This window comes from Caballeronia sp. LZ001, from assembly GCF_031450875.1.
GTDB lineage: Bacteria > Pseudomonadota > Gammaproteobacteria > Burkholderiales > Burkholderiaceae > Caballeronia.
Genome location: NZ_JARTVX010000004.1, coordinates 3,013,358 through 3,128,700, shown reverse-complemented (window position 1 = coordinate 3,128,700; position 115,343 = coordinate 3,013,358). Strand labels below are relative to the sequence as shown.

Here is a 115,343-nt window from a genome sequence, read left to right as displayed (position 1 = left end):
TGCGTTCGTGTCCGATATGGCGGGAATGCTCAAGGCGATCACCGACTTGAGGTCGTTCGATCGAGCCTTCATCATGTCAGATTGGAAGGATGCACAACAACAGATTCAACGCGTTCTGCAACTGCCGTTGACACGTCCATTCGAACGCGCAACGATGCGCGACACCTCAGCTCGAACACAACGTCGATCCTTGCATGCTGCCGACCCGACTGACGCCCAGCTAGTCAAAGCGGTGGTCTCGGTAGTCGTTGCCTCACATATAGCGGAACTTGCCAGCGACGTTCTGGGTAACGAGATCGATACTCCGACTCTATGTCCTGATCACGTTGAGCAAATCGCTAATGACACGCGCAGAATGCTTCAGTCTGCCATCGATACCGTACGGGGTGCTGCATCGGTTGAGCATGCTCGTCCAACAATCGAGGCGCTTAAAGACACGGCGCAATCCGTGCAAGTGCTCGCGATCAAAGTAATCGATGCTTTGCCTCCTATCATCTCTCGGGCGGTTGTCGCACCGACCAATCTCACGTTGTTAGCGCATGGCTGGTATGGCGACTATGCACGGTTCGCGGAGCTCGTGCGGCTCAACCCGCAAACTCGTAACCCAAACTTCATAGAACAGGGAACGGTTATCCGTGGCTTCGCACAGTGAATCGGTTGCTTTGCTGATCGACGCAAAAGCACACTCGGAGTGGTCTTCCTATTGGATTGACTCGGACTTGCTCACACCCGCCGATGCGTGGGAAGTACGGCTTTCGCATGGCGCAGGCGGCCCGTTATCCGTTCAATGCGGATCTCGCGTCCAGGTTAAGGTCGGCCGCGATACCGTGCTTATTGGCCATGTCGACCAGGTGCGCCGCCGTACGAGCAAGGATGAGAAGACGCTGACGATCAGCGGCCGCGACTTGGTGGGCGTGCTGCGCGACGCGTCCGCTCCCGTATTTACTGCCCGGCAGGTCGGCTTGGCGGAAGTTGTCGCCAATGTTGTCAAGCCTCTGGGTATCACCAAGATCCGCATAAGCCGAGCCCAACCTCACGCCGCGTGGGACAGAATCAGCATCGAACCCGGCGACTCTGCGTGGGACGCGCTGGTGCGAGCGGCGAGCGCCGAAGGCTTGAGTCCTTGGTTCGATCCGGACGGCACGCTCGTTGTTGATGTGCCGGACTATCGTTCGCCACCCGTTGCGACATTGGTGCTTCGAAAAAATGGTGAAGGCAATAACGTGGAATGGTTCGACGAGGATATGTCGTTCGCCGAGCGCTTTTCTGAAGTTACTGTGCTTGGGCAATCTCACGGGACCGCCAGTGCGCTTGGACAACATGCAATCAAAGTCACCGTGAAAGACAAAACCGTGACCACGTATCGTCCGAAAGTGGTGGTCGACTATGATGCGCCGAATCTGGCTGCCGCAGAAGCGCGGGCGCGCAAGATCATCTCCGATTCCGCGCTTGCGGGCCATACGTTGCGCGCCGGTGTGCAGGGGCATCGAACGCCAGACGGTCTGCTCTGGAAACCGGGGCAGCGGGTTAACGTCGTCTGGGAAGAGCACGGCCTCGACGCCGTGTTTTTCCTGATCGCACGGCGGCTCTCCGGTGGTCGCCGAGGCGGCACGCGCACCACTCTTACGCTCAAGGATGATGGCGTATGGATCGCCGGCAACGCATCGCACGGGTCCCGACGACATCGGCATAAGCGTAGTGGCCCATCGCTCGAGGTTACCGATGCAGTCATTGACGCGAGCATCATGAGATGATCAAGGACATCGACAAACGCATCATGCGCGCGCTTGCCGGAATTCGGCAGGCGTTCAGGGGCATTGTCAGCAAGGTAAGTACCGAAGGGCCGGTATGCACGGTCCGGGGCCAAGCTCTCGCCAACGAGGATACGGTGGATCTTGAGATGTTTCAGCATTACGGCTTCACGAGCGCTCCCCCGACCGGCGCTATGCAGATCATTCTGCCGCTCGGCGGCAGGACAAGTCATGGAGTCGTGATTGCTACCGAGCATGGTCGGTATCGAATGAAGGCCCTGAAACAGGGCGAGGTTGCTATCTACACGGACGAGGGCGATTCCATTGTGCTCAGTCGCGGACGGGTCACCACGATTCGCACCGGAACGCTCAACATCCAGGCCAACGATGCGGTCAATATCGACAGTCCTTCCGTGAACGTGCGGCATCAACTGAACGTCGCCGAAGCAATCGTCGGGCGAGGTGGTTTGTCGATCACGGGCGGCGATGGCGCGAACGTGGAAAGACTTAACGCCAAAGATGACATTCAAGTCGGCGGAAAGAGCGTCAAAGGCCACCGTCACGCTGTTGAGGGAAAAATCTCCGGTACGCCGATCTAGCCCGGTGTCCGCTCAGGTACTGACGACATTCAGCACGTCAGAGAAGTGCGCGTCCGTCATAGTGCCAATATGGACGCGCTTCTTGATTCCTCAACCGGTGGGTATGCCGGCCGCCAAACAACCTCGCTTGCTAACGCGGTCTACCTTCGTCTATCCACGCCGCTAGGCGCATGGTGGGCGGCGCCTGCCATAGGTTCTCAGTTGCATACGCTTGCTCGTGAAAAAGATACGCCGCGCGTGCGTCGCCTGGCTGTCCAATATGCCGAGCAATCGCTGGCTGCGCTTGTTCGCGATGGCCGAGCGGGAAAGGTGTCGGTCGCGGCCGATCCTCCTGCGGAGGCTGCCACCGTTCGAGGCGTTATCTACCTTCGTGTCGAATTGATCGATGCGCTGGGTCGAACACAGCATTTCAATCATCCCGTGAAGGTAGCTTGATGCCCGCGACCATCCTCGCACTCGACCAGATTCGAGACAGCATACTTCGCGAAATTAGGAATGGGCGCTCGGAGGCGCACGTCGGTCCGGATTCCGATTACTTTGTGCGTGCAAGTAGTGTCGCGAGCGCCGTGGAGGGACTGTACGCACATCAATCCTGGATTGCCCGACAGATTTTCCCCGATACGGCCGATGAGGAAAACCTCATCCTGCATGCCCGGCTTCGAGGCATCGAGAGAAAGCCCGCAGTCGCCGCCAGTGGCACGGCGCTCGCCACGGGCAAACCTGGTGTGCAAGTGGCAAGCGGATTGGGCGCGACGTTTCGAGATGGGACGGCCTATGTAACAACAGGCGGCGGCGTCTTTGATCAACACGGTCAGCTTGTCGTAGACGTGCTGGCGCTTGAGGCTGGCATAGGCGGCAATCGCCAGAAAGATGATGTCCTGTCCCTGACGATTGCACCGCTCGACGTGAACCCGACGTTGAAGATCATCGATGTGCGCGGTGGTACGCTGATCGAGTCACTCGATAGTCTGCTTACTCGCCTGCTGCATCGAATCCGCCGCCCTCCGGCTGGTGGCACCAAGCACGATTATTGGCAGTGGGCGATGGACGTGCCGGGCGTTGCCGCCGCCTACGTTTATCCGCTGAGGCGAGGACTTGGTACGGTCGATGTGGTGATCACGACCGAGAATGGCCTGCCATCTGACGAGGTGATCATTGCGGCACAAGCCCATATCGACGATCAGCGTCCGGTGCGCGCTAAAGACACCCGCGTGATTGCACCGACAATCGTCCCTTACGATGTGGTGGCGAAGATCAGGGTCCAGGGAAGCCACACCGACTCATCTGAAACGACTCAAGGTCGCCTGCAAGCGGCAAGAGTCGCGATCGAACAAAGTTTGAAAACGTTCGACGCGGCCATTGAACCGGGCGCGACGATCTATCGCAATCGCATCGGCGGACTGATCAACGATACCCGCGAGGTTGTTGATTACGTCATCGAGCGGCCAAATGAGAACGTCGTGCCGATCGTTGACAAGAACACGGTGCAATGGTGTCGACTTGGCGAAATAAAAATTGAATTGATGATATGAGCGATCACGCAACCTTGCTCGGGCGTCTGCTTCCACTGGCGTCTTACGATCCCCGGGAGGCGAGTGTCGCGATCGAATTGAATGCGGAAGGAGCGGCGCTAGATCGATGCGTGGCGGATGCGCAGCTCATCACCAATGCGATCACGCCGTATTTCGCACATCAGCTGCTACCGGATTGGGAGCGCGTGTGCGGACTGACCCCTAGCGCGGATGCGACGCTGCAACAGCGTATCTCAGCGGTGGTTGCCAAGATCAGCGAGACCGGCGGCATGTCGATCCCGTACTTCAAACAGATAGCGAAAGCGCTCGGTTATCGAATCGAGATCGCCGAGCCGGAGCCATTCAGGGTCGACGAGAACCACGTCGAAGAGTCAATCTGGGTCGAAGACATTATCTATCAGTGGGGCGTGATCGTTCACGGCGCGCGCGCGCTGAGCTATCTTTTTCGCGTTGACGAAAGCGCGGTTGGCGAGCCGTTATCAACGGTGTCAGACGTAGTGATCGAAAAAGTGTTTCACGATCTCAAGCCTGCTGACACGAACGTCTATTTTATCTATCTGGAAAACTGAGTATGCAGCGCATCAACACCCCGGATGGCAATTTCAGCGCGGGCGATCCATCCGCTGGCGTGAAAGGCACGGTTTTGACAAGGGACTGGGCGCAGTCGATGCAGGAAGAGGTCGCGCATGCTGTCGAGCGATCGGGGCAAAAACTCGATTCCGACGACAACGAACAGCTGTATAAGGCGATCATTGCCCTTGCACGCGGAGTTGTTCCGACACGCGTGGGCGAGATCGTCTTGGAGATGCGACGTGAGGCACGCGCAGGCTGGTTGCTGCTGGATGGCAGCGAGCTCAAACGGGCGGATTACCCCCAACTGTGGGCGTATGCGCAAGCAAGCGGCGTACTGCTGAGCGAGAGCAAGTGGCAACAAGCGCGCGGCCATTTCTCCGAGGGGGACGGCAGTCGTACATTTCGCATCCCCGACCTGCGCGGAGAGTTCCTTCGCTGTTGGGCGGACGGCTCCGCAACCGACGCCGGACGCTCGCTCGGTTCATGGCAAGACAGCTCAAATCGTCAGCACGCTCACCGCGCGTCCACTGGGGGCGCTGGCGCTCATGTGCACAAGGCATGGTCGGCGCCGTCCGGCAAGCATGCTCATCAAGGCAAGACCGCCCCGGTAGCGGATCACCAACACGTCTCACCGTGGGGTGAGAATCCCGGTCAATACAATCCCCCGTGGGGCACCTGGGGACAATCCGATCAACTGGGCGCACACGGAAACGACCGTGACAACGTTTGGGGTTTGACCAGTCCCTCTGGCAAACATGACCACCCGCTCTCGACTGACGAAGCCCCCGATCATCTGCATAGCGTCGGCATGAACTCAGCTGCTGACCATGAGCATCCTGTAACGATTGAGCCTACGGGGGAGCTGGAAGCCAGGCCCCGCAACATAGCAATCGCCGCGTTTATTTGCGCGCGTACAGCATAAGAAATCGGAGGACGGCCGTGCACACGATCTACCACTATGACCCTGACACGGGTGCCTTCGTCAGTGAAGGCAGCCCGCGCGTTGATGTGCTGTATCCGCAGGCATTGCTGATGCCGGCCTTCTCTACGACGGAACCGCCGCCTGAGCACGGTGTACGTCAGTGGCCGTTCTGGCGAAATGAGCAGTGGTGTTTGTTGCCCGATTACCGAGGAGTGAAAGTTTTTTGTACGCGTGATGGCAGCCAGAGTTCTCTCGATCAGCCAGGCATAACGCCCGACACGGTTGGACTCACCGAGACCGCGCGGCCGGGTCCTGAGTACATTTGGTCAAATAGCGCATGGGTCATTGACGAAACGTATCGTGCCACGCAGCGCCGGGCCGCCGCAGAACGTGAGTTTGAAGAGCGTCTTGAGCGAGCCGAGAAGGCGTTGAACGAGGCGCGGCTGACTGCTTCACTCCAGGAAGACCGATTCCTGTCACACGCTCGCCAGGCCGCATGGACCGATTACTGGCATGCGATTGTGGCGAGCCGTTCATCAGAACGTTTTCCGGACGCCAGCTGGCCCGAAGCACCTACGGCCGAGTCGATTGTCGCGTTGGCAGATATTCAACGGAAGGCTTTTGAGGACGAAAGCGCTCAACGAGAGGCCGAAGCAGCGGCCGAGCAACAACGGCGCGAGCAAGAGCAAAAGCAGTGGGCGGAGCGAGAGCGGCAAATCCGTGAAGACGAAAGCAAGCGCGGTGAACATCCCGTCAGTTGATTGGTTCGCTTTGAGTTGTGTAGCAGCTTGCCAATCTGAAAAGGCGGCGTGCGCAAGTTCGCCCACGCCGCATAGTCATCAGTAACATCGAGGGCTTATGGCTTTTCAGCTTCCGGCGCGCTGGTCCCCGCATTGAAATCGCTCGATAGCACCATTTTGTCGCCCTGCGGCTTGCGACTAAGCAGCGTCTCAAGCGTCCATTTGCCGAGAGCCCAAGCTTGCCGATCTCCGAGCGTCTCCCAGTCGAGCAAATCGTCCGAAATGCTTTCGGCGACAACGATGCGTTCAATCGCGCTCCAATCGACAATGTGACTTACCACGTGACCCGTACTTGCATCAACGCTAAACACAACGGCAGAGTTGCGTTGCGCGAGCAGCTTTTCATGACGCAGCATCGATTTTATGTCGAACTGGTCTGGCACATTTTTGATGCGGCACAGACAAGCGTGCTCAAGGATAAAACGAAGTTTTATTTCGTGGAGAGCGATAACAATGCCTTCGTTCTCAAGTTCCCGCAGCGCTTTTTCCAGAGCGTCAAGATCAAGGTCTGTCGCCTCGACCGGCAACCCACCGGCGCGGCACTGAGGCAACAGCTCAGCGATCCGCTTCTCTAAGGTGGCTCGATCGTTCATTTCGATTCCTTTAAGTTAGGTTAATAGCCACGACAAGCGTTGTAGTCGTTAAACGCTTTTCCTTTGCAGATAGCGCTTGGCGGGGTATTGCCGTACCTCCTGTTACACGCGTCGCACGCTGCATCATATTGCCGTTTACACATAGCCTCTCTCCATTCAGGAATTTTGGACGCTCCTGCGTTCGGGTCAGGATTCTGGGTTGGGGATGGGAGCTCTGTCGGGACAGGGTCGGCAACCGAGACGTTGCTTGCCGCTTGAGATGCTACCAAAAGGCCCAGAGCGATAAATTTAAGCAGTCTTCCCATTTATCTGATCAATAAGAAAAACCTCATACAATCAGCCTTTGCTTAAATCATGCTTAAAAGTGGCGGACGGTATGCGGCTCCCTAGCCTTTGCTCAAGAGGCCGGTGGGGCGGCTTGTGCGCGGTGTTATTGGCAGAGATTTTTCTACCGACCGAAAGCTCGGAATACGACGCAGTCGCGGGTACGGGTTGATGTTTTGGTCTCAGCGGTGAACCCTCCGGCCCGAAAGGAGGCACCGCATGTAAATTGTGACAAATCGGGCGCAAAGCAAGTGTGCCCCGCAGTGTCAAATCTTGCGCAAAACGATGTCAAAACGACTGCAACGTTACAGCAAAAAGCCCGGTCACGACGAGGACCGGGCTTTTTGCATTAATTCTTTGGTGGGGCGTGAGTGACTCGAACACTCGACCTACGGATTAAGAGTCCGCTGCTCTACCAACTGAGCTAACGCCCCCAACACAGAAATGAAATTATAGCGGGGTTATTTCGAAAAGCGCAAGTCCTTCGCCCGAAAATTTTCGCATCGCACCAACGGCCAGCCCGCGAATCAAAAACGTCCCGCCCGGTATCATCACGCACACAGCATAAAAACTCACAGCCATGGACGACTCCGCCATTCGCAATCTGCTGGACACGATCCTCGCGCCGTGGGTCCGCGAACTGCATCTCGCGCCGCAATCTTCCACGGAAGATTCGATCACGCTGCGTCTGCCGCACGCCGATCATCTGCGGCACGCGGGCGGAGTCATCTGCGGTCAGGTCTTCATGGCCGCCGCCGATACCGCGATGGTCGTCGCCATCTCCCACGCAATGGGCGGCTTCGTTCCCATGACCACCGTCTCGCTCAACACGACCTTCATGCGCCCGGTCAAGTCCGGCGATGTCCTCGTCACCGCGAAAATCCAGCGACGCGGCCGCAATCTCGTCTTCGGCGAAATCGAGCTTCGCGGCGACGACGGCGAACTCGCCGCTCACGCGACCACGACCTACGCACTCATCAACCCGACGCATCAGCAAAAGGCTTAAGCAGCAAACATGTTCGATCAAGTCGTATTCGCAGGCGGCGGCAATCGCTGCTGGTGGCAGGCAGGTTTCTGGGACGTCATCCAGCCGCAACTCGATCTCAAGCCGCGCATCATCGCGGGCATCTCGGCGGGCGCGGCCACCGCCTGCATGCTCTACACGAACAACGCGCAATGGGTGATGAAGTACTACGCAACAGCCCTGAGCGGCAACACGAAGAACGCCTATTGGGGCAACGTGCTGCGCGGTCAGTCCGTGTTCCCGCATTACCGCATCTACCGTCAGGCGCTGCTCGATATTTTCGCGGAACGCTTCGGCGCGCTGCAAACGGCGCCGGAGATTCGCATCGGCGTGTCGCATCTGCCGCGCTGGCTCGGGGCGCGCAGCGCGGTGGCGGCGGGCATCATCGCGTATAACATCGAAAAGTACGTGCGCAAGACGCTGCATCCGACGCTCGGCACCGCGCTCGGTTTTCATCCGGAGTTCGTCACCGCGCAAGAGTGCGCGACGCTGGAGGATCTCGCCGACCTCATCCTGCAGTCGTCGAGCACGCCGCCTTTCACGCCGATTCTGCGGCGCAACGGTCGTCCCGTGCTCGATGGCGGCATGGTCGATAACGTGCCCGTCTCCGCGCTCGATGCATCGCCGGGAACGGTGCTCGTCATGGTCACGCGGCTGTATCCGCGCGAGCGCATGTTCGTGGTGCCGCACGGCGAGCAGCGACGCATCTACGTTCAGCCGTCGCGCAAGGTGCCAATTTCGAGCTGGGACTATACGAGCCCCGCGCAGATGCAACACGCGTACGATCTGGGCCGCGCCGATGCCGACGATTTCCTCGCGCATCTGCCGCGTCTTCTGGAGGCAGCTTCACATCTCGACTAGAGCCAAGGAGCAGAACGTGGCGAAGAAGCACACCTATACGCTCAGCGTCGCGTGGACGGGCGATCTCGGTTCGGGCACGTCCGCCTACGACGCTTATTCGCGCGACCATCTCGTGCGCGAGGCGAACAAGGCCGCGATAGAAGCGTCGAGCGATCCCGCCTTTCGCGGCAATCCTGCGCGCCACAATCCGGAGGAGTTGTTCGTGGCGTCGGTGTCGTCGTGTCACATGCTCTGGTACTTGCATTTGTGCGCGACCAACAAGATCGTCGTGACCGGATATGTCGATGAAGCCATCGGCACGATGCAGGAAGACAAGGACGGCAGCGGCCGTTTCATCGACGTGACGCTGCATCCGCGCGTGACCATCGGCGCGGGGAACGACGCCGAGTTAGCCGCGCGTCTGCATGAAGACGCGCATCGCTATTGCTTCATCGCGAACTCGGTGAATTTCCCGGTGCGATGCGAGCCTTCGATCGAGGTATCGACGCTTTAGCGAACGCCGCGCGGCCGCTCGCTCTTGCGCTCAACGCCGCCGCGCGTGCTGCAACGCTTCCGGGTTCGACACGCTCGACTTGTCGCCGGCGTCGAAGGCCAGAATGTTCCTGAACGCCGCGCCGAAGTAGAGCTCGTAACTCTCGCGCTCTACGTAGCCGATGTGCGGCGTGCATATCACGTTCTCCATGCGCAAGAGTCCGTAGCCTTGCAGAATCGGCTCGCTCTCATAAACATCGGTTGCGACCATGCCCGGCCGGTTGTGATGCAGCGAATTGAGCAACGCGTTCTCTTCGAGCAGTTCGGCGCGGCTCGTGTTGACGAAGAGCGCGGTCGGCTTCATGCGCATGAGGTCTTCCGTTCGAACGATGCCGCGCGTTTCATCGCTCATACGTAGATGGACGGTGAGCACGTCGCTCTGTTCGAAGAGCGCTTCGCGGCTTTCGGCGACGGCGAAGCCATCGTCGCGTGCTGCCTGCAACGAATGCTCGCGGCCGAACACCAGCACATTCATGCCGAACGCCTTGCCGTAGCCCGCGACCAACTGGCCGATCTTGCCGTATCCCCAAATGCCGAGCGTCTGTCCGCGCAGCACTTGTCCCAAGCCGAAGTTCGGCGGCAGTGCAGACGTTTTCAATCCAGATTGCTGCCACGCGCCCTGTTTGAGATTCGCGACGTATTGAGGAATGCGCCGCTGTGCCGCCATGATGAGCGCCCAAGTAAGCTCGGCCGGCGCGACCGGCGAACCCGTGCCTTCGAGCACGGCGATACCGCGTTCGGTACAAGCGTCGATGTCGATATGCCCGCCGCTCGCGCGCCCGGTCTGGCTGATCATACGCAGCTTCGGGCACTTGTCGAGAAGCTGGGAGCTGATGCGCGTGCGTTCGCGAATGAGCACGAGGGCATCTGTTTCCGACAGTCTGCTAGCCAACTGTCCGAGCCCGCGCACCGTGTTATTGAAGACCTTCACCTCATGGTCATCGAGCAAATGGAAGCAATCGAGCTTCCGAACGGCGTCCTGGTAGTCGTCGAGAATGGCGATTTTCATGTGCATTGATTAGCTTTTGTTGGGCATCAAACGTGCTGCTCGATTGAACTCGCGAGACAATGAATCACGCACTAACTTCGGGTAACTACCGATGAATATGCGCTTCATCCATGTACGCGCTGCATCACGGTAGGCGTGTGACGCGGTGTTATGCTTGACTCCCAATTTTTGAACGACCGCGAACGAATCCGCTAAAAATAAAGAATCACGGCGCACACTGCGGAAAACGCGGTTAGGCAGGAGGAGACAGGCCACTTAGTATCTCTTTTTAACAGTTTGTTCCTTTAAGGCGCAAGGCGCAAAGTCGCTCGCTTGAGCGCCTGAGGGACCCACGCCCACGACGCGCAAACGGCTCACGAACCGTTCTTCATGCGCCAACGCGCATGAAGCGCCCGGCGGTTCAGTCGCAAAAAGCCTCTCGCATGCAGCGTCGTTGGGCCACCGGTTTTCATTGCAGAGAACGGAGAAGCTCGATGAACCAGCCCGCAGTAGTCGAAGACAACAAAACCGCCGCAGATCTTAAAGCACCGGCCTATGTACGACATCGAAGATTGATCGATTGGGTGCAGCAGGTCGCGGCCCTCACGAAGCCGGATCGCATCGAATGGTGCGATGGGTCGCAAGCGGAATACGACCGCCTTTGCGAACAGATGGTCGCCGCCGGCACGATGAAGAAGCTCAACCCCGCCAAACGCCCCAACTCTTTTCTAGCCTGTTCCGATCCCACGGATGTGGCGCGCGTCGAAGACCGCACGTTCATCTGCTCGCAACGCCCCGAAGACGCTGGTCCCACGAACAACTGGATCGACCCGCAGGAAATGCGCGTGACGCTCGATGGCCTCTTCGATGGCTCGATGCTCGGCCGCACGATGTACGTCGTGCCGTTCTCGATGGGCCCGCTCGGTTCGCCGATCGCGCACATCGGCGTGGAGTTGTCGGACAGCCCGTATGTGGTCACGAACATGCGGATCATGACGCGCATGGGCCGCGAAGTGTACGACGTGCTCGGCGACGACGGCGAGTTCGTGCCGTGCGTGCATTCGGTCGGCGCGCCGCTTTCGGATGGCCGCAAAGACGTGCCCTGGCCGTGCAACGACACGAAGTACATCGTGCACTTTCCGGAATCGCGCGAGATCTGGAGCTTCGGCTCGGGATACGGCGGCAACGCGCTGCTCGGCAAGAAGTGCTTCGCGTTGCGTATCGCATCGACGATGGGCCGCGACGAAGGCTGGCTCGCCGAACACATGCTGATCCTCGGCGTTACATCGCCTGCCGGACGCAAGTACCACGTCGCGGCGGCGTTTCCTTCGGCGTGCGGCAAGACCAATTTCGCGATGCTGATTCCGCCGCAAGACATGAACGGCTGGAAGGTGACGACCATCGGCGACGACATCGCCTGGATCAAGCCCGGCCGCGATGGCCGTCTCTACGCCATCAATCCGGAAGCCGGCTATTTCGGCGTCGCGCCGGGCACGAGCGAGAAGACCAACTTCAACGCAATGGCGACGCTCAAGGAAAACGTGATCTTCACCAATGTCGCGCTCACCGATGACGGCGACGTGTGGTGGGAAGGCATGACCGATAAGCCGCCCGCGCATCTCACCGACTGGCAAGGCCGCGACTGGACGCCGGAACTCGCGAAGGAAACCGGCGCTAAAGCCGCGCATCCGAACGCGCGCTTCACGGTGTCGGCATCGCAATGTCCGTCGATCGACGCGGACTGGGAGAATCCAGCAGGCGTCGCAATCGATGCCTTCATCTTCGGCGGCCGGCGTTCGAACACCGTGCCGCTCGTGACCGAGGCACGCGACTGGAAAGAGGGCGTCTACATGGCCGCGACCATGGGCTCCGAAACCACGGCGGCCGCTGCCGGCCAGCAAGGCGTCGTGCGCCGCGATCCGTTCGCGATGCTGCCGTTTTGCGGCTACAACATGAGCGACTACTTCGATCACTGGCTCAAGATGGGCGAGCGCCTCGAAGGCATGAACGCGAAGTCGCCGAAGTTCTTCTGTGTGAACTGGTTCAGAAAGGGCGCGGACGGCAAGTTCGCGTGGCCCGGCTTCGGTGAAAACATGCGCGTGCTGAACTGGATGGTCGGGCGCATCGAAGGCACGGCGGCGGGCGAGGAACACGCGTTCGGCATCTCGCCGCGTTACGAGGACATCGACTGGGGCGGCATGAACTTTACGCGCGAGCAATTCGAGCAGGTCATTTCCGTCAACGATACCGCCTGGCGCGACGAGCTTGCCCTACACGACGAGCTTTTCGCGAAGCTGCATCAAGGCTTGCCGGATGCGCTTCCGGAGGCCAAGGCGGATATCGAACGGCGTCTGGCAGCCTGATTTCCGTCGTTGCAAGCGCTCCGTGATTACGCTCACGGAGCGCATCAATCCCTAAATGCGAATCTGCCGATGCCGGTTCGCATTTTCTTCCGCTAACCCGCCAAAATTGGCGCGGCCAGCTTGACCAAAAATCTCGGCTTGTGGCGCGTGCGTTCGAGTGTTGTGCGGCCGACAACAATCGGTGATCTTTCGTTCGCGTAAGCCATGATTTTCATCGGAAATTTCCGAAAAAACTCCGCGCCCTCGCAACTTCTGCACGAAATCGCTAGTCCTAGGATAATTCTGAATAGCTTTTCAGCAGAAATTGAAAGCCGCCTCGCGGCAGGAGTTGTCCCATGGATCATTTGCAGTCGATGAGAGTATTCATTCGCGTGGCCGATCTCGGCAGCTTCGCCCGCGCGGCGAACGCGATGGATATCTCCAATGCGGTGGCAACGCGCCATGTCGCCGACCTCGAAGGTCGCCTCGGCACGCGTTTGCTGAACCGCACGACGCGCAGCCTTTCGCTCACGGAGTCCGGGCAGGTTTATCTGGAGCGTGCGCGGCAGATTCTCGATGAACTGGAAGATGTCGAGCAAATGGTGGTTGCGCGGAATCACGAGCCAATGGGTTCGTTGAGAATTGTCGCCCCGGTGGTGTTCGGTCTGCATAATCTCGCGCCCGTGTTACAGACATATGCACAGCGCTATCCCAAAGTCGTACCGGACGTGACGCTCGTGGATCGTCAGGTCGATCTGGTCGAGGAAGGTTTCGATGTGGGCATCGTGATCGCGCGGCAAGTGAAAAGCGCGAGCGTTGTTACGCGGCGTCTGACCACCGGCTGCATGACCGTTTGCGCCACGCCCGCTTACCTCGAATCGCACGGCACGCCAACGCGCCCCGAACATCTGCTCGAGCATCCGTGTCTGAGCTTGCCCGCCGAGTATTGGGGCGATGAACGCGTGTTCACCGGCCCGGACGGCGAAGTGCGGGTGCGGCCGACCAACGTGATCATCGCGAACAACACGGAAATGCTGCGCCAGTTTGCGCTGCTCGGCATGGGCATCGCGATTCTGCCGAGCTATCTGATCGGCAACGATACGACGCGCGGCCAGCTCGTACGCCTGCTCGGCGACTTCCAGTTGCCGCAAGTGGAGATCAACGTGGCTTATCCGAGCCGTCGGCATCTGCCGGCGAAGGTGCGCACGTTCATCGATCACCTTGTCGAGTATTTCAGCCAGACGCCGAATCATCAGCTCGGCGAACAGTGGATTCGCGATGGCATGGGCAGGCCCGCGGTATCGACTGCGCCGCCGCCGCACTACGGGCGCGCCGAAGAGGAAGTGGCGTCGCGTTCGAATCAGAGTGAACTCGGCCCGAAGCTGGCCAAGCCGACGCGTCCGCGTGGCCGCTTGCCGGCGGCGTCGCCATACTGAACACGGCTGCGCCGCCAATGACAAAAAGCCCCGCGAATTGCTTCGCGGGGCTTTTTCTTTTCGACGCGAGCTAAAGCTAGCTCGTCTTGCGCGCAGCGGTCTTTTTCACCGCGGCTTTCTTCGCAGGCGCTTTCTTCGCCACGGCCGTCTTGGTCGCGGGCTTGGCGCGCGTCGTCTTGGCGGCTACGGCGACATCGCTATCGCCTTCGTCGCCGTTATCGGCTGGTGCTTCCGTTGCCGCGCCGCGCTTCGCTGCCGTCTTCGCGCCGGGCTTGGCTTCCTTCTTCTCGAATTCGAAGCCGATCTTGCCGTCCGGCTGCTTGACGAGAAACGCCTTGAAGTTGCGGCCCGTGCGCGACGACTTGAAGTTGGTCAGCAAGTCGGTGCGTCCTTCGTTCAGCAGCTTCTCCATCTGCTCACGCGCGATTTCCTGTTGCAGGATGACCTTGCCCGAGCGGAAGTCGCAGGTCTTCGGATTCGCGACGTAGTTCTCGCAGACGTAGCTCATGCCGTGCTCGTACACGCGCGACTGGCACTTCGGGCACGCGCCGACCGGCGTCTGCTCGGAAAAGTCGGGCGGTTCTCCGTCTTCGCCGCCGTTGTCCTGACCGAAATCGAACTCGAGCTTGAAGTTTTTGATCTCGTCGTCGAAAGCGAGCTTCAGGATGGCCGAGAACGGACGGCCCATCTTGCTGCGGAAACCCGACAGCGGTCCGATGGTTTTCTCGCGCAACAACTCCTCGACTTCAGGAATCTCGAACTGACGTCCGCCCGGAATCTTCGAGATGGAAAATTCGCACTTGGTACACGCGAAGCGGCGATAGTTCTCCTTCACCTGCGACTCGCAGTGCGGACACGGCGTTTCGAGCGTGGCGTAGTCGCCTGGGATCGTGTCGGAGTCGTACTCCTTCGCGCGCTTGACGATGGTCTGCGTCATGCGGGCGATTTCCTGCATGAACGCATCGCGATGCAAATTGCCGCGCTCCATTTGCGACAGCTTGTGCTCCCACTCGCCGGTCAGTTCCGGCGCCGTCAGTTCCTCCACGCCCAGACCGCGCAAAAGCGTCATCAACTGGAATGCCTTGGCAGTCGGAATCAGTTCGCGGCCTTCGCGCACCATGTACTTCTCGCCCAACAGACCTTCGATGATCGCCGCGCGCGTGGCCGGCGTGCCGAGCCCTTTCGCAGCCATCGCTTCGCGCAACTCTTCGTCTTCGACGAGCTTGCCCGCGCCTTCCATGGCCGAGAGCAACGACGCTTCGTTGTAGCGCGCGGGCGGCTTGGTGACGAGACCGTGAGCGGCGACCTTGTCGACATCGACCTGTTCGTTTTTCTGCACCGGCACGAGATTGCCTTCCTCGCCCGCCGCTTCGCGACCGTAGACCTGCAGCCAGCCCGGCTCGACGAGCACCTTGCCCTCGGTCTTGAAGTGATGCCCCGAGACTTCGGTGATCCGCGTCGTCACCAGATATTCCGCCGCCGGGAAGAACACGGCGAGGAAGCGCTTGACCACGAGGTCATACAGCTTCTGCTCGGGCTCGGACAACGCCTTGGGCGCCAGAAGCGTGGGGATGATGGCAAAGTGATCGCTGATCTTCGAGTTGTCGAAGATGCGCTTGTTCGGCTTCACCCAGCCCTTGTCGAGCACTTGCTTTGCGAACGGCAGATAGTTGTTGCTGTCCTTGAGCATGGTCAGCGTGTCCTTGACCGTGCCGAGATAGTCTTCCGGCAGCGCGCGTGCATCGGTACGCGGGTAGGTCAGGACCTTGTGCTTTTCATACAGCGCTTGCGCGAGGCCGAGCGTGTTCTTCGCCGAAAAGCCGAAGCGGCTGTTGGCTTCGCGCTGAAGACTCGTCAGGTCGAAGAGCAGCGGCGACATTTGCGTGGACGGCTTCGATTCTTCCGTCACGGTGCCGGTCTTGTCGCGACAAGCCGCCACCACGGATTCGGCCGCAGCGAGACTCCACAGACGCGAGTCGCGCTGTTCGGGATCGTTCTCGACGCGCTTGAACTTCGGGTCGAACCAGCGGCCTTCGTAAATACCTTTCGCCGCGACGAATTCGGCGCGCACTTCCCAGTAGTCGCGCGGCACGAAGCGGCGAATCTTTTCCTCACGTTCCACGACGATAGACAACGTTGGCGTCTGAACGCGGCCCACGGTAGTCAGGAAGAAGCCGCCGCCCTTGCTGTTGAACGCGGTCATCGCGCGCGTGCCGTTGATGCCAACGAGCCAGTCCGCTTCCGAGCGGCAACGGGCGGCATCGGCGAGCGGTTGCATGTCGGCGTCGCTACGCAGATGCGCAAATCCGTCGCGGATGGCGGCGGGCGTCATCGACTGCAGCCACAGGCGCTGGACCGGCTGCTTCGCCTTCGCGTGCTGCGCAATCAGACGGAAGATCAGTTCGCCTTCACGCCCCGCGTCGCAGGCGTTGATGAGCCGGTCGACATCCTTGCGCTTGAGCAGCTTCGTCAGAACCTTCAGCCGTGATTCGCTTTTCGCGATGGGATTCAGGTCGAAATGCGGCGGAATGACCGGCAGATTGGCGAAGCTCCACTTCCCGCGCTTGACGTCGTATTCCTCCGGGGCCGCGATTTCGAGCAAATGGCCGACCGCGGACGAGAGCACGTAGTCGTCGCTCTCGTAATACTCGTCATGTTTCGTGAAGCCGCCCAGCGCGCGCGCGATGTCGTTCGCGACGGAAGGCTTCTCAGCGATGATCAGGGCTTTGGACATGACTCAATATAGTAGGTATTTGGCAGCGGTCCGATTTGGACTGCATTAACGCCGCTTTATAGCACAGGCTTTGTTCGATGCGCGCCGAAGCACGAATTGCGACGCTCGCCGTTTAGTTCCGCGAGCTTCGTTTCGCGACGCCGCGCGCACGCACTTTTCTACGCCGTGGCAAGCGCCGGACGCAGTTTCGGCGCGCCCGCCATGTTCGGCAGCGCGGTCAGATCGACCAGCATGCGTTCGACAATGGAAGCCTGAGGCAACACGGTGCCGAAGAAGCGGGTCGTCACCGAGTCCTCGATGAGAATGGTCGGGAAATTCTCGACATCGAGGTCATCGAAACGGTCCGCGTGATTTTCGATATCGATCCACGCGAAGCAGATTTCCGGGTGCGCCGCCGCCAGTTTGTCGAAACCTTCGCGATATTCGCGGCAGGTTCCGCACCATTCGGCGCACAGACAGGCGACGAACAAGGTGCCGGGCACGGCGATGCGCTCGGCGATCTCATCGGCATCGGTATCGAGATTCAGCGCGGACATGGCGTTTCTGGCGTCCTTTCGTCTGGGGTTTGGCGTCGTACTCATTTTTCGCGAATGTAGCACGACGCCACTTCACGAGCGTTCGAGCGCCGTCACGCGTCCGCCCGGCAAGGCCGCGATCAAGCCCGATAATTCGAGTTGCAGCAGGGCGCTTTGCAGCGCGGCTCCGTCGAGATCGGTGCGGGCAGCGAGATTTTCAAGCGTCGCGGGTGCATGGCCGAGCGCGGCGAGCACGCGGGCGGCCTCGTCGGTCTCGGGTTTTCCGGGCAGACGCGCCGAAGCCCACGAGGCGTTTGCCGGAGCCGGTGCCTTGCCGCGCTTTTTGCGAGGTGTGGCGGGAAAGCCGAATTCCTCCAGCACGTCTTCCGGCGTTTCCACGAGCTTCGCGCCCTGCTTGATGATGCGATGACAACCCTGCGACAGCGGCGCGTGGATCGAACCGGGCATGGCGAAAACATCGCGGCCCATTTCGTTGGCAAGCCGCGCGGTGATGAGCGAGCCGGAGCGCATTGCCGCCTCGACGATCAAAACGCCCTGCACCAGGCCCGCGATGAGCCGGTTGCGCTGCGGGAAGTTGGCGGAGCGCGCGGGCGTGCCGAGCGGCCATTCGGACACGATCACGCCATCGCGGGCGATTTCGTGCGCGAGCTGATGATGCAGCGACGGATACACCAGATCCGCGCCCGTCCCGATGACGGCGATAGTGCCTGTGGCGCCGTCCAGCGCACCCCGATGCGCCGCGCCATCGATGCCGAGCGCGAGCCCCGACGCGACGGCAAGCCCGGCGTCCGAGAGCGCGCGCGCGAACCGGCGCGCGTCTTCGAGTCCTTGCGGCGTGGCGTTCCGGCTGCCGACAATCGCCACCGCGCGCGCTTGCAGCAAGTCGGTTCGCCCTTTCGCGTACAAGAGCGCGGGCGGATCGGGCATGGTGAGGAGCGCTTGCGGATACGCGGTATCGGCGAAAGTGAGAATGTGATTGCCGGGTTCGGCGGCCCATTCCAGCACGCGTTCAATATAGTTGCCGAATGGCACGCCTTCGACTTCGGCGGGCGGCGCGAGCGCGGCGGTCGCGGCATCGGTGTTGGTGACTTCGGCGAGCGAGGCGAAACTTTCGGCTAGAACGTTCTTCGGTCCGCCAAACGCGCTCAAGAGCTCGCGCAGGGCGGCGGGACGCAGTCCCTTTGCATGCGTGAGCCGCAGCCAGGCGGAAAGTTCGTCGAGGTCCGTGGTGAGCGCTTCCGGTTGAGGCTCGGTCGGCGGTAAGGCGGTCGTCATGTTAAGATTTTTGGTCCCGGAACGTAATTAAGAAGTGTCGCCCGCCCGTGTGTTCAGGCCGAGCGACGCCGGTTGGCCGCTTGCCGGCGGCGTTGAATCCAGCGGATTCACCTGCATATCTTCGGCATGCCGCCATCCACCCGCAACCTGGCCGAATGGCCGACTTCACACGCGTCGCGGCGCGCGTAGATAATCCGAATCATGGCTCTGCTCAAGATACTGAACTACCCGGACAAGCGGCTGCACAAGGTGGCGAAGCCCGTCGCCGTCGTGGACGACCGCATTCGCAAGCTCGTCGCTGACATGGCCGAAACCATGTACGCGGCGCCCGGCGTCGGTCTCGCCGCGACTCAGGTGGACGTGCACGAGCGGGTAATCGTCATCGACGTATCGGATGCGCACGACGAACTGCTCGTCTTCATCAACCCGGAGATCGTCTGGGCGAGCGAGGTCAAGAAAGAGTGGGAAGAAGGCTGCCTCTCGGTGCCGGGCATCTACGACTTCGTCGAACGGCCGGACAAGGTGCGCGTGAAGGCGCTCAACGAGAAAGGCGAAAGCTACGAACTGGACTGCGATGGCCTGCTTGCCGTGTGCATCCAGCATGAGATGGATCATCTGGCGGGTCACGTGTTCGTCGAATATCTCTCGACGCTCAAGCAGACGCGCATTCGCGGCAAGATGAAGAAGCTCGAAAAGGCGCTGTAACGCGCTTATGTTGTCTCAAGGGTAGTAACAATCGATGACTCAATCGCTGCGTGTCGTTTTCGCCGGTACGCCGGAATTTGCCGCCGCCGCGCTCGCGGCTATCCACGCGGCCGGATTTCCCGTGCCGCTGGTTCTGACGCAGCCCGACCGGCCTGCTGGCCGTGGCATGAAGCTGACCGCCAGCCCCGTCAAGCGTTTTGCCGTCGAACACGGGCTAACGGTCGCTCAGCCCACGTCGCTCAGGCGCGCGGGGAAGTATCCGCAAGAAGCCGCCGATGCCATCGAGTTGCTGCGCGCCACGCCGCACGACGTGATGGTGGTCGCCGCCTACGGGCTCATCCTGCCGCAGGAAGTGCTCGACATTCCGCCGCGCGGCGCCATCAACATCCACGCTTCGTTGTTGCCGCGCTGGCGCGGCGCCGCGCCGATCCATCGCGCGATCGAAGCGGGCGACGCCGAATCGGGCATTACGCTCATGCAAATGGACGCGGGCCTCGACACCGGCGCGATGATCCGCGAGGGCCGCACGGCTATTGGCGCGGACGACACCACCGCCACGCTGCACGACCGCCTTGCGAAACTTGGCGCGGATCTGATCGTCGCGGCTCTTCGCGACCTCGAACGCGACGGCGCGCTGCCATCGACACCGCAGCCTGACGACGGCACGACCTACGCACAGAAGATCGCCAAGAACGAGGCCGCGCTCGACTGGCGGCGTCCGGCGGAAACGCTTGCGCGTCAGGTGCGCGCGTTCGACCCGTTCCCCGGCGCGTTCGGCACGCTCGATGGCGTCGCGATCAAGATCTGGTCCGCGCAGCCGGTGAGCGGCGAGTGGCAAGCCGATCCGGGCACCATCGTGGATGTGTCGGCGGAAGGAATCGTCGTGGCCTGCGGAACGGGCGCGCTCAGGCTCACGCAGTTGCAAAAGCCCGGTGGCAAGCGCCTGCCCGTGCGCGAGTTTCTCGCGGGCGCGCCGCTTGCCCGAGGTCAGCGTTTCGCGCTGCAAGAAACCGATCCGGACGCTTGACCCAGGCTTGAAGCACGCGCGACGGACATGTAACGCATGCGTCGCGCGGCGCTAGAATCGTGAATCTTCAACACGCGCACGCTTGGAGTTTCCGATGCTCGGCATTACCGGTTTTGCCTTCTTTCTCGTCGCCGTCTTTCTGCTGAATGTCACGCCCGGCCCCGATACCGCCTATATCGTCGGGCGCAGCGTCGCGCAGGGACGCGGCGCGGGAATCGTATCCGCGCTCGGCATCTCGGCGGGCTGCATCGTTCACACGCTCGCGTGCGCATTCGGATTGACGGCGATTCTCGCGGCATCGGCCACGGCGTTCACCGTCGTCAAGATCGCTGGCGCGATCTACCTGATTTATCTCGGCGTGCGGCTCATTCTCACGAAGCACGACAAGGCCGTAGACGCTCACGCAGCACGAACCAGCGCGCAAGCCGCGCCAAAATCGCTGCATCAATTGTTCGCGCAAGGCTTCGTCACGAACGTGCTGAATCCGAAAGTCGTGCTGTTTTTCGTCTCGTTCTTTCCTCAATTCGTCGCGGCGGACAGCCAGCACAAGACGCTCGCGTTTCTCACACTCGGACTCGTGTTTATCGCCATGAGCACGGTCTGGAACAGCTTCGTTGCGTGGATCGCGGGCAGCGTCACCGAACGTTTTTCGGGCAAACCGGGGATGAAAAAGTGGCTGGATCGCGGTGTGGGCACGGCGTTCGTCGGCCTGGGACTGAAGCTCGCGACGTCACATCGCTGAACGCAACAACCCGATTGAATTTTTCGCGGACGCCCCTATCTAACGATTTGCTTACAATGAGCGTCCTGGCCAGTGTGGCCGGGACCATCGCGCAAATTGCGCACCGTATTAGGGATAGGAGTTCCTGACATGTTCAACTGGGTCAAAACCGCGATGCTGATGGCTGCGATCACGGCCCTCTTCGTTGTGATCGGCGGGATGATCGGCGGGTCGAAGGGAATGATGCTCGCGCTCGTCGTCGCGCTCGGCATGAATTTCTTTTCGTATTGGTTCTCGGACAAGATGGTCCTGCGCATGTACAACGCGCAGGAGGTCGACGAAACCACTGCGCCGCAGTTTTATCGCATGGTGCGCGACCTGGCCACGCGCGCTCAGTTGCCAATGCCGCGTGTCTACCTCATCAACGAAGACGCGCCGAACGCGTTTGCAACCGGTCGCAATCCGGAACACGCGGCCGTCGCGGCGACCACCGGCATCCTGCGCGTGCTGTCCGAGCGCGAAATGCGCGGCGTGATGGCGCACGAACTGGCGCACGTGAAGCATCGCGACATTCTCATCTCGACCATTTCGGCGACGATGGCCGGTGCAATCTCCGCGCTCGCTAACTTCGCCATGTTCTTCGGTGGCCGCGATGACGAAGGGCGCCCGTCGAACCCGATTGCGAGCATCGCGGTGGCTATCCTCGCGCCTATTGCGGGCGCGTTGATCCAGATGGCCATTTCTCGCGCGCGTGAATTCGAGGCGGATCGCGGCGGCGCGGAGATTTCCGGCGATCCACAAGCGCTCGCCAGCGCGCTCGAGAAAATCCACGCGTACGCGTCCGGCGTGCCGTTCCCCACGGCGGAAGCGCACCCGGCCACGGCGCAGATGATGATCATGAATCCGCTGTCGGGCGGCAGCATCGCGAACTGGTTCTCGACGCACCCGGCGACGGAAGAACGCGTCGCGCGCTTGATGGAAATGGCGCGCACCGGGCGCATGTAATCCGGGGCGTCGTCACGACGCGTAACACCGAAGGCCGTTCCAGTCTCGCTGGCGCGGCCTTTTTCCTTTTGTGGTGCGAAACGCGCAAGCACCGGGCCACGAAGCCTTGCACGTTACAATCGTCGTTCGAATCGATGTTCACACGAAGTCGCACGACCTTACACATGACCGACAAGCCTTCCCGGCGACTTTCCACCGCGCCGCACTCGGCGCGCGGAGCGACTCATTTGAGCGCGCTGCATCTTGCTCCCGATTCCCTTGCGTTCGCGCTCGACGGCGCGGCGCAGGCGGTCGGCGCCGTGCGCGCGGGATCGGCGTTGCCGGCCGCCTTGCAGACGGTTGTCGCCGCGGGCAGGCAGCCGGCGGCGCGGGGCGCGATTCAGGACATTGCGTATCGCGCGATGCGCCGTCTCGCACTTGCCGATGCGCTTTTGCATAAGCTCGTCCGCAAGGCGCCGCCGCCGCACGTGACCAACGTGCTGGTCTGCGCGTTCACGCTGCTCACCGACGACGAAGCGCACGCGGCCTACGCGCCGTTCACCGTCGTCGATCAGGCGGTGACCGCCATCGCCACGCGCCGCGAGTTTGCTTTCGCGAAGGGCCTCGTCAACGCCGTGCTGCGCGGCTTTCTGCGCGAACGCGATGCGCTCCTCGAAGAAGCGCGTGTGAGCGAAGTCGCGCGCTGGAATTACCCGCAATGGTGGATCGACGCCGTGAAGCGCGGTCAGCCGGACGCGTGGCAAGAGATTCTCGATGCGGGCAACGTGCAGGCGCCGCTCACGCTGCGTGTGAGCGCGCGTCACGCCACCGTCGATGCCTATCTCGAACGCTTGCGGCAGGAACATATCCAAGCGGAAGCCGCCGGCCTGCACGCGGTGCGCCTTGAAACACCGCTGCCGGTCGAGCGTATTCCGGGCTTCGCGGATGGCGTCGTCTCCGTGCAGGACGCGGGCGCGCAACTCGCGGCACAAGCGCTCGACGCGCGTGACGGCATGCGCGTGCTCGACGCGTGCGCCGCGCCTGGCGGCAAGACCGGTCATATCCTCGAACTCGCGAATGTCGAACTCATCGCGCTGGAAAGCGATGCGACTCGCGCGGGACGTATCGGCGAAAATCTCGCGCGCCTCAAGCTGCACGCCGAGATTTGCGTGGGCGATGCCGGCGATCCTTCGCAATGGTTCGATGGCGCGCCGTTCGATCGCATTCTCGCGGACGTGCCGTGTTCGGCCTCGGGCATCGTGCGGCGTCATCCGGACATCCGCTGGTTGCGGCGGCCCTCGGACATCGTGACGCTCGTCGAAGAACAGCGGCGCATTCTAACGGCGCTCTGGCCGCTCGTCGCCAAGGGTGGCGAGTTGCTCTACGTGACTTGCTCGATCTTTCCCGAAGAAGGCGAAGAGCAGGCCCGCTGGTTTGGAAGCACGCATGAAGATGCGGTACGATTGGACGCGCCGGGCCAGTTGCTGCCGACCAGGGCGCGTGCCGGTGCGGGCGCGGGCGCGGCAAACGGGTCACGGGACAGTACACAAGTGGCCGGCCAGCCATCGAACGGGAACGCGGAAGCTGCATCGAGTTACCGCGCGGACCACGACGGATTCTTCTACGCGCGCTTTCAGAAACGGTGACGATCAAACGCCTTTTTCCGCTTCGGCTCGCGCTCGTCGTCTGGACCGCGCTGACGTTCTGCCTGTATTTCGCGGCAGCGGATTCCGCCTTCGCCGAAACCATTTCCGTGCAGCGGGCTTCGTTGCAGTCGGACAATAACGGCTGGAATCTCGATGCCCATTTCGACTTCGACCTCAACAGCAGCCTCGAAGAAGCCGTGAACCGCAGCGTGCCGCTCTATTTCACCATCGACTTCAACTTGTCCCGGCCGCGCTGGTACTGGTTCGACGAGGAGCCGGTGAATGTTTCGCAGAGCATCCGGCTGTCTTATCAGCCGTTGACCAATGAATATCGCGTGTCGACCGGCGGCCTGCAATTGCGCTTTGCATCGCTCAACGAAGCCATGGCGGTGATCAAGCACGTGACATCGTGGCATGTCTTCGACCGCAATCAGGTGCATCCCGGCGAAACCTATAACGCATCGGTGCGCATGCAACTCGACATCGCGCTGATGCCCAAGCCGTTCCAGATCGACGCGGTGAACAACCGCGACTGGAACCTTTCATCGGACTGGAAGCGTTTTACTTTTACGGCGGCAGAACGTGCGAAATAGATTTCGACGCGGCCGCACGGACATGAAAAGTCTCGTCGTCCGGTTGCTGGTCTCGACAGTGGCGGTCACGGCGGTTCTGCTGCTCGTGATGCTCGCGCTCGCCAGCGCCAATACCGAATTCTTCGACCGCTATTACGGCTGGCTCTACGCGGCGAACGTGGCGATTGCGCTCATCTTCATGCTGATCGTGATCAGCCTCACGGCGATCATCGTGGCGCGCGTGCGGCAGGGCCGCTTCGGCACGCGGCTACTGGCCAAGCTCGCGTTGATCTTCGCGCTGGTCGGCGTGCTGCCGGGCGCGATCATCTACGTCGTGTCGTATCAGTTCGTGTCGCGCAGTATCGAATCTTGGTTCGACGTGAACGTCGAGACCGCGCTCACGTCGGGTCTCACGCTCGGGCGCGGCATGTTGCAGACATCGCTCGCCGACTTCAAGGCGCGCGGCCGGCAAATGAGCGATCAGCTTGCTAGCGCGGATCAGTCGAGTCTCACGCTTTCGCTCCTGCGGTTGCGCGATCAATACAACATTCAAGACGCAGTCGTGTTCGAGCGTCCGCGCGATCAGTACAACCGCGAGGATTTGTCCGCGAATAACGGCACGCAGCGCGTGTCGGGATTGCGCACTATCGCGCAGGCCTCGGGCAACTACTATTCGCTGTTGCCGACGAACGAGCCGACCGGCTCGATGCTGAAGGAGGCGCAAGATCATCCATATGGCGCAATAGAAGGCGAGATCGACGGCGATCCATCGTCCACCGGGCCAAAAGGCGCGTTGCGATTGCGGGTGATCACGAAGATCCCCGATCCCACGACGACCACGGAGTTTCAGCACGTCGATCGGTTCCTGCAGATCGAGCAGCCGGTGAGTCAGGAACTCGCGCGCAACGCGGATGCCGTGCAGCGCGCGTATCGTGAATATCAGGAAAAGCGGCTGGGGCGCACGGGCTTGCGCAAGATGTATATCGGCACGCTGACGCTCGCGCTCTTTCTCGCCACGTTCATCGCGATGATGCTCGCGCTCGCGCTTGGCAATCAGCTCGCGCGACCGCTGTTTCTGCTCGCGCAAGGCACGAAGGAGGTGGCCGAAGGCGACTACACGCCAAAACGCGAGATCAATTCGCGCGATGAACTCGGCTTTCTCACGCAGTCGTTCAACGCGATGACGCGGCAGCTTTCCGAGGCGCGCGCGGCGGTGGAGAACAACCGCATCGCGCTGGAGCATTCGAAGGCGTATCTGGAAAGCATTCTCGCGAATCTCACGGCGGGCGTGTTCGTGTTCGACCGGCAGTTTCGGCTCACCACTGTCAATCGCGGCGCGGAACGCATCTTCCGGCAGCGCTTTATCGGCTTGCTGAATCAGCCGCTCGATCAGATCGATGCCCTCGGCGAGTTCGGCGCGATGGTCAAGAAAGCCTTCGCCGAACGCGATGCCGCCGCTGTCGGCAGCGGTCATCCCATTGGCGATCGCGGACACTGGCAGCAGCAAGTCGCGGTGACGGTGCCTGGCGAGAACGAGCCGCTCACCTTGCTCGTGCGCGGCACGCAGTTGCTGAGCGCCACCGACGCCGACTCCGACGACGCGGAAACCACCGGCTATGTCGTCGTGTTCGACGATATCTCCGACGTGATTTCCGCACAGCGTTCCGTGGCTTGGGGCGAAGTGGCGCGGCGCCTTGCGCATGAGATCAAGAATCCGCTCACGCCCATTCAGCTTTCCGCCGAACGTCTGCAAATGAAGCTCGCGGACAAACTTGCCGCGCCGGACGCCGAAGTGCTGAGGCGCGCATCGACGACCATCGTCAATCAGGTGCAGGCGATGAAGCAGATGGTCGACGATTTCCGCGAATACGCGCGCACGCCGCCGGCCGTCCTCGGTAATCTGCAATTGAACGAATTGGTCGCCGAAGTGCTGACCTTGTATGGCATCGAGGAAGGCAAGAGCGCGATCAAGGTGGACCTCACGAAACTGCCGGTAATTCGCGGCGATGCCACGCAGATAAGACAGGTGATTCACAACCTGTTGCAGAACGCGCAGGACGCCGTGGCCGATGTCGCGGAGCCGCGCGTGCTTCTCGAAACGAGAACAGTAGAATATGGCGAGCCTGACGCATCGGGCCATGCGCGTGTCGCGGTACGGCTCACGGTGTCGGACAACGGTTCGGGCTTCCCGGCGCGCATCTTGTCACGCGCTTTCGAGCCGTACGTCACGACGAAAGCAAAGGGCACGGGACTAGGACTTGCAACGGTGAAGAAGATCGTCGACGAGCACGGCGCGCGCATCGACATTCGCAATCGGTCGAAGAACGCGGATGTCATCGAGGGCGCGCAGATATCGATTCTGTTTCTTCAACTCGCGGACGATACCGCCGCTCCCGGCGCGACGACGCGGGGAACGGGCACGGCAGCGAATCACGGAACGACAAAAGCAACAGTGCAGACAAGGGCAGCTTAAATGGCGACCATCCTGGTAGTAGACGATGAAATGGGGATCCGGGAACTGCTCTCCGAGATCCTGAGCGACGAAGGCCACGTGGTGGACGTGGCGGAGAACGCGCAACACGCGCGCGACTACCGCTTGCAGCAGACGCCCGACCTCGTGCTGCTCGACATCTGGATGCCCGACACCGACGGCGTAACGCTGCTGAAGGAGTGGGCCGCGCAGGGCAAGCTCACGATGCCGGTGATCATGATGTCGGGGCACGCGACCATCGACACGGCCGTCGAAGCGACGAAGATCGGCGCGCTCAATTTTCTCGAGAAGCCGATCGCGTTGCAGAAACTGCTGAAGGCGGTCGAGCAGGGCCTGGCGCATGGAAGCGCGGCGCCCGCGGTCGTGTCATCGACCAAGCCGCTGACGAGCGCGGGGGCATCCGGCGTGCCGGTGGCCGCTGCGCTGCCGAGCGCGTCGGCGTTGAACGCCACACCCGGCGACGCGGCTTCGGGCGGGGCATCGCCGAACGCGGGACAGACGGCATCGATCTCGTTCGATATTCCCTTGCGCGACGCCCGCGATGCTTTCGAGCGCGCGTACTTCGAATATCACCTCGCGCGCGAGAACGGCAGCATGACGCGCGTCGCCGAAAAGACAGGGCTCGAACGTACGCACTTGTACCGCAAGCTCAAGCAATTGGGTGTCGATCTCGGAAAGAACAAGAACGACGTTTGACCCGCGGCATCGAGCCGATTGCGTCGAATTAGAGAAAAATTCGGCTCAAGGCTTGAGCCTCGTGCATCACTCTGATATAGTCTCACTTCTCCGATGGCCCGGTAGCTCAGTTGGTAGAGCAGCGGATTGAAAATCCGCGTGTCGATGGTTCGATTCCGTCCCAGGCCACCAGAATTAAGAAGCCCGAGAGTGTCATCACTCTCGGGCTTTTTCTTTTGCGGCCGGGCTTTTGTCAGGCTCGGTATCTGCACGAAACAAGCGAAAAAAGCGGACAGGCGTTTGATTTGCCTGTCCGCTTTTTTTTGCTTCTTGCGGCCCCGACTGCGAGCCGCTTGGAAGAACATCTTTACTTCGGGTTTGCCGTGACGAAGTTCTTGAATGCCGTGTAAGCCGCCTTCACCGTCTTGCCGTCGTTCTTGATCAGACCGTAAGCACCTTCGCCGCCCGCCGGATCGTCGTACAGTTCGTACGTCTGGATAGCCTGAATGTTGTACTTCGTCGCCACCGAGACGAACTGCGCCATCATCTTGTTGCCAACGAGGTACGACGCGATCTGTTGATCCGTGCCCATGTTCGGACGCACGCCGAATTCGTTGATCCAGATCGGCTTGCCCATTGCCTGCAGCGTCGCGAGGATGTCGTGGCAGCCCGTGCCGCCGCATGCGTTCGTGATGTCGCCCTGGTCCGAGTACCAGTGCCATGCGGTGACGTCCCAGCTCACAACAGGGTGACCCGTCGTGCCGTCCGGCTGCGTGCCGGCCGCGAGCATCTGGTCGAAGCCGTAGTGCATCCATGCGCCGCCGCCCATGATGATCTTGCCCGCCGTATCCACCGACTTCACGCCGGCGATCATGCCGCGGATCACGCCACGCGCAATCTGGAACTTCTTGTTGTCGAAGTGCTGGGGATAGACGCCATCCACGTTGCCCGTAAGGCAGTCCGCTTCGAGTTCGTTGCTGACTTCATAGTACGGATACTTGTTCGCGGCGGCCGTTTGCTGGCCGAGCGCGAAGCCTGCGTTATAAGCATCGGTTTCGCTGTTGAAGTCGATACCCATCAGCATCACCGGATACACGGTCACGCCGCCTGCCGCCATCGTCTTCGCAATGCCCGCGAGCTTGGTCGCCGCAGCCTGGCTATAGACCTCGTTGCGGTACAGCTTCACGCCGAGATCCTGCAGTTGCGACAGTTGCAGCGCGGGGCTGGAAATGTCGTATGCGCCGCCTTCGTTATTGTGGCCGTTCGCGCCGTAGAAGATCTTGGTGGTGGTCGGCGTGGCAGGCGTCGTGGCCTTCGTGTTCGACACCGTCACGCTGACGTTTTGCACCGAGCGCACGCTGTTCGATGCATTCGCCGCCGTGATCTGCCACGTATGCACGCCGTTGACCTGACGCGTGGTATCGACGGTCGTCGAGAATGCGCCGCTTGCGGGCACGGCATCGCGCGCTACCTTGTTGCCCGTCGTCATGTCGACGACAGAAACCGTGGTCCATTTCGATCCGGTCGTGCCTTTCACGGTCACGGTGCCGGTCGCGGTTGCGTTGACCGTCGGCGCCGTCACGACGAATGCCGATGTGTTGCGCTTCGAGGCTTCCGCGGTCGATGCGAGGTCGAAGGCGTCGTTGCCGGCTCCGCCGCACGCGGTGAGCAGCACGCTGGCGACGATCGTGGCGGCAATCAAACTTGCCTTGGGAGCGGTGAAGGCGAAACGGGCAGGGGTATGGGTCGAATTCTTCATATTATTAGTTAGTGTTACTAATGATGTGTTGTGCGTCGGCTAAGAAAATGAGTGCGTTGACCAAAGCGCCGGAAGTGAATCGGCAAATCGGTTACGGACCTGCGTCCCGCTTAACCCTGCGGATGGGTGCCGGGAGCGAGTTCATTCGGATGCCGAATGAAATTGCCCCGAAGGGTGGGCAGATCAGTCCAACGGCAATGCCGGACGCTGCCAAACAGCCGGACCAGCGCCGGTCGTCCACACGTTTCGAGCGCCTGGAGCGATTGCGGCGTATTAACCTATGGACCGGCACGAAGAAAAAGCCACGCGCTTGCTGCGTTTAAACGTTTGCGCGTTGAATTCGCCTTCAGGCGCGAATTCTGGTGAAGCGGAACTTGTTACTTAACGCAAACCGTCTTTCTAGACGATTACCTAGAATTACGGCTCCTCGGCGCGGACCTTTAGCTTTTATAGACAGTTTTGCCGATTTCATTTTGGCCAATAAGTATATATTTCCGAATTAGAGTGTGTCGCACGCAGTTGCGACGAATAACCGGGAGGTCATCCACGATCGCGTAGGTGGAAAAGATGATTCATTCAAGTGACGGCATTTCATCAAAGACGAATGACCTTCAGTCGCGTGGTGGTATCTCCAACAACCAGAATTCGGTGCGTATCGCCGGCCTTTACCGATAATCCGTGCTGAATCTTCGAAGCGTTTTGGGTGACTCTTCGCTCGACGCAGCCAGCCTAACGATCGGCAAACAATCGCGCTGCGTGATAAAATCCGCATCGAATTAAGGACTTGCCTGTCCTCGGACCGCAGGTCCTTTTTGTTTTTCGACGTTGTGGCTCACAGGTGCGGCCGGTCAAAAGCGTGCGAATTCTGGCGACGCCTTCGTATATGGGACATAAGAGTCGCCGCACGTGGGGAAAGGGTCGTCGGCCTATACTGAAACGTCGGGGTAAAAGCATGTCTCTCTTACCGACCGGCGACATGGCCCGCAGGCCAATCTCAAACACGGAGTTTCACGGTGACTCGTACAGACGCTAAGGACAGCGCGCTCGTGCTGTTTTCCGGCGGACAGGACTCGGCCACATGCCTTGCCTGGGCGCTCGAACGCTATAAGACCGTCGAGACGCTGGGTTTCGACTACGGTCAGCGGCATCGCGTCGAACTCGAGTGTCGTGACGGTTTTCGCGCCGCCGTGCTGCGCGAATTTCCGCATTGGGCTGAGCGGCTCGGCGAAGACCACACAATCGATCTATCGGTTCTCGGCGCCATCAGCGATACCGCGATGACACGCGAAATCGAGATTCAGTCGACCGCAAGCGGCCTGCCGAACACCTTCGTGCCCGGACGCAATCTGTTGTTCATGACGATCGCGGCGGCGGTGGCGTATCGGCGCGGATTGAAAGTTCTCGTCGGCGGCATGTGCGAGACGGATTTCTCCGGTTATCCCGATTGCCGTGACGACACCATGAAAGCGCTGCAAGTGGCGCTCAATCTCGGCATGGAGACGCGTTACGCGCTGGAAACGCCGCTGATGTGGCTCGACAAGGCCGACACGTGGCGTCTGGCTGAAACGCTCGGCGGCGACGCGCTCGTCGAATTGATCCGCGTCGAAACGCACACGTGCTATGTAGGCGAGCGCGCCGAGCTACACGACTGGGGCTTCGGCTGCGGCCAATGCCCGGCGTGCAAGCTGCGCAAACGCGGTTACGAGGCATACCGCGCGGGCGAGCAAGTCACTATCGCGCCGGTTTGAACTTCAATTGATCACAGAGCAGTCATGACGTACGCAGTGAAGGAAATCTTCTACACGTTGCAGGGCGAGGGCGCGAACGCCGGGCGTCCGGCCGTGTTTTGCCGCTTTGCCGGCTGCAATCTGTGGTCGGGTCGCGAGCAGGATCGCGCTGAAGCCGTCTGCCAGTTCTGCGATACCGACTTCGTCGGCACCGATGGCGAGAACGGCGGCAAATACCGCACGCCCGCCGAACTCGTCGCGATGATCGCCTCGCTCTGGCCCGAAGGCGAGGCGAACAAGTTCGTCGTCTGCACGGGCGGCGAACCGATGCTGCAAATCGACCAGCCTTTCGTCGATGCCCTTCACGGCGCCGGCTTCGAAATGGCTATCGAAACGAATGGCTCGCTGCCGGTACTCGACAGCATCGACTGGATTTGCGTGAGTCCGAAAGCCGACGCACCGCTCGTCGTGACCAAGGGCCATGAGCTGAAGGTCGTCGTGCCGCAGGACAACCAGCGCCTCGCCGATTACGAAAAGCTCGATTTCGAGTACTTCCTCGTCCAGCCAATGGACGGCCCGTCGCGCGACATGAACACGAAGCTCGCGGTCGACTGGTGCAAGCGGCATCCCAAGTGGCGGCTGTCGATGCAGACGCATAAATATTTGAACATTCCCTGACAGACGGTCCCGCCGACGTGCAGACGATTACCCGAAAACTCGAATTCGATGCGGGCCACCGCATCCCCGATCACCGCAGTCAGTGCCGCAATTTGCACGGGCATCGTTACGTGCTCGAAATCACGCTGCAAGGCGATCTCGTGGATGTCGAAGGCGCGCCCGATCGCGGCATGGTCATGGACTTCGCGGATGTAAAGTCGCTCGCCATGGAGCATCTCGTCAACAAGTGGGATCACGCTTTCATCGTCTACGAAGGCGACGTGAAAGTACGCGATTTCTTGCAGTCGATGGCCGATCACAAGACCGTCGTGTTCGACCGCATTCCGACGGTCGAGAATATGGCGGCGGTCGCGTTCAAGATTCTCGCGGAAGTCTACGACGCGCATTACGGCGTCAATCTCAAGCTCAAGCGCCTTCGCTTGTACGAAACGCCCAATTGTTGGGCCGACGTGGAACACGCCTGACGCATCCGGCGGCGCGGCCCACGCCTGCGTCGCCGTCACGGTATCATCGCTCGTTGAATCGCCCGTCTTCCGCGGCGACACAAACGGAGCGCGAGTAATGCCGTCATTCCTTCCGCCGTTTTTCCGCTTCTCGAAGCGCGCCCAACTCCCAGGAGCCGCGCAATGAGCACCTTCACGAATCCCCTCAAGCAACGTCTCGCCGAACCCGGCGCGCTCTTCGGCCTGTGGCTGTCGCTCGGCAGCGCCGATGCCGCCGAAGCGCTCGCGCACGCGGGCTTCGACTGGCTGTGTATCGACATGGAGCACTCGCCGAACGATAGCCGCGACGTCGTCGATCAGTTGCGCGCGATCGCGGCGGCGCATCTGCCGAGCGAGCCGATCGTGCGCGTGCCGTTCTCCGATGGCTGGCTCGTCAAGCGCGTGCTCGACGCGGGCGCGCGCACGCTGATGTTCCCCAACGTGCAATCGGCCGGGGATGCCGCGCGCATCGTGCAGCTCACTCAGTATCCGACCGAAGCCCAGCTCGACGGCTTGCGCGGCGTCGCGGGCATGGTGCGCGCGGCTGCGTACGGCATGCGGCGCGACTACGTGACGGGCGCGAACGCGCAGATCGCGACCATCGTGCAGATCGAATCGGTGGCGGCGCTCGAAGCCGTCGACGAGATCGCGGCGACGCCGGGCATAGACTGCCTCTTCATCGGGCCCGCGGATCTCGCGGCAAGCCTCGGCCATCTCGGCGACATGAAGCACCCGGATGTGCAGGCAGCCATCGACAAGGTTGCGGCAGCCGCGAAGCGCGCGGGCATCGCGAGCGGCATTTTCGCGATCGATGTCGCTGGCGCGCGGCAATATGCGCAAGCCGGCATCAACCTGATCGCGCTCGCCGCCGATGTCATGTGGCTCCTGAAGGCGACGCGTCAGGCTTTGCAGGAGGCGAGAGCATGAACACGGCTTGGCGTGGCGGCATCGCTGCGGCCTGTCTGATGTTCGGCGTGGCGTTCGCGGCCAACGCGCAGTCGCAGACGATGCCAAAGCCGACGGACCTCGCGACGCAAAACGCCGTCGCCGATTACAACGCGGGCAATCTCGTCTCAGCGCGTTCGCAGTTCCGTCGCGCCGCGCAAAAGGGCAGCCGCCTCGCCGAATTCAATTACGCGATGATGCTGCTGAACGGCGAAGGCGGTCCCGCCAATGTCCCCGAAGGCAAGAAGTGGTTGCGTAGCGCCGCCGACGCCAACATGTCTCACGCGCAGTTCGTGTACGGCAAGATGTACGACGACGGCCAGTTCGTGGACAAGGACCCGGCGGAAGCGCATCGCTGGTTCTTGCGCGCCGCGAGTCAGGGACACGTGCAGGCGGAACTCGCGCTCGCCAACCAGTTCCTCGATGGACGCGGCACCACGCGCGACAACGAGCAGGCATTCACTTGGTACAAGAAGGCGGCGGAAGGAGGCGACATGACCGCGCAATACGTGGCGGGATCGTTCTACGAACGTGGCGGCGATGGCGTCGAGCGCAATCTCAACGTCGCGCGTGCTTATTACGCGGCGGCCGCCGCGCAAGGCGATCCGGCGGCGAAGCTCAAGTACTTGCAACTGAGCGCGGAGCTGGAAAAGCAAAAGCCGCAGTGAACATAACACTGCGGCTTTTTCGGGACACGGGAATTGAGGCTAGCCTTGCATCAATCGCTTCTGTCGCGCGACGCTCATGATGAGTCCAACAGCGACGCCGAGCGTGGTGAGCGCCGTCCCGCCGTAACTCATGAACGGCAACGGCACGCCGACCACGGGCAGAATTCCGCTCACCATGCCGATATTGACGAACGCGTAGGTGAAGAACGCGAGCGTGAGCGAACCGGCCAATAATCGCCCGAAGAAGGTGGCGCCGTTTGCCGCGATGAACAGACCGCGCGCGATCAGCGCCATATAGAGAAAGAGCAGCACGAGCCCGCCCGCGAGGCCGAATTCCTCGGCGAACACCGCGAAGATGAAGTCCGTGTGCTTTTCGGGGATGAATTCCAGGTGCGCCTGCGTGCCCTTCAGCCAGCCCTTGCCGAGCGTGCCGCCGGAGCCGATGGCAATCACCGCCTGAATGGTGTGAAAGCCTTTGCCGAGCGGGTCTGAAGTCGGATCGAGCAGCGTGCAGATACGATGCTTTTGATAGTCGTGCATCATCGGCCAGTTCACTTCGGGCTGGCAGATGCGGTTCTGGAACACCGCCACGCACGCGATGACGACCACGGCCGCCGCGAGCACCGGCACGATCAGCTTGAAACTGAGTCCGGCGAAATAGATCACGAACATCCCCGCCGCGAACACGAGCACTGCCGTCCCGAGGTCCGGCTGCTTGGCGATCAGCGCAACGGGCAGCAGCAGAATGACGAACCCGGCAACGTAATCCCACCAGCGAATGTTGCCTTCACGCCGTTGGTAATACCACGCGAGCATGAGCGGCATCGCTATCTTCATGATTTCCGACGGCTGGATCACCACGCCGACATTGAGCCAGCGTTTTGCACCCTTGCGCGTGAGCCCGAACGCCGCGACCGCTATCAGCAGCGCCACGCCGACGGTGTACAGCGGGACGGCGAAGCGCATCAGCGTTTGCGGCGGGATATTGGCGAGCACCCACATCAGCCCGAAGGTCAGCATGATGTTGCGCAGTTGGTCTTCCACGCGGCCCGGCATGTCGATACTCGCGCTATACAGGGTCACGATTCCCACGCACAGCAACAAGAAGACGATCAGCGCGAGCGGCTTGTCGAAGCCCGCGAACATGCGCTTTGCGTGCTCTTTCCAGACGTGCTTGTCGAAGGTGAGTTGCATGCCGACCATCCTTTATTCGTCGATACCGCCGGACGGCGCCAGCGTGCGCACGGCGTCGTTCGGGTTGCTGCGGACCATCGTCGGCGTGGGTTCGGCGGGTCGTTTGTTCGGCGCGGGCTTGCGGCCCGGCGCGGACGCGGGCAACGCCGCGGCAGGCGCCGAAGCGACGCGCGCGTTCGCGGCCCGTGCTGAAGACGCCGCCGCTGGCGCCGAAGCGATGCGCGCGTTCGCTGCTTTCGGCGATGATGCAGGCAACGCCGGCGCCGATGCAGCCCGAGCCACCGCCGGATTCGACGCCGCCAGCGGCGAGAACGCCGGCGACGCGTTCACCACCGAGGCCGGCAGCGCCGCCGCGACGGGCGATTGCGTGCCGCCGATCATCGGCAGGCCGGCGTCCGTGGTCGCGGATGCGGCGGCTTCGATCGCGGCCGCCTCGGCGCCAGGCTTCAGGCGATCGACCAGATAATAGTCGAGCACCTTGCGCGCGACCGGCCCCGCCGATTCCGCGCCCCAGCCGCCATTTTCGACGATCAGCGCAAGCGCGATCTTCGGTTGCTCGGCCGGCGCAAACGCGATGAACAACGCGTGGTCGCGCAAATGCTCGGCCGTCGCGTGACCGTGATAGTTCGCGCCCTGCAGCGAGTAAACCTGCGCGGTTCCGGTCTTGCCCGCTGCCTGATAAGCCGCGCCCACGAAGAGCTTCGCGGCCGTACCGTTCGTGATGACGCCTTCCATTGCGCGCTTGATGAAGTCGACGTCTTGCTGGCGCACGGAAATCTTGTCGCTCGGGTCGCGCACCACGACGCGCATGGCCTTCGTCAGCGGATTCTCGATGTCGCGCACCAGGTGCGGCTTCATCACGACGCCGTTATTGGCAAGCGTCGCCGTGGCGTGCGCGAGTTGCAGGATGGTGAACGAGTTGTAGCCCTGCCCGATGCCAAGGCTGATCGTTTCGCCTTCGTACCAGCGTTGCTGCTCCGGCTTGCGATACGCCTTGCGCTTCCATTCCGTCGACGGAAGAATGCCGCGCGCCTCACCCGAAATGTCGATCCCGGTAATTTGGCCGAATCCCCACGGCTTCATGAAGCCGGCCATCGCGTTCACGCCGAGGTCGCGCGCGAGCATGTAGAAGTACGTGTCGTTCGACACGACGATCGCGCGATTCATGTCCACCCAGCCCTGACCCGAGCGCACGTCGTTGCGGAACGTGTGACCGCCGAACGTGAAGAAGCCGGGGTCCTGAAAGCCCCAGCCGGGCGTGCGCTTGTGCAGCGTGAGCGCGGCGAGCGCCATGAACGGCTTATAGGTCGAGCCCGGCGGATACGTGCCATGCAGCGGACGATTCAGCAACGGATGATCGGGCGAGTTGTTGAGCGCGTCCCACGTCTGCTGATCGATACCATCGACGAAGGAATTCGGATCGAAGCTCGGCGCGGACACGAACGCGAGCACGTCGCCCGTCGATGGCTCGATTGCCACGAGCGCGCCGCGCTTGCCCGCGAATGCTTGCTCGGCGACCTGCTGCAGCCCGATATCGAGCGACAACACGAGGTTGTTGCCGGGCGTCGCCTGCGTGCGCGACATCGTGCGGACCGGGCGGCCGCCCGCCGTGACTTCGACTTCCTCAAAACCTGTCAGACCATGCAGCTCGGTTTCGTAACTCTGCTCGACCCCGATCTTGCCGACGTAATCCGTGCCCTTGTAGTTGTTGGCGTCGAGACGCGGATCGTAGTGATCGGAGGCTTCGTCGTTGGCGTCGCTCGCGTCGTCGATACGCTCCTGATCGCGCTGCGAAATTCGCCCGATATAGCCGATGACGTGCGCGGCCGTCATGCCGAGCGGATATTGCCGGAAGAGCCGCGCGCGCACTTCGACGCCCGGAAAGCGGTAATGCTGTGCGGTGAACTTGGCGACTTCGTCGTCGGTGAGACGCGTGCGGATTGGCAGGCTTTCGAAGTTCTTCGAGTCTTCCAGCAGCTTCTTGAAACGCCGGCGATCGCGTGAATCGATAGGAATGACTTGCGAGAGTGCGTCGATGGTGTCGTCGAGCGACGCGGTGATCTTGGACGGCGTGATTTCGAGCGTGTAAGCGGAATAGTTCTTCGCCAGCACCACGCCGTTGCGATCGGTGATGATGCCGCGGTTCGGCACGATCGGCGCCACGGAGATGCGGTTCTCGTTTGCCTGCAACGAGTATTTGCTGAAGTTCCAGACCTGCAGATAGAGGAAACGCAGGCCGATCAAACCGAAGCAGACGAACACGAACATTCCCGCCGCCGCGACGCGCAGGCGGAATCTGGACAACTGTTGCTCGGTGTTCTTTATTTCGGTCATGCAGCTTTCGCGGTGGGTCGCGATTCAAGTGTAGTCCGCGCGCGTTCGCATCGGGGGCGGCACGCGCGCGGTGGCGCTCAGATCGGGCGCGTATCGTCGGGATCGGCGGCGCGTCGTTGCGGTATCAGCAGCAGAAAACTCGTGACCGGCCAGAGCGCGGCTTCGACAAATCCGTTGACGAGATAACTCCAGCCGGGAAACGCGGCGCCCGTCATCAGGCGGATCACGAACGGCACGAGATGCGCGCCCACCAGAAGCGGCGCGACGACGAAGGTTTGTACAGGCAGGGACATCCACAGGACACGCCTGTGAATGGTAATCGCGCCATAAGACAACAAGGTATAAGCCAGCGCATGTTCGCCGAGCAAATTCGCGTTATGCACGTCCATCAACAGCCCAAGCAGAAACGCGATGCCCATGCCCACCTTGCGCGGTTGATGGACGTTCCAGAACAGCAGCACGAGCGCGACGAAATCCGGTATGCCGATAAGCCGGCCCCAAGGCACCAGATTCAGCAGAAACGCTGCAGCGAGGCTGAAGGTGATGAAGTACGGATTGACCGGCTGAAGAATGTATTGCGGGCGGTTCATTGCGCGGCCCTCGCGGATGCGGGCTTAGGCATATGCGCTTTTCGCGATGGCCGGGCGGTAGCGGCCGAGGCGGCTTTCGGCGCGGCAGGTTTCGCGCCGGGCTTTTCCACGGCAGCGGGAGCGGATACCGGAGCGGCAGCCGACGCGGCCGACGTCGCCGATGCGCCGCTTGCACCTTCGGCGGAGACCGTAGCCTTCGCGATAGGCTTCTTCTTGCCCTTGTTCTCTTTCGCTTCCTTTGCAGCGGCGGCGGCTTCGACTTCGATCGGATTCGGCGGCACGTTCACGTTGTAATGCAGCACGAGCAACTGACGCGCGCCGCGAACAGCGGCAATAGGCACGCAGACGACGCGCGCGAATGCCGTATCCGCCTGCTTGTCGACGCGCAACACTTTGGCCACCGCGAGTCCCGGCGGATAGATGCCATCGAGACCGCTCGTCACGAGCTCGTCGCCAGCTTGGACGTCGGCGCTGATCGGCACGAAGCGCAGGTCGAGCGTGTCGCCTTTCGGCGTGCCGTAGATCACGCTGCGCAAACCCGTGCGCGCGATCTGCACCGGCACCGCTTGATCTTTGTCCGTCAGCAGCGTGACTTCCGATTGCAACGGAAACACGCGCGTGACTTGACCGATCACGCCGTCTTCTGTCACGACGGGCGCGCCATCCTGGATGTTTTGCTGCGAACCCTTGCCGATCACGACTTTCTGCGTGAAAGGATCGCGCGTGTCGTATTGGATTTCGACGGGCGTGGTTTGCGTCGTCGCGCGCGATTGCAGATTCAGCAATGCACGCAGATGCGCGTTCTCAGCCGAAAGCTGAGAGGCATCGCCCGCCTTGACGGACAGGTCCAGATTCTTGTCGGAGAGCTTGCGGTTCTCGCTGCGCAAGGTGGCGCTCGTAACCGCGAGGTCGGCCGCGCCCATGAAGATGTCGCGCGGCACGAGCGCCGCGCGTTGCAGCGGATAGAGGCCGGCGCCGAGCATGCCGCGCGCAATTTCCAGCGTATTGAACCGCGCATCCGAAACGAGCAATGCGATGGCGAGCACCACAAAGAAGATCAGTCGCGCGAGCGCGGAAGGGCCTTGCTTGAAAAGTGGCGGCGGACTGTATTCCATGGTCGGCGCCGAGGGCGTGAGCGGGTGGATCGATGCTGCAGGTTTGCCGGTTTCGGCTGAGCCTGCCCTACGCTGTTTCAACAACGGCCCGGACATGAGCCGGGCCGTGTACGCGTCGCGTTACGCGGGTGCGTTCAGACTGTGCGTTGAAGACCGTGAGGTCGTGGAACAGCAAAGTATGAAGGTCACGGCCGTATCACTCGTAGGAGAAGATGCTGCCGAGCTTGTCCATGCGTTCGAGCGCCATGCCCGAACCGCGCACGACGCAGGTCAGCGGATCTTCCGCGACCAGCACCGGCAAGCCGGTTTCTTCCGCGAGCAGACGGTCGAGATCGCGCAACAGCGCGCCGCCGCCAGTCAGCATCATGCCGCGTTCGGCGATATCCGCGCCGAGTTCCGGCGGAGTTTGTTCCAGCGCGATCTTCACCGACGAGACGATCTGATTCAGCGGGTCGGTCAGCGCTTCGAGAATTTCGTTGCTGGAAATGGTGAAGCTGCGCGGAATGCCTTCGGAAAGATTGCGGCCCTTGACTTCCATCTCCTTCACTTCGGAGCCGGGGAACGCCGAACCGATTTCCTTCTTGATGGCTTCAGCCGTTTGCTCGCCGATCAACATGCCGTAGTTGCGACGGATGTAGTTGACGATGGCTTCATCGAACTTGTCGCCGCCGACGCGCACCGAGCCTTTGTACACGATGCCGCCAAGCGAGATGACGCCCACTTCCGTCGTGCCGCCGCCGATGTCGACGACCATGGAACCCGTGGCTTCCGAAACCGGCAGACCCGCGCCGATGGCAGCGGCCATGGGTTCTTCAATGAGATAAACCTGCGAGGCGCCCGCGCCGTGCGCTGCTTCCTTGATGGCACGGCGCTCGACTTGCGTGGACCCGCACGGCACGCAGATGATGATGCGCGGCGACGGCGAGAACATGCGGGATTCATGTGCAGTCTTGATGAACTGCTTGATCATCTGCTCGGTAACGGTGAAGTCGGCGATCACGCCGTCCTTCATCGGGCGGATGGCCTCGATGTTGCCCGGCACTTTGCCGAGCATCTGTTTGGCTTCCTTGCCGACTGCCTGAATGGTCTTCTTGCCGTTCGGGCCGCCTTCCTGGCGAATTGAAACGACCGATGGCTCGTCGAGAACGATGCCCTTGCCGCGCATGTAGATCAGCGTGTTGGCGGTGCCGAGGTCAATCGCCAGGTCGTTGGAAAAGTAGCTGCGCAAAAAACCGAACATTCAAAAATCCTGTCTCGCTGGGTGGCCGTGCGTCGCTATGAGCGCCGGGGACGGCAGCGGAAAAAATAACGGTTTGCCGGGGCGGCGAAGGTTCGCCGTGAAGTGCAAATCCGCGAGGAAATCTACCGCAGGATGAGACGTGTCGCGTAAACGTTTCTCGCAATTTAACGATTCAAGGAGAAAGCCGCTGGCAGGTCAATCCAGATGTGAGTCGAACGTGTAATGATACCTTATAATTTGGGCGTATCTATAGGAAAAGGATGGCACTTTTTGCCGTCGCCAGTCTGCTTTTTAGCGCTTTTCCCAGGATCGCAACGCGCGCCGCAAACGATCGCGGCGCAGTGTGTTTTCGAGATTGGGAAGTCCACGCTTATCTCCGGTGATTTTCATGTCTTTGACCCTGACCGACGTAAAACGTATCGCGCATCTCGCGCGGCTCGAGTTGCCCGAACACGAGGCAGAACCCACGCTCGCGCGCCTGAATGACTTCTTCGGTCTCGTCGAACAGATGCAGGCCGTGGATACCTCCGGCATCGAACCGCTTGCGCATCCGATCGAACAGATCGAGGAAGTCGCGCTGCGCCTGCGCGACGACGCAGTTTCAGAGCGCGTCGAGCGCGAAGAGTTCCAGCGCAGTGCGCCAGCCGTTCAAGACGGGCTGTATCTGGTGCCGAAGGTCATCGAATAACGCAATCGAACAAGTAACGCGTCGGGCGTATCCAGCGCCGAAACGACACTCCCGCGCGGCGTTCACCGCCGCGCTCATCAGGGAACTGCAATGCATCAGAAAAGTTTGACCGAACTGCGCGCCGCGCTCGACTCCAAGGAAATCTCCGCGGTCGAGCTGGCGCAGTCGTATCTGCAGCGCATCGAGGCCGCGAAGAATCTGAACGCCTTCATCGGCATGGACCGCGACCTCACGCTCGCTCAGGCTAAAGCCGCCGACGCGCTCATCGCGGAAGGAAAGGCGGGCGCGCTCACCGGTTTGCCGATTGCGCACAAGGACGTGTTCGTGACGCGCGGCTGGGCATCCACGGCCGGTTCGCACATGCTCGAAAACTACGCGAGCCCGTTCGATGCCACCGTCGTCGATCGCTTGAAGCAAGCGGGCATGGTCTGTCTCGGCAAGACCAACATGGACGAGTTCGCCATGGGTTCGTCCAACGAGAATTCGTACTTCGGCGCGGTAAAAAATCCGTGGGACCTGAAGGCCGTGCCGGGCGGTTCGTCGGGCGGCTCGGCCGCTGCCGTCGCCGCGCGTCTTGCGCCCGCCGCCACCGGCACCGACACGGGCGGCTCCATTCGCCAGCCCGCGTCGTTCACCGGCATCACCGGTATCAAGCCGACTTACGGCCGCGTGTCGCGTTACGGCATGATCGCGTTTGCGTCGTCGCTGGATCAGGGCGGTCCGATGGCTCAGACCGCCGCGGACTGCGCGCTCTTGCTCAACGCAATGGGCGGCTTCGACGAACGCGACTCCACCAGCCTGCAACGCGACAACGAAGACTACACGCGCCATCTCGGCCAGACGTGGAATGGCGGCGATGCGCAAAAGCCGCTCGCCGGATTGCGTATCGGAATGCCGAAGGAGTACTTCGGCGCAGGGCTTGCCGACGACGTGCGCGCCGCCATCGACGCCGCGTTGAAGCAATACGAAGCGCTCGGCGCGACGCTCGTTGAAGTATCGTTGCCGAAGACCGAGCTTTCCATTCCCGTGTACTACATCATCGCGCCGGCGGAGGCCTCGTCGAATCTGTCGCGTTTCGACGGCGTGCGCTACGGGCATCGCGCGGCGCACTACACGGACTTGCTCGACATGTACAAGAAGTCGCGCGCGGAAGGCTTCGGTCCCGAGGTGAAGCGGCGCATTCTGGTTGGCACGTACGTGTTGTCGCATGGCTACTACGACGCGTATTACCTTCAGGCGCAGAAGATTCGCCGCATCATCGCACGCGATTTCCAGGAAGCGTTCAAGCGGTGCGACGTCATCATGGGACCGGTCGCGCCGTCGGTCGCGTGGAATCTCGGCGAGAAGGCCGACGATCCCGTGCAGATGTATCTCGCCGATATTTACACGCTCTCCGTGAGCCTCGCGGGTCTGCCCGGCATGAGCGTGCCGTGCGGTTTCGGTGCGGGCGCGAATGCGAATCGGCCGGTCGGTCTGCAGATCGTCGGCAACTATTTCAACGAAGCCCGGATGCTTCAGGTCGCCGACGCGTTCCAGCGCGCGACCGACTGGCATGCCAAGGCACCATCGGCAGCGGGAGTATGAGCATGCAGTGGGAAGTCGTCATCGGTCTGGAAACGCATGCGCAGTTATCCACCGTTTCCAAGATTTTCTCGGGCGCGGCAACGCAGTTCGGCGCGGCGCCGAACACGCAAGCCTGTCCCGTCGATCTCGCGTTGCCGGGCGTGCTGCCCGTGATGAATCGCGGCGCGGTCGAACGCGCGATTCGCTTCGGCTTGTCGATCGGCGCTCATATCGCGCCGCGCAGCGTCTTCGCGCGCAAGAACTACTTCTATCCGGATCTGCCGAAGGGTTATCAGATCAGCCAGTACGAGATTCCTGTCGTGCAGGGTGGTCAGCTCACCATCCAGGTTCCGGCCAATGAAAAGGCCGGTAAGGAAGCATACGAGAAGACCGTCAATCTGACGCGCGCTCACCTCGAGGAAGACGCGGGCAAGTCGCTGCACGAAGACTTCGCGGGCATGACGGGCATCGATTTGAATCGCGCGGGCACGCCGCTGCTCGAGATCGTCACCGAGCCGGAAATGCGCAGCGCGGCGGAAGCGGTTGCGTATGCGAAGGCGTTGCATGGTCTCGTCGTGTGGCTAGGCATCTGCGACGGCAACATGCAGGAAGGCTCGTTCCGTTGCGATGCCAACGTGTCGGTGCGCCCGGTCGGTCAGAAGGAATTCGGCACGCGCGCGGAGATCAAGAACCTGAACTCGTTCCGGTTCCTCGAAGAAGCGATTCAATATGAAGTGCGCCGTCAGATCGAACTGATCGAAGACGGCGGCACCGTCGTGCAAGAGACGCGTCTTTACGATCCCGACAAGCGCGAAACGCGCTCCATGCGCAGCAAGGAAGACGCGCACGACTACCGCTATTTCCCAGACCCGGACTTGATGCCCCTGGTTATCGAGGAGAGCTGGGTGGCGCGCGTGAAGTCGGAACTGCCGGAGTTGCCAGCCGACATGCAGAAGCGTTTCGCCGAAACGTACGGCTTGACGCCTTACGACGCCGGCGTGCTCACGTCGTCGAAGGCAATGGCTTCCTATTTCGAAGCCGTCGTGCAGGCGGTGGGCGCGGCGCAAGCGAAGATCGCCGCCAATTGGCTCATGGGCGACGTCTCCGCGCAACTGAACCGCGAATCGCTCGACATCGGCGAGTCGCCGGTCGCGGCGGCACAACTCGCGCTGCTTCTGCAACGCATTGCGGATGGCACCATCTCCAACAAGATCGCGAAGGACATTTTCCAGGCGATCTGGGACGAGAAGGCGACCGACGTGGGCGCAGCGGACCGCATCATCGAAGCCAAGGGGCTCAAGCAGATTTCCGATACCGGCGCGCTCGAAGCGATCATCGACGAGGTGCTCGCGGCGAACCAGAAATCGGTGGAAGAATTCCGCGCGGGCAAGGAAAAGGCGTTCAACGCGCTGATCGGCCAGGCAATGAAGGCGACCAAGGGCAAGGCAAACCCGCAGCAGGTAAACGAGCTTCTGAAGAAAAAGCTATCCTGAGCAAGCACTTGGGCGAAATCCTCCGCGTCGACGGAGAGCCGGTCGCCTGGAAGTAGCACGACGAACGGGCTGTTGCCGTCTAGCTTGGCAGCGGCCCGTTTTCATTGGCGTTTCGGGATAGAACAAAAGGTTGGCGACATGGCAAAGAAACCGTCTCTGGACGACTTCCTCGTCCCGTATTTCGATGACGACAAGAAGGTCAAGCCCTTCGATCTGAGTTCGATCGATCCATCCGGCAAGCCGTTTTCGAACGGCTCGAAAGACGAAGACCGCGACCGGCTCGCGGCAATCGGCGCGCAGCTCGACGACCTGCAGGAGAAGCTGCACGCACAGCGTCTTCGGCGCGTGCTGCTCGTGCTGCAAGGCATGGACACGAGCGGCAAGGACGGTACGGTGCGCGCGGTGTTCCATGACGTCGATCCGCTCGGCTTGCGCATCGTGCCGTTTCGCGCGCCTTCCGAGCGCGAGGCCTCGCACGATTTCCTCTGGCGCGTGCACGCGCAGGCACCGATGGCCGGCGAGTTCGCTGTCTTCAATCGCAGCCACTATGAAGACGTGCTCGTGCCGCGGGTGATGAAGTCTATCGACGATGACGAATGCGAGCGCCGTTACCGGCATATTCGCGAGTTCGAGGCGTTGCTCGCGGATAGCGGTACGACCATCGTCAAATGCTTTCTGCATATCTCGAAGGACGAGCAGCGCGAGCGCTTGCAAGCGCGTATCGACGATCCGACCAAGCACTGGAAGTTCGATGTCTCCGATCTCGACGCGCGCAAGCTGTGGGACGAATATCAGCGCTCGTATGAGCTGGCGTTAGGCGCGACCTCGACCGAATACGCGCCGTGGTACATCATTCCTGGCGATTCGAAACCGCATCGCAACGTGATGGTCGCGGAGCTTTTGCTGCGCACGATGCAGGGCATGAAACTCGAATTTCCGGCCGCCAAGGAATCGCTCAAGGGCGTGAAGGTCGAATAAACAAGGAGAGAGGACAAGTATGTTTCGGGTGATTACCGCCAATCTGAATGGCATCCGTTCGGCGGCCAAGAAAGGTTTCTTCGACTGGTTCGGCGAGCAGAAATCGGACGTCGTGTGCGTGCAGGAAATCAAGTGTTCGCAGGACGATCTCACGCCGGAGTTTCTCGCGCCGCACGGTTTCAAGGGTTATTTCCAGCACGCGGTGAAGAAGGGTTATAGCGGCGCGGGTTTGTACACGCGTCACGAGCCGGACGATGTCGTGATCGGCTTCGGCAGTGCGGAGTTCGATCCCGAAGGACGTTACGTGGAAGCGCGTTTCGGCAAGCTGTCCGTGGTGTCGGTGTATGTCCCGTCCGGGTCGAGCGGCGAAGAGCGGCAGCAGGCGAAGTATCGTTTCATGGACGAATTCATGCCGCATCTCGCCGGGCTTTCGCAAGAGCGTGAGGTGATCGTGTGCGGTGACGTGAATATCGTGCACAAGGAAATCGACATCAAGAACTGGAAGAGCAACCAGAAGAACTCGGGTTGTCTGCCGCAAGAGCGCGAGTGGCTCACGAAGCTTTTCGACGATGTCGGTTACGTCGATGTCTTTCGCACGCTCGACCAGCGTGCCGAGCAATACACGTGGTGGAGCAATCGCGGGCAGGCGTACGCGAAGAACGTGGGGTGGCGTATCGACTATCAAATCGCGACGCAGGAAGTCGCGGCGACTGCCAAGAAGACTTCCATTTTCCGCGACATCAAATTCAGCGATCACGCGCCGCTGACTATCGATTACAACTGGAAGATTGGGAAGAAGTAGGCTAACGCCCCCCCTTCTTAAACCGCCCCAAACCGCCGTAATTCGGCAACTGGTCGATGCTCTTTCCCACCGCTTTCGCATACAGCGGCATCATGTCCGGCAGGCGCTTGAGCAAGTCCTGCCGGCGCTCCGGCCCATACGGATGCATCCAGATGAAACCGTTGTCGGAGTGTCGCGTGGCGGTATCGATCTTGTTCCACAAGGTGATGGCCGCGCGCGGATCGTAACCTGCGCGCGAAGCAATCTCACTGCCGATGACATCCGCTTCGGTCTCGTCGGCGGGGGCGTATTTCATGGCCAGCAACTGATCGCCGATGCCAAGCGGCTGCGAACCGTAATCGGTAAAGCCGAAAAGCTGCGGCATGGTACCCGACGACAACTGCTGCGCCTGCTGCCGCCCGAGCCGTTCGCGCGCATGTTCGCGCAGCGCGTGCGCGATCTCATGGCCGATCATCATGCCGATCTCGTTGTCGTTCAGATGCAGCTTGTCGATGAGTCCGCTATACACCACGATCTTGCCGCCCGGCAAACAGTACATGCGCACTTCGGGCGACTTGATGACGTTGATTTCCCACTTCCAGTTCTTCGCGCGGTCATTCCACTTGAGCGCGAACGGAATCTCGTGAGTGGCGATATCGCGCACGCGCTTGACGAGCGGATTGTCATTGCCGAGCAGTGTCTTGTTGCGCTCGGCGTCGTGAATGATCTGTGCATATTCATCGCTCGCCTGCTGTTCGAGCGTCGCGGGCGGAATCAGATTGCGGAACAACGCCGAGTTGCCGAAGCGGATCTGGCTGTTCGGCGCCGTGTAAGGCGGCGCGCGCTCTTCGTCCTGCGCGCGCGCGGACATGGGCGCGAGCGTCGCCAGCATGAGCGCGCAGATGAGCGCGCCAAGCGTGGGCCGGGCCGGCATCGATACCGTCATCGTGGCGTTCTCCATGGCGCGATCTTCGGCAACAGTAGCATGCCGGGTATGGACAGCGCGACGCACACCATGAAGTACGGAAACCATCCTGTTTCACTCACGATAAAGCCGCTGCCCGCCGCCGCGAAAGTCCGTGGCACGGCGGCGAGGCTCGTGAAGAGCGCGAACTGAGTCGCGGTGTAGCGCGGATCGGTCGTGCTCGCGATATACGCCGTGAATGTGGCGAGCGTGAGGCCCGTCGCGAACGTTTCGAAGCCGTAAAGCACCGCGAGCGCGGCGGGCGACGGCCCGATTTTCGTGAGCCACGCAAAGCCGAGCGTCGCGATGATCTGCAAGAAGCCGAAGACCCAGAGTCCGCGCGCAATGCCGATCTTCACGAGGCAGATACCGCCGATCAAGCCGCCCGCGATGCTCGCCCAGAACGCCACCGCTTTCGCTATCACGCCGATCTGCGTGAGCGTGAAGCCTACGTCGATGAAGAACTTCGTGGCGAGCGCGGTCGCCATGGTGTCGCCGAGCTTGTAGAGGAAGATGAAGCCCAGCACCAGCAGCGCGGATTGCCAGCCATTGCGCGTGATGAACTCGTGGAACGGCTCGACGATCGCCTCGCGCAACGTCTTGGGTGGCGCGCCGTGAATGGCCGGCTCCTTGACCACGAGCGTCATGATGAGGCCAGGCAGCATGAACGCGGCGGTGATCAGAAACACGGTCTTCCACGGAAGAACGTTCGTGAGAATCAGCGAAAGCGAGCCAGGCACGAGCCCCGCCACTTTGTACGCATTGACATGAACCGCGTTGCCGAGACCTTGCTCGGTATCGGCGAGCAGCTCGCGGCGGTAGGCATCGATGACGATATCCTGACTCGCGCTGAAGAACGCGACGAGCGCGGCGATGGCCGCAACCGCCCACAGGTTCTGCGCGGGCGAAAAGAACCCGAAGGAGCCGATGGCCACCATCACGAGCACTTGCGTGACGAACATCCAGCCGCGCCGTCGGCCCGGACGCCAGCCCGGAAAGCGCGGAATGAAGCGGTCCATCAGCGGCGACCAGACGAACTTCCACGTATAGGGAAGCCCGATCAGCGCGAAGAGGCCGATCTCCTTGACGTTGACGCCCGCAGTCGAGAGCCACGCCTGCAACAGGCTGTAGAGCGTGAAGAGCGGCAGTCCGGACGTGAAGCCCAGAAAGACGCAAATGAGGATGCGCGCGTTGAGGAACGCGTGCAAGCCGGGATCTTCTTCGTGAGCTGTAAGAGCGGGCGCCTCGCGTGGCGTTTCGGGCATATCGATGTGGGTAATACGTCGTGGTGGTGCGTTTCGATGCGTGACGGGCCGATTCGAACTCAACGGCGCTTCACGCGATAGACCGCAAGACTACCACGCCAGTTCGCGCCCCAACGGACCGTTTGCCCGTCGTGCAGCACCACGCGGTCCAGTATCTCGATGCCCACTTCGGGCGCGAGCGCCTCGAAGTCCTTGATGGTCAGAACGCGCACGTTCGGCGTGTTATGCCATTGATACGGCAGCGATTTCGAAACCGGCATGCGCCCTTGAATAACCGAGAGCCGATGCTGCCAGTACCCGAAGTTCGGGAACGAGACAATGCATTCGCGACCCACGCGAACGGTTTCACGTAGGATCGCCGCAGTCTGATGAATGGTCTGCAGCGTCTGCGAAAGCACGGCGAAATCGAAGCTGTCGTCTTCGAAGAGACGCAGGCCGTCTTCGAGATTCTGCTGGATCACGTTCACGCCTTTTTGCGCGCACGCGAGCACGCCGGCGTCGTTGATTTCGATGCCGTAACCGTGCACTTCGAGTTCTTCGCCGAGCAGCGAGAGCAGCGAACCGTCGCCACAACCGAGATCGAGCACGGAGGAACGCGGTTCGACCCAGCGCGCGATGGCGCGAAAGTCCGAACGCAGCGCGAGGGAATCGAGAGTGTGCTGGTTCATGCGCCGATCTCCGTGGCAATGCGTTCGTAATAGGCGCGCATCAAGTTGTGATAGCGCGCGTCGTCGAGCAGGAAGGCGTCGTGGCCGTGCGGCGCGTCGATCTCCGCGTAGCTCACGGTGCGCTTGTTGTCGAGCAGCGCTTTGACGATCTCGCGGGAACGTGCGGGCGCGAAACGCCAGTCGGTCGTAAAGCTCGCGATCAGATACTTCGCCGTGGTGTTGGCGAGCGCGCGGCGCAGGTCGCCTTCGAAGGCCTTGGCGGGATCGAAATAATCGAGCGCGCGCGTGATGAGCAGGTACGTGTTGGCGTCGAAGTATTCAGCGAACTTGTCGGCCTGATAGCGCAAATACGACTCCACTTCGAACTCGACGTCGAAGTTGAAGTTGTACGCGTCGAGCGCGCCTTCGGCACGGCGCAGCGCGCGGCCGAACTTCACGGCCATGTCGTCATCCGACAGATAGGTGATATGGCCGATCATGCGTGCCACGCGCAAGCCGCGGCGCGGCTTCACGTCGTGTGCGTAGTAGTCGCCGCCGTGGAAGTCGGGGTCGGAGAGAATCGCCGAGCGCGCCGTTTCGTTGAACGCGATGTTCTGCGCCGAAAGCTTCGGCGTCGATGCCACCACGATGCAATGCCCGAGCCGCTCCGGATACATCGTGCTCCAGGCAAGCGCCTGCATGCCGCCGAGACTGCCGCCCATCACCGCCGCGAAGCGTTCGATGCCGAAGCGGTCGGCCACGCGCGCCTGCGCATGCACCCAGTCTTCCACCGTCACGACGGGAAAGCTCTTGCCGTAGGGCTTACCGCTTGTACGGTCGATGCTCATCGGCCCGGTCGAGCCGAAACACGAACCGAGATTGTTCACGCCGATCACGAAGAAGCGGTCGGTATCGAGCGGCTTGCCCGGACCAACCATGTTGTCCCACCAGCCTACGTCTTTCGGGTTGTCGGCATAGACGCCCGCCACGTGATGCGACGCATTGAGCGCGTGGCAAACGAGCACGGCGTTCGAGCGCGCGGCGTTGAGTTCGCCGTAGGTTTCGACGACGAGTTCGTAGTCGTTGAGCGTCGAGCCGCTTTGCATGACGAGCGGCTCGGTGAAGCGCAAGGTTTGGGGAGTGACGATGCCGATTGATTCCATTCATTCCGCCTTGAAATAGCGGCTAAACGGGTGTCGGCGATGCGCGTGTGGATTGACGGCGCGGCTGACGACCTCTTTAGCCGCATTTGTATTGAACCTCCCGGCAATACCGCTTGGGAAGGTTCGCGCGCCCGCAATCGAGTCAGCAAATCGGCGCGTGTTCGAATTCAGATTGAACGAAGAAGTATAGCGGAAAACGTAATAAAGCCGCCAATAGCGGTGCCCGGGCGTTCTGGATATGGCCCGAGTTTGTGTCTATATTGTCTAATCTGCGCGTGGGCCCTGGAGCGGAAATGAAACCGAGTCGTGTGAGGCCGCTGAGCCATCTCAAGAGCCGCGCGGCCGAAATGATCCGCAACGTCGTCGAGAGCCGCGAGCCCATGCTCATCACGCAAAACGGCGAAGGCCGGGTGGTCGTGCAGGACGTGCAGTCTTATGAAGACCTGCATCAGACCGTGGCTTTGCTCAAGATTCTGGCGATGGGGCAGAAGTACATCGAGGCCGGGCATTGCATAGACGCAATCGACCTCTTCGGCGAACTCGAACGGCTCGACAGGGAAGAAGGCGTCAAGTGAAAACCGTCTTTCTCGATCCGGTGCAGCAGGAGTTGCGCGACTATAGACGCTACGTCATCAACAAGTTCGGCAAGATGGCGTGGAAGGCCACGCGCGACGGCCTGGCCGACACCATCGCCGAAATAGAAGCGTCACCGCGCCGTGGCGCGACGCCGCCCGAACTGGTCGACTTCCGCATGACGGGATACTACGAAGTGGCGAGCGGCACCAACCGCGTCATCTACAAGGTGGATGGCGAAACCATCTACGTGCATCTCGTCGTCGATCAGCGCTCGGACCTCGAAGACATGCTCGCGCGGCGCCTCTTCAGGATGTAGTCGCTTTCGCCGCTCGAAAGCCGCCGCCGCGCATGCCGAGCGTGAGCGCGCGCAACGAACGCACGGTGCGATCCACGTAATGCGGCCGGCCCGAGCCGGGCAAGCGCTGCGAAATGCCGCCACTTGACGTGCGCGCCATCGGCAAATGGCCGACGATCCACACCGTGCGAATGCCGAGCCGCCGGTAGCGCTTCAAATGCCCGCGCGTGTCTTCCACCAGAATCGCGTCTTTCAAATGCACGTGCGCGCGGCGCATCGCGCGACGAAGCATGGGCGCATCGGGCTTGGCGCGCCAGCGTTCGCCGTCGCGCATGTCCTCGATGGCGATCACGCGCTCGAACAGCTTGCCGATACCCAGTTCCGCGAGCACCGAGCGCGCGTAGAGCGTCGGTCCGTTGGTGAGCACGATCTTGCGGCCCGGCAGCGCGCGCACGATGCGCTTCAGGCCGCGCTCGGCGCGCAGCATGGACGGCAGATCGGGGAAGGTGTGGACTTCGCGCAGGAAATCGGCGGGATCGATGCCGTGATGCCGCACGAGTCCGAGCAAGGTCGCGCCGTATCGCACCGTGTAGCCGACGCGCAGCCGGTTCGCTTCGTCGATATCCACGCCCAGCCGGTCGATGATGTACTGCGTCATCGCGCGATTGATCGCCGGAAAAATCTCGTGCGACGCGTGATGCAGCGTGTTGTCGAGATCGAAGAGCCAAACTGGGCCGCGCGTTTTGACATGACGGCGGCGAGCACTGCGAGATGAACTCATGCGCGATTACGTTCGGCAAATAAAAACGCCCGCGCGGAGCAAACCGCAGCGGGCGTTGGAGGAAGAGTGACGAAGCTCAATGCGAGCGGATCATCGTGCCGAACGGCTGCTCGGTCAGAATTTCGAGCAGCACCGAATGCTCGATACGCCCGTCGATGATGTGCACCGAACGCACGCCGCTTTTCGCCGCATCCAGCGCGGAGGAAATTTTCGGCAACATGCCACCGGAGATGGTGCCGTCGGCGAATAGGGCGTCGATCTCGCGCGCGGAAAGGTCGGTGAGAAGATTGCCTTCCTTGTCCATCACGCCGGGAATGTTGGTCATCATCACGAGCTTTTCGGCGTTCAGGACGACCGCCAGCTTGCCCGCGACCAGATCCGCGTTGATGTTGTAGGAGAGTCCGTCTTCGCCGAAACCGATAGGCGAGATGACCGGAATGAACGCGTCGTCCTGCAGCGCCTTCACCACCGCCGGGTTGATGGACTCCACTTCGCCCACCTGACCGATGTCGATGAACTGGCCCGGATTATCGCGATCCGGCATCATTAGCTTGCGCGCGTGGATGAGCCCGCCGTCCTTACCGGTCAAGCCGACCGCCTGACCGCCGAAATGGTTGATGAGCGTGACGATGTCCTGCTGTACCTCGCCGCCGAGCACCCATTCGACCACTTCCATGGTCTCTTCGTCGGTGACGCGCATGCCCTGAATGAAGGTGCCCTGCTTGCCGATCTTCTTGAGCGCCTGGTCGATCTGCGGACCGCCGCCGTGCACGATCACCGGATTGATGCCGACGAGCTTCAAGAGGATCACGTCGCGCGCGAAGCCTTGCTTGAGGCGCTCTTCGGTCATTGCGTTGCCGCCGTATTTGATCACGACCGTCTTGCCGTGATACTGACGGATATAAGGCAGCGCCTCGGCCAGAATTTCGGCTTTCAGCGTAGGCGCGATCTGCGTGAGGTCAGGTAGCTCGGACATGGCGGCAAATGAGGCGAGGAGCGTTTAAACACGCGGATTGTACAGGAGTGACGCTACACGACAGGTCGTTTTTCCCCGCGCGCCGTCTCGTTTTCCGACATGGCGGCCGGGCATGCGATCATCGCTTATCAATGTCGATGACACGATGATGAACGTATCGCTTCAATCAGGCTCCGACGCGACGCAACGGTGCACGCGCTGCGGCGCGGCGTTTCATTGCGGCGCGCTCGCCGGCGCTGCGACGTGCTGGTGCGCAACCTTGCCCGCGCTGCCGCGCGAACGCTTGCGGCCGGACTCGACTTGCCTGTGCCGCGCATGCCTGGCGGCGGAAATAGGCCAAGCGTCACGCTGATATCAGGGTGCGACAAATCGCGCCACGTTCGGTTTCACTATAGGCGCAAGCGGGATAATGTCGCATGGACCGCACGCACTCAATCACCCGATGCATCGCATAACCAATACCGGACGGGTCAACCTCGGTCACCTCTTCTGGCTTCGCTCGCTGGCGATCATCGGCCAGTTGACGACCATCGCCGTCGTGCAGATTTTCTACAGCGCGAAGCTGCCCTTGCCGGCCATGCTCCTCGTCGTCGCGCTCGAAATGTTTTTCAACGGGCTGACGTGGCTGCGCGTGGCGCGGGCGCAGCCAGAAACCAATGTCGAACTCTTCGGCCAGATGTGGGTCGACTTAGGCGCGCTCTCCGCGCTTCTGTTTCTCTCGGGCGGCTCGACCAACCCGTTCGTCACCTTGTATCTGCCGTCGCTGGCCATTTCCGCGGCCATTCTGCCGTGGACCATGACCGCGTGGCTCGCGCTCTTCGCGGTCTCTTGTTATGCGCTCCTGAGCTACAACTACGTGCCGCTCAACATAGAGAATCCATCGAATCTGTTCGACTACTTCCGCACGGGTCTGTGGGTGAACTTCATGATGAGCGTCGGGCTGATCGGCTGGTTCGTCGCGCGCATGTCGCGGGCGCTGCGCGTGCGTGACGCCGCGCTCGCCGACGCCCAGCAACGTCATCTGCGCGACGAACGCGCCGTTGCGCTCGGTGTGCAGGCGGCCACCGTTGCGCACGAAATGGGCACGCCTCTGTCCACCATTGCAATGCTGAGCGAGGAATTGCGCGATTCCGCCGCGCACGACCGCAACCTCGCGCCTTACGCGGCCGACTTCGAATTGCTCGAACAGCAGATGGCGCTGTGCACCTCGGCGCTCGCGCGCTTGCGCAGCCGCGCGACGGGGCCGTCGAATCGCCAGCCGCTTCGCGAATGGCTCGCGAGCTTCATCGAGCAATGGCGGCTGCGGCATCCGCAAGTGAAGTTCGAGCACGCGGGCAAGACGCCGGAGTCCATGTCCATCGACGATTCCGTTGCCATCGGTCAGATTCTCACGATCTTGCTGGACAACGCAGCGCGCGCGAGCAGCGAGCTCGTGACCTTGCAGGCATCGGCTGAACGGGTGGAAGGCGTGCAGATGGTGCGCTTCGATATCTGCGATCGCGGGCCGGGCATTCCGCCCGCGCTGCGTTCGAGCCTGGGCGCCGCGCCAGTGGACAGCACGCAGGGGGGCCACGGCGTCGGGCTATACCTTGCGTTCGCGGCGGCGGCGCGCCTGCAGGGATCGATAGAACTCGCGGCGGATCAGCCACGCGGCACGCGCGCGATCTTGCGTCTGCCGAATTTTGGCGCATCGCCCGCCGATGAAGCACGAACCGAATCAAGCGGCGCGGCGTGAGCACGACGCCGGCCAACATTGGAGAAAGAAGCATGAGCGACATGAATTTCCTGATCATCGACGACGACGAGGTTTTTTCGGGCATTCTCGCGCGCGGCCTGGTTCGGCGCGGCTACACCTCGCATCAGGCGCACGACGCGAGCGAAGCGCTGAAGCTCGCCAATCAGCACAAGTTCGGCCAGATCACGGTCGATCTTCACCTCGGTAACGATTCCGGTTTGCGTCTTGTCTCGCCACTGCGCGACTTGCAGCCGGACGCGCGCATTCTCGTGCTGACGGGCTACGCGAGCATTGCGACGGCGGTTCAGGCAGTAAAGGACGGTGCGGACAATTATCTGGCGAAGCCCGCGAACGTCGAGTCCATTCTCGCCGCGCTGCATGAACAGGCGAGCGAGCAGACGGCGGAAGAAGCGATTGAGAATCCGACTTTGCTTTCCGTGGCGCGGCTCGAATGGGAGCACATTCAGCGGGCGCTGGCCGAGAACAACGGCAATATTTCGGCGACGGCGCGTGCGCTCAACATGCACCGGCGGACGTTGCAGCGGAAGCTGGCGAAGAAGCCCGTGCGCCAATAAAAAAAGAACCGCCCAAGCCGGGGGAACGAGGGCGGTAATCGGAGAGTTACAACGACTACGTGCATATACAGGGGAATACGCACAGGGAAAGAATACGTCGACTCGTTGCGGCCAAATATACGATTATTCCGAATCTAGGAAGACTCCTAGAAAGCTGCGATTCAGCAGGAACTTGAAGGCGGCGAGCATCCTCGGCGCAGCACTGAACGACAGCGAGCGCGCACGCGCAACGCAAGCGTCCAGCGCTTGCATGACAACGCCAGTTTTCGTCCGCCTTTCGCCTCACATCTCATCCGCCGTATTCTCCGCATTCGATCTCAAGAAGGCCGCAACCCGCGCCGTAAAGCTCTCTGTGCGCGAACCTGAGTTCGCACCACGCCGTCCGTGGGCGTCGTCTGCGGGGCGTGGGACCAGACGGACCGGCGCGGAAAGCTCGACGCTCGAACGCCGGTCGACGAAGCGCTGGTCGACAGAGGAGACATCGATGAACTGGTTTGACCGCCTTTCCGTGTTTGGCAAGCTCGTGCTGTCATTCGCGGTGGTGATTGTATTTACCGCATGCGTGGGCGTGACCGGCGTCGTATCGCTGGCGAAGATGAACAGCTTGATCGGCGAGATCGGCGCGAAACACATGGACGGCCTTTACTGGGTCGAGGAAGCCAACAAGCACAAGCTGAACACCGACCTTGCCGCCGCGAATCTCACCTTCGCCGACGATGCCGGCAAGGCGAAGCTCAAGGAGGGCATGACCGCCTCGCTCGCAAGCATGCATCAGGCGCTCGACAACCTGCGCCCCACGATGACGACGACGGATGGCCGCGCGCTCTACGACTCGGCGGCGCAGGCTATCGCCGGATGGGAAGACATCGTGCATATGCAGATCGGCACGAAACCCATGCCGACGGACGTCGATCAGATGGGTCTCATTGCCCGTGCGATCGATGCCAGCGAGAAAGCGCGCGCATCGCTCGAACGTCTCGCCGACTTCAAGCGTGAGCGCGCAACCGGCGCACGCAACAACGCGGCGTCCGAATACCAGACGATGCGCGTCGTGATGCTCGCGCTCGTGCTCGGCGCGATGGCGGCCGGCGGCTTGCTCGCGGTCTTGATCGGCAGGCGGCTGTCGGCGCAGCTCGGCGGCGAGCCGGGCTATGCGGCGCAAATTGCGAACCGTATCGCGGAAGGCGATCTCACGGCGCGCGTGCAAACGCGTCCGGGCGACGACAGCAGCATGCTTCACAGCCTCGGCAACATGAGCGTGAAGCTGGCGGAGATCGTCGGCGACATCCGGCATTCGAGCGAATCGATTCTGTTCGCATCGCGTGAAATCGCACAAGGCAACACCGACTTGTCGCAACGCACGGAAGAGCAGGCGGCGTCGCTAGAAGAAACCGCGTCGAGCATGGAGCAGCTCACCGCGACCGTGCGTCAGAACGCCAGCAACGCCGATGAAGCCAGCGGCCTGGCGCGCGGCGCATCGGATGTCTCGACGCGCGGCAGCGAACTCGTCGGCGAAGTGGTGGACAACATGCGCGAACTCGCGGCGGGCTCGAAGCGAATGACGGACATCATCGCGGTGATCGAAGGCATCGCGTTTCAGACTAATATCCTGGCGCTGAATGCCGCTGTCGAAGCGGCGCGCGCGGGCGAGGAAGGACGCGGTTTCGCGGTCGTCGCCGGTGAAGTGCGTTCGCTTGCGCAACGCAGCGCGATGTCGGCGAAGGAGATCAAGGAACTGATCGAAGCGTCGACGGCGCGGGTGGACAGCGGCGCGGCGATCGCCGAGCGCGCGGGTTCGACCATGGCCGAAGTGACGGAAGCCGTGCAGCGCGTGACGGACATCATGGCGCAGATTTCGGCGGCCTCGCACGAGCAGAGCGCGGGCATCGAACAGGTGAATCGCGCGGTGGCGCAAATGGACCAGGTGACGCAGCAGAACGCGGCGTTGGTCGAGCAAGCGGCGGCCGCTGCGGGCGCGATGGCCGATCAGGCCGAGCAACTGAAGGGCGCGGTCGCGGTGTTCGAACTGGACGGGCGCGGGTAATTCGGTTCGCGCTGGCCGCTTGCGATGGCGGCCAGCGTCGAATCTCGCCGACGGCAAGCAGCGGACGCGCTAGCGTTTCGGTGCTCATCGTGCGGTCGCGTTCGAGCAGGCCGCGCATGAATCTCGGCGCCAATGCGCCTTTCGCAACGATGCGTGCGAAGCGCTCATCGCCGCAACCCTCCTGTAATATCACCTCGCTTGCCACCCTGCATCCCACTCCGTAAACTCGCGCCAGTTTCCAGAACACCCGCGCCGCACGAAACGGCGTCAATGTCGAGAAGGAGTTGTTTCCCATGTCCAATCCCTATTTCCCGCGCTGGCCCGTCCAGCCGGATGCGCAAGGCGGCCGCGTCGTCGGCCCCGATGAGCGCCTGCCCTGGCCGCAGATGTTCGCCATGGGCATTCAGCACGTCGTCGCCATGTTCGGCTCGACCGTGCTCGCGCCGCTTCTCATGGGCTTCGATCCCAATCTGTGCATTTTCATGTCGGGCATCGGCACGCTGCTTTTCTTCGTGCTGGTCGGCGGACGTGTGCCTAGCTATCTCGGTTCGAGCTTCGCGTTCATCGGGCTCGTCATAGCGGTGACGGGCTACAGCGGCCACGGCCCGAACATGAACATTCCCGTTGCGCTCGGCGGCATCGTGGCGTGCGGCGTGGCTTACGCGATCATTGGTGCAATCGTCACGGCGGTCGGCACGAAGTGGATCGAAGCGCTGATGCCGCCCGTCGTCACCGGTGCGATCGTCTGCGTGATCGGACTGAATCTCGCGCCTATCGCCGTGAAAGGCGTGAGCGCCAGCAACTTCGATTCGTGGATGGCGCTTGTCACCGTGCTTTGCGTGGGCGGCGTGGCCGTGTTCGCGCGCGGCATGGCGCAGCGCCTGTTGATTCTGATCGGGCTGGCGATTGCCTACATCATCTACGCGGTGCTGACCAATGGCATGAGCATGGGCAAACCGATCGACTTCTCGATCGTCGCGAACGCCGCGTGGTTCGGCATGCCACACTTCACCGCGCCCGTGTTCGAACCGCGGGCGATGACCCTGCTAGCGCCCATCGCGATCATTCTCGTCGCCGAGAACCTCGGCCACATCAAGGCGGTCGGCGCGATGACGGGACAGAGTCTCGACCGTTACATCGGACGCGCGTTCATCGGCGACGGACTGGCGACCATCGTCTCCGGTTTCGCGGGCGGCACGGGCGTGACGACTTATGCGGAGAACATCGGCGTGATGGCCGTCACGAAGATTTATTCGACGCTCGTGTTCGCCATCGCGGCATTGTTCGCCATCGTGCTCGGCTTCTCGCCGAAGTTCGGCGCGGTCATTCAAACCATTCCGGGGCCGGTGCTCGGCGGCGTGTCGATCGTGGTGTTCGGGCTGATCGCGGTGACGGGCGCGCGCATCTGGGTGGTCAACAAGGTGGACTTCTCGGATAACCGCAATCTGATCGTCGCGGCCGTCACGCTCGTGCTCGGCGCGGGCGACTTCACGCTCAAACTCGGCGGTTTCGCGCTTGGCGGGATTGGCACCGCGACGTTCGGCGCGATCATTCTGTATGCGCTGCTGCGCCGGCGTGGGTCGGGCGTGGTCTGATGACAAAGCGCCTGCGCGCCCGGTGGAACGCACGCGCAGGCAAGAGAGCATGCTCTCAAGCCGACAACCCCCGCTTCCGATTCACCAGCGCGGTCTCCGCCAGATCGATCTCCCGGATGAGCTTGTTCAACGTCTCGTCGTTGATCGTCTGAGCCGCGCGTAACCTGAACAACTCGGCCCGCTCGGCGCGCATCGCGGCCATGCGCAGCCGTGTCTCGACCATTTCGCTTCTCTTCGCGGCCACGCGTGGCGCTTCCTCATCGCCGAGGGATTCCAGCCTGCGCCGGTAAATGCCCATCACACGCGCGGATGAATCCGTGCAGCGCGCCGCCGCCGTTTCGTCCATTTGCTCGATGAGCGTCTCGTGCGTGTCGTCGATAGCGCGTATCGCCGCCTGCGCGATGCGCCGCCGCGCCATGCGCTCCTCCGCCGCGTAGGGCTTGTCGATGCGCGCGGTGCCGCGCAAGAGAATAGGCAAGCCGATGACCGCAATGATTAGCGACACCAGGATCACCGCCGACGCGATGAAGATTGCCACGTCGCGACCCGCGAGCGGCGTGCCGTTATCGAGCGTGACCGGCAGCGAGAGCACGCCCGCGAGTGTGACCGCGCCGCGCACGCCGCCAATCGTGGTCATGGCGAGCGTGCGAAAACCGGGCGCCGCGCCAATGCCCTGTTTCGCGGCGTTGCGGCTCGCCACCCAGCGCAGGCAATACACCCACACGAAGCGCAACGCATACAACGCGACGACGGTCGCAAGCACATAGCCGATCAAAAGGCCCACTTGAGCGTCGCCATCGTGATGTGCTTCGATCAGCGCCTGCCCGATCACGTGCGGCAACTGCAGGCCGAGCAGAATGAACACCATTCCGTTGAAGACGAACTCGATCATCGCCCAGGTGCTCGTCATGCGGATACGCACCGCGCTCGGAATGCTGTCGCGCAGGCTCTGGATGTTCATCATCATCCCCGCCGATACCGCCGCCAGAATGCCCGAGCAACCCGCGCGCTCGGCGATCACGTAGGCGGCGAACGGAATCAGCACGGTGAGAATGACGCCCGCCGCGGGGTCGTCGTCCTCGGAAAACTTGAGGATGCGCGCGGGTATCTCCGTGATCGCCCAACTGATCGCCGCGCCGATGGCGAGCCCGCCCGCCGCGATGATGAAGAAGCTGATGGTCGCGTCGCGCAGGGAGAACACGCCGGTGAGCGCCGCCGCGATGGCGAACTTCAGCGCGACGAGGCCGGACGCGTCGTTCATCAGCGCTTCGCCTTCGAGGATATGCATGAGGTTCGGCGGAATGCGATTGCGCCCGGCAATGCCCGTCAGCGCGACGGCATCCGTCGGCGAAAGTACGGCCGCGAGCGCAAACGCGACGGGCAGCGGCATCTCGGGAATCATCGCGTGCAGGAAGTAGCCGAGCAGCCCGACCGTGATGAACACGAGGCCGAGCGCGAGCATGAGGATCGCGCGGCGCTGCATGTAGAGCTCGCGCTTCGGAATGCGCCAGCCATCCGCGAAAAGCAGCGGCGGAATGAACAGCAGCATGAAGAGTTCGGGATCGAACGTGACGTGAAGCCCGAAGCCGTGCCACGCCAGCACCGCGCCGATGGCGATCTGGATCAGCGGCAGCGGCAGCTTGACCGGAAGCAGGCTCAGTCCGAAGCCGGACAGCGCGACCACCATCAGAAGAATGAGTACGGTGAAGACGATTTCCATATGTGCGGTACTGCACGACGCAAAGAGGCGAAAGCCCTTGATGCCGTCTAGCATTGTTCGGGCGACGCGAAAGTTTATCGCGTGAGCCGGTCAGGGTTGATATACGGTGATATACGACGCTCGCACCGCGGAGGTGCGCATGCACGGGAAATCGCCTGATAGCGGTGCACATTCCACCTAAAACGCCGACAAATCCACATGCATTGCTCGCATGGAGCTTGCTTTATCGTCAGCCACGGGGGACGCAAGACTCCCGGCAGATCAACGAGGGCTGTTCTATGAAATCGGTATTGGACGGGGCCGGGGCGGGACCGGTCAGGCTTGGCCAGGCAAGAGATTCGGCGTTTTGCGGGAGGGCACGGACATGGTGATCGCGAATCCGGAAAAGGCGACGGTCACCACGCGTAGCTTCGAACTGGGCGTGACCTCGGGCTTCGACCGCTATTCCGTCGAACATGGCGACCTGACGCTCTCGAGCGTCTTCCAGCCGGTCTTCAGCCTTTCGCATATGCGCGCGGTCGGCTACGAAGGCTTGTTGCGCGCGCATGACTCGCTCGATCGTCCGGTTCCTCCGGTCGATGTTTTCGGGCAGGCATCGCGTATTGGCGAAGCCATGCTGATCGACCGGCTGGCGCAGGCGCTGCATCTGGAAAACTTCAAGATGCTGGGCGCGCAGACCGAATGGCTCTTTCTCAACGTGCATCCCGGCGCGCTGACCGAGCCGTATCACGCCGCCGCGTTGATGGCCAACCTCAAGCGGCTGCATATCGAGCCGCGCCGCGTCGTGCTCGAAGTGCTGGAGCAGAGCGCCGAAGACATGGAACGGCTCGCGCTCGCCGTGCAGCAGTTCCGCGATCAGGGCTTTCTCATTGCGCTGGACGACTTCGGCGCCGGACATACGAACATCGAACGCATCTGGCAACTCGATCCGGATATCGTGAAGCTCGATCGCGTGATGCTGTCGCACGCCGGGCAGAACGTGCACGCGCCTTCGTCGTCGCGCACGATCAAGCAGCGGCAGAACATGGAAGCGGTGCTCTCGGGCATCGTGTCCTTGCTGCACGAAGCGGGCAAGCTCGTGCTGATAGAAGGCGTCGAGACCGAACACGAGGCGCAATTGGCGCTTGCGAGCGGCGCGGACTTCGTGCAGGGCTTCTTCTTCGCGCGGCCGCATCCGGGTCTCGCGGATGGCGACCACGCGAAAACCGTCATCGGCGAACTCACCGAGCGCTACCGCTTGCAGACCGAGGCGCGCGAACGGCGCGTGGCGACGCGGCTGCAACCCTACGTGCGTGCCTTCGAGCGCGCGGCGGAGCGGCTTGCGGCGGGCGAGCCGCTCGACGAAGTGTGCTGGAACTTCCTCGCGCTCGATAACGCCGCCCGCTGCTTCCTGCTCGATGCCAACGGTCGCCAGGCGGGCCGCAATGTCGTGCTGCGCGCCGACCGCGCGGCGCACGAAGCACGATTTCTCCCGCTGATCGACGCGCAAGGCGCGAACTGGCTGCGCCGGCCGTATTTTCGGGCGGCGCTCGGCGAGCCGGAGCGCGTGCACGTGACGAAGCCGTATCTGTCGATCAACGAGGCGATGCCTTGCGTCACGTTGTCGGTGGAGACGCGGCTCGACGGCAAGCGCTGCGTGCTGTGCGGCGACATCGACTGGATCTCGGACGACGAGCTCGCCTGAGAGCCGAGGCGTCACACGTCCCGATCATTTCGCCACGACGACCGGAATTCCCTTCAGGCTCGACGCGCCCTTCATCGTTTCGATGGACGCGCGCACCGCGTCGCCCGTCGCCGCTTCAATGCCGATGCGCGCCGCGATATCGCGTTCGCCGCGCTTGACCATCGCGAGGCTGGCGAGCTTCACGTGACCGTAGCCGCGCACGCGTTCGAAGAGCGCGGCAAGCGCCAGCACGTCTTGCGCGTTGTGCGTATCGCGGTTGGCGAGCGCGCGTTGCATCGTGAGTTCGTAATCGCTGGCGAGTTGACGCTCCATGCGCCGTTCGAGCGTCTTGCCGAACGGATCGAGCACCGTGCCGCGCAGCGCGCGAAATCTCGACAAGCCGCCGAGCACGGACCACATCCATTGACCGAACACCTTCTTTTTCGGCGCGCGTGACATGGCGGGCGGCGCGAGATTGAACTTCACGGTGTAGTCGTCGCCGGCCGCGCCTTCGAACTGCGCGGCGAGCGCGGCGCGAAACGCCGGGTCCGTGTAGAGGCGCGCGACTTCGTACTCGTCCTTCACTGCGAGCAGCTTGTAGAACGTGACCGCAACGGCGCGCGTGAGGGCGTCATCGCCCGATGCGGCCTCGACGAGCTTGCGATAACGCGCGACATACTTCGCGCCGCCATACGCGAGAAGCCGTTCCTCGCGATCGCGGATCAGCTCGCGCAAGGGCATGTCCGCCATCGCGACACGCTTGTTTTCCTTCGATGCCGCCAGCGCTTCCAGCGCGCTCGCATCCGCCGCCGCGAGCCGTCCGATGGCAAAGGCCAGCTTGTTCGCGGCCACCGCAACGTTGTTCAGTTCGAGCGCGCGCATGAGCGCCGCGTGCGACAACGGCACGAGCCCCAACTGCCACGCGAAGCCCAGCATCAGAATGTTCGCGCCGATGGTGTCGCCGAGAAAGCGCGTGGCGAGCGCCTGTGCATCGCAGCTTCGGAGCGCGTCGGCGGCATGGGGCCCGGCTGCGTGCCGCATCTTGTCGATGAGCGCATCCGCGTGAAGATTCGCCTCGGGGTTCTGCACGAAGCTCGCGTTGGCGATGGCGTGCGTGTTCACGACGATCTTCGTTCTGTCGTGCCGCACCGTTTGCAAGGCTTCGGGACTCGCGCCCACCACCATGTCGCAAGCGAGCAGCAAGTCGGCCTGTTGCGTGTCGATGCGCACCTGGTTCAGAAGCGCATCGGTCGCGGCGAAGCGCACGAACGACAGCACCGAGCCGCCTTTCTGCGCGAAGCCCATGAAGTCGAGCACCGACGCGCTCTTGCCTTCCAGATGCGCCGCCATGCTGATGAGCGCGCCCACGGTGACCACGCCCGTGCCGCCTACGCCCGTGACCAGGATGTCATAGGGCGCAGCGCCGAGGTGCGCTTGCGGCAAGGGCAGGGAATCGACCTTTCGCGCGAGTTCGGCTGGATCGAACGCGTGGCCTTCCGCCTTCTTGAGCTTCGCGCCTTCGAGCGTGACGAAGCTCGGGCAGAAGCCATTCACGCACGAATAGTCCTTGTTGCAGGACGACTGATCGATGCGGCGCTTTCTTCCCAACTCCGTTTCCACCGGTTCGACCGATAGACAGTTCGACTTCACGCCGCAGTCGCCGCAACCTTCGCACACCGCTTCGTTGATGAAGAGCCGCTTGTCTGGATCGGGAAATTCGCCTTTCTTGCGGCGGCGGCGCTTTTCGGCGGCGCAGGTCTGGTCGTAGATGAGCACGGTGACGCCCGGCGTGTCGCGCAGACGGCGCTGCACGGCATCGAGTTCGTCGCGATGATGAAACGTCGTGCCGCGCGGAAACTGATCTTCGTGGCCGTCGTACTTTTCGGGCTCGTCGCTGACCACGACGAGCAGCGCAATGCCTTCGGCTTCCACTTGCCGCGCGATTTGCGGCACGGAAATGCTGCCATCGACGGGCTGGCCACCGGTCATCGCGACGGCGTCGTTATAGAGAATCTTGTACGTGATGTTCGCCTTCGCGGCCACGGCTTGACGAATCGCGAGAATGCCCGAGTGGAAATAGGTGCCGTCGCCCAGGTTCTGAAACACGTGCGGCGTTTTCGTGAACATGGAATGCGAAGCCCAATCGACGCCTTCGCCACCCATCTGAATGAGACCGGTCGTGTCGCGCTCCATCCACGAAGCCATGAAGTGACAGCCGATGCCCGCCTGCGCCACCGACCCTTCGGGCACCTTCGTCGACGTGTTGTGCGGACAGCCCGAGCAGAAGTAGGGCGTGCGCTTCACCGCATCGGCGATATTGGACAGAATTTGCGGCGCGACGAGATCCACCACTTTGTCGCGGCGATCGAGCGCGGGCTTGTGACGCGCGAGCCATTGCGCGAACACCGGCAGCACGCGCGAGGGCCGCAACTCGCCGAGCGCGGACAGAAGCGGCGCGCCATCTTGCGCCGTCTTGCCGATCACGACGGGACGCGCACCTTGCGCGCGGTTGTAGAGATGGTCCTTGATCTGCTGCTCGATGACCGGCCCTTTCTCCTCGATCACGAGCACTTCCGCGAGCCCTTCGACGAACGATTCGAGCCGCGTCGTTTCGAGCGGATACGAGAGCCCGACCTTGTAGATGCGCACGCCCGCCGCATCCAGATCGGCGATGGTGAGATCGAGGCGGCGCAGCGTTTCCATGAGATCGAGATGCGCCTTGCCGCACGTCACGATTCCCACGTTGGCGCGCGGGCTCGGCGCAATCCATTTGTCGATGCTGTTTTCGCGCGCGAAGTGCCGCGCCGCTTCTATCTTCGCGGCGAGGCGCGATTCGATTGTGAGACTCGGCAGATCGGGCCAGCGGTTGTGCAATCCGCCCGGCGGCGGCGTGAAGTCTTGCGGCGCTGGCCAGTCACGGCGGATGCCGTCCAGATCGACGGTCGAGCCGGATTCGACCGTCTCCGAAATCGCCTTGAAGCCGACCCACGCGCCCGAAAAGCGCGACAGCGCCCAACCGTAGAGACCGAACTCCAGCATGTCGGCCACGTTCGACGGATTCACCACCGGCATGTGCCACGCGATCATCGCTTGATCGCTCTGATGCGGCATCGACGAAGACACGCAGCCGTGATCGTCGCCGGCGACGACGAGCACGCCTCCATGCGGCGAAGAACCGTAGGCGTTGCCGTGCTTGAGCGCATCGCCCGCGCGGTCCACGCCAGGGCCTTTGCCGTACCACATCGCGAAGACGCCATCGACGGTGCGCTCCGGGTCCGATTCAACGCGCTGCGTGCCGAGCACCGCCGTGCCGCCGAGTTCCTCGTTGATCGCGGGCAGAAAGCGCACGTCGTGCGACGCGAGCAGTTTCTTCGCCTTCCACAATTGCTGATCGACCATGCCGAGCGGCGAGCCTCGATAGCCGCTCACGAAACCGGCCGTGTTGAGATTCGCCGCGCGGTCGAGTTCGCGCTGCATCAGGACGAGCCGCACGAGCGCCTGCGTGCCGGTGAGGAAGATGCGGCCGCTCGTGGCGCTCAGGTTGTCGGTCAGTCGATAGCCCGACAATGCCGGTTCTTTAGAGTGCGAGGCGAATGAGTCAGCGGGAACACGCGCGTTCATGGAGTCTCCGTTCTTTTGGGTACGCGGGGCAGGCCTCCATTTTTCGCTGTCGAAGGCGGAAAGTTTTTGCGCACTTCCCGACTATCGCGTTCTCTCGGAAAGTAATTAGATTAATTTCGAGATAACTGAGCGGAATCTTCTCGATTGCCGGTGTGCTCACGTATACCCGAAGCGGGATCGCGCATGCTTTGGGTCTAACCTGAACGCCCGACGATCGCCCCAAGAAGGATGCCGATGAAGCTCTATTACTGGCCGAAGACCCGCGCTTTTCGCGCGCTGTGGATGCTCGAGGAAATGCGCGTGCCTTACGACCTCGAGTTCGTGAACATCCGCGCGGGCGTACAGAACGAGCCCGCGTTCTGCCGCGTCAATCCGATGTCGAAACTGCCCGCGCTGGAAGACGGCGACGTGAAGGTGGCGGAGTCGGGCGCGCTGCTGCTGTATCTCGCGGATCGCTATCCGGAAACGAAGCTCGGCGCTTCGCCGCACGACCCGTTGCGCGGCCGCTTTCTGCAGTGGATGTTCTTCACCGGTTCATGTCTCGAACCCGCGATGGCCGAACGCATGACCGGCGCACAAGGAAACACGGTGAGCTTCGGATGGGGCGATCTGGCGCGCGTGGAGCGCGCCATCGAAGGCGCGCTCGAAGAAGGCCCGTGGCTGCTCGGCGAACAGTTCAGCGCCGCCGACATCCTCGCGGCGAGCACGCTGCAGATTGCGTTCATGGCGAAGCTGATCGCGCCGCAGGGCGTGCTCTTCGATTATGTCGAACGGGCGGTGGCGCGCGATGGTCATGAACGCGCGGCGGCGATCGATCATCGGGAAGCGGAGCGGCTCGCGTTACGGCCGCATACCGGCGCGATCACGCCGCCCGCGCATTGAATGAGATTTAGGGAAACGTGCGCGGCTTAGGGATTCCCGCACCGGCTTCGATATCCGCTACCGCGCGTCGATGCGCAAGCTCGACCGCGGCGGCGGAATCGGCAAGGCCGTCGCCGCCGACCGTGGACCACGCTTGCACGGGTTTGTCGTTATGACGGATTTCGTACTCCGCATCCCAGCGCGCGCCTTGCAACTCGAGCGGCTTGACGTGGATTGCGTAGACGCCATAAAGGAAGACCTGCTCCGGCATGATGCCCTCCCGATCAGGATAAGCAGCGGCGCGCCGCTGCTCCTACAGTTCGATTTCCCCGAGAATTCGATGCGCAAGCGCGCGCGCTTCTTCCAGCGCTTCGTGCTCGTTCTCCGATGCGGCTTCCACTTCGTAGAGTGTCGGCTCGGTGTCTTCGCCGTCGTCGCGTTCGAGTGAGACGAGACCCTGATACTTGTCCCCGTCAATGGCGCGCACGCCGATCGTCGCGGTATAGATGCCTTCGTGTACGTCGTGTCTTCCATGAGCGCCTCCGGCAAGGACGAAATCATGCTAGCACGCGGTCATGGAACGCGTATGACGCGGTGCTACCGGAGCAGCTCCTCCACTTCTTTGAGCGATGGCGAATGCCCGCCCGAATGCCGGCATGCCGCCGCGCCTGCCGCCAGCGCGAACTTCAGGTGATCGGGCCATTGGCCGTGACGCGCCATCAGGCTATAGAGCAAGCCGCCGATGGACGCATCGCCGGCGCCGACCGTATCCGCCACTTCGACGCTCGGCGGCCGCGCGCGATATTCCTGGCCATCCGCATAAAGCGTGGCTTCGTCCGAACCGCGCGTGACGAGCACGGTGGCTTGCGGGTTCATCGCGCGGATTTGCGCGAGCGCGTCCGCTTCGGACAAGCCCTTGAACAGCATGTGCAGGTCTTCGTCGGAGACCTTGATGAGATCGGCGAGGGCGGCCATCTTGCGCAGCGTCGGCTCGTAGCCGTGCTCCATCAAGTTGCGATAGTTCGGATCGAAGCTGATCTTCACGCCGTGCTGACGCAGTTGCGCGGCGAGCGCGGCGAGCGTGTTGCCGAGCGGTTGACGCACGAGGCTGATGCAGCCGAAATGCGCCCACTTCACGCGCTCCATCCAGCCTTGCGGCAGCTTCGACGGATCGAACGCGAGGTCCGCGCCGTTCTCGCCCATGAAGTAGTAAGTGGGCGGCTGCGTCTTGTGGACGATGGCGAGCAGCGGCGGACGTTCCACGCGCTGCAGGAAACGCATGTCGAGGCCGGCGGCGACGCTTGCGTCCCAGAGATCGTCGGAGAAATTATCGGTGCCGAGCGACCCGGCCGCCGCCGTCGGCAACCCGAGACGCGCAACCGCGCGCGCCACGTTCCAGCCCGCGCCGCCCGGACGCGAAAGCCAGCTCGACACGTCGGTGCGGATCATGTCCGTGAGGATGTCGCCTGCGGAAACGAATTGCGGAAAGGTCTCGGATGTCTTCTCGGTTGCCATGCGCGTCACCGTTGTGTCGAATGGGACCCGAGCGCGTTCAGCACTTCGTAGCACGCGCCCATGGTGTGATAGTCGGTCTTGCCGGCAGGACTTTTCTCATCGCCGTACTTGCGGTTGTCGCACGTGAGGATGCGATACCACGCGCCGTACTCGTGATCGACGAAGTGTTCCCAGCTATAGCGCCAGAGTTCGTCGTAGCTGTCCCAGAAGCGCTCGCGGCCCGTGCGCGCGCCGAGCAGCGCCGCCGCCGCGAAGCTTTCGGCCTGCACCCAGAAGTATTTGTCGTGATCGCAGATGGTGTCGTCGGGGCCGAAGCCGTAATAGAGGCCGCCATGACGATCGTCCCAGGCGCGGCAAAAGCCCGCATCGAACAATTCGATGGCGCGCGGCGCAAGCCACGGCAGCGCGCGATGCCGCTCCAGGATCAGCAGCAGCTTCGCCCATTCGGTCTGATGCCCCGGCTGAAAACCCCACGGACGAAAAATGTTCGAGCTGTCGGATTCGTTGTAATGCCAGTCCACCGACCAGTCGCGCTTGAAGTGTTCCCAGACGAGGCCGTGCGAAAGCTTCGCCTGCCGCAGCGTGATGTTGCCCGCGATCTTCTCCGCGCGATCCAGATAAATCACGTGGCCGGTGGCTTCATACGCGGCAAGCAGCGCCTCGGTCGCGTGCATGTTGGCGTTCTGCCCGCGATAGTCGGACAACTGCCAGTCGGGCGTGGCTTCGTCGGCGTAGAGACCGGCTTCGGCGTCCCAGAAGCGGCGCTCCATCAGCGCGAAAGTTTCGTCGATGAGCGGCTTCGCTTCGTCGATGCCCGCCATGGCTGCGTGCGCGCAAGCAAGCAGCACGAACGCATGGCCATAGCAGTGACGCGTGCCGTCGAGCGTGTTCGCCTGGCCGTCGCGCCATTCGATTTCCCAGTCGTAGCCTTCGTGCTTCGCGTCCCAGTGGGCGTCGCGCAGGAATTGGAACGCGTGGCGCGCCCAATCCTGATACGACGGATCGCCGAAATGGCGATAAGCCATCGCGTAATTGAAGACGAAGCGCGTGCTGCTGACGAGATGGCGCGTGGTGCGGTCGTAGACGCGGCCGTCGTCCTTGAAGAAGTGGAAAAAGCCGCCTGACTCGTCGCGCGCGGTGGGCGCGTAGAACGCGAGCGTGTCGCGTACGTGCGAGAGCAGGAAGTCGCGGCTGCGGAAATCGACGCTCGCTTGCGGCGCGGTTTCCACGGGGGATGCGGTCAGGTTCATGTATCGCTCATCTCATATCTGGCCGGAGCTCGCGCGGGCGATGAAATCGACGCCCACCAGCGTGTCGGCCTGCCCCGGCGGGTTCGCATTGTCCTCCAGCAACAAGTCGACGCCACGACGGCCGAGCGCTTCCTTGTCGACCGTCACGGTCGAAAGCGGCGGCGTGCTCTGCGCGGCGGCCGGGATATCGTCGAAACCGACGAAGGCGATGTCCTCCGGCACGCGCATGCCGTGCGCGAGGCATACGCGCATGGCGGCGAGGGCCGCTGCATCGTTATAGGCGAAAACCGCGTCGGGCAAAGGAATGGATTGCGCGCGCGACTCGCCGATCAGCCGCTGCATGGCGTCGGCGGCGGCGAGATCCGGAGGCGATCCAGGGTGCGTGACGAGTTCCAGCATTGGGTCGAACAGCAGGCCGGCATCGAAATACGCCTTGCGATAGCCAAGCGCGCGCTGCGCGATGCTGTAATGCGCGAGCGACCCGCCGATGAACGCCACGCGCCGCCGCCCCTGCGCGAACAGATGCTGCATTGCAAGCGACGCGCCCCTTACGTTATCGATGTTCACCGAGCGAAAGCCCGGCGCGCGCAGGTCGATGAGCACCGTGGGGCGCGCCAGCGAGTGCAGATGCGCAAGCAGTTCCGGCTCGACGAAGCCCGCGACCGCGATGGCGTCGGGAGCGTGCAGGCGCATTTGCTGCGCGAGATCGAGCGTGGGACCCGCGGTCAACACCGACGGCACGAGCCGATGTTCTCGGCAGGCTTCCTCGAAGCCATGCAGCACATGCGAGAAAAACGGGCTGGCGGCGAAGTTGTTGTGCTGCCTATGCAGCAGAAACGTGACACGGCGAATGCGCGTGCGCAATTGCGCGGCATCGTAACCGAGTTGCTGCGCGACTTCGACGACGCGCACGCGCGTGGCTTCCGACAGCCCCGGCTGGTTCTTGAGCGCGCGTGACACCGTCCCGATCGAGACGCTTGCCGCGCGCGCGACATCGCGAATGGTGGTGGCCATCGTGGTGATTCTGTCTCCGCGGATTTCCTGCGGCGCGGGCGGTGTTTAGCGCGAACCGGCTACATTCGTTTTGCGGCGATTGTATAGTAAAAAACCGCAAAACGAACCGTGGAGAAAGGGTGGGGAAACCACTAAGACCAATGCTGTATGGCGTTTGAAGCCTTTTTGTTTGTTTAGTAAAAAGCAGAAAACATTTACATCGAACCTTCGCGCTCGTGTACCGAACGCTTGTCGGGCGTCCAAACGTCGAGCAGAAGGTCGTCGTCCCAGTAGTGGCACAAGAGCGGCAAGCCCATTCGACCGCGCAGACGCGCGTGCACGTCCTCGCCGGTATGCGTCCAGCCTTCCATGGGTTTTCGCCAATGGCATGCCACGACCGTTCCGTTTGGCGTAAGCGTGCGGCGCACATGTTCGACGATATGCCACAGCTGCGGCTCGTCGAGGTAGTAGCCGATTTCGCTGAGGAGCACGAGATCGAATTTGCCTTCGGGCCACGCGTCCGGAAGCAGCATGTGCTCGACCGTCACGTTGTCGAATTGCGCGATGCGCTGCCGCGTTAGCTCGACGGCGTCCGCGCTGATGTCCGTGGCGACGACTTCGTCGCAGCGCGCCGCAAGCAGCGCCGTTAGTTCACCGTTGCCGCAGCCCGGTTCGAACGCGCGCGCGTAGCGGTCGTTGGGAAGCGTGGCTAGCGTCAACGCGCGCTTGCGGCGTTCGTACCAACGGTTCCTGATCTTCCAGGGATCGTCGTTGTCCTTGTAAAGCTGGTCAAAGTACTGCTTCGGATCGTTGATGTTGCTCATATGAGAATGACTTCGAAGGGCCTCGTCAGGCGGGCCAGGACATGCTCGGGCAGAACCGGCGCTTGTCCGGTCGTCTTATCCGGCTCGGTCTGGCTTCTGAAGGCTTGCACGGCCCGAAGCTTCCTGGTGTGCGTTGCCGCGTCCAGTGCGATGCGCCGCGCGCGGCTCCACGGCACGCGCGAATCGTCCGGCGACGCCCAATGCCAAGTCCAAAGCGGCACTTCGACAAACGGCAAACCAAGCTCGTTCGCGGCCAGACACGTGGCGCGCCCGACGGCCTCGTGATCGGGATGGCCATCGTACCGCCACGTAGTGAAAACGATGTCACCAGGCTGAAGAAATTTAGCCAGAAGTACTGATAGATCCGCTTCGATTTGTCGCGCCCCGCCATCCGGCAAGCCCAGCCGGACGACTTGCGCGTTACGCAGATGCAGCCGCTGCAAGGCGTCCCGCGTTTCTTGCGGACGCACGCTGGCAAGGCGATCCGGCGTCCATTCGGTCGATTCCGGATGGCTCGCGGTGCCGTCCGTCACGGCGACGATCAACACGTTCCGGCTTAATTCCGAGAGGCGTGAAAGTAATCCGCCCGTACCGAGCACTTCGTCGTCCGGGTGTGGCGCCACGACGACAGCGCGGCCGCCCAGCGGGACGAGATCGGCGGGATCGACTTCCGGTAGCGCGCTCAGCTTGCCCCAATCTTGCCAGCTTTTCTCGGGCGTGCCTCGCCCTTCGATTACCCTGTCGTGCTCCGGCGCACCGGTTTCGGCGAGCGCCTTCGGCTCTTGCGTCGTCAAACTTTCCATGAGTCAGGCTCCCGTTCGAGCAGATGTTCCGCGAGCGATGCCTCGTCGCGTTCCGCGTGGCTTTGTCTGATGAAGACCGGCAAATCCGCCATCAAGTGAGCGAAGTGATCGTCGCGGCAGAGCGGCGCCGCTCCGAGCGCGCGGCCCGCATGCTCGATGACATGCGCGGCGCAGCGTTCGGCCGCCAGACGCGCGCGCATGGCAGCGAGCATGGCGTTGGCCTGCGGCTCGCGGTCGATGAATGCCGCCGTTTCGCGCAGCAGCGCGACCGTGGCGCAAAGCGTGGTGTCGATAGCGCCGAGATGCGCGAGCTTGTGCGGATCGGCGCCGCGTCGCGCGCCCTTTTCGACGAAGCGCGCAATGCCCGCCGCCGCGCCGAACCAGCACGCTGCAATGCCCGCGCCGCCTTGCCAGAAGCCAGGGCGCTCGACATAGCTTCCCGGCTTGCCGATTCGCCGCGCAGGCACGTTATCGAAGTAGACATCGACGCTCGCGCTTGCTTGCATGCCGACGGCAAACCAGCCTTCGCGCGTCACCTTGACGCCCGGCTGGCGGATATCGACGGCGGCGAGCATCGGCTCTCCGCGCTCGTTCCAAGCCGTCACGAGCGCGTGCGTCACCGAAGCCGCGCCGGAACACCACGCCTTGACGCCGTGAAGAAGCACGTCGTCCGACTCCGGGTTGCCTATGGCCGCAAGGCGGGCGTTCGGCGGCTCGGCGGCCCATACGCCCCACGCTTCGTTCGAGGCGTGATGCTCTTCGTCGCGTTCGGCGAGGATGGCGAGCGCGTCCGTATGGCCTTCGTACAGTTTGACGAGCGCGAGGTCGAAAGCGGCAACGGCGCCGAGCGCGCGCCAGCGCTCACGCGTGGCGCCGCGTCCGGGCAAGGGCAGCCGGTCGAGGCGCGCGTCGATCAGAACGCGTAGGGCGCGAGCTGTGTCGTCTGCATTGCCGCGCTGAAAAGACAAATCTCCGAGACATGCTTGCAGGGCGGATGCCGATACAAGCGGCTCGGCGGCCGAGGCAAGTGACATGGCGTGACTCACTCCCAATCTTCGCTGTGCTGGAGGGCGCTAGCGTTCCGCATGGACATCTCCTGTTCTCGTTTGCGCATTACTTGGACAAGAGTGTGGCAAGCGACATGCCCGGACGCCATTCAGCCAGACGGGATAAGCAAAAGCGCCGGACAGGAGTCAGGCAAATCGACTTACGCCGTCCGGCCGAGTCGACGGTATCGATCAGACGGGTTCAAATGCACAAAGGCCGCACGAGGCGGCCTTTGTCAGGGAAACGATGATGGACGTGTCAGCGCCGCGCGGTTGCGGCGATGTTCTTGCCTTCGCGCGGGGGTTCAGCCGCGGTCTTGCGCGCGCCCCAGCGTTGCGCCAGGACCGCGCACACCATTAACTGAATTTGATGGAACAGCATCAACGGGAGCACGACCGCGCCAACCGTATGGGAGGCGAAAATCACCTTCGCCATTGGAATGCCGGAAGCAAGGCTCTTCTTCGAACCGCAGAAGATGATGGTGATCTGATCGGCGCGGCTGAAACCGAGACGCCGCGCGGTGAAGGCCGTTACCAGGAGCGCGACGGTGAGCAGCAGCACGTTGACGACGAGAAGGCCCAAAAGCGTGGAAGCGGAAATCGAATGCCAGATGCCTTCATTCACGGCTTCGCTGAACGCGACGTAGACCACAAGCAGAATCGAGCCTTGATCGACGAACTTGAGCACCGCCTTGCGCCGGTCGATCCACTTGCCGATAGCCGGACGCAGCAACTGCCCCGCCACGAACGGCACGAGCAATTGCATGACGATACTGCCAACCGTATGCCAGGGCGAACCCGTTGTCGCACCATTGCTCGTCACGAGCAAGCCGACGAGCGCAGGCGTGATGAAGATGCCAAGCAGGCTGGACGCCGACGCGCTGCATACGGCGGCAGGCACGTTGCCTTTTGCCATCGATGTGAACGCGATCGACGACTGCACCGTGGAGGGCAATGTGCACAGGAACAGAATGCCGGTGTAGAGAGCAGGCGTGACAAGCGGCATGAGCAACGGCTTGAGCGCGAAGCCAAGCAACGGGAACAGCACGAAAGTGCTCAACAGAACGAGCAGATGCAGCCGCCAGTGTGTTGCGCCAGCGACGATCGCCTCGCGGGATAGCTTTGCGCCATGCAGAAAGAACAGCAGCCCGATAGCAACGTTAGTGATCCAGTTGAACGCCGTGGCCACGTTGCCGCGACAAGGCAAAAAGCTCGCGAGGATGACCGTGCTGACGAGCGCCAGCGTGAAGTTATCGGGAAGAAGTTTGGGCCGCGCCATCGGTTGGATCTCGCACTCGTGCTTACGGGCCGAAGTATTCGGGTACCGCGCGCATCAAGTCAGTAAAAACCATGATTTTCGCTCGTAGGCGATTGAAAAGGCAAATTCATTTACAGGATTGATTGATTACCACCGCGCATGAGCGCGCTTGTTTTCCTTCGATGCAGAAGCATCAACCGGGCCGCCAGATTGGTCACTTCGACAGTGCGCAAATCCTCCGTGAGCGACTTTTTTCATCGGACGATTTGTCTTTCAAATCAGCAGGATGTAGCGGAAAAACTCCGACGTAACATGGTGTTACAACCATGAATCGGGCCTAACACTTTTTGGCTCGACGGCCGACGCCGGGCGAAATAAATTGTGGAACATGCCGGTCGACGAGTGCGCGCGAGATCTCCTCGCCGTCGCCATTGGTCCGACTTTGACCGGTTGTCCGTTGGGCGTCGACTTCTCTTTTTGCGTCGCCAGCGGGCAGGGATGGTGTCGGACACTGGCTGTTTTCTCGACATGGCGCTCATCGGCATACGCACAACGACTCGCTTTCTTGCAGCCACCGCGATCTCTTCGCTGGCGGTCGCGGGTTCGCTCGCGCTTGCCGGTCCGCGTGTCGAATGGCTGTCGTCGGCGGTGTTTCAAGATTCCGCGAGCAGCCGTCAGTCGCTGCACCATACGCCGGTTGCCGCCAAGGACGGTCTCACGCCAGTGAGCGCTGAAGTGCGGCCCGTGCCGCGCGCCGAACAGGCGGCGTCGCTCAGAGGCGCGGGTTCCATTCGCGCTGACATCGCCCGCTATAACGAAGAGCGCAGCCTGCCACGTCAACCCGGCCGCCCGGTCGATGATGGCCGCACCTCCGGCAACGCCAACTTCCGCAACTGAGTTTCATCTGCTGCGACGTCTTGTTGCAAAATCCGCAATGCTTGCGCGTTAACTTCGTGGTTAACTAAAAATTATTTGCGCGTCTAGTTACGCCGTGACGGTGACGCAATCACGCCACAGTTGTTCATTCGTGACCGCATAAACATTCCTCTCTTTTCGCGCTGCACGGACAATGCGCCCTGCGCGGGATTTCGCAATCCAAAGCAGTTTCGATTTCCCTTTCATCGCCTTCAAAGGCGCGCCGTTGCTCGGCTTCCTATAAAGACCGCTCGGAACGATTCGGCTTTGACGCGAGAAGCGACGCGCATCGAAGCGTGAAAAGGCGCGCCTGCCTATTCAAACCGTGATACCCGCAATAACCAAAAACATTTTTGACCGGAAAAATGGTCCGTAAAGATGGTGCCGCTCCACTAGCGACACCGCTCTCGCCGAAATCATTAGCCGACAGAAGAGGCGAGTGCACCGTTCCTCGCCCGCCAAGCATTCAATTTTTGACAAACGACAGGAGAGTTCATGAAGCCAACCGTCAACCGTGCGATGAAGACCACGGTCAAGGCCACCGTAGTCGCCGCCATGTTCGGCTTTCTCGCCGCGGGCGCGGCGCAGGCGCAATCGAGCGTCTCGCTTTACGGTCAGGTCGACGAATGGGTCGGCGCACAAAAGTTTCCCGGCGGCGATCGCGCCTGGAATGTGAGCGGCGGCGGTATGTCCACGTCGTACTGGGGCTTGAAGGGCGCTGAAGATCTGGGCAACGGCTACAAGGCGATCTTCACCCTGGAAAGCTTCTTCCGCGCGCAGAACGGCCAATACGGCCGCTTCCAGGGCGACACGTTCTTTGCACGTAACTCGTATGTCGGTATTCAAGGGCCGATCGGTACGTTCACCGCTGGCCGCCTGACGACGCAGTTGTTCGTTTCGACGATTCTGTTCAACCCGTTCGTCGACTCGTATGTCTTCTCGCCGATGGTCTATCACGTGTTCCTCGGTCAGGGCACGTTCCCGACCTACACGACGGATCAGGGCGTGACGGGCGATTCGGGCTGGAACAACTCGTTGCAGTACACGACGCCCGACTTCAACGGCTTGTCCGGCAGCGCGATGTACAGCTTCGGCAACAACGCGGGCGATGGCCGCTCCAAGAAGTACAGCGCGCAGTTCCTGTACTTCCACGGCCCGTTCGCCGCGACCGGCGTTTATCAATATGTGAACTTCAACAACACGCCGGGCGATCTGGTCACCTCGAACGCCTTCGCCATTCCCGGCTACAAGAGCCAGAGCGTTGCCCAGTTGGGTGCGTCGTACGACTTGAAGTACGTGAAGTTCTTCGCCCAGTACATGTACACGAAGAACGACATCGACCCCGGCACGTTCCACGTGAACACGGGGCAGGGCGGTGTGACGGTGCCGCTCGGCCCGGGCCTGGTAATGGCGTCCTACGCGTATTCGCGCAGCAACGGCGGTCTGGACCAGACGCATAAGAGCTGGGCCGTAGGCTACGACTACCCGCTGTCGAAGCGTACCGACGTCTATGCCGCGTACCTGAACGACAAGTACACGAGCATGTCTTCGGGCGATACCTTCGGCGTCGGCATCCGCGCCAAGTTCTGAGTCTTGCGGCGGCAAACGAAAAGCGCGTTCCGGATCATCACCGGAACGCGCTTTTTTCATCTGAATCTCTGCGACGAGCGTTTCAGCCGATCCGCAAACGCGACTTCGCCTCGTCGTATTCCTGACGCAAGCGCGCGACCAGTTGCGCGACGCTCGGTACATCGTCCATCAGGCCTACGCCTTGGCCCGCGCCCCAGATGTCCTTCCACGCTTTCGCCTTGGCCGCGCTGTCACCGAAATTCATCGCGGTCTTGTCGGACTGCGGCAGCGCTTCGGGATCCAGTCCCGCATTCACGATACTCTGGCGAATGTAGTTGCCATGCACGCCGGTGAAGAGATTCGTATAGATGATGTCGGCGGCGTTGGCATCGACGATAGCCTGCTTGTAGCTGTCGAGCGCGTGCGCCTCGCGCGTCGCGATGAAGCGCGTGCCCATGTAAGCGAGGTCCGCGCCCATGGCCTGCGCGGCGAGAATCGAGCCGCCGTTGGCGATGGAGCCTGACAGCACGATGGGGCCGTCGAACATGCGCCGCACTTCGCCGACGAGCGCGAACGGCGAGATCGTGCCGGCGTGGCCGCCCGCGCCCGCCGCCACGAGAATCAGCCCGTCGACGCCCGCTTCGAGCGCCTTTTGCGCGTGCCGCAAGTTGATCACGTCATGCAGCACGATCCCGCCGTACGAATGCACCGCATCGATCATTTCTTTTACCGGTGCGCGCAGGCTCGTGATGAAGATCGGCACCTTGTGCTCGACACACACGCGCACGTCCTGTTCGAGCCGCGCGTTCGACTGGTGGATGATCTGATTCACCGCGATCGGCCCGATGACCGCATTCGGGTTCGCGGCCTTGTGTTCGGAGAGCGATGCCTGAATCTGCGTGAGCCATTCGTCGAGCAATTCGGCGGGACGCGCGTTGAGCGCCGGAAACGAACCGACGATGCCCGCCTTGCATTGCGCAAGCACGAGTTCGGGATAGCTGACGATGAACATCGGCGAGCCGACGACCGGCAATGCAAGGTTCTGCAGTACGGCGGGAAGTGCCATGGCGCGAGTCTCCGGGATGTCGTACTTATTTTACGGTTGGGGCGTCGTCTTCGAGCGGCTAAATTGAGACGCACGATCGTTCGATTATAGGCACAGGCGCCGCGGCCCTGTCATCCTCCGATTCCCGAGGAAATCCTCGGTTTCACTGTTTGTGTGCACGTTGCTCATCGAGCATTCGGAATGCCGCGCCTACAATGGACCGCTACGCCACGAACAAGAAAACACCATGTCCTTCAGAGGCTACGAGCCGTTTCGCGTGAATGCGGCGGGCGTCGAGATTGCCGGCGAGAAGGGCGGAGACGGCCCGCCGCTTTTGCTTTTGCATGGCTATCCGCAAACGCACGAGATCTGGCATTCATGCGCCGATGAACTCGCGCGGCACTTCACCGTGATCGCCACCGACTTGCGCGGCTATGGCGCATCGGCCAAGCCGCCGAGCGACGAACGCCACGCGCCTTACTCCAAACGAGCCATGGCCGCCGATCAGGTCGCGGTCATGCGTCACTTCCGCTTCGAACGATTTCTCGTGTGCGCGCACGATCGCGGAGCGCGCGTCGCGCATCGCATGGCGATCGATTTTCCCGATGCCGTCGATCGCCTGATGCTGCTCGATATTGTGCCGACGCTTGCGATGTTCGAAGCCACTGACCGCGCGTTGTTGAGCGCCAACTTCCACTGGTTCCTGATGAACCAGCCATCGCCCTTTCCGGAAAAGATGATCGGCGCCGATACGACCGGGTTCATCGAACACTTGATGGGCCGTGGCCGTGCGGGTCTTGCGCCGTTCGCGCCGCACGCGCTGCAGGCATATCGCGATGCGCTGGCCGCGCCCGATGCGGTGTTTGCGACATGCGAGGACTATCGCGCGTCGGCGGGCATCGACCTCGAACACGACCGGGACGACACCGAGCGCGGCGTGAAGATAGCGTGCCCCGTGCGCGTGCTGTGGGGCGAGCAAGGCGGGCTAGAGCGCGCGTTCGATGTGCTTGGTCAATGGCGGCGCGTCGCGCGCGACGTAAGCGGCCGCGCGCTCGATTGCGGCCATTACGTGCCAGAGGAAGTGCCGCAGGAGTTACTCGTGGAGATGCGTGCGTTCTTCGAAGCAGAGTTCTGCTGACAAAGAGCCGATGATCCCAGGTGCGGCGGCCTTACGCATGCGTCGAAAGTGCTTGGTTGGCTTCGGCCCGGACTTGTTCTATATCGGACGCCGCCAGCCAGTGGCAATAACCACCCAGTGTGGACCTATCGATGTCCTGCAGCGCAATGTGATCGTATGCGCCTTCGCGATACTTCAATTTCGACCAGTACTCTTCTGTTTGCCACGCATGAATATGCAGGACATCGCTGCCATGCGTAAGCGACGCGTAGGGGAAATGGTCGAGAAGTCCTATGGAGCAACGCTGCGGATACGTGCGGCGTAGCGCTAGTTCTCCTGCATACATGGTGATCACGTTTCTGCACCAGCCTGGCCACTCTCCACGGAAGTCTTTGAACTCCTCGTCGAGCAGGCGGATGCAACAGTCCATTTGAGCCGGCAGGAAGTCGCACACCATTGTCGATGGCCCCAGCACCGACGCACCGATATTGTGTAAGCCGGAATGAGGAAATCCCCACCGGGCACTGCATTCGTTAAAGTTTCTGTCGGACCGACGCCTCATATGCGTAGGCTCCGAAACCAAAGCAAAGGCCGGCAGGATGAAACTTCGACAGCGCGGGCGTCACAAAGGTGTCGCAATCTGTTTTCAGAATGTAATCGAACTGCCGACAAACGTCTAAAACTGCTTTATCGCAGAGATTGGCGACAGAATTGATGTATCCATAGTCCGACCATTCGCTGTTTTTCTGAGAATAAGGAACGCTCGGAATAACGACTATATTACTGTCTCGCGGCAGTTTAAGTGTTGCTTCCGGATGGCACGCGGCAATTAACGTGCTTCGGTCAAACAAGCCTGTATGGATGATGCTCTTATAGAGCCAGCCAAATTCCTCGATGTTACTCGGAACATTGTCTACATAAACCAGTATGCCGATATCTTTTCGTGCTTGATTCAAGAAGACCTTTAACGATACATTTATTCAGTGCCAGCGGCGAAGTGCGCCTGCGCTTGCCGGCACTTGGCACTTCTGCTCGCTTAGATCACGGGAAAGATAAATAGCGTAGTGCCAGACTGCAGGGAGACGTTTGTCGAAGTGTAGATTGCAAAATCGGTCCAGGTAGTCAACTGAAGCATGCCGCTGAAAGGAATAATAACATTGCCGGCCTTGCCCCCATGATCGGTGGCTACCTTGAAATAGTAGGGGTCGTCGTAGAATGCATCCTTGCCGCTTGCGGCCAGGTTCGGCTCGCTTCTGTTGATCGAGACTTGCGCCAGGTTCGCGTCCGCCACCGAAACGACCATTTGCCCCGCGACAGCGTACACGCCATTTGGCAGGCTCAATGAACCATCGGGATTAACGTGGCTTACCTGGTCATAAGGCAAACCGAAATGCAGGAAATTCCATCTTTTCGCGTTCGAAATCTGCGTGGTGGGTAGCAGCTGGAGTCTCTCAAACGAATACTGAGATAGCGCCCCTGAGCTGTTGTCGTCTGTGCCTGGCTTGCCGTGGATGTCATTAACCCCGCTAGTAACGGGACCGCTACAGTGGATGCAGATACGATTTTCTACGATTAATGTCCATTATGATTTGTATTGAGTTGTAGAAATGGAGGCTCAAATTTACTTAGATTCAAGTGATCTCGGGCGTTTTTAATCGTAGCGGAAGCAATTGCCTGCATCAATGCCGATTTTTCTTATTACTTGAGCAAAGTCGTGCCTGTTTTGTCTTTAAGCTTACGGCGTTATGCATCGCTTTGCCACACATGCAAATCGCATCAAACGGCATTAAAAATGAGTGTCGATAGCGCGAACATGGTTGCCTTTAGTGTGCGCGTGTCGTCAACTTACTGTAGGGAAAGCACCGATGCACGTGATATAGCGGCGGGTTACGATGGCGTCGACGTTGATCACGTCCATACTATTCCGCCGCTTGCCGTAGCTGACAAGCGGCTTTCTTTTTGCGCGCGGAGTTCATACCGCCGAGAGCATGTCGCCTTCCACGTTGAGCGATCCGCCGCGCGCCAATTCCCCGATGATCTTCTCCAGCAATGCGCGATGCTGCGCGGGCACGGCAAGCGCGTTCGCGGCGGCGCGCATGACGCGGGCAGATGCGGTCATCGCGAGCAAGGTGTCGAAGGGCATCGAACGCACGTCCATCAACTTGAAGACGATCAGCACTTTCAGCGCGTTCTTCGCGTTGCGGGCAGGGTTGGCGCGCAGATAGTCGAGCCGCGACGCGGCCACGTCGCGTGCGCGCGCGACATCGGTGAAAGGCGCGCCGTGGCCCGGAACGACGACATCGACATCGAGTTGCGCGATGAGATCGAGCACCGCGCGTTCTTCCGCAAAACCGCTTTCGCCTTCGAGTTCCGGAAAAATCACGCCAAAGCCGTTTTCCCATAACGCGTCCGCGCTGATGAGGATGCGCGCCTCGGCGCAATACAGCATGAGCGAGTGCGGATCGTGGCCCGGCGCGCCCAGCACGGACCATTCGAAGCCGCCGAGCATGAGCGTGGCGCCATTCTCGACCGTGCCGTCGAACGTGAACCGGTCACAACGCTGCGCCGTGGCGTGAAACGTCAGCGCCTCTTCGTCCCAGACACGCACCGCGTGCGCTTCACTTTGCGGGATCAGCGTATTGCACGCATAGGTGCGTTGCAGCAGTGCGTTGCCGCCGCAGTGATCCGAATGCAAGTGCGTGTTGACGATCAGATCGAGCTTGCGCGTGCCGAGCGCGTGCTGCACGAGCGCCAGCGTTTGCGGCGCGTGCGAGACGTAGCCCGTGTCGATCAACGCCGTGCCCTCCTCGCTCGCGAAGAGCACGTTGTTCGACGACAACCAGCCGCGCTCGAACACCGTCATGGAAGCGGGCAGCGCGATCACGCTTGCTCCCTCGGCATGACGACGATAGTCGCCGTCGCCTCGATCACCGTCTCGCCAAGCTGATTCACCGCGCGGCCCGCGAGCTTCACCAGGTCGCCGCGAAGGCTCGTCTTCCACTTTGCATCGAGCACTTGCCAGCGCATGGCGAGCACGTCGTCGGCCTTCACCGCGCGCGTGAGCTTGATGCCGAACTCCAGTCCGAGCGGTTGCGCGTAAGTCGAGAAGTGTTCGGCGATCATCGCCATGAGATGCGCGGTCGGTTGCGTGCCCGACGCGATCAGCGAGCCGAAACGGCTGGCGCGCGCATACGCTTCGTCGTGATGCAGCGGGTTGGTGTCGTTGACGAGCGTGGCGAAGTGGCGAATGGAGTCCGCCGGCAAGGCAAGCGTCGCTTCGAACGATTCGCCGATACGCACCACGCGCGCGCCGCGACGACGGCTTTCGCCACGCGCGAGCACGTCGCGTTTCGCGTCATCGTCAATGGATGACCACGCCGCGATTTCGTCGATGGTGCGCAGGCAGCCGTCGCAAAAGCCCGTCTCCGGATTCATGCGGCAGACGTCCACGCACGGCGACGCGACCTCGCCTTTCATGGTGCGCGCAAGGCGACATCGACAACCGGCGCGCCCGTCAGCGACACGAGTTCTTGCGGCGTCAGATTGAACACCGCGTGCGGATGACCCGCCGCCGCCCACAGGCTTTCGAGCGTGAGCAAGTCTTCGTCGATGAGCGTCACGGGTTCGGTCGCATGACCGATCGGACATACGCCGCCAATGGCATAGCCGGTTTTCTCGCGCACAAACTTCGCATCCGCGCGCGCCAGTTCGCCGACGTGCGCCGCGACCTTCGCTTCGTCCACGCGATTCGCGCCGCTTGCGATCACGAGCACGGGCGCGTCGTCGTCGCGGCGCCGGAAGAGAATGGACTTGGCGATCTGCGCCACGGAACAGTTCAGTCCCGCCGCCGCTTCCGCCGATGTCTTGCCGGTTTCCGGCAGCATCACGACGGGCCGCGCGTGACCGCGTTCCTGCAACAGAAGCGCGACGCGGCGCGCGGAATCGGGAAGGTCATCGAGATTCTGTACTTCGGTCATTGCTTTCCTTTCCATCGAACGATCAACGGGTCAGACGCAGGCGGCAACGGCGTCGCGCTGCTTGGCGAGCAGCGCCTTGCCCGCACGCGACGAACTCGGCTTGCCGATGGCGCGCGAAATGAAGTCACCTGTCTCGACCAGTCGATCCAGGTCGATGCCCGTCTGGATGCCGAGTCCATTCATCAGATACACGACGTCTTCGGTCGCGACGTTGCCTGTCGCGCCCTTGGCATACGGACAGCCGCCGAGCCCCGCAACCGACGCATGAAATATCTCGATGCCTTCGAGCAGCGCCGCATAAATGTTGCCGATGGCCTGCCCATAAGTATCGTGGAAATGTCCTGACAGGCGTTCGCGCGGAAACGCTTTCGACGCCGCCGCCAGCACTTCGCGCGTGCGCTTGGGCGTGCCGACGCCGATGGTATCCGCGATATCGATTTCGTCGCAGCCGAGCGCCTTCATGCGCTCGACGACATCCACCACCGACGCCACGCTCACCTCGCCCTGATACGGACAGCCGAGCGCGCACGAGATGCTGCCGCGCAGACGCAAGCCTGCGTCCTTCGCGGCTTTCGCGACCGGCTCGAAGCGCGCGATGCTTTCCGCGATGCTGCAATTGATATTCTTTTGCGAGAACGCCTCGCTCGCCGCGCCGAAGATGACGATCTCGTCGGCCTTTGCTTCGAGCGCGCCCTCGAAGCCGCGCAAATTCGGCGTGAGCACGGAGTAAATGGTGCCCGCGCGACGCTCGATGCCCGCCATCAACGCGCTGGCATCCGCCATTTGCGGCACCCATTTCGGCGAGACGAACGAAGTCGATTCCACATTGACGATGCCCGCACGCGCGAGCCGGTTCACGAGCTCGATCTTGGTTTCCGTGGCGACGAATTCCTTCTCGTTCTGCAAGCCGTCGCGCGGCCCGACTTCGACGATTTTGACTTGAGTGGGGATCATGCCTGTCTCCTTGCGATTCTCTGACGTCGGTTCGTTGCGTCAGCCAGTTTGCCACATCGGAAGCGAGCGCAAATGTCTGCTTGATTCAAGTAGCTTGGATGTATTGATTGCCGGATGGCAGTTAATGCTTTGATTGAATTGTAGTTTTTTGGCGTTCCACTCCTTTAACGAAAGGCCTGCTAACTATCATGGGCAGCCGAGAATGCCAGCCAGTCCGGGCGAACGCGACGAGGCGAGGCGACTGGCTCGGTCACTTAGTCCCAAGGAACAACGCCGAACGGCAGAAGGTCATCATGAAGTTCGAAACTTATCCGCTTTCCCGAACGCAGGCGCGTGCGGCGAAGCAAACCGCCGCGGCACGCAATCTGTGCGCGGTCTTTCGACTGGACAGCGTTCCCGACAGCGCGCGACTGACGCGCGCGGTGGCGTGCGTGGCGCGGCACTCGCAACCGTTGCGCTGGCGCGTGATCCACGGCGACGATGGTCCGCGCTATCTGCTGCATGAAATCGGGTTGGCAGAACTCGAAGTCGTCGATATCGACGATGCCGATGAAGCCAGCGCATCCTCCATCATTCAGATGCTGTGCGCACGTCCGCTTCGGATAGACGCCGGCGCGCCTTGGGCGCTCACGTTGTTGCGCGGCGCATCTCGCGGCTATCTGGTCTTCGCCTGCCATCCCGCGCTGCTGGACCGCTTCTCATTGCAGCCGTTGTTCGCGGCGATCTCGCGCTCGTACGCGGGCGAGACGCTCGCAGGCGAGCTTTCGCTGGATCAGCGCGGCGTGCTCGTTGCGGAGCGCGCGTCGATGGAAGCGGAGCAATGGCGCGGCGATCTCGCGTTCTGGGTTCGGCAACTGGCCGATGGCGAATTCGCCTGGCAGCCGCCGCGCGTGGAAGGCGCGCCCGGCGAAGCGAGCTTTACGATGGCGCTCGGCGCCGCTACGAGTGGAGCGTTGCGTGAACAGGCCCGCGTGCTCGGACTGAGTATCGAATTTCTGCTGCAGAGTTGCCTGCATGTGCTGCTGCAGAAGATGTCGCGACAGTCGGCGGTGATTACGGCGCATCATCGGCGCGGGCGGGAGCAGTCATACGAGACGATGGGGCACGACGAGCGTCTGCGCTTCATCTGCAGCGAGTTCGACGACGCCATGACGTTGCGCCAGTATGTGCATCATGCGGCGTCGCAATTGGCGATGGCGGATTTCCACGGCAACATTCCCGCAGGCGATATCTTCGACGAACTCAAGCGCCTGCGTCCGGAATACGAACGCGCGACCACCGTGCTGTGCGAGCGCGATCATCTGCCGCATGACGCGCTCGTTCTCGGCGGCGCTCGCGGCGTGCTGCTCACGCGCTTCTGCCGCCGGCCCGAACGGCAGGACGTGGCGATCTATCTGCACGTGAGCGAGGACATCACGCTGCATGTGCAATTGCATCATCCGCAAGCTTCGAACGGCCTTTCCATCGCCCTCGAACACTACGCGGCATTGTTGTCGGGACTCGCGGTACAACTCGATACGCCTGTCGGCGAGCTCGGTTTCGACACCGCATCGCTCGATGCGCGCCGTCGCGCGTGGTCGCATGGCGCGCCGCTTGCATCGCCGCCGCGCGATGTGCTTGCGTGCATCGACGAGATGGTGCGAACTCAGCCGGATGCGCCAGCGCTGAGTGGCCCCGATGCGCGTTTCACCTACGCGGAACTGGCGGAAGCATCGGCGCGTATCGCGGACGCGCTTGCGCCCCACGCGAAGGCCAATGGTCTTGTCGGCGTATGCGTGTCGCGCGGTGCGCGAGTCGTGGCGGCCATGGTCGGCGTGCTGGCGGCCGGCGCGGGATATGTTCCGCTTGATCCGTTGATGCCCGAAGAGCGGCTGCGTTTCATGGCCGAGGATGCGCAACTGTGCGCCGTGATCGCGGACACCGCGACGCAAGCGCGAGTGCGCGCCGCATTCGATTGCCCGGCGCTGCTCATCGAAGACATGTTTGATACACCGAGCGGCGGGCCATCGGCGCTGTTTCGCGGGACCGATCCGTCGCACGCTGCGTATGTCATCTACACCTCCGGCACGACGGGCAGGCCGAAGGGCGTCGTGATCGAGCGCGGCATGCTCGCGCACATGATCGCGTCGCTCGAAGGCCGTTACGCACGCAATCCGGGCACGCTCTGGCTGCAGTTCGCATCCGTCAATTTCGACGCCAGTGTCTTCGAGATTTTCAATCCGCTCGCACATGGCGGACAACTCGTGGTTGCACCGGACTCGGTTCGCGCCGATCCCGCCGCGCTGTTCGACTTTCTCGAGCAATCGCGCATCACGCACGCATTTCTGCCGCCGGCCGTCTTGCGCTTGCTGCCGCGCCGCCCGTTGCCGGACCTCGACACGATCATGTGCGGCGGCGAAGCAAGCGACGACGACACCGTGCGCTTCTGGTCCTCGGTCGTGCGCTTGTCCAACATCTACGGCCCGACCGAGGCGACCGTGCTCTGCACGGAGAACACCTTCGGCGACCAGAAGCTCGCCAATCAACTGGGCCGCCCGCTGCCCGGCTACGCCATTCATTTGCTCGATGCCAACGGGCGCGGCGTGCCGCTCGGCGGTATCGGCGAGCTATGCATTGGCGGAGAGTCGGTGGCGCGCGGGTATTTGCGTCGTCCGGAAATGACGGCGGAAAAGTTCATCGATGACGCAAACGCAAACGAAGGCCGGCTGTATCGCTCCGGCGACCTTGGCCGCTTCCTTCCCAATGGAGAGATAGAGTTCCTCGGCCGCAGCGACTTTCAGGTGAAGGTGCGCGGTTATCGGATCGAGATCGCCGAGGTCGAGCATGTGATCGCGACGCAGCCGGAAGTCAGCGCGGTGTGTATCGGCACGCACAGGCATCAGGGCAGCAACGCGCTGGTCGCCTGGTACACGGCGAACGGGCTCGCCGCCGCCGAGCTGCGTCAGCGGCTGGAGACGCTTTTGCCGGCCTATATGGTTCCCGCGTTCATCGTGCCGATTGCACATTGGCCGCTCACCTTGAACGGCAAGATCGATCGCGCGCGCTTGCCCGCGCCTTCGACGCCCTCATCGCAAGCGAGCGCACGCCAGTTCGATTCGCTCGAATGCGCTGTGCAATCGGCGTGGGCCGCGACGCTTGACGTGACGCCGGATGCCATCGACGAAAGCAGTCACTTCTTCGAGGCAGGCGGCCATTCGTTGCTGGCGACGCTGGCTTGCGGACGTATTGGCGCGGCGCTCGGCGTGAACGTGAAGCCCGGCCTTCTGCTTGCCCATCCCGGTTTCGATGCGTTCTGCCACGCCCTGCGCAATACGCTCGATGGCGACGACGCTCTGACGCCCTTGCTTCACGATGCACGAGCCGCGCCGAGCGTCGCGATAACGAGCGGCATCGTCGAGGCGCTGTTTCATCGCGCGCGCATCGACCGGACTGACAACGCGTACAACATTGTCGTGCGCGCCGACTTCTCGCGCGAAGTGAATCCACTCGAACTGCATGCGGCGCTCAAACGGCTTTTCTCGCGCGATTCGCTCTTCAGTTCCACCCTCGCGGATGCTCACGGTGAACTGCGTCTAATTTCGGTGGCGTCTCGCGACTCCGCGCTCATTCCGATCCAAAGCGCCACGGCGGAGACGATCCGCGCGCACATCGACGCATGGACCACGGCAGCGATTCATCCGGACGCAGCGCCTTGCTGGCGCGCGCACATGCTGCTCGATGCCGAAAGCGGCGTGAGCACGGTCCTTATCGGCGTCCATCACGCGCTGTTCGACGGCTGGTCGCTCAAGCTTCTGCTCGATGAACTCGCGGCGCATTACGAAGGTAAGCCGTTTGCGCAGCGCACGCCGAACTGGTTCGACTACTGCGCGTGGATGCATGAGATAGCGAAAACGCCGGCGCATGCGCGCGCACGAAACTACTGGACGAACAAGCTGCGGGGCACGCCACTGCGCCTCGAATTGCCATTCGATTTCACCACGCGCCACGCCAACACGAACCGCATCGTTCCCGTTCACCTCACGCGAGAACGCGCCGACAAGCTGCGCCGTATCGCGCAGGATCGAGGCACGACGCTATCGCCCGTGCTGTTCGCGCTGCACCTCGCCTGGCTATGGCGCCTGAGCGGGCAGCCGACGATTGTGAGCGGCTACCCTCAGGCGGGCCGCGACATTCCCGGCAGCGAGAACGTCTACGGCATGCTCGTGTCGATGGCCGTGATGAAAGTGCGCATCGATCCGCGTCAGAGTTTCGGCGAACTCGTCTCGGCCGTGCACGCGCAAATGCTCGAAGACCGCGATCATCTGCTCGCCACGCCTTACGAGGCCGGCATCGAAGATATCGGCGCGCTCAACACGCTGTTCAGCTTGCAAAGCGGCATCGACTTGCAGGCGCGCATCGGCGCTGGCAGCGTCAGCGTGGAGGAGTTGCCGACGAAGACCTCGAAGGCCGATATTTCCGTGATCCTTTACGCGAATCAGCAAGGGGAAATCGATGGCCGTATCGAATACGATGGTTCGCTCTTCGAAGCGCGCTCGGCCCACGCAATGAAAGACGTGCTGGACACCCTCATCGACGCCGCCGCGAATCAGCCTTCCGCGCTCGTCGGTGAGTTCGCCTATCTGAGCGATGCGCAACGCGCGCTCATCACGGGCTTTTCGCACGGCGCGCCGCTCGACGACGCGGCTTCGTCGATACCGGCGCGCTTCGCATCGATAGCGTCGCGCTTTGCCGATCGCGAAGCCATTCGCTTCGAGAACGAAACACTGCGCTATGACGAACTCGACGCTCTGAGCGAGCGCATTGCCGGCGGCTTGCTGGAACGCGTGACGGAGGGCTCGTGCGTCGGTCTGGCGATGGCGAAGGGCCCGCTTCTCGTCGCCGCGATTCTGGGCGTGCTCAAGGCCGGTTGCGCTTATGTGCCGCTCGACCCTTCCTATCCCGCCGAGCGTCTCACGCACTTCGCAACCAACTGCGCGCTTACCGCATGTATCGCCGATGCAGACGGCCGCGCCGGCCTCGAAGCCGCGCAACTCTCGCATCTCACCTTTCTCGATGCCGACATGCTCGCGCGAGCCGTCCCGCGCGCGCGCCCGGATGTATCGCCCGATGCACTCGCTTACGTCATCCACACCTCCGGCTCGACGGGCAAACCGAAGGGCGTGCTGATCGAACATCACAGCGTCGCGCGCATGGTCGCGGGCGCGGCGACGGCGCTCGGTTATGCGGCTGGCTGCATCAGCACCCTCGTGGCATCGACGAATTTCGACGCCAGCGTGCTCGAAATTTTCCTGGCGCTTCTGAATGGCGGCACGCTCGTCATCGCCCCCGAAGCGGCGCGGCGCGACCCCGAAGTCCTGCACGGCCTGCTCGAGCGCGAAAGCGTGACGCACGCCATTCTCGCGCCGGTGCTGTTGCAAGGCTTGCCGAAGAGGCCGTTGCCTGCCATGCAGATGCTTGCGTTCGGCGGCGATACCCTCGACGAAACCGCCGCGCGCTGGTGGTCCGGCCAGACGCGCCTCTTCACGCTCTATGGCCCAACCGAAGCCACGGTGATGGCAACCTGCGGCCAGATCGCGCCCGATGGCCGCGTGCGCGTGCTTGGCAAGCCGCTGCCCGGCTATGACGTCTATCTGCTCGACGCGCAGTCGCAACGCGTGCCGGTGGGCTCCATCGGCGAGATTTGTATCGGCGGGGCGAATCTCGCGCGCGGCTATCGCAACGAATCGACACTGACCATGCGCCGCTTCGTTGCCGATCCGTTCGCGCGCAAGCCCTATGCACGGATGTATAAGACCGGCGACCTCGGCCGCTATCTCGCGGATGGCGAAATCGAGTACTTCGGCCGCAACGACGAACAGATCAAGCTGCGGGGTTTTCGGATCGAGCTGGGCGAAATCGAGAACGAGCTTGCCAGCGTGCCGGGCGTGGAGAGCGTGGCCTGCGCGATGCGCGGCGAAGGCGAGCAACGCTACATCGCGGCTTATTACGTGCTGCAAGCGGATGCGTACGTCGATGAAGACAGGCTGCGCGCGCAGGTTGCGGCCGCGTTGCCGGATTACATGGCGCCCGCGCGCTATACCGAGCTTACGGCTCTGCCCGTTTCGGGTTCCGGCAAGATCGATCGCCGAGCGCTGCCCGAGCCGGCGGCACGATCGAGCGGCGCACCGCCGCGCGCGGGAGTAGAAGCGGACATCGCCGCGATCTGGTGTGCGCTGCTCCATCTCGATACCGTCAGCCGCGAAGACGACTTCTTTCATCTCGGCGGCAACTCCATTCTCGCAATGCGCATGCATGCGCGCGTGCGCGCCGAGACGGGCATCGATTTCGCGATTCCGGCGTTTTATCGCGCGCCGACCATCGCGGCTCTCGCCAATGGCGATGGTTACGACGACATCGCCCGCGCCGTCGCGGACGCCGCCTTGCCGCTCGCGGCGCCCGACGTTGCGCTGCCGCCGTGGCACGAGAAAAACGGCGCGCGCATCGGCAGCGTCGTTCTGACGGGCGCGAGCGGGTTTATCGGTATTCATTTGCTGGCCGAACTGAGCCGTCGGACCGACACGATCTTCTGTCTTCAACGCTGCGCCGATCCCGCAGCGGGCCTTGCGCGTCTTGTCGATGAAGCGCGTGCAGCCGGTCTGGCAATCGATTTTTCGCGCGTGCAGGTGCTGTGCGCCGATCTCGGGCGGCCGCGTCTCGGTCTGTCCGATGCCGACTGGCAGCAGCTCGCCGAGCGTGCGGATGCAATCCTGCATTGCGGCGCGCTCGTACATCATCTGCACGGTTACGGCAGTTTGAAGGCCGCGAACGTGGGCGGCACCGAGGCGTTGCTGCAACTGGCGTTATCGGTGCGCATGAAGCCGTTGTGCTTCCTTTCGACCATGTCCGTGCCGATGATGCAACAAGGCGCGACACGCGTCGAAGAGCGTATCGACGGCGCGAGGCCGCAGTCCGACAACGGCTATTTGCTTGGCAAATGGGTCGGCGAGCAGCGCGTGCTGGCGTATAGCCGCGCATACGGCTTGCCGGCCACGGTCGTGCGCGTGGGCAACGTCACGGGGCACGGGGAGAGCGGCTATAGCAACTATCGGCATAACCACTTTTGGCTCTTCAATCAGGGATGCATTCAGATGGGCGCGTATCCTGCCACGGGGCAGCCCGTGGAAATGACGCCGGTCGATTTGCTCGCCCGCGCCGTATGCGCGCTGGCGCTGCATCCGCGAGATGGATTGCATGTGGCAAATCTGCAGAACCCGGAGCGTATTGAACAGGCGGAATGGTTCGATGCGCTCGCCAGGCAAGGTCTGCGCGCGAATCCGGAAACGCCGGAAGCGTGGAAGCAGCGCCTCGCGACGATAGACCCGACTAACGGTCTGGCGCTTCTCCGTGATTTCTACACGGGCGACCTCGACTGGCACGACATGCCGGTCGAACAGATCGGCACGATCAGCCGGCTCGCGCGGTTCGATGTGAGTCTTACAATCGACCGTGCGCGGTTGATGCGCGTCTATGTGCGGTATTTGCGCAATGAAGGCTTCATGCCGATCGAGGCAAAAACCATGTGAGGCCGGCGCTGCCGTCTCCTTCAAGCAAGACGGCAGCGCCGCTACGGTTTTCGCATTCAATACCCTCGCGAAAAATCCACGATACCGCCAATGGTTTCCCCGCGCGACAGCGCCTTGATCTTCGCCGCGATCTGCACGATGCTCTCCTCGCGCAACGTCTCCGCCGAGATATGCGGCGTGACCGACACGCGCGGATGCTTCCAGAACGGATGCTCCTTGGCCAACGGCTCGACATGAAACACATCGAGCGTCGCGGCGGCGAGCTGGCCGCTATCGAGGGCGGCGAGAAGGTCGTCATCGACGAGATGCGGACCGCGCGCCACGTTCACGAGATAAGCACCGCGCGCGAGCTTCGAAAAAGTGCGCGCGTTGAGAATGCCTTCGGTGTCCGGTGTATGCGGCAGCAAGTTGACGAGCACGTGCACGCCATCTAGAAACGCATCGAAGCGCTCGGGACCCGCATAAACCTCGACACCTTCTATTGTCTTCGCCGTGCGGCTGTAGCCTCGCACCGGCACGCCGAGCTCGAGAAGCCCGCGCGCCACTTCACCACCGAGAACGCCGAGACCCAGCACACCCACCGTGAACGATGCGCGCGCATGCTGCGTGAGTTTCCGCCAGCGTCCCTCCCTTTGCAGCGCTTCGTATTCGTCGAAGCGGCGCAGGTAGCGCAGAACGGCATACGTCGAATACTCGACCATTTGTTGCGCCATGCCGGTGTCTTCCAGACGCACGAGCGTGGCGTTCGGCGGCAACGTGCCGGGTTCCTTGCGCTCGACATCGAGGATTGCATCGACGCCCGCGCCGAGATTGAAGATGGCCTTCAATTCCGGCCGGTTCGCGAAGAGTTCGCGCGGCGCGCGCCAGACGATGGCGTAATCGGCGGGCGCGGTGTCGCCAGGCTGCCAGATGCGCAGATCGGCGTCCGGCAGTTCGCGGCGCAAACCGCCGAGCCATGCGTCGGTGTCCGCGTGCTTTTCGTAGAAGATAATTTTCAACGTCCGCCTCCGTCGTTCGATCCACCCATTCTAAAGGGTGCAAAAGCGTGCGGCTGCATCCGCGAGCATATCGACATGACGATTGATTCGTTCGTCCTTGCCGCGCGCCACGCGAAAATGCAAGGTGAACAATGTCAGCGAGAACCGCACATGACGACCAGCAATCGAACACCGCGCCCCGCGCTGCTGACGGTGCCCGGCTTGCACGGCAGCGAGGGCGCGCACTGGCAAAGCTGGCTCGAGCATCAGTATGCCGATACATCGCGTGTCGAACAGGCAGACTGGGACGCACCGCATCTCGACATCTGGGCAAACGCCGTGCTCGCGCAACTCGCGACCATTCGCCGTCCTGTCGTGCTTGCCGCGCATAGCTTCGGCTGTCTCGCGACGGCGCACGCGCTCGCGCAGAATCGGACCGATGCCGAAGTCGTCGGCGTATTGTTCGTCGCGCCCGCGAGCCCGGAGAAGTTCCGTTTCGCCGGTCACTTCGAGCCGACGCGTCTTGCCGTGCCTTCCATTCTCGTCGGCAGCGAAACCGATCCGTGGATGCCGCTCGACCACGCGCGCGATCTTGCAGCACGGCTTTCGAGCGCGTTCGTGAATCTCGGCGATGCCGGTCATATCAACACGGCGGCGGGTTTCGGTCCGTGGCCGCGCGCGAAATATCTCATCGACACGCTGGCTCAATATGCTTACCCTGCTGAAAGTTTCGCGGGCGAAGTCTCCTTGCACGAGCACGCGTATGGCTGATGCGCCCGGTTTCATCGACGAACTTGAACCATCCGGCCGCCATCGCGCGGCCTTTCTTTTGCAATCGCATTCTTGAGGACGATATGGCGGGATACAGTAAGCGCGTGCTGATGGCAGCCGCGGCGCTCTATATGACGGCGGGCATCGCGCATGCCGATACTTCGTTGCTCAACGTTTCCTACGACGTGACGCGCGAACTGTACAAGGACATCGATACGGCGTTCATCGCCGACTACAAAAGCCGCGCGGGCGAAACGGTGACGGTGAAGCAGTCGCATGGGGCATCGAGCGCGCAGGCGCTGTCGGTGCTTCAGGGACTGCAAGCCGATGTCGTGACGATGAATCAGCCCAACGACATCGACCTGCTTGCCGAACGCGGTCAACTCGTTCCGGCCAACTGGCGCACGCGTCTTCCGAACGGCAGCGCGCCCTACACGACGACCATGGTGTTTCTCGTGCGAAAGGGCAATCCGAAGAACATCAAGGACTGGAGCGATCTCGCGCGGCCGGGCGTGCAAGTGATCATCGCGAATCCGAAGACTTCGGGTAATGGCCGCTACACGTATCTCGCGGCGTGGGGCTACAAGAAGCAGCAGGGCGCAACGGATGCGCAGGCGCTGGACTTCGAGAAAGCGATCCTCGCCAACGTGCCGACGCTTGACACCGGTGGGCGCGGTGCGACCACGACCTTCACGCAGCGCAATATCGGCGACGTGCTCGTGACTTTCGAGAACGAAGTCGGACTGATCGAAGCAGGCGTCGGCGCGAAGGACTTCGATGCGGTGTATCCGTCATCGAGCCTGTTGGCGGAGCCGCCGGTTTCCATCGTCGACAAGGTGGTGGACAAGCGCGGCACGCGCAAGGAAGCGCAGGCGTACGTGGACTTTCTTTACACGCCGCAAGCGCAGGAGATCATCGCGCAGCATCATTTGCGGCCGCGTAACGCGGAGGTGCTGACCAAGCATGCAAGCGAGTTCAAGCCGCTCAAGACGTTCACGGTGGAGCAGATCTTCGGTAGCTGGCAGAAGGCGCAGCAAACCCATTTCGCCGATGGCGGGACTTTCGATCAGGTGGTCGAGAAGAAATAACCGAAAGGGCTCGCCACGCGCGAGCCCTTTTCTTTTACTCTCCGCTCAGTTCGAGCAGCCGCGTTCTTCCGCGCTGACGTTCTGCGCCGATTCCGCGCGCATTCCCAGACGCTCGATCAGCTTGCGGTCCGCTTCGGCTTGCGGGTTGCTCGTCGTGAGCAACTGATCGCCGTAGAAGATCGAGTTCGCGCCCGCCGCGAAACAAAGCGCCTGCAACGCTTCATCCATCTGCTCGCGTCCGGCCGAAAGACGGACCATCGCCTTGGGCATGGTGATACGCGCCACCGCGATCGTGCGCACGAACTCGAAGGGATCGAGCGGCGCGGTGCCCGTGAGCGGCGTTCCGGCCACTTGCACGAGATTGTTGATCGGCACCGACTCCGGATACGGCTCCATGTTGGCGAGCTGCGAAATCAAACCGGCGCGTTCACGCCGCGATTCGCCCATGCCGACAATCCCGCCGCAGCACACGTTGATGCCCACATCGCGCACGCGTTCGAGCGTATCGAGCCGATCCTGGTACGTGCGCGTCGAAATGATCTGGCCGTAGAACTCGGGCGACGTATCGAGATTGTGGTTGTAGTAATCGAGGCCGGCATCGCGCAAGCCTTCTGCCTGATGCGGCTCCAGCATCCCAAGCGTCACGCAGGTTTCCAGTCCCATTGCCTTGACGCCGCGAATCATGTCCTTGATCGGCTCAAGATGGCGATCCTTCGGATTGCGCCACGCCGCGCCCATGCAAAAGCGCGTCGCGCCGTTGGCCTTGGCGGCTTCGGCGGCCTTCAGCACTTCATCCACGGCCATCAGCTTGTCGGCTTGCAGGCCAGTGTCGTGATGCACGGACTGCGGACAGTACGCGCAATCTTCCTCGCAGCCGCCGGTCTTGATCGACAGAAGCGTGGAAAGCTGTACCGCGTTCGGATCGAAATGTTCGCGATGCACCGTTTGCGCGCGATACAGCAGGTCGTTGAACGGCAGGTCGTAAAGCGCGACGATATCGGCGACTTTCCAGCGCGCCTGCGCGGGCGTTTGCGTCGGCGCGGAGGTTTGCGCGGCAGTTTGCAACGATGCGTTGGCAGTGATGGTCTGCGTCATGAATTCAGTCCTTGAGTAAAAGCCGGTCGAGCAGAAGGCGCGTGTCGAGATGATCGGCGGCGCGCGCGGCGTCGGATGGCGCGAAATGCGGAATCACGCCGATGAGCGGTGCATCGAGCCGGTGTTGCAGCGAATGAATGTTTTCTTCCGGATAAAGCATGTGCGGATCGACGCGATTCGCCACCCAGCCCGCGATGCGCAAGCCGCGCGACGTGATCGCCTCGGCGGTCAGCAACGCATGGCTGATGCAGCCGAGCCGCATGCCGACCACGAGCACGACCGGCAGCTTCAGCGCGACGGCGAGATCCGCGGTGTCATGGGTATCGTCTAGCGGCACGCGAAAGCCGCCCACGCCTTCCACGACGACGATATCCGCATGATCGCACGCCACGCGATGCGCCTCTACGATGCGCCCGATATCCAGCGCAATGCCTTCACGCGCGGCGGCGATATGCGGCGCAATCGGCTCGCGCATCATGAACGGCGTGCGAATGGCGGGCGGCAGCGCGACGTTGGCGGCGGCATCGAGTTGATCGGCGTCTTCGTTATGCAGCACGCCGTCACGTTCGATTGCGCCGGACGCGATGGGTTTCATCGCGGCGGCGCGCAAGTTCGCGCGCGCGAAGCCATGCAACAGCGCGCACGAGACGAAGGTCTTGCCGATCTCCGTATCGGTGCCGGCGACGAATAGCGATAAAGCGGTCATGTCGTTTCTTTACTGAGCGTGCCAAGTGCTTCGTCGAGTCGGGCGAGGTCGTCGTCGCCATGCGCGGCCGATAACGAAATGCGCAAGCGCGATGTCCCCGCAGGCACGGTCGGCGGCCGGATCGCGGGAACCCAGAGCCCTCGTTTGTCGAGCGCGGCGGCGAGCGCGAGCGTTTCGTCGTTGCCGCCGATGACGAGCGGCTGCACCGCCGTCTTCGATTCGACCGGCAACCAGCGTGTGCGTTTCAACATGCCGCGCGTCGTTTCGATGAGCGATGCCAGATGCTTGCGTCGCGCATCGCCGTCTTCGCTGCCGATCAACCCGATGCTCGCGGATACGGCGTGCGCCACGGCAGGCGGCGACGCGGTCGTGAAGATATAAGGCCGCGCGCGCTGGACCAGCCATTCGATGACCGTCTCGCTTGCCGCGACGAACGCGCCGGAAACGCCCGCCGCCTTGCCTAGCGTGCCGACATAGACGAGATGCGGCGAGCGCAGCGCGAATTGCGCGAGCGCGCCGCGACCTTGCGGACCGAGCACGCCGAAGCCGTGGGCATCGTCGACGACGAGCCACGCACCGTATTTCTCCGCGAGTTCCACGAGACTTTGCAACGGCGCGATATCGCCGTCCATGCTGAACACGGTATCCGTCACGATGAGCTTCGTCGTCGCGTCCGCTTGCGATGCATCGAGCATGGCGTCGAGCGCTTCCATGTCGGCGTGCGGATAAATTTGCACCTGCGCGCGCGAGAGCCTGACGCCATCGATCAGCGACGCATGATTCAGCGCGTCGGAGAACACCATCGTGCCGCGTCCGGCGAGCGTCGAGAGCACGGCGAGATTGGCCATGTAACCGGTGCTGAAGTAAAGCGCGCGCGGGTTGTCGACGAAGCCGCCGGAAAACGCGGCGAGATCGTCTTCGAGTTGCGCGTGGGCGCGCGAATGGCCGCCCAGCAGATGCGAGCCGCCGCTGCCTGCGCCATACAGCGACGCGCCTTCGGCAAGCGCTTCCCGCAGCGCTTCGTGGGCGGCGAGACCGAGATAGTCGTTGCTCGCGAAGCCGATCATCGCGCGGCCATCGACGGTCATATGGGCCGAACACGCGCTGTCGATGGTTCTGCGACGGCGGCGCAAACCGCGCGCGTCGATATCGGAGAGTCCTTGCTGCAGCGTTTCGTAGAGCGCTTTCGATGTATCGCTCATGCGGTGGCCTCGGCGGCGGCCAGCGTGGCATCGAGCGTTTCGCGCGTGCGCCTGGCGAGCAGCGCGAGTTCGTCGTCGGTGAGCACGTATGGCGGCATCAGATAAACCGTCTTGCCGATAGGACGCAGCAACAGTTCGCGCCGCAGCCCCAACTCGAAGAAGCGACGCGAGAACGCGCGATCTTCGGTGACGACATCGAACGCGAAGATCGTGCCGCGCTCGCGCAGATTGCGCACGCGTTCATGCTTCACGAGCGGCTGCAAGGCCTCGCGCAAAAGCGCGGCTTTGCGGCGATTCTCCGCGAGCACGTTGGCGCTTTCGAACAGATCGAGCGTCGCGAGCGCGGCGCGGCATGCAAGCGGATTGCCCGTGTACGAATGCGAATGCAGAAAGCCGCGCGTAACGTCGTCATCGTAGAAAGCGGCGTAGATGTCATCGCGCGTGAGCACGATGGAAAGCGGCAGATAACCGCCGCTGATGCCCTTCGACAAGCACACGAAGTCCGGCCAGATGCCCGCTTGCTCGCACGCGAAGAAGGTGCCGGTGCGGCCGCAGCCGACCGCGATCTCATCGGCGATCAAATGCACGCCGTGTTCATCGCACAGGGCGCGCAAGCGGGTGAGATACGACGCGTCGTACATCGCCATGCCGGCCGCGCATTGCACAAGCGGCTCGACGATCACGGCGGCGAGATGCGCGGCGCGTTGTTCGAAGAGCGCGCGCATGGCGTCGATGGCTTGGTCTTCGCCGCTCGCCGCCGGCGATGCGACCACATGCGCGTGGCGGATCAGCGGATTGTATGCGTCCTTGAAGAGCGCGACATCGGTCACGCCGAGCGCGCCGATGGTTTCGCCGTGATAGCTGTTCGCCATGCACACGAACTCGCGCTTTTCACTTTGCCCACGGTTGCGCCAGAAGTGAAAGCTCATCTTCAACGCGATCTCGACGGCGGACGCGCCATCGGACGCAAAAAAAGCATGACCGAGCGTGTGCCGTGTGAGCGCGGACAGCCGTTCGGCCAGTTCGACGGCGGGCGCATGCGTGCAGCCCGCGAGCATCGCGTGTTCGAGCGTATCGAGCTGATCCTTGAGCGCGCGGTTGATGTCGGGATTCGCGTGGCCGAACAGATTGACCCACCACGAACTGATGGCGTCGAGATAGCGGTTGCCCGCCGGGTCGTAGAGCCACGCGCCCTTGCCGCGCGCGATGGGCACGAGCGGCATGCGCTCGTGGTGTTTCATCTGAGTGCACGGGTGCCACACCGCGGCGAGCGAGCGCGCGACCCAGTCCTGATTGTCTTCTGTGCTCAAAAACGGCTCCCAGGCGGCGCATGGCGCCAGCCGGATACATCGGGCAAGCCGCGAGGGCCTGCGCTATTCGAGGATTGCGCCTGACTTCGCGCGCTTCGATTATGGCGAAAATATCCGGAAGCTTCGCTTTTCGGCCGGGTCTTGGATCGCCTGCGCACGCTTCCACGAAGTGGTGAAAAGCGCGATCGCGGCTAACTTCGCCGAACGGACCGCCAACACGGGCGAAAGACGCAAAACGCCAGCGCAAGGCCGGCGTTCGAAAAATTTGGAGGGAAGAAGCGTATCAGCGCGATGCCGTCTGCGTTTGCTCGCCCGCTTCGTTCCACACGACGGCGTTATCCACCGCGTAGAGCTTGCAGGGATCGGCGCTCTGCTTCTGGCAACTGGCGAGCGCGACGGACATCGGGTCGTCGCCGCCTTCGGCCCACGACCACGCGCCCGAGTTCGACACGGCGAACGCGCGGCTCGAATATTGGCTCAGGAAGTTGCGATAGCCGTTGCGGCCGCTTTCATCGATGAAGGGCACCGACTGCACGGCATCGAGGTTCGCAAAGTCGGTGGCCTTCGGCGAATGCGGCTCGGCGACCTGATATTGCACCGTGGTCGGCATGCCGACTTGCGCGAGGAACGCCTTCACACGCGGCCACCAGACCTGCACGCCGTCGCGGTCGCCGACGAGCCTATGCGCGTCGTTCTTGTAGGTGCCGAAGTCGGTCATCTGCGCGCGTGCGCCGTGCGACACGAATGCGGCATACATCTGCGTGGACAAGTCGCCTTGCCACACCGAATCGTTGTCACCGTAGAGCCACAGCGAAGGCAAACGAACGTTCTCGCCATAAGCGCCGAAGGCATCGACGAGATTCTTTTGCCAGCCGGTGCATTCGTCCTGACGCAGACCGCCCGAGAAATTGATGAGACCGCGCACGCCCGGCGCCGCGACCGCTTCGCGCGCACCGTAGGCCATGGTCGTCAAGCCGCCGTGCGAAGTGCCGCCCACGACGATATGCGTCTTGTCGACATAAGGCTGCTGGCTCATGTACGCGACCGCTGCGGCGACGTCTTCCGCCTGCGCGAAGCCGTTGGCTTCGACATCGCAACCATGACCGGCGTAGTCGCCGCCCGAGCCCGCGAAGCCGCGGCGATTCGGCACGACCACGACATAGCCATGACGCACGAACTCGCGTGCGAGCGCGACCGGCCGATTGCGCGGTTGGGCGTGCGAGTCGCCGGGGAGCTTGCCGTGGTTGAAGACGATCATCGGGAAAGGACCCGCGCCGTCCGGTTTGAAAACGGTCGTTTCGAGCGAGATGTCGGCTTCGGGAATTTGAACGATGCTTTCGTTCAGACCATTGCCGACGACCGGAAGGTGAGCGTCGAGCGCGTCGGGTATCTGGCCGAAGACGGGGGCTGAAAGCCCTTCGGAGGGGCGAACGCCGCCGATCGGTTCGGCTTTCACGACAGTCGTGATGAACGATGTCGCAAGTGAGCACACCATGCTGCATCCGACCAACCAGGTTCTGATCGCCATCCCTTAACTCCGCCTCGCTCCGATTAAGGCTTGATTGGCTTGGCCCCAAATGCACGATTGAAGTCACAAACCTATCTCGCTGCTCATGATGAGCAGTATCGAATGCGGGTTCCGGGAGCCATGCCCAGAAAAAGCATGACAATTGGCTTCAATACGGGGCTTCGCTGCGAACATCGGGGCGCGGCAATGACTGCGCCCTGACGTGAAGAGAGATTAACTGTTCAAAATTGCACTGCACAATAAGCGTAACCCCGTAACCATTTAATTTGAAAGGAGAAATCAAGGAAATTAATACTGAATCGGATTTATATGTTTTAAAGAGACATTTACTTTTCTTTTACGTCACCGTCGATATAGACCCAGTGGCCGGCGTTGTCGCGGCAAAAGCGGCTGGCTTCGTGCAAGCGATGCGCTCGCCCTTCGACCTTGTAGCGCGCGACGAATTCGACTTCCTCGTGTTGTGTATCGATCACAGCGTGACGTTTGATTTGCAAACCGAGCCAGCGTGTGTGCGCGTCGTTCGAGACATCGAGATCGGGCGGGCGGGTTTTGTCGTCCCAGGTCGCGCGCAGGTAGGTCGTATTGCCGAGGACGTAAGCGGTATAGCGCGAACGCATGAGTTCCATGGCGTTCGCCGGAAAGGCCCCGCCTTCGATAAAGCGCCCGCAGCACGCTTCATAACGCGGCGCGCGGGCGTTCGGACGTTGATCGGGCGATGCTCCGCCGCAAGGACATTCCACCGGCTTCATTGATCCACGCTCGGCATGTCGATGCGCCCCGGCTGGTTCTTCACGCGCGCAAGCCACGCGCGAATGGCCGGATAGCTAGCGAGATCGAGACCGGCTTCATCCGCGACATGCGTGTATGCGTAAAGCGCGATATCGGCCACCGTGTAGCGCTCGGCGGCGAAGAACGTGCGCGTGGCGAGATGCTGCTCCATCACGTCGAGCGCGCGGTACGAACCGGCGATCTTGTCGGGCAGCCGCGGATCGTCGTGCTTCTTCAGGAACTGCTTGATGAAGCGCGCCACCGCGACATATGGCTCGTGACTGTATTGCTCGAAGAACATCCATTGCAGCACGCGCGCGCGTTCGAGCCGGTCGGCGGGCAGGAGCGGCGTGCCATCGGCGAGATAGCAGAGAATGGCGTTCGATTCGGTGAGCGCCGTTTGTTCGTCGATGACGAGCACCGGAACCTTGCCATTCGGATTGAGCTTCAGGAACGACTCGGTGCGCGTGGCGCCGTTCATCATGTCCACTTCGTGCCAGACGTAGGGCAGATTCAGTTGTTCGAGCGCGAGCCGCACCTTGTAGCAGTTTCCCGATGACGAAACGCCATGTACCTGATAAGTCACGTGCAATCTTCCCTTGTTATGGATGGTCGTGGCACGGCGCCAACTCTTTAGACCAGTTCGATACCCATGGCCGTCGCTTCGCCGCCGCCGATACACAAGCTCGCAACGCCGCGCTTGAGCCCACGAGCCTTCAGCGCCGCAAGCAAGGTCACGAGAATGCGCGCGCCGGACGCGCCGATAGGATGTCCGAGCGCACACGCGCCGCCGTTCACGTTGACCTTGTCGTGCGGCAGATCGTGCTCGCGCATCGTGGCCATGGCGACTACGGCGAAGGCCTCGTTGATTTCGTAGAGATCGATATCGCCGGAACGCCAGCCGTTCTTCTCGAACAGCTTGCGAATGGCGCCAACCGGCGCGGTCGTGAACAACGCGGGCTGCTGCGCGAAAGTGCTGTGACCCACGACTCGCGCGAGCGGCGTCACGCCCAACCGCTTGGCGGTGGATGCGAGCATCATCACGAGCGCGGCGGCGCCATCGGAGATGGACGACGAATTCGCGGCCGTCACCGTGCCGTCCTTGGCAAACGCGGGCTTGAGCGATGGAATCTTCTCGATGTTCGCCTTGAACGGCTGTTCGTCGCGCGCGATGACCGTATCGCCCTTTCTGCCTTGCACCGTGACAGGCGCGATTTCCCAGGCGAAGGATCCGTCGTCGTTGGCGCGCTGAGCGCGTCGCAACGACTCGACGGCAAACGCATCTTGCGATTCGCGCGAAAACTCATACGACGACGCGCATTGCTCCGCGAACGCGCCCATGAGACGCCCCTTGTCGTAAGCGTCTTCCAGGCCGTCGAGGAACATGTGGTCGAGCACCTGACCGTGACCCATGCGCATGCCGCCGCGCGCCTTCGGCAACAGATACGGCGCATTCGTCATGCTTTCCATGCCGCCCGCGACGATCACATCGGCCGAGCCCGCCAGCAGCATGTCGTGCGCGAACATGGCCGCGCGCATGCCCGAGCCGCACATCTTGTTGATGGTCGTGCTGCCGGTGGAAAGCGGCAAGCCCGCGCCGAGCGCCGCTTGCCGTGCAGGCGCCTGACCTTGGCCCGCAGGCAGCACGCAGCCCATGATCGCTTCGTCGATCCGCGCGGGTTCGAGACCCGCGCGTTCGCATGCCGCGCGAATCGCGACCGCGCCGAGCTGCGGCGCGGTCATCGCGGCGAAATCGCCCTGAAATGCGGCCATCGGCGTGCGTGCCGCCGATACGATGACCACGGAATCCTTCGATGTCTCACTCATGTTTCAGCTCCTTGATGACGCCTTGAATGACGGCGGGAACGTCGCCGAGCCGCGCCGCATCCGACGCGATCACATCGTTCGCCGCGGCATGCGCGCCGCCGCGCGTCAACGCGGCGAGGCATGCCTGATAGGTTGAATCCACCTGGTCTTGCGCGCTGATCATCATGCCCATGTTGCGCAAGCGGCCATCGTGCACGCCATAGGTCCAGCCGTGCACGGTGAGGTCCTGACCGCGCGCCCACGCGTCGTTGACGATGGTCGTGCGGCACACGTTGAGCGTCTGCTCGATGGTATTGAGTTCGACCAGACGCCGATGCCGCGCTTCTCCAACCGGCCATTCATCGAGCAGCGCCGCGTGTTTTTCGCGCACGTCCTCGACGTGCCGCAACCAGTTGTCCGCGAGACCCACGCGCTGGCCGACGAGCGCCGCACCCACGCCCGAGCAGCCGTAGTGGCCGACGACCATGATGTGCTTCACCTTCAGCAAGTCCACCGCGAACTGAATGACGGACAGCGCATTGAGGTCCGAGTGGACGACCACGTTCGCGATGTTTCTATGCACGAACACTTCGCCGGGCGGCAAGCCGATGATCTGGTTCGCCGGCACGCGCGAGTCGGAGCAGCCGATCCACAGATACTCCGGCGCCTGCTGGTGCGCGAGGCGCGTGAAGAACTCCGCGTCGTCGGATAGCTTGCGTTCGACCCACGCCTGATTGTTGTCGAAGAGATGGGCGAGGGGATGGAAGGCTTGGTCGTTTTGCTCAGTCATGGTGATGGTCGTGTTTCGGGTACTTGCGCGCTCGATGATGTATCAAGCCGCGCGTATCGATGCCGTTGCCTTGTCGAAACGCTCCGGATAGCGGATGCAGAATCGCAGGGCCCGGTCGTAGGGGAAAAAATCGGCGAGTTCGCCTCGTTGTAGCTGCTCCTTGTGGCGCTGCCACAGCGCGGGATCGAAAAAATCCGCGTGATGACGCATGAATGCTTCGCGCACGCGCGGATCGCCGAGCAGGAACGTGCCGTACGTCTCCGGAAAGATGTCGTGCGGCCCGACGGTATACCACGGTTCCCCGGACAGCTCGTCTTCCTCGTAGCGCGGCGGCGGCACGCTACGCACGTTGCAATCGGTCAGATACTCGATTTCATCGTAATCGTAAAACACGACACGCCCGTGGCGCGTCACGCCGAAATTCTTGTACAGCATGTCGCCGGGAAAGATGTTCGCCTGAATCAACTGCTTGATTGCGTCGCCATATTCGCGGATGCCGTGATCGACGTCCGCGTCGCTGCCGCCTTGCAGAAAGAGATTGAGTGGCACCATGCGCCGTTCGATATACACGTGCTTGATGACGAGCTTGTCGCCTTCGTATTCGATCATCGAAGGCGCTTCTTTTTCAAGTTCGCGGATCAACGCATCGTCGAGGCGCGCAAGCGGCAGCGCGACGCTCGAATATTCGAGCGTGTCGGCCATGCGGCCCACGCGGTCGTGACGCTTGACGAGTTGATACTTGCCCTGAATCTTCTCGCGCGTGGTTTCCTTCGGCGGCGGAAACGCGTCCTTGATGAGCTTGAACACGTAAGGAAACGAAGGCAGCGTGAACACGATCATCACGAGCCCCTTGATCCCGGGCGCCACGATGAAGCGATCGCTCGAATGTTTCAGATGATGCAGCAGGTCGCGATAGAACAGATTCTTGCCCTGCTTCTGCAAGCCCACCGAGGTATAGATTTCGGCCTTCGGCTTGCCCGGCATGATGCTGCGCAAGAACTGCACATACGCGGACGGCACTTCCATGTCGACGAGAAAGTACGAATGCGAGAAGCTGAAGATGACGAGCAACTGCTCCCGGTTCAAAAGCACGGTGTCGAGCGCCAGCAAGTGCGGCTGCGTGTGACGGATGGCAACCGCGAACGGAAGTAAGGCATCGCCATTGATGATGCGCCCGACGACATATGCCGCCTTGTTGCGAAAGAACAGCGACGAGAGCACGTGAATCTGAAAGTTCGGCGCGGGCGTGAGTTGGCCAAAGGCCTCTTCGATTGCATCCACCACGCAATGCACGTCGCGCGGCAAATCCTCGAACGAAGGCTCCAGCTGAAAGTTCGTGACGATGCGTTCGAGCGTGGCCTGCAGCCCGTCTTTCTCGGGGTAATACGCGCGATACGTCGGCTTGGCGGCGGGCTCGTCGTTCTCGATGTATTCCGTCGAAATGGCGGGCCGCACGAAGATGAAATCGTTGTTGAAATACGAGCGATGCAGGATCTTGCAGCACACCGAGTTGAAGAACGTCTCCGCGCATTCCGGCTGCCGATGCGTCGTCAACAAGCCGATGAAGTGCAGCTTGATCTGCTGCCAGATTTCATCGTCGATGGTCTCGGCGTCGTACTCGTCTTCCAGCGACGTCACGCATTCCGCGACGCGATCGTCATAAGACGCGATGCGGTCGCGTGCGCGTTGCGCGAGCGCTTGCCAGTTGACTTCCTCGAACAGATGCTTCGCCTCGACTGCCGCTTCGCGAAAGACGCGGTAATGGCGATCGAAGCCTTCGAGTATCGTCTGCGCGACATCGAAGCCTATTTGCGACGAGAGCAGCTTGGGGAAGTGATTCATGTCGGCTGGGCGTCTCGTTGGCCATCATGCGGCTTTGGCTCTGCGGGCGCGCTTTTCGACGCCAGCGGCAAGGAGCGCGCGGCCTTGCTTCTCGTATGTTTCGAGTTCGGCAAGCGTCGTGGTGAGATCGACGAGTTGCCGCTCGAGCACTTCGCGATGCGCCGCGATGGTATCGACAAAAGCCTGCAACTGCCGCGTGCCGCCCGTGGGCGAGTCGTACAAGTCCAGCAGCGTGCGAATCTCCGACAACGTAAAGCCGAGCCGCTTGCCACGTAGCGTAAGTTTCAGGCGCGTGCGATCGCGTGACGAATACACACGCCGCAGGCCGTTCGCGCCTTCGCGCTCGGGCGCGAGCAGACCGTGGTCTTCGTAGAAGCGAATGGCGCGCGACGTGATGTCGAACTCGCGCGCCAGTTCGCTGATGGTGTAGTGAATGGCTTGAGTCATTGCCGGCGCCGGAGCACGTGATCACACATGCGACGTTAGAATGAGGTTTACGTTATCGTCAACCTGGCGAAATTGCAACGTGGCTTGAACCCGCACTCATGCACACTTCAGAGGCGCAAAAAAATGAACGCACTCGAACATCAACTCGATTATGTTTTTGCCGACGAATTGCCCGAAGCGGGGCGCGTGAAGGAAGTCGCGCCTGGCCTTTACTGGCTGCGCATGCCTTTGCCGTTCGCACTCGATCACATCAATCTGTGGCTATTGCGCGATGAGATCGATGGCGTGCAGGGTTGGACCATCATCGATTGCGGCATCTCGAACGAAAATATTCGCGCGAACTGGGAAAGCGTGTTCGACAGCGCGCTCGACGGCTTGCCTGTGCTGCGCGTGATCGTCACGCATTGCCATCCGGATCATCTCGGTCTTGCCGACTGGATCTGCAAGGGTGGCGACAAGGCACGCTGGAACGTGCGTCTCTGGATTGCGCTCGGCGAGTATGCAATGGGCCGCGTGATGGCCGCGGGCGATGGCTCGAACGCGGGCGGCGAGCGCGCGGCGAAGCACTTCGCGGCGCATGGTCTAACGGACGAGGCATCGCTCGATGCATTGAGAGAGCGCGACAGCTATTACCCGACGCTCGTGCCTTCCATCCCCGCCGAGTTCCGCCGTATCCGCGATGGCGACCGCATCGCGATTGGCGGACGCGAATGGCAAATCATTTCGGGCTACGGTCATTCGCCCGAACATAGTGCGCTGTATTGCGCGGCGGACAAGTTGCTCATTTCCGGCGATATGGTTTTGCCACGCATCTCGACGAACGTGTCCGTGTTCGCTATCGAGCCGGAAGGCAATCCGCTTGCGCTATATCTCGAATCGTTGGGACGCTACGAACACTTGCCCGCCGATGTCCTCGCCTTGCCTTCGCATGGCAAGCCGTTTCGCGGCGTGCTCACGCGTATCGGTCAGTTGCGGGACCATCATCGCGCGCGGCTTGCGGAAGTGGTCGAGGCGTGCACGCAGCGTCCGTGCAGCGCGGGAGATATCGTGCCGATCATGTTCAAGCGCAAGCTCGATATCCATCAGATGACCTTCGCACTTGGCGAAGCGCTCGCGCATCTGAACTTGTTGTGGCTGGATGGCACGCTTACGCGCGAGACGGGCGAGGACGGGGTGATCCGGTACTCGCCCGCTTAGAACTCGTTACTGCACCGTCACAGCCCCGAAGTTCTGCCGCCCGAACGGACTCACGTTATAGCCGCTGACGTTGGCACGCGTGATTGCCGCCGCAGTCGGATAAACGAGCGGAATCCACAGTGCCTGATCGTGGATGATCTTCTGCGCGTCCACATAAGCCTTCGTGCGTTTCGCGACGTCGGAGGTGACCTTGCCATCCGCGATGAGCTTATCGAGTTGCGGGTCGCAGAAGCGCGCGAAGTTGATGCCCGACTTCACCGCATTGCAACTGAAAAGCGGCGAGAGGTAGTTGTCCGGATCGCCGTTATCGCCGGCCCAGCCCATGAAGAGCATGTCGTGCTGGCCCTGCTTGGCTTCCTTGATGAGTTCGCCCCACTCGATGATCTTCACCTGCGCCTTCACGCCGATCTTCGCCAGATCCGCCTGCAGCAGTTCGGCGCCAGCTTTCGGATTCGGGTTCAGCACACTGCCGTTCGGACGCACCCAGATGGTCGTTTCGAAGCCATTGGGCAAGCCTGCATCCGCGAGCAGTTTCTTCGCGGCATCGGGCGAATACTTGTACGCCGCGATGTTCTTGTCATAGCTCCACGTGTTCGGCGGATACGGGTTCACAGCGGGCGTTCCCGTGTTTTCGAACACCGTCTTCGTATAGGTGGTGCGGTCGAACGCCATGTTCAACGCCTGGCGCACCTTCGGGTTATCGAGCGGCTTCTTCTGCGTGTTCAGCGCGACGAACGCGGTCATGAATGCGGGCGTCTCGCTAACCTTCAGCGACTTGTCCTTCTTCGCGTCGAGCACGTCCTGCGGCTTCGGCGACAACGCGATCTGACATTCGCCCGCCTTGATCTTCTGCGCGCGCACGGCGGCGTCCGGCGTGATGGCATAAATCAGGCGATCGACTTTAGGCTTCGGCCCCCAGTAGCTCTGATTCACGTCATAACGGATCACCGCGTCTTTCGTATAACTCTTGAGCACGAACGGACCGGTGCCGACAGGCTTGCTGTTCAGATCGACTTGCTGGTTCGCTTTCAGCAGCTTGTCCGCATATTCCGCCGAATAGATCGATGCGAAGCCCATCGTGAGGATCGGCACGAAGGTCGCGTTCTGCTCGTTGAGTTCGAACTTCACCGTTTTGTCATCGACCTTGGTCACGGCCTTGATGAGCTTCACGAGACCCATCGATTGCGCATGCGGAAAGCCGCTCGCGCCCGCGATCTTGTGCCAGGGGTTGCTGTCCGACAACATGCGCTCGAAGGTGAAGACGACATCGTCGGCATTGAGCGGACGCGTCGGCTTGAAGTAGTCGGTGGTCTGGAACTGCACGTTCGGACGCAGATGGAACGTGTAGGTGAGACCGTCGCTGCTGAGCTCCCACTTCTCGGCGAGCGCGGGCGCGACTTTCTTCGCGGCCTCGTCGTATGACACGAGCGTGTTGAAGATGACATCCGCCGACGCGTTGGTCGTCACGAGCGAATTGAACTGCACGACATCGAAGCCGTCTGGGCTCGATTCTGTACAGATGGTGAGCGGCTTGGCCATTGCGATAAGCGGCGCGGCGGCGAACGTCGCGGCGATGGCGGCAGCGAAAAGTGTGTTGCGCATGAGATCTCCCGTGACCCGGCTGGTCACATTACGATTGTTCTTGTGGCTGGTTTTACCCTGTGCGCGTGTGGCGAGCAAGTAGCGCATCCGCGCGGCTAGGTTAGCGAAGCGCTCGCCGCTCGACAACGAATCGTTGCGCATACGCTTATGCCTCGAACGCGCCGTGCGGGTTGCCGAACCGGGCGGCTCAGGCTACACTGCCCCGGTCTTTGGGGAGTAGCCTTCCTTCCATCAGCGAAGGAGAACGCGTCAACATCCTCGGCCTTGCTGCCGTGGCGCGTTCGACCGGTCGGTGCTGTCGCATTCCGGCGGTTTGGCGAGACCATCGATGCGCTTTGTCGTTCTTGGTCGGACGGCGCATGGCGCATCGTGGTTCGCTGAACGTCCGACCGTGGAATCATCGTGTCCCCACAACTACAAAAATCCCTGTCTCTCTGCGCGCTCATTCGCGCCCGCGCGTTGCATCGTTTCCCGCGAGGTGCCGCATGACGATGCTTTTCGTCGAACTCGCGTTGATGCTCGCGGTCATTCTCATCGCATCGGAACTCTTCACCAATGCGCTCGAACATCTCGGCGAACGGCTCGGCATATCGGAGGGCGTGACTGGATCGCTGTTCGCGGCGGTCGGCACGGCGCTGCCGGAAACGACCGTGCCGATCATCGCGCTGCTGGGCGGCACGGCGAGCCGTTCGGTTAACGAAGAAATCGGTGTCGGCGCCATTCTCGGCGCGCCACTCATGCTCGCGACGCTTTCCACTTTCCTGATGACGCTCGCGGTCATCAAATCGCGTGGCTTGCGCGGCCGGATCGTGCCCGAGCGCAGCGGCTTCACGCGCGACCTGAACTTCTTTCTCGTCGCGTTCCTGATTGCGGCCGGCGCCATGTTCGTGCCGCATCATGCGTGGCAGGTGCGGGCGATGTTCGCGGTCGGCCTCGTCGGCTTATACGTGATCTACGTGATCACCACGTTCAAGGCATCGGCGAGTCTTGTCGAAAGCGGACACGGCACGGAAGCGCCCGAGCGTCTCTTCATCACGCGCGTGGGTTTGCCGAACGGTATCGGGTCGATCATGCTGCAGTTCCTGATCGGCATCGTGCTGCTCGTCGGCGGGGCGAAGGGCTTCATCCACGGTGTGGAAGGCGTGTCGGCGGCGCTTGGCATATCGCCGCTCTTGCTCTCGCTCATCATCATTCCGATTGCGACCGAACTGCCGGAAAAGGTGAACAGCATTCTTTGGGCGCGACGCGGAAAAGATACGCTAGCGTTCGGCAACATCACAGGCGCGATGGTATTTCAGGGCACCTTGCTGCCGGGCATCGGCATCATGCTGACGCCGTGGGAGCCGCGCGTGGAAGTGCTGACCGGCGTGCTGATCACGCTCGCGGCGGCGGCATGGCTGCGCTTCAACGCGCGCGGCAATGGCGTGGTGTTGTGGGCATTGCTTGGCAATGGCATCTTGTACGCGGCTTATCTGACCTTAACCCTCGGCCGCTGAAGCCTTCGAGCGACGCAAATAAAAAATGCCCGCGCGAGGCGGGCATCAAGAGCGAAGCGCCGCGTCATGTCTGACGCGTTCTTCTCGTTGTTCTTATTAAGGTTATCGGCGCGTGCCGGAAAAACTTTAGAAGCGCGCGGCTTGTTGATATCGTCCGGCGGCTTTCGCCTGATCCATCGACTTGCGGTACGCCGTCGACAGCATGGCTTGCGCGGCGTTCGCACGGCCCATCGTTGCTTCGATGCTCGCCTGAATCCGGCGAATGGTCGCGAGCGATTCAGCCGGCTGATTCGCTTCCACGGCCATCAGGAGCGGCGTACGCGCCTCTGTGAGTTCGGCCGCGCGCGCCCAGTTTTCTTCGTTGACCGCTGCTTCGATCGCCTCGGTCAGTGCCCAGGCGTGTTGAATCATTTCTTGCTGGTTCATGTTCGTTCCTTACGACTTGTTGCTTGCCAGCGCGCCCGCGCTGTTGGTGCCGCCGAAGAGTGCGGTCAGGTAGCTGCCCTGCGTCGCCATCTGCGACATCAGCGTGTTGAGCGCGGTGAACTGATCGTTGTAGGTCGTGGTCAGTTGCGCCGTGTAGGAAGCGAGCGCGGTTTGCTGGTCCGTGATGCTCGAAAGATCGGCGGTGAGCGCGGTCGTGCGCGTATCGACAATACCGCCTGTCGCGAGAAATCCGGTCAGGCTGTTGTTCAGTTGCGCGGCTACGCCCGTGCTCGAATTGAAGAGCGATGCCACCGCGCCCGAGTTGCTCGACAATGCCGCGGTCAACGCGTCTTCGTCGGTCTTGAGCGTGCCGTCCGGTTGCAGCGTAATGCCGATCGATGCGAGGTTCACCTGGCTCGTGCCGGAACCCACGCCCTTGGCAATCGTGCTGGAAAGGGCGTTGCGAATGGTGTTCATCATCGAGTCGCCGAGCAGCGCGCCGCCTTGCGAACCGGCTGCCTGGGTCGAGTCGAACGAAGTCAGCGACGCGGCCGTCGTGATGAAGTTGTTGTACGCGGTGACGAAACCATCGATGGCCGTCTTCTGCGTGGCCGTGTCCTGCGCGATGGTCAAGGTCTGCGTCGTGCCGACCGCATCCGACGTGAGATTCAGCGTCACGCCGGACAGCGCCGTCGTGACCGCATTGGTCGAGCTGCTGGCAGGCGTGCCCGCGATGGTGAAGTTGGCGTCCATGCCGGCCGTCGTCTGCGTCCAGTTCGACGAGCTGATGGCCGTCTGTGCCGGAACCGCATTGCCGTTCGAATCTGTCGTGGCGGCGCTCAACGTCGATGCCACGTTGAGTTTGGACAAACCGTTGTCGTCGGGCGTCGTGCCGTCGGACTGCATGTTCGGCGTGACCGCCACGGTAATGCCGTTGGCCTGGCCCGTCGACGCCGAGCGCAGCACGAGGTGCGCGCCATCGGTGCCGTTGACGACCGCCGCCGTGATGCCGGGGTTACCGCTTGCCTTGTTGATCGCGGACGCAATGCCCGCGAGCGTGTTGTTCGAAGAGTCGATGCTGATCGACATGTCCTTGCCGCCCACCGACAGCTTCATCGTGCCCGTGCCGAGTTGCGCGGTGCTGGTGAACGCGGTGGAGGTAAGCGATTGCGAGGTGGCGATATTGCTAACCGCGACCGAATAAGTGCCCGCGACCGCGCCGGTGCTGGCCGTGCCGGTCAGACCCTTGCCGCTGCCGGTCGCCGTGAAGGCGCCGAGCGTCGTGCCGTCCGCGAGCGAACTCACCGAGCTTTGCAAAAGCGACAGCACGGACTTGAGCGTGCCGACCGCGGTGAGCTGGGTGTTGTCCTTGGTTTGCTTGGCTGTCAGCGCATCCGTCTGTCCGGCGACCTTCGCGTTGACGATGGCGGTGACGAGCGAGTTCACATCCATCGTGGAGTTGGTCGAGCCACTGATGATCGACTGCGCGGCCTGCTGGACGGCGCTGGTCGGATCGACCGTGGATGCCGAAGTGGTTGCTACCGTGGACATGTATGGCTCCGTTTCTGGCTTCTTGCCGTGAGCGGTTGAAGATGCGTTTTACTGCGCCGTCAGCAGGCGATTCGTCATGAAGGCGCCTCTGGCGGAAATGCAAATCGGGAGGCAAGCCTCCCTGGGTACGTCGCCGGCGCGCCGTGATCGAGACGCGCCGGTTACTGCGTCGGCGATGCTTAGCCGAGGAGCTTCAGAACCTGCTGGGGCATCGAGTTCGCTTGCGCCAGAACCGAGATACCAGCTTGTTGCAGAACCTGAGCCTTCGAGAGGTTCGCGGTTTCTTGCGCGAAGTTCGCGTCGGTGATCTGCGACTGAGCGGACGACAGGTTGGTCGACTGCGCGGTCTGGGTAGCGGCAACCGAGCTGAAGCGGTTCTGCACAGCGCCCAACTGAGCTTGCAGCGAGTTCACTGCATCCAGTGCGTTGTCGACTGCCTCGATTGCGGACGATGCGCCGTTCGCCTTGCTGATGTCGATTTGCGACACTTGCGGCGGCGTGTTGTTCGCGGTCAGCGCGCCGACTTCGGACGTTTGAGCTGCAGTTGCCGAAGGAACGTTGGTGCTGTTCAGGCTGATGCTCGTGCTGCCTGCGGACAGACCCGTGAACACGTTCGACGAGGCGAACGAGCTGCCGAGTGCCTTGTTGTCCTGGTCGGTGAACGTGTAGCCGCCGGAGCCGTCAGCGATGACGTTGACCGACGTGATCGTTGCCGAACTGGCAGCTGCGGATGCACCCGTGTTGCCCAGGCTCAGACCGTCGACCGTGCCGATGACCGTGCCCTTCTGCGGGTTGCTGCCGCCGAGCGACAGAGCCGAGACGTTTGCTGCCGAGCCGAGGTCGATCGTGATCGACTGGCCGACGTTCGCGCCAACCTGGAACGTCTTGCTGCCGGCGGTGCCGTCGAGCAGGTTCGTGCCGTTGAACGTGGTTTGCGACGAGATACGGTTGATTTCGCTGATACGCTGCGTCACTTCTTGTTGCAGCGAGGTCTTGTCAGCCGTCGACAGCGAGCCGCTCGATGCTTGCACGGCCAACTGACGGATACGCTGAAGGTTATCCGTGATCTGCGACAGACCGCTCGAAGCCGTCTGAACCATCGACACGCCGTCGTTCGCGTTCGAAACGCCTTGGTTCAGGCCGTTGATCTGCGAGGTCATGCGCGAAGCGATTGCGAGGCCAGCTGCGTCGTCTGCTGCGCTGTTGATGCGCTTGCCCGACGAAAGACGCGTGATTGCCGACGACAGTGCGCTTTGCGTGCCGTTCAGGTTTTGCTGAGCGACCAGCGAGTTGATGTTGCTATTGATACCGATCATTTTGTTTCTCCGATGAGGCCTGGCGCATTTATCTGAGTTGATAACGCCATCGTTTGGCGGAAGCGTCCGTCGTTTGTTTGTTTGGCCGCTTGTTTAGGTTTTCGGCCCGTGCTAGGCAAACTTTAGTGCTCGTTTCGATTTGCCTGATAAATACCTGGAAATCCGTGCTAAAGCTTGCCCAGCGGGGCTCTGCTGCCGATGCTCGCGGTTTTTGAATGCCCCGTCTGAGAGCTTTAACGGCAGACGGAGCGACTTCTTTCGTTAAAAAATTCGCTTCAGACGTCGAACGTGGCCGCAGCCTTGCCGGCGCACCAGCGCTGCCACATCTGGCGCATGCTGGCGGAGAGCGCGCGGGCCACCGTGTCGGGCTGGAAGCCCGGCGATTGCAGGCAGCGCTCGCGCATGCCGGCGCGGATCTGCGCGAGTTCTTCGACCCGGCCCGCCCATTCGATGCCCTTCGCGACGAAGTCCGCGCGGTCGCGAGCCACGAAGTCACCGAGGCCCGTGTTGGAAAGCACCGACGTGCTGCCTCGGCTCGCGATCAGTTCGCCGGGCAAGGTGAGCGTGGGCACGCCCATCCACAGCGCCTGCATGGTGGTGACGCCGCCCGCGTAAGGGAACGTGTCGAGCGCGATATCGGCGTCGAGGTGATGCGCGAGATAGCGCACGAGCGACGAGCGCTGACGAAACTCGAGCCCGGCTCACATCGATTCCTTCCTTCTCGAACCAATCGATCAGAATCGTGTGGCTGTTGTCGCGCGGCACGCCTGCGATCAACATGCGCGCATCCGGCACCGCGCGCAGCAGTTCCGACCACAGCGCAATGGTGCGCGGACGCAGTTTGTTGAAGCGGTTGAAGCTGCCGAAAGTGATGTGGCCGTTGGTGAGCGCGGGCAACGCGTTGAGCGCCGGCGCATGTTCCGAGGGCTTGAAAGGCGCATACGCCGGCAGATACGCCAGCTTTTCGACGAACTGACCGTCGATCTGTTCTTCAGGCACATAGTGGCGATCGCCGATGTAGTAATCCATCGCGGTCATGCCGGTCGTGCCGAGATAGCCCATCCACGTCGCCTGGATCGGCGCGGGTTTGCGCGCGAAAGTCAGCAGGCGGTTATAGGCCGTGTGCCCCGAAAGATCGATCAGCACGTCGATGCCGTCCGCGCGAATCTTGTCGGCGAGCGCGGCATCGCTATAACCCGAGACGTCGTGCCAGCGCGGCACGATATCGCGCAGCGTGCGCGTGACCTCGTCGGTCACCGAGCGGTTGTAGTACGCGTGCACCGTGACGCTGGGATCGTTTACGAGATAGCGGAACACCGGCTCGATGAAGACAGCCACCGGATGCTGGTTGTAGTCGCCCGAGACGAAGCCCACGCGAATGCAGCGGTTCGGGTCCGGCTGGTTCCGATGCTTCTTCCACGTCGATTGCAGCGGCTTCGCGCATTGCTCGGCGAAGTACAGATGCTGCTCGAAGTACGCCTTCCGGTCGATTTCTTCCTTGTGCGACAAGCAGAACAACAGGTTCTCGTGCGCGCTGTCGCAAGTTGGATCGAGTTCGATCGCGCGACGCGAATGCTTCTCCGCGTCGTCGAACCGCGTCTGGTCCATCAGCACCACGCCGAGCGTTTCGTGCGCTTTCGCCGACAACGGCGCGAGTTCCACGGCGCGACGGCAAGCAGCTTGCGCGTCGTCGAGGCGCATCAGCGAGCGCAGCGTCACGCCGAGAATGCGGTGCGCTTCCGGATAGTTCGGGTCCTGCTCGATCATGCGCCGGCATTCGGCTTCCGCTTCGAAGAACTTGTCGAAGAGGCGCAGGGAGTCGGCCAGGATTCGGCGAACGTCGATTCCATCCGGCTTCAATTGCAGATAACGGCGTAGCGAGGGAATGGCCGACTGCAGGTCCATCAGGCGAACCTGGGCCACGCCCATGACTTCCCATCCCAGCAGAAAAGTGGGGAAGCGCTGCGTCAGGGTCTTCGCGAGCGCCACGGCTTCTTCGAGTCGCCCGCCATTGAAGTGCGCATGCAACTGCTGTACTTCCTGCGGCGTCGGCGTCGTGCGGCCGTTTGGCGCCGTGACGCCTTCGCGCGACTTTGTCGCATCGCGCAGTTCGGCGGCCAGTTTCTCGATTGCCGGCCCGCTCATGCCTTGCGCGACTGCGACTTCGAACACGATATTCGCCGCCGCGACCTGACCGCTGCGCGTCAGCACGTCGATATACGTAGCCCAATAGATATGC

Annotated in this window: 101 protein-coding genes, 2 tRNA genes, 1 pseudogene and 1 riboswitch (2 of these 105 running past the window's edge); of the genes and pseudogenes, 49 read left to right on the top strand and 55 right to left on the bottom strand. The window is 62.0% G+C overall.

Annotation, left to right across the window (positions count from 1 at the left end):
• The 8 genes from P9292_RS25525 to P9292_RS25490 form a co-directional block, all read left to right on the top strand.
• Window positions 1–652: the 3' portion of a DNA circularization N-terminal domain-containing protein gene (locus tag P9292_RS25525; protein WP_309961841.1), read on the top strand. Its footprint begins 611 nt before the window's first position; 652 of the gene's 1,263 nt are visible here — the last part of the coding sequence; its start codon lies off the left edge, out of view; it ends in the stop codon at window positions 650–652.
• Window positions 636–1,754 carry a phage baseplate assembly protein gene (locus P9292_RS25520; RefSeq protein ID WP_309961839.1) on the top strand — a complete coding sequence of 373 codons (1,119 nt, stop codon included), beginning with the start codon at window positions 636–638 and terminating at the stop codon, window positions 1,752–1,754. Before P9292_RS25525 ends, P9292_RS25520 begins: the two co-directional genes overlap by 17 nt.
• The gene (locus P9292_RS25515) at window positions 1,751–2,350 is read left to right on the top strand and encodes a phage baseplate assembly protein V (RefSeq protein ID WP_309961837.1); all 600 of its coding nucleotides are present in this window, start codon (window positions 1,751–1,753) and stop codon (window positions 2,348–2,350) included. The genes P9292_RS25520 and P9292_RS25515 overlap by 4 nt, the downstream gene beginning before the upstream one ends.
• Before the next feature lie 69 nt (window positions 2,351–2,419).
• Window positions 2,420–2,785, top strand: a complete 366-nt coding sequence (locus P9292_RS25510; RefSeq protein WP_309961835.1) for a phage GP46 family protein — start codon at window positions 2,420–2,422, stop codon at window positions 2,783–2,785.
• The gene (locus P9292_RS25505) at window positions 2,785–3,882 is read left to right on the top strand and encodes a baseplate J/gp47 family protein (protein WP_309961833.1); all 1,098 of its coding nucleotides are present in this window, start codon (window positions 2,785–2,787) and stop codon (window positions 3,880–3,882) included. The genes P9292_RS25510 and P9292_RS25505 overlap by 1 nt, the downstream gene beginning before the upstream one ends.
• Window positions 3,879–4,451, top strand: coding sequence for a putative phage tail protein (locus P9292_RS25500; protein ID WP_309961831.1), 573 nt, complete (start codon window positions 3,879–3,881; stop codon window positions 4,449–4,451). The genes P9292_RS25505 and P9292_RS25500 overlap by 4 nt, the downstream gene beginning before the upstream one ends.
• Before the next feature lie 2 nt (window positions 4,452–4,453).
• Window positions 4,454–5,377, top strand: a complete 924-nt coding sequence (locus P9292_RS25495; RefSeq protein WP_309961829.1) for a hypothetical protein — start codon at window positions 4,454–4,456, stop codon at window positions 5,375–5,377.
• A 17-nt stretch (window positions 5,378–5,394) separates the two neighbouring features.
• A complete protein-coding gene (locus tag P9292_RS25490; RefSeq protein ID WP_309961827.1) occupies window positions 5,395–6,138 on the top strand; it encodes a tail fiber assembly protein in 744 nt (247 codons plus the stop codon).
• A gap of 95 nt (window positions 6,139–6,233) precedes the next feature.
• Here P9292_RS25490 and P9292_RS25485 read toward each other — a convergent pair whose 3' ends face one another.
• Both P9292_RS25485 and P9292_RS25480 read right to left on the bottom strand, forming a co-directional pair.
• A complete protein-coding gene (locus P9292_RS25485; protein WP_309961825.1) occupies window positions 6,234–6,770 on the bottom strand; it encodes a hypothetical protein in 537 nt (178 codons plus the stop codon).
• Between the two features lie 682 nt (window positions 6,771–7,452).
• A tRNA-Lys gene (locus P9292_RS25480) sits at window positions 7,453–7,528 on the bottom strand.
• Between the two features lie 146 nt (window positions 7,529–7,674).
• Between P9292_RS25480 and P9292_RS25475 the strand changes: the two genes are divergently transcribed.
• The 3 genes from P9292_RS25475 to P9292_RS25465 are packed head-to-tail and all read left to right on the top strand — an operon-like array spanning window position 7,675 to window position 9,472.
• Window positions 7,675–8,100 carry a PaaI family thioesterase gene (locus tag P9292_RS25475; RefSeq protein WP_250508436.1) on the top strand — a complete coding sequence of 142 codons (426 nt, stop codon included), beginning with the start codon at window positions 7,675–7,677 and terminating at the stop codon, window positions 8,098–8,100.
• A 9-nt stretch (window positions 8,101–8,109) separates the two neighbouring features.
• The gene (locus P9292_RS25470; protein ID WP_309961823.1) at window positions 8,110–8,979 is read left to right on the top strand and encodes a patatin-like phospholipase family protein; all 870 of its coding nucleotides are present in this window, start codon (window positions 8,110–8,112) and stop codon (window positions 8,977–8,979) included.
• A 16-nt stretch (window positions 8,980–8,995) separates the two neighbouring features.
• Window positions 8,996–9,472, top strand: coding sequence for an OsmC family protein (locus P9292_RS25465; protein WP_309961820.1), 477 nt, complete (start codon window positions 8,996–8,998; stop codon window positions 9,470–9,472).
• Between the two features lie 30 nt (window positions 9,473–9,502).
• On the opposite strand, the gene P9292_RS25460 is transcribed toward P9292_RS25465, so the two are convergent.
• Window positions 9,503–10,519, bottom strand: a complete 1,017-nt coding sequence (locus P9292_RS25460; protein ID WP_309961818.1) for a D-2-hydroxyacid dehydrogenase family protein — start codon at window positions 10,517–10,519, stop codon at window positions 9,503–9,505.
• 473 nt (window positions 10,520–10,992) lie between these two features.
• Here P9292_RS25460 and P9292_RS25455 point away from each other — a divergent pair, with 473 nt between their 5' ends.
• On the top strand, window positions 10,993–12,861 hold the full coding sequence (locus P9292_RS25455; protein ID WP_309961816.1) for a phosphoenolpyruvate carboxykinase (GTP): 1,869 nt from the start codon (window positions 10,993–10,995) through the stop codon (window positions 12,859–12,861).
• A gap of 335 nt (window positions 12,862–13,196) precedes the next feature.
• Entirely contained in the window at window positions 13,197–14,276 is a 1,080-nt protein-coding gene (locus P9292_RS25450) for a LysR family transcriptional regulator (RefSeq protein WP_309961814.1), read from the top strand.
• Window positions 14,277–14,352: 76 nt separating this feature from the next.
• On the opposite strand, the gene P9292_RS25445 is transcribed toward P9292_RS25450, so the two are convergent.
• The 3 genes from P9292_RS25445 to dprA all read right to left on the bottom strand — a co-directional run bounded on the left by P9292_RS25445 (window position 14,353) and on the right by dprA (window position 18,821).
• Window positions 14,353–17,010, bottom strand: coding sequence for a DNA topoisomerase III (locus P9292_RS25445; protein WP_250491639.1), 2,658 nt, complete (start codon window positions 17,008–17,010; stop codon window positions 14,353–14,355).
• A 158-nt stretch (window positions 17,011–17,168) separates the two neighbouring features.
• A complete protein-coding gene (locus P9292_RS25440; RefSeq protein WP_250491640.1) occupies window positions 17,169–17,546 on the bottom strand; it encodes a thioredoxin family protein in 378 nt (125 codons plus the stop codon).
• 72 nt (window positions 17,547–17,618) lie between these two features.
• Complete coding sequence (gene dprA, locus P9292_RS25435; RefSeq protein WP_309961813.1) at window positions 17,619–18,821, bottom strand: DNA-processing protein DprA; 1,203 nt, start codon at window positions 18,819–18,821, stop codon at window positions 17,619–17,621.
• 201 nt (window positions 18,822–19,022) lie between these two features.
• On the opposite strand from dprA, the gene def reads away from it, so the two are divergent.
• The 9 genes from def to P9292_RS25390 all read left to right on the top strand — a co-directional run bounded on the left by def (window position 19,023) and on the right by P9292_RS25390 (window position 27,834).
• Window positions 19,023–19,526 carry a peptide deformylase gene (gene def, locus P9292_RS25430; protein WP_244826728.1) on the top strand — a complete coding sequence of 168 codons (504 nt, stop codon included), beginning with the start codon at window positions 19,023–19,025 and terminating at the stop codon, window positions 19,524–19,526.
• Window positions 19,527–19,560: 34 nt separating this feature from the next.
• A complete protein-coding gene (gene fmt / locus P9292_RS25425) occupies window positions 19,561–20,553 on the top strand; it encodes a methionyl-tRNA formyltransferase (RefSeq protein ID WP_309961811.1) in 993 nt (330 codons plus the stop codon).
• Window positions 20,554–20,647: 94 nt separating this feature from the next.
• Window positions 20,648–21,295 (top strand): LysE family translocator, encoded by a 648-nt coding sequence (locus P9292_RS25420; protein ID WP_250462559.1) that lies wholly within the window; start codon window positions 20,648–20,650, stop codon window positions 21,293–21,295.
• Window positions 21,296–21,424: 129 nt separating this feature from the next.
• A complete protein-coding gene (htpX, locus tag P9292_RS25415; protein ID WP_244826731.1) occupies window positions 21,425–22,279 on the top strand; it encodes a zinc metalloprotease HtpX in 855 nt (284 codons plus the stop codon).
• A gap of 164 nt (window positions 22,280–22,443) precedes the next feature.
• The gene (gene rsmB, locus P9292_RS25410; RefSeq protein WP_309961808.1) at window positions 22,444–23,904 is read left to right on the top strand and encodes a 16S rRNA (cytosine(967)-C(5))-methyltransferase RsmB; all 1,461 of its coding nucleotides are present in this window, start codon (window positions 22,444–22,446) and stop codon (window positions 23,902–23,904) included.
• The gene (locus P9292_RS25405; protein WP_250462564.1) at window positions 23,901–24,497 is read left to right on the top strand and encodes a DUF4390 domain-containing protein; all 597 of its coding nucleotides are present in this window, start codon (window positions 23,901–23,903) and stop codon (window positions 24,495–24,497) included. Before rsmB ends, P9292_RS25405 begins: the two co-directional genes overlap by 4 nt.
• A gap of 22 nt (window positions 24,498–24,519) precedes the next feature.
• Window positions 24,520–26,949, top strand: coding sequence for a PAS domain-containing sensor histidine kinase (locus tag P9292_RS25400; RefSeq protein WP_284502940.1), 2,430 nt, complete (start codon window positions 24,520–24,522; stop codon window positions 26,947–26,949).
• A complete protein-coding gene (gene esaR / locus P9292_RS25395; protein WP_250462569.1) occupies window positions 26,950–27,663 on the top strand; it encodes a response regulator transcription factor EsaR in 714 nt (237 codons plus the stop codon).
• A gap of 95 nt (window positions 27,664–27,758) precedes the next feature.
• A tRNA-Phe gene (locus P9292_RS25390) sits at window positions 27,759–27,834 on the top strand.
• 175 nt (window positions 27,835–28,009) lie between these two features.
• Here P9292_RS25390 and P9292_RS25385 read toward each other — a convergent pair.
• On the bottom strand, window positions 28,010–28,921 hold the full coding sequence (locus tag P9292_RS25385) for a lipopolysaccharide biosynthesis protein (protein WP_250508730.1): 912 nt from the start codon (window positions 28,919–28,921) through the stop codon (window positions 28,010–28,012).
• Between the two features lie 1,493 nt (window positions 28,922–30,414).
• Between P9292_RS25385 and queC the strand changes: the two genes are divergently transcribed.
• The 5 genes from queC to P9292_RS25360 all read left to right on the top strand — a co-directional run bounded on the left by queC (window position 30,415) and on the right by P9292_RS25360 (window position 33,901).
• Entirely contained in the window at window positions 30,415–31,149 is a 735-nt protein-coding gene (queC, locus tag P9292_RS25380; protein WP_309961806.1) for a 7-cyano-7-deazaguanine synthase QueC, read from the top strand.
• A gap of 24 nt (window positions 31,150–31,173) precedes the next feature.
• A complete protein-coding gene (gene queE / locus P9292_RS25375) occupies window positions 31,174–31,806 on the top strand; it encodes a 7-carboxy-7-deazaguanine synthase (RefSeq protein ID WP_250525267.1) in 633 nt (210 codons plus the stop codon).
• Between the two features lie 17 nt (window positions 31,807–31,823).
• A complete protein-coding gene (gene queD / locus P9292_RS25370; RefSeq protein ID WP_244826738.1) occupies window positions 31,824–32,270 on the top strand; it encodes a 6-carboxytetrahydropterin synthase QueD in 447 nt (148 codons plus the stop codon).
• A 162-nt stretch (window positions 32,271–32,432) separates the two neighbouring features.
• A complete protein-coding gene (locus P9292_RS25365; protein ID WP_309961805.1) occupies window positions 32,433–33,215 on the top strand; it encodes an aldolase/citrate lyase family protein in 783 nt (260 codons plus the stop codon).
• A complete protein-coding gene (locus P9292_RS25360; RefSeq protein ID WP_250508443.1) occupies window positions 33,212–33,901 on the top strand; it encodes a tetratricopeptide repeat protein in 690 nt (229 codons plus the stop codon). Before P9292_RS25365 ends, P9292_RS25360 begins: the two co-directional genes overlap by 4 nt.
• 39 nt (window positions 33,902–33,940) lie before the next feature.
• Here the strand turns inward: P9292_RS25360 and rodA are convergent, their stop codons facing one another.
• The 5 genes from rodA to P9292_RS25335 form a co-directional block, all read right to left on the bottom strand.
• The gene (gene rodA / locus P9292_RS25355) at window positions 33,941–35,095 is read right to left on the bottom strand and encodes a rod shape-determining protein RodA (RefSeq protein WP_244826741.1); all 1,155 of its coding nucleotides are present in this window, start codon (window positions 35,093–35,095) and stop codon (window positions 33,941–33,943) included.
• A 12-nt stretch (window positions 35,096–35,107) separates the two neighbouring features.
• The gene (gene mrdA, locus P9292_RS25350; RefSeq protein WP_309961804.1) at window positions 35,108–37,429 is read right to left on the bottom strand and encodes a penicillin-binding protein 2; all 2,322 of its coding nucleotides are present in this window, start codon (window positions 37,427–37,429) and stop codon (window positions 35,108–35,110) included.
• A 77-nt stretch (window positions 37,430–37,506) separates the two neighbouring features.
• Window positions 37,507–38,019 (bottom strand): rod shape-determining protein MreD, encoded by a 513-nt coding sequence (gene mreD / locus P9292_RS25345; RefSeq protein ID WP_244826743.1) that lies wholly within the window; start codon window positions 38,017–38,019, stop codon window positions 37,507–37,509.
• Complete coding sequence (gene mreC / locus P9292_RS25340; RefSeq protein ID WP_250491651.1) at window positions 38,016–39,134, bottom strand: rod shape-determining protein MreC; 1,119 nt, start codon at window positions 39,132–39,134, stop codon at window positions 38,016–38,018. Before mreC ends, mreD begins: the two co-directional genes overlap by 4 nt.
• Window positions 39,135–39,330: 196 nt before the next feature.
• Window positions 39,331–40,374 (bottom strand): rod shape-determining protein, encoded by a 1,044-nt coding sequence (locus P9292_RS25335; protein ID WP_004189550.1) that lies wholly within the window; start codon window positions 40,372–40,374, stop codon window positions 39,331–39,333.
• A gap of 388 nt (window positions 40,375–40,762) precedes the next feature.
• Between P9292_RS25335 and gatC the strand changes: the two genes are divergently transcribed.
• The 5 genes from gatC to P9292_RS25310 all read left to right on the top strand — a co-directional run bounded on the left by gatC (window position 40,763) and on the right by P9292_RS25310 (window position 45,898).
• Window positions 40,763–41,062 carry an Asp-tRNA(Asn)/Glu-tRNA(Gln) amidotransferase subunit GatC gene (gene gatC / locus P9292_RS25330; protein WP_244826745.1) on the top strand — a complete coding sequence of 100 codons (300 nt, stop codon included), beginning with the start codon at window positions 40,763–40,765 and terminating at the stop codon, window positions 41,060–41,062.
• A gap of 90 nt (window positions 41,063–41,152) precedes the next feature.
• Window positions 41,153–42,646: an Asp-tRNA(Asn)/Glu-tRNA(Gln) amidotransferase subunit GatA gene (gatA, locus tag P9292_RS25325; protein WP_250491652.1), complete on the top strand. Its 1,494-nt coding sequence runs from the start codon at window positions 41,153–41,155 to the stop codon at window positions 42,644–42,646.
• A complete protein-coding gene (gatB, locus tag P9292_RS25320; protein WP_309961799.1) occupies window positions 42,643–44,118 on the top strand; it encodes an Asp-tRNA(Asn)/Glu-tRNA(Gln) amidotransferase subunit GatB in 1,476 nt (491 codons plus the stop codon). The genes gatA and gatB overlap by 4 nt, the downstream gene beginning before the upstream one ends.
• A 138-nt stretch (window positions 44,119–44,256) precedes the next feature.
• Window positions 44,257–45,096, top strand: a complete 840-nt coding sequence (locus P9292_RS25315; RefSeq protein ID WP_309961797.1) for a PPK2 family polyphosphate kinase — start codon at window positions 44,257–44,259, stop codon at window positions 45,094–45,096.
• Window positions 45,097–45,115: 19 nt separating this feature from the next.
• Window positions 45,116–45,898 (top strand): exodeoxyribonuclease III, encoded by a 783-nt coding sequence (locus P9292_RS25310; protein WP_244826749.1) that lies wholly within the window; start codon window positions 45,116–45,118, stop codon window positions 45,896–45,898.
• Between the two features lies 1 nt (window position 45,899).
• On the opposite strand, the gene P9292_RS25305 is transcribed toward P9292_RS25310, so the two are convergent.
• The 4 genes from P9292_RS25305 to P9292_RS25290 are packed head-to-tail and all read right to left on the bottom strand — an operon-like array spanning window position 45,900 to window position 49,916.
• Window positions 45,900–46,838: a M48 family metallopeptidase gene (locus P9292_RS25305; RefSeq protein WP_309961795.1), complete on the bottom strand. Its 939-nt coding sequence runs from the start codon at window positions 46,836–46,838 to the stop codon at window positions 45,900–45,902.
• Window positions 46,820–48,106, bottom strand: a complete 1,287-nt coding sequence (locus tag P9292_RS25300) for an AmpG family muropeptide MFS transporter (protein ID WP_250462597.1) — start codon at window positions 48,104–48,106, stop codon at window positions 46,820–46,822. Before P9292_RS25300 ends, P9292_RS25305 begins: the two co-directional genes overlap by 19 nt.
• A 59-nt stretch (window positions 48,107–48,165) precedes the next feature.
• Window positions 48,166–48,774, bottom strand: coding sequence for a methionine biosynthesis protein MetW (gene metW / locus P9292_RS25295; protein ID WP_250462600.1), 609 nt, complete (start codon window positions 48,772–48,774; stop codon window positions 48,166–48,168).
• Window positions 48,771–49,916, bottom strand: a complete 1,146-nt coding sequence (locus P9292_RS25290; protein ID WP_244826752.1) for a homoserine O-acetyltransferase — start codon at window positions 49,914–49,916, stop codon at window positions 48,771–48,773. The genes metW and P9292_RS25290 overlap by 4 nt, the downstream gene beginning before the upstream one ends.
• Before the next feature lie 293 nt (window positions 49,917–50,209).
• Here P9292_RS25290 and P9292_RS25285 point away from each other — a divergent pair, with 293 nt between their 5' ends.
• Together P9292_RS25285 and P9292_RS25280 are read left to right on the top strand one after the other, a co-directional pair.
• The gene (locus tag P9292_RS25285; RefSeq protein ID WP_244826753.1) at window positions 50,210–50,491 is read left to right on the top strand and encodes a type II toxin-antitoxin system Phd/YefM family antitoxin; all 282 of its coding nucleotides are present in this window, start codon (window positions 50,210–50,212) and stop codon (window positions 50,489–50,491) included.
• Window positions 50,488–50,808 carry a type II toxin-antitoxin system RelE/ParE family toxin gene (locus P9292_RS25280; protein ID WP_244826754.1) on the top strand — a complete coding sequence of 107 codons (321 nt, stop codon included), beginning with the start codon at window positions 50,488–50,490 and terminating at the stop codon, window positions 50,806–50,808. The genes P9292_RS25285 and P9292_RS25280 overlap by 4 nt, the downstream gene beginning before the upstream one ends.
• On the opposite strand, the gene P9292_RS25275 is transcribed toward P9292_RS25280, so the two are convergent.
• Window positions 50,798–51,568, bottom strand: coding sequence for a pyrimidine 5'-nucleotidase (locus tag P9292_RS25275; protein WP_250491657.1), 771 nt, complete (start codon window positions 51,566–51,568; stop codon window positions 50,798–50,800). The genes P9292_RS25280 and P9292_RS25275 overlap by 11 nt on opposite strands.
• 76 nt (window positions 51,569–51,644) lie before the next feature.
• Complete coding sequence (gene argB / locus P9292_RS25270; protein ID WP_244826756.1) at window positions 51,645–52,544, bottom strand: acetylglutamate kinase; 900 nt, start codon at window positions 52,542–52,544, stop codon at window positions 51,645–51,647.
• A gap of 112 nt (window positions 52,545–52,656) precedes the next feature.
• Between argB and P9292_RS25265 the strand changes: the two genes are divergently transcribed.
• The 5 genes from P9292_RS25265 (at window position 52,657) to P9292_RS25245 (ending at window position 58,493) form a co-directional block, all read left to right on the top strand.
• Complete coding sequence (locus tag P9292_RS25265; RefSeq protein WP_309961790.1) at window positions 52,657–52,896, top strand: cysteine-rich CWC family protein; 240 nt, start codon at window positions 52,657–52,659, stop codon at window positions 52,894–52,896.
• A gap of 90 nt (window positions 52,897–52,986) precedes the next feature.
• The gene (locus P9292_RS25260; RefSeq protein ID WP_309961788.1) at window positions 52,987–54,279 is read left to right on the top strand and encodes an ATP-binding protein; all 1,293 of its coding nucleotides are present in this window, start codon (window positions 52,987–52,989) and stop codon (window positions 54,277–54,279) included.
• A 32-nt stretch (window positions 54,280–54,311) separates the two neighbouring features.
• Window positions 54,312–54,854 carry a response regulator transcription factor gene (locus P9292_RS25255; RefSeq protein WP_309961785.1) on the top strand — a complete coding sequence of 181 codons (543 nt, stop codon included), beginning with the start codon at window positions 54,312–54,314 and terminating at the stop codon, window positions 54,852–54,854.
• Window positions 54,855–55,338: 484 nt separating this feature from the next.
• The gene (locus tag P9292_RS25250; protein ID WP_309961783.1) at window positions 55,339–56,898 is read left to right on the top strand and encodes a methyl-accepting chemotaxis protein; all 1,560 of its coding nucleotides are present in this window, start codon (window positions 55,339–55,341) and stop codon (window positions 56,896–56,898) included.
• Between the two features lie 293 nt (window positions 56,899–57,191).
• Window positions 57,192–58,493, top strand: coding sequence for a solute carrier family 23 protein (locus tag P9292_RS25245; protein ID WP_250508452.1), 1,302 nt, complete (start codon window positions 57,192–57,194; stop codon window positions 58,491–58,493).
• 55 nt (window positions 58,494–58,548) lie between these two features.
• On the opposite strand, the gene P9292_RS25240 is transcribed toward P9292_RS25245, so the two are convergent.
• Window positions 58,549–60,213: a Na+/H+ antiporter gene (locus tag P9292_RS25240; RefSeq protein ID WP_244828152.1), complete on the bottom strand. Its 1,665-nt coding sequence runs from the start codon at window positions 60,211–60,213 to the stop codon at window positions 58,549–58,551.
• A gap of 364 nt (window positions 60,214–60,577) precedes the next feature.
• On the opposite strand from P9292_RS25240, the gene P9292_RS25235 reads away from it, so the two are divergent.
• Window positions 60,578–61,897, top strand: a complete 1,320-nt coding sequence (locus P9292_RS25235; protein WP_250508453.1) for an EAL domain-containing protein — start codon at window positions 60,578–60,580, stop codon at window positions 61,895–61,897.
• 24 nt (window positions 61,898–61,921) lie between these two features.
• Here P9292_RS25235 and P9292_RS25230 read toward each other — a convergent pair whose 3' ends face one another.
• Entirely contained in the window at window positions 61,922–65,497 is a 3,576-nt protein-coding gene (locus P9292_RS25230; protein ID WP_309961778.1) for an indolepyruvate ferredoxin oxidoreductase family protein, read from the bottom strand.
• A 234-nt stretch (window positions 65,498–65,731) separates the two neighbouring features.
• Between P9292_RS25230 and P9292_RS25225 the strand changes: the two genes are divergently transcribed.
• Window positions 65,732–66,379 carry a glutathione S-transferase family protein gene (locus tag P9292_RS25225; protein WP_250462620.1) on the top strand — a complete coding sequence of 216 codons (648 nt, stop codon included), beginning with the start codon at window positions 65,732–65,734 and terminating at the stop codon, window positions 66,377–66,379.
• 7 nt (window positions 66,380–66,386) lie between these two features.
• On the opposite strand, the gene P9292_RS25220 is transcribed toward P9292_RS25225, so the two are convergent.
• From P9292_RS25220 to P9292_RS25180, 9 genes and pseudogenes are all read right to left on the bottom strand, one after another.
• Window positions 66,387–66,629, bottom strand: coding sequence for a hypothetical protein (locus P9292_RS25220; RefSeq protein WP_244826764.1), 243 nt, complete (start codon window positions 66,627–66,629; stop codon window positions 66,387–66,389).
• 42 nt (window positions 66,630–66,671) lie between these two features.
• Window positions 66,672–66,892 (bottom strand): annotated as a pseudogene (locus P9292_RS25215) (hypothetical protein).
• Between the two features lie 63 nt (window positions 66,893–66,955).
• Complete coding sequence (locus P9292_RS25210) at window positions 66,956–67,873, bottom strand: carbohydrate kinase (protein WP_309961776.1); 918 nt, start codon at window positions 67,871–67,873, stop codon at window positions 66,956–66,958.
• Window positions 67,874–67,878: 5 nt separating this feature from the next.
• Entirely contained in the window at window positions 67,879–69,123 is a 1,245-nt protein-coding gene (locus tag P9292_RS25205) for an AGE family epimerase/isomerase (RefSeq protein WP_309961774.1), read from the bottom strand.
• A 12-nt stretch (window positions 69,124–69,135) separates the two neighbouring features.
• Window positions 69,136–70,137: a LacI family DNA-binding transcriptional regulator gene (locus P9292_RS25200; RefSeq protein ID WP_244826767.1), complete on the bottom strand. Its 1,002-nt coding sequence runs from the start codon at window positions 70,135–70,137 to the stop codon at window positions 69,136–69,138.
• A 194-nt stretch (window positions 70,138–70,331) separates the two neighbouring features.
• On the bottom strand, window positions 70,332–70,940 hold the full coding sequence (locus P9292_RS25195; protein ID WP_309961772.1) for a class I SAM-dependent methyltransferase: 609 nt from the start codon (window positions 70,938–70,940) through the stop codon (window positions 70,332–70,334).
• Window positions 70,937–71,743: a PIG-L deacetylase family protein gene (locus tag P9292_RS25190; RefSeq protein ID WP_244826769.1), complete on the bottom strand. Its 807-nt coding sequence runs from the start codon at window positions 71,741–71,743 to the stop codon at window positions 70,937–70,939. Before P9292_RS25190 ends, P9292_RS25195 begins: the two co-directional genes overlap by 4 nt.
• Entirely contained in the window at window positions 71,731–72,777 is a 1,047-nt protein-coding gene (locus tag P9292_RS25185) for an acyl-CoA dehydrogenase (RefSeq protein ID WP_309961770.1), read from the bottom strand. Before P9292_RS25185 ends, P9292_RS25190 begins: the two co-directional genes overlap by 13 nt.
• Before the next feature lie 271 nt (window positions 72,778–73,048).
• Window positions 73,049–74,068, bottom strand: a complete 1,020-nt coding sequence (locus tag P9292_RS25180; RefSeq protein ID WP_250508459.1) for a bile acid:sodium symporter family protein — start codon at window positions 74,066–74,068, stop codon at window positions 73,049–73,051.
• A 477-nt stretch (window positions 74,069–74,545) separates the two neighbouring features.
• On the opposite strand from P9292_RS25180, the gene P9292_RS25175 reads away from it, so the two are divergent.
• Together P9292_RS25175 and P9292_RS25170 are read left to right on the top strand one after the other, a co-directional pair.
• Window positions 74,546–74,944 carry a hypothetical protein gene (locus P9292_RS25175; RefSeq protein WP_244826772.1) on the top strand — a complete coding sequence of 133 codons (399 nt, stop codon included), beginning with the start codon at window positions 74,546–74,548 and terminating at the stop codon, window positions 74,942–74,944.
• A gap of 513 nt (window positions 74,945–75,457) precedes the next feature.
• Entirely contained in the window at window positions 75,458–76,552 is a 1,095-nt protein-coding gene (locus tag P9292_RS25170) for a porin (RefSeq protein WP_244826773.1), read from the top strand.
• A gap of 82 nt (window positions 76,553–76,634) precedes the next feature.
• Here P9292_RS25170 and P9292_RS25165 read toward each other — a convergent pair whose 3' ends face one another.
• A complete protein-coding gene (locus P9292_RS25165; RefSeq protein WP_250525282.1) occupies window positions 76,635–77,597 on the bottom strand; it encodes a nitronate monooxygenase family protein in 963 nt (320 codons plus the stop codon).
• A gap of 226 nt (window positions 77,598–77,823) precedes the next feature.
• On the opposite strand from P9292_RS25165, the gene P9292_RS25160 reads away from it, so the two are divergent.
• Window positions 77,824–78,714, top strand: coding sequence for an alpha/beta hydrolase (locus P9292_RS25160; RefSeq protein ID WP_309961767.1), 891 nt, complete (start codon window positions 77,824–77,826; stop codon window positions 78,712–78,714).
• A 31-nt stretch (window positions 78,715–78,745) separates the two neighbouring features.
• Here P9292_RS25160 and P9292_RS25155 read toward each other — a convergent pair whose 3' ends face one another.
• The 7 genes from P9292_RS25155 to P9292_RS25125 form a co-directional block, all read right to left on the bottom strand.
• Entirely contained in the window at window positions 78,746–79,150 is a 405-nt protein-coding gene (locus P9292_RS25155) for a hypothetical protein (RefSeq protein ID WP_309961765.1), read from the bottom strand.
• Window positions 79,151–79,226: 76 nt separating this feature from the next.
• Entirely contained in the window at window positions 79,227–79,649 is a 423-nt protein-coding gene (locus tag P9292_RS25150) for a hypothetical protein (protein WP_309961763.1), read from the bottom strand.
• A gap of 80 nt (window positions 79,650–79,729) precedes the next feature.
• Entirely contained in the window at window positions 79,730–80,035 is a 306-nt protein-coding gene (locus tag P9292_RS25145; RefSeq protein WP_309961762.1) for a hypothetical protein, read from the bottom strand.
• Between the two features lie 630 nt (window positions 80,036–80,665).
• Entirely contained in the window at window positions 80,666–81,577 is a 912-nt protein-coding gene (locus P9292_RS25140; RefSeq protein WP_309961760.1) for an MBL fold metallo-hydrolase, read from the bottom strand.
• Window positions 81,574–82,128 carry a MaoC family dehydratase N-terminal domain-containing protein gene (locus tag P9292_RS25135; protein WP_309964172.1) on the bottom strand — a complete coding sequence of 185 codons (555 nt, stop codon included), beginning with the start codon at window positions 82,126–82,128 and terminating at the stop codon, window positions 81,574–81,576. The genes P9292_RS25140 and P9292_RS25135 overlap by 4 nt, the downstream gene beginning before the upstream one ends.
• Window positions 82,129–82,166: 38 nt before the next feature.
• Window positions 82,167–82,670 carry a YbaK/EbsC family protein gene (locus P9292_RS25130; RefSeq protein WP_309961758.1) on the bottom strand — a complete coding sequence of 168 codons (504 nt, stop codon included), beginning with the start codon at window positions 82,668–82,670 and terminating at the stop codon, window positions 82,167–82,169.
• Window positions 82,671–82,700: 30 nt separating this feature from the next.
• Window positions 82,701–83,624, bottom strand: a complete 924-nt coding sequence (locus P9292_RS25125; protein WP_250491668.1) for a hydroxymethylglutaryl-CoA lyase — start codon at window positions 83,622–83,624, stop codon at window positions 82,701–82,703.
• A 293-nt stretch (window positions 83,625–83,917) separates the two neighbouring features.
• On the opposite strand from P9292_RS25125, the gene P9292_RS25120 reads away from it, so the two are divergent.
• Window positions 83,918–91,186 carry a non-ribosomal peptide synthetase gene (locus tag P9292_RS25120; protein WP_309961755.1) on the top strand — a complete coding sequence of 2,423 codons (7,269 nt, stop codon included), beginning with the start codon at window positions 83,918–83,920 and terminating at the stop codon, window positions 91,184–91,186.
• A gap of 56 nt (window positions 91,187–91,242) precedes the next feature.
• Here P9292_RS25120 and P9292_RS25115 read toward each other — a convergent pair whose 3' ends face one another.
• Window positions 91,243–92,184, bottom strand: a complete 942-nt coding sequence (locus P9292_RS25115; protein ID WP_309961753.1) for a glyoxylate/hydroxypyruvate reductase A — start codon at window positions 92,182–92,184, stop codon at window positions 91,243–91,245.
• Window positions 92,185–92,334: 150 nt separating this feature from the next.
• On the opposite strand from P9292_RS25115, the gene P9292_RS25110 reads away from it, so the two are divergent.
• A complete protein-coding gene (locus tag P9292_RS25110; RefSeq protein WP_309961751.1) occupies window positions 92,335–92,934 on the top strand; it encodes an alpha/beta hydrolase in 600 nt (199 codons plus the stop codon).
• A gap of 110 nt (window positions 92,935–93,044) precedes the next feature.
• Window positions 93,045–94,022, top strand: a complete 978-nt coding sequence (locus P9292_RS25105) for a sulfate ABC transporter substrate-binding protein (RefSeq protein ID WP_409015413.1) — start codon at window positions 93,045–93,047, stop codon at window positions 94,020–94,022.
• Window positions 94,023–94,067: 45 nt separating this feature from the next.
• Here the strand turns inward: P9292_RS25105 and bioB are convergent, their stop codons facing one another.
• The 11 genes from bioB to P9292_RS25050 all read right to left on the bottom strand — a co-directional run bounded on the left by bioB (window position 94,068) and on the right by P9292_RS25050 (window position 105,516).
• Complete coding sequence (bioB, locus tag P9292_RS25100) at window positions 94,068–95,117, bottom strand: biotin synthase BioB (RefSeq protein ID WP_244826783.1); 1,050 nt, start codon at window positions 95,115–95,117, stop codon at window positions 94,068–94,070.
• A 4-nt stretch (window positions 95,118–95,121) separates the two neighbouring features.
• Window positions 95,122–95,823, bottom strand: a complete 702-nt coding sequence (gene bioD, locus P9292_RS25095; RefSeq protein WP_309961747.1) for a dethiobiotin synthase — start codon at window positions 95,821–95,823, stop codon at window positions 95,122–95,124.
• Window positions 95,820–97,025 carry an 8-amino-7-oxononanoate synthase gene (bioF, locus tag P9292_RS25090; RefSeq protein WP_309961745.1) on the bottom strand — a complete coding sequence of 402 codons (1,206 nt, stop codon included), beginning with the start codon at window positions 97,023–97,025 and terminating at the stop codon, window positions 95,820–95,822. The genes bioD and bioF overlap by 4 nt, the downstream gene beginning before the upstream one ends.
• Window positions 97,022–98,335: an adenosylmethionine--8-amino-7-oxononanoate transaminase gene (locus tag P9292_RS25085; RefSeq protein WP_309961744.1), complete on the bottom strand. Its 1,314-nt coding sequence runs from the start codon at window positions 98,333–98,335 to the stop codon at window positions 97,022–97,024. Before P9292_RS25085 ends, bioF begins: the two co-directional genes overlap by 4 nt.
• 283 nt (window positions 98,336–98,618) lie before the next feature.
• On the bottom strand, window positions 98,619–99,863 hold the full coding sequence (locus P9292_RS25080; protein WP_250491673.1) for a dienelactone hydrolase family protein: 1,245 nt from the start codon (window positions 99,861–99,863) through the stop codon (window positions 98,619–98,621).
• A gap of 326 nt (window positions 99,864–100,189) precedes the next feature.
• A complete protein-coding gene (locus P9292_RS25075; protein WP_309961742.1) occupies window positions 100,190–100,612 on the bottom strand; it encodes a YchJ family protein in 423 nt (140 codons plus the stop codon).
• Complete coding sequence (locus P9292_RS25070) at window positions 100,609–101,217, bottom strand: glutathione S-transferase family protein (protein WP_250491675.1); 609 nt, start codon at window positions 101,215–101,217, stop codon at window positions 100,609–100,611. The genes P9292_RS25075 and P9292_RS25070 overlap by 4 nt, the downstream gene beginning before the upstream one ends.
• A gap of 47 nt (window positions 101,218–101,264) precedes the next feature.
• On the bottom strand, window positions 101,265–102,458 hold the full coding sequence (locus P9292_RS25065; protein WP_309961739.1) for an acetyl-CoA C-acetyltransferase: 1,194 nt from the start codon (window positions 102,456–102,458) through the stop codon (window positions 101,265–101,267).
• The gene (gene can, locus P9292_RS25060; protein WP_250462664.1) at window positions 102,451–103,227 is read right to left on the bottom strand and encodes a carbonate dehydratase; all 777 of its coding nucleotides are present in this window, start codon (window positions 103,225–103,227) and stop codon (window positions 102,451–102,453) included. The genes P9292_RS25065 and can overlap by 8 nt, the downstream gene beginning before the upstream one ends.
• A gap of 42 nt (window positions 103,228–103,269) precedes the next feature.
• The gene (gene aceK / locus P9292_RS25055) at window positions 103,270–105,069 is read right to left on the bottom strand and encodes a bifunctional isocitrate dehydrogenase kinase/phosphatase (protein ID WP_309961736.1); all 1,800 of its coding nucleotides are present in this window, start codon (window positions 105,067–105,069) and stop codon (window positions 103,270–103,272) included.
• 24 nt (window positions 105,070–105,093) lie between these two features.
• Window positions 105,094–105,516: a MerR family DNA-binding transcriptional regulator gene (locus P9292_RS25050; RefSeq protein ID WP_244826793.1), complete on the bottom strand. Its 423-nt coding sequence runs from the start codon at window positions 105,514–105,516 to the stop codon at window positions 105,094–105,096.
• Window positions 105,517–105,639: 123 nt separating this feature from the next.
• Here P9292_RS25050 and P9292_RS25045 point away from each other — a divergent pair, with 123 nt between their 5' ends.
• The gene (locus P9292_RS25045; protein ID WP_309961734.1) at window positions 105,640–106,713 is read left to right on the top strand and encodes an MBL fold metallo-hydrolase; all 1,074 of its coding nucleotides are present in this window, start codon (window positions 105,640–105,642) and stop codon (window positions 106,711–106,713) included.
• A 6-nt stretch (window positions 106,714–106,719) separates the two neighbouring features.
• Here the strand turns inward: P9292_RS25045 and P9292_RS25040 are convergent, their stop codons facing one another.
• Complete coding sequence (locus P9292_RS25040; RefSeq protein ID WP_309961733.1) at window positions 106,720–108,315, bottom strand: ABC transporter substrate-binding protein; 1,596 nt, start codon at window positions 108,313–108,315, stop codon at window positions 106,720–106,722.
• 199 nt (window positions 108,316–108,514) lie between these two features.
• Window positions 108,515–108,679, top strand: a riboswitch (yybP-ykoY riboswitch).
• A 121-nt stretch (window positions 108,680–108,800) separates the two neighbouring features.
• Between P9292_RS25040 and P9292_RS25035 the strand changes: the two genes are divergently transcribed.
• Window positions 108,801–109,811 carry a sodium:calcium antiporter gene (locus P9292_RS25035; protein ID WP_309961731.1) on the top strand — a complete coding sequence of 337 codons (1,011 nt, stop codon included), beginning with the start codon at window positions 108,801–108,803 and terminating at the stop codon, window positions 109,809–109,811.
• 126 nt (window positions 109,812–109,937) lie between these two features.
• Here P9292_RS25035 and P9292_RS25030 read toward each other — a convergent pair whose 3' ends face one another.
• The 5 genes from P9292_RS25030 to P9292_RS25010 form a co-directional block, all read right to left on the bottom strand.
• Entirely contained in the window at window positions 109,938–110,237 is a 300-nt protein-coding gene (locus tag P9292_RS25030) for a flagellar protein FliT (RefSeq protein ID WP_244826797.1), read from the bottom strand.
• A gap of 9 nt (window positions 110,238–110,246) precedes the next feature.
• A complete protein-coding gene (fliD, locus tag P9292_RS25025) occupies window positions 110,247–111,788 on the bottom strand; it encodes a flagellar filament capping protein FliD (RefSeq protein WP_244826798.1) in 1,542 nt (513 codons plus the stop codon).
• 179 nt (window positions 111,789–111,967) lie between these two features.
• Complete coding sequence (locus P9292_RS25020) at window positions 111,968–113,104, bottom strand: flagellin (protein WP_250508479.1); 1,137 nt, start codon at window positions 113,102–113,104, stop codon at window positions 111,968–111,970.
• Between the two features lie 275 nt (window positions 113,105–113,379).
• On the bottom strand, window positions 113,380–113,697 hold the full coding sequence (locus P9292_RS25015) for a hypothetical protein (RefSeq protein ID WP_309961730.1): 318 nt from the start codon (window positions 113,695–113,697) through the stop codon (window positions 113,380–113,382).
• Window positions 113,597–115,343, bottom strand: partial view of a tetratricopeptide repeat protein gene (locus P9292_RS25010; RefSeq protein WP_309961728.1) — the 3' portion only. It continues 278 nt past the right edge of the window; the window shows 1,747 of its 2,025 coding nt (coding positions 279–2,025); its start codon lies beyond the right edge, outside the window; the stop codon is at window positions 113,597–113,599. Before P9292_RS25010 ends, P9292_RS25015 begins: the two co-directional genes overlap by 101 nt.

Excerpts from the sequence above, each read along its gene's own strand:
- P9292_RS25240 (WP_244828152.1), bottom strand. The coding sequence starts at position 60,213 with ATGGAAATCGTCTTCACCGTACTCATTCTTCTGATGGTGGTCGCGCTG.
- queE (WP_250525267.1), top strand. The coding sequence starts at position 31,174 with ATGACGTACGCAGTGAAGGAAATCTTCTACACGTTGCAGGGCGAGGGC.
- P9292_RS25165 (WP_250525282.1), bottom strand. The coding sequence starts at position 77,597 with ATGGCACTTCCCGCCGTACTGCAGAACCTTGCATTGCCGGTCGTCGGC.
- P9292_RS25200 (WP_244826767.1), bottom strand. The coding sequence starts at position 70,137 with ATGGCCACCACCATTCGCGATGTCGCGCGCGCGGCAAGCGTCTCGATC.
- gatB (WP_309961799.1), top strand. The coding sequence starts at position 42,643 with ATGAGCATGCAGTGGGAAGTCGTCATCGGTCTGGAAACGCATGCGCAG.
- P9292_RS25065 (WP_309961739.1), bottom strand. The coding sequence starts at position 102,458 with ATGAGTGAGACATCGAAGGATTCCGTGGTCATCGTATCGGCGGCACGC.
- metW (WP_250462600.1), bottom strand. The coding sequence starts at position 48,774 with ATGAACCAGCACACTCTCGATTCCCTCGCGCTGCGTTCGGACTTTCGC.
- P9292_RS25450 (WP_309961814.1), top strand. The coding sequence starts at position 13,197 with ATGGATCATTTGCAGTCGATGAGAGTATTCATTCGCGTGGCCGATCTC.
- P9292_RS25050 (WP_244826793.1), bottom strand. The coding sequence starts at position 105,516 with ATGACTCAAGCCATTCACTACACCATCAGCGAACTGGCGCGCGAGTTC.
- P9292_RS25030 (WP_244826797.1), bottom strand. The coding sequence starts at position 110,237 with ATGAACCAGCAAGAAATGATTCAACACGCCTGGGCACTGACCGAGGCG.
- P9292_RS25175 (WP_244826772.1), top strand. The coding sequence starts at position 74,546 with ATGGTGTCGGACACTGGCTGTTTTCTCGACATGGCGCTCATCGGCATA.
- dprA (WP_309961813.1), bottom strand. The coding sequence starts at position 18,821 with ATGACGACCGCCTTACCGCCGACCGAGCCTCAACCGGAAGCGCTCACC.
- P9292_RS25105 (WP_409015413.1), top strand. The coding sequence starts at position 93,045 with ATGGCAGCCGCGGCGCTCTATATGACGGCGGGCATCGCGCATGCCGAT.
- P9292_RS25360 (WP_250508443.1), top strand. The coding sequence starts at position 33,212 with ATGAACACGGCTTGGCGTGGCGGCATCGCTGCGGCCTGTCTGATGTTC.
- P9292_RS25045 (WP_309961734.1), top strand. The coding sequence starts at position 105,640 with ATGAACGCACTCGAACATCAACTCGATTATGTTTTTGCCGACGAATTG.
- P9292_RS25460 (WP_309961818.1), bottom strand. The coding sequence starts at position 10,519 with ATGAAAATCGCCATTCTCGACGACTACCAGGACGCCGTTCGGAAGCTC.
- def (WP_244826728.1), top strand. The coding sequence starts at position 19,023 with ATGGCTCTGCTCAAGATACTGAACTACCCGGACAAGCGGCTGCACAAG.
- P9292_RS25230 (WP_309961778.1), bottom strand. The coding sequence starts at position 65,497 with ATGAACGCGCGTGTTCCCGCTGACTCATTCGCCTCGCACTCTAAAGAA.
- P9292_RS25500 (WP_309961831.1), top strand. The coding sequence starts at position 3,879 with ATGAGCGATCACGCAACCTTGCTCGGGCGTCTGCTTCCACTGGCGTCT.
- P9292_RS25035 (WP_309961731.1), top strand. The coding sequence starts at position 108,801 with ATGACGATGCTTTTCGTCGAACTCGCGTTGATGCTCGCGGTCATTCTC.
- P9292_RS25485 (WP_309961825.1), bottom strand. The coding sequence starts at position 6,770 with ATGAACGATCGAGCCACCTTAGAGAAGCGGATCGCTGAGCTGTTGCCT.
- fmt (WP_309961811.1), top strand. The coding sequence starts at position 19,561 with ATGACTCAATCGCTGCGTGTCGTTTTCGCCGGTACGCCGGAATTTGCC.
- P9292_RS25365 (WP_309961805.1), top strand. The coding sequence starts at position 32,433 with ATGAGCACCTTCACGAATCCCCTCAAGCAACGTCTCGCCGAACCCGGC.
- P9292_RS25135 (WP_309964172.1), bottom strand. The coding sequence starts at position 82,128 with ATGAATCCGGAGACGGGCTTTTGCGACGGCTGCCTGCGCACCATCGAC.
- mreC (WP_250491651.1), bottom strand. The coding sequence starts at position 39,134 with ATGGAATACAGTCCGCCGCCACTTTTCAAGCAAGGCCCTTCCGCGCTC.
- P9292_RS25310 (WP_244826749.1), top strand. The coding sequence starts at position 45,116 with ATGTTTCGGGTGATTACCGCCAATCTGAATGGCATCCGTTCGGCGGCC.
- P9292_RS25190 (WP_244826769.1), bottom strand. The coding sequence starts at position 71,743 with ATGGAAAGTTTGACGACGCAAGAGCCGAAGGCGCTCGCCGAAACCGGT.
- P9292_RS25210 (WP_309961776.1), bottom strand. The coding sequence starts at position 67,873 with ATGGCAACCGAGAAGACATCCGAGACCTTTCCGCAATTCGTTTCCGCA.
- P9292_RS25235 (WP_250508453.1), top strand. The coding sequence starts at position 60,578 with ATGGTGATCGCGAATCCGGAAAAGGCGACGGTCACCACGCGTAGCTTC.
- esaR (WP_250462569.1), top strand. The coding sequence starts at position 26,950 with ATGGCGACCATCCTGGTAGTAGACGATGAAATGGGGATCCGGGAACTG.
- gatC (WP_244826745.1), top strand. The coding sequence starts at position 40,763 with ATGTCTTTGACCCTGACCGACGTAAAACGTATCGCGCATCTCGCGCGG.
- can (WP_250462664.1), bottom strand. The coding sequence starts at position 103,227 with ATGACTGAGCAAAACGACCAAGCCTTCCATCCCCTCGCCCATCTCTTC.
- P9292_RS25205 (WP_309961774.1), bottom strand. The coding sequence starts at position 69,123 with ATGAACCTGACCGCATCCCCCGTGGAAACCGCGCCGCAAGCGAGCGTC.
- P9292_RS25225 (WP_250462620.1), top strand. The coding sequence starts at position 65,732 with ATGAAGCTCTATTACTGGCCGAAGACCCGCGCTTTTCGCGCGCTGTGG.
- P9292_RS25305 (WP_309961795.1), bottom strand. The coding sequence starts at position 46,838 with ATGGAGAACGCCACGATGACGGTATCGATGCCGGCCCGGCCCACGCTT.
- P9292_RS25195 (WP_309961772.1), bottom strand. The coding sequence starts at position 70,940 with ATGAGCAACATCAACGATCCGAAGCAGTACTTTGACCAGCTTTACAAG.
- P9292_RS25515 (WP_309961837.1), top strand. The coding sequence starts at position 1,751 with ATGATCAAGGACATCGACAAACGCATCATGCGCGCGCTTGCCGGAATT.
- P9292_RS25245 (WP_250508452.1), top strand. The coding sequence starts at position 57,192 with ATGTCCAATCCCTATTTCCCGCGCTGGCCCGTCCAGCCGGATGCGCAA.
- P9292_RS25455 (WP_309961816.1), top strand. The coding sequence starts at position 10,993 with ATGAACCAGCCCGCAGTAGTCGAAGACAACAAAACCGCCGCAGATCTT.
- argB (WP_244826756.1), bottom strand. The coding sequence starts at position 52,544 with ATGTCCGAGCTACCTGACCTCACGCAGATCGCGCCTACGCTGAAAGCC.
- P9292_RS25495 (WP_309961829.1), top strand. The coding sequence starts at position 4,454 with ATGCAGCGCATCAACACCCCGGATGGCAATTTCAGCGCGGGCGATCCA.
- P9292_RS25160 (WP_309961767.1), top strand. The coding sequence starts at position 77,824 with ATGTCCTTCAGAGGCTACGAGCCGTTTCGCGTGAATGCGGCGGGCGTC.
- P9292_RS25470 (WP_309961823.1), top strand. The coding sequence starts at position 8,110 with ATGTTCGATCAAGTCGTATTCGCAGGCGGCGGCAATCGCTGCTGGTGG.
- P9292_RS25505 (WP_309961833.1), top strand. The coding sequence starts at position 2,785 with ATGCCCGCGACCATCCTCGCACTCGACCAGATTCGAGACAGCATACTT.
- P9292_RS25250 (WP_309961783.1), top strand. The coding sequence starts at position 55,339 with ATGAACTGGTTTGACCGCCTTTCCGTGTTTGGCAAGCTCGTGCTGTCA.
- P9292_RS25290 (WP_244826752.1), bottom strand. The coding sequence starts at position 49,916 with ATGGAATCAATCGGCATCGTCACTCCCCAAACCTTGCGCTTCACCGAG.
- P9292_RS25260 (WP_309961788.1), top strand. The coding sequence starts at position 52,987 with ATGCATCGCATAACCAATACCGGACGGGTCAACCTCGGTCACCTCTTC.
- P9292_RS25040 (WP_309961733.1), bottom strand. The coding sequence starts at position 108,315 with ATGCGCAACACACTTTTCGCTGCCGCCATCGCCGCGACGTTCGCCGCC.
- P9292_RS25445 (WP_250491639.1), bottom strand. The coding sequence starts at position 17,010 with ATGTCCAAAGCCCTGATCATCGCTGAGAAGCCTTCCGTCGCGAACGAC.
- P9292_RS25170 (WP_244826773.1), top strand. The coding sequence starts at position 75,458 with ATGAAGCCAACCGTCAACCGTGCGATGAAGACCACGGTCAAGGCCACC.
- P9292_RS25130 (WP_309961758.1), bottom strand. The coding sequence starts at position 82,670 with ATGACCGAAGTACAGAATCTCGATGACCTTCCCGATTCCGCGCGCCGC.
- P9292_RS25400 (WP_284502940.1), top strand. The coding sequence starts at position 24,520 with ATGAAAAGTCTCGTCGTCCGGTTGCTGGTCTCGACAGTGGCGGTCACG.
- P9292_RS25220 (WP_244826764.1), bottom strand. The coding sequence starts at position 66,629 with ATGCCGGAGCAGGTCTTCCTTTATGGCGTCTACGCAATCCACGTCAAG.
- P9292_RS25440 (WP_250491640.1), bottom strand. The coding sequence starts at position 17,546 with ATGTCCGCGCTGAATCTCGATACCGATGCCGATGAGATCGCCGAGCGC.
- bioB (WP_244826783.1), bottom strand. The coding sequence starts at position 95,117 with ATGACGCAGACCATCACTGCCAACGCATCGTTGCAAACTGCCGCGCAA.
- P9292_RS25180 (WP_250508459.1), bottom strand. The coding sequence starts at position 74,068 with ATGGCGCGGCCCAAACTTCTTCCCGATAACTTCACGCTGGCGCTCGTC.
- aceK (WP_309961736.1), bottom strand. The coding sequence starts at position 105,069 with ATGAATCACTTCCCCAAGCTGCTCTCGTCGCAAATAGGCTTCGATGTC.
- bioD (WP_309961747.1), bottom strand. The coding sequence starts at position 95,823 with ATGACCGCTTTATCGCTATTCGTCGCCGGCACCGATACGGAGATCGGC.
- P9292_RS25075 (WP_309961742.1), bottom strand. The coding sequence starts at position 100,612 with ATGAAGCCGGTGGAATGTCCTTGCGGCGGAGCATCGCCCGATCAACGT.
- P9292_RS25285 (WP_244826753.1), top strand. The coding sequence starts at position 50,210 with ATGAAACCGAGTCGTGTGAGGCCGCTGAGCCATCTCAAGAGCCGCGCG.
- P9292_RS25185 (WP_309961770.1), bottom strand. The coding sequence starts at position 72,777 with ATGTCACTTGCCTCGGCCGCCGAGCCGCTTGTATCGGCATCCGCCCTG.
- P9292_RS25420 (WP_250462559.1), top strand. The coding sequence starts at position 20,648 with ATGCTCGGCATTACCGGTTTTGCCTTCTTTCTCGTCGCCGTCTTTCTG.
- P9292_RS25110 (WP_309961751.1), top strand. The coding sequence starts at position 92,335 with ATGACGACCAGCAATCGAACACCGCGCCCCGCGCTGCTGACGGTGCCC.
- rodA (WP_244826741.1), bottom strand. The coding sequence starts at position 35,095 with ATGCAACTCACCTTCGACAAGCACGTCTGGAAAGAGCACGCAAAGCGC.
- P9292_RS25255 (WP_309961785.1), top strand. The coding sequence starts at position 54,312 with ATGAGCGACATGAATTTCCTGATCATCGACGACGACGAGGTTTTTTCG.
- P9292_RS25265 (WP_309961790.1), top strand. The coding sequence starts at position 52,657 with ATGCGATCATCGCTTATCAATGTCGATGACACGATGATGAACGTATCG.
- P9292_RS25300 (WP_250462597.1), bottom strand. The coding sequence starts at position 48,106 with ATGCCCGAAACGCCACGCGAGGCGCCCGCTCTTACAGCTCACGAAGAA.
- P9292_RS25155 (WP_309961765.1), bottom strand. The coding sequence starts at position 79,150 with ATGGTGTGCGACTTCCTGCCGGCTCAAATGGACTGTTGCATCCGCCTG.
- fliD (WP_244826798.1), bottom strand. The coding sequence starts at position 111,788 with ATGTCCACGGTAGCAACCACTTCGGCATCCACGGTCGATCCGACCAGC.
- P9292_RS25335 (WP_004189550.1), bottom strand. The coding sequence starts at position 40,374 with ATGTTCGGTTTTTTGCGCAGCTACTTTTCCAACGACCTGGCGATTGAC.
- P9292_RS25475 (WP_250508436.1), top strand. The coding sequence starts at position 7,675 with ATGGACGACTCCGCCATTCGCAATCTGCTGGACACGATCCTCGCGCCG.
- P9292_RS25020 (WP_250508479.1), bottom strand. The coding sequence starts at position 113,104 with ATGATCGGTATCAATAGCAACATCAACTCGCTGGTCGCTCAGCAAAAC.
- P9292_RS25315 (WP_309961797.1), top strand. The coding sequence starts at position 44,257 with ATGGCAAAGAAACCGTCTCTGGACGACTTCCTCGTCCCGTATTTCGAT.
- mreD (WP_244826743.1), bottom strand. The coding sequence starts at position 38,019 with ATGAACCGCCCGCAATACATTCTTCAGCCGGTCAATCCGTACTTCATC.
- htpX (WP_244826731.1), top strand. The coding sequence starts at position 21,425 with ATGTTCAACTGGGTCAAAACCGCGATGCTGATGGCTGCGATCACGGCC.
- P9292_RS25510 (WP_309961835.1), top strand. The coding sequence starts at position 2,420 with ATGGACGCGCTTCTTGATTCCTCAACCGGTGGGTATGCCGGCCGCCAA.
- gatA (WP_250491652.1), top strand. The coding sequence starts at position 41,153 with ATGCATCAGAAAAGTTTGACCGAACTGCGCGCCGCGCTCGACTCCAAG.
- P9292_RS25015 (WP_309961730.1), bottom strand. The coding sequence starts at position 113,697 with ATGCAGGCGCTGTGGATGGGCGTGCCCACGCTCACCTTGCCCGGCGAA.
- P9292_RS25125 (WP_250491668.1), bottom strand. The coding sequence starts at position 83,624 with ATGATCCCCACTCAAGTCAAAATCGTCGAAGTCGGGCCGCGCGACGGC.
- P9292_RS25080 (WP_250491673.1), bottom strand. The coding sequence starts at position 99,863 with ATGGCGATCAGAACCTGGTTGGTCGGATGCAGCATGGTGTGCTCACTT.
- mrdA (WP_309961804.1), bottom strand. The coding sequence starts at position 37,429 with ATGACCGAAATAAAGAACACCGAGCAACAGTTGTCCAGATTCCGCCTG.
- P9292_RS25275 (WP_250491657.1), bottom strand. The coding sequence starts at position 51,568 with ATGAGTTCATCTCGCAGTGCTCGCCGCCGTCATGTCAAAACGCGCGGC.
- P9292_RS25120 (WP_309961755.1), top strand. The coding sequence starts at position 83,918 with ATGAAGTTCGAAACTTATCCGCTTTCCCGAACGCAGGCGCGTGCGGCG.
- bioF (WP_309961745.1), bottom strand. The coding sequence starts at position 97,025 with ATGAGCGATACATCGAAAGCGCTCTACGAAACGCTGCAGCAAGGACTC.
- rsmB (WP_309961808.1), top strand. The coding sequence starts at position 22,444 with ATGACCGACAAGCCTTCCCGGCGACTTTCCACCGCGCCGCACTCGGCG.